At 64.7% G+C, this 113,603-nt stretch carries 107 protein-coding genes, 1 tRNA gene and 3 pseudogenes (2 of these 111 only partly in view); 62 read left to right on the top strand and 49 right to left on the bottom strand.

What is annotated here, in order from left to right:
- Nucleotides 1-365: the end of an acyl-CoA carboxylase subunit beta gene (locus ACGFK1_RS01505; protein WP_393424536.1), read on the top strand. Its footprint begins 1,144 nt before the window's first position; only the last 365 of its 1,509 coding nucleotides appear in the window; its start codon lies beyond the left edge, outside the window; its stop codon occupies nucleotides 363-365.
- Between the two features lie 4 nt (nucleotides 366-369).
- Here the strand turns inward: ACGFK1_RS01505 and ACGFK1_RS01500 are convergent, their stop codons facing one another.
- On the bottom strand, nucleotides 370-1,407 hold the full coding sequence (locus tag ACGFK1_RS01500; RefSeq protein ID WP_393424533.1) for a TIGR03857 family LLM class F420-dependent oxidoreductase: 1,038 nt from the start codon (nucleotides 1,405-1,407) through the stop codon (nucleotides 370-372).
- Between the two features lie 278 nt (nucleotides 1,408-1,685).
- Between ACGFK1_RS01500 and ACGFK1_RS01495 the strand changes: the two genes are divergently transcribed.
- Genes ACGFK1_RS01495 through ACGFK1_RS01480 form a run of 4 tightly spaced genes read left to right on the top strand, consistent with a single transcriptional unit; the run spans nucleotide 1,686 to nucleotide 6,059 of the window.
- Nucleotides 1,686-3,107 carry a GntP family permease gene (locus tag ACGFK1_RS01495; protein WP_393424530.1) on the top strand — a complete coding sequence of 474 codons (1,422 nt, stop codon included), beginning with the start codon at nucleotides 1,686-1,688 and terminating at the stop codon, nucleotides 3,105-3,107.
- A gap of 16 nt (nucleotides 3,108-3,123) precedes the next feature.
- A complete protein-coding gene (locus tag ACGFK1_RS01490; RefSeq protein ID WP_393424527.1) occupies nucleotides 3,124-4,332 on the top strand; it encodes a CaiB/BaiF CoA transferase family protein in 1,209 nt (402 codons plus the stop codon).
- Nucleotides 4,329-5,267, top strand: coding sequence for a hydroxymethylglutaryl-CoA lyase (locus ACGFK1_RS01485; protein WP_393424524.1), 939 nt, complete (start codon nucleotides 4,329-4,331; stop codon nucleotides 5,265-5,267). Before ACGFK1_RS01490 ends, ACGFK1_RS01485 begins: the two co-directional genes overlap by 4 nt.
- Before the next feature lie 9 nt (nucleotides 5,268-5,276).
- A complete protein-coding gene (locus tag ACGFK1_RS01480) occupies nucleotides 5,277-6,059 on the top strand; it encodes an IclR family transcriptional regulator (RefSeq protein ID WP_393424521.1) in 783 nt (260 codons plus the stop codon).
- 140 nt (nucleotides 6,060-6,199) lie between these two features.
- On the opposite strand, the gene ACGFK1_RS01475 is transcribed toward ACGFK1_RS01480, so the two are convergent.
- Nucleotides 6,200-7,120 (bottom strand): acyl-ACP desaturase, encoded by a 921-nt coding sequence (locus tag ACGFK1_RS01475; protein WP_393424518.1) that lies wholly within the window; start codon nucleotides 7,118-7,120, stop codon nucleotides 6,200-6,202.
- Between the two features lie 103 nt (nucleotides 7,121-7,223).
- Between ACGFK1_RS01475 and ACGFK1_RS01470 the strand changes: the two genes are divergently transcribed.
- The 6 genes from ACGFK1_RS01470 (at nucleotide 7,224) to ACGFK1_RS01445 (ending at nucleotide 13,398) form a co-directional block, all read left to right on the top strand.
- Nucleotides 7,224-7,400, top strand: coding sequence for a hypothetical protein (locus tag ACGFK1_RS01470; RefSeq protein ID WP_393424515.1), 177 nt, complete (start codon nucleotides 7,224-7,226; stop codon nucleotides 7,398-7,400).
- 8 nt (nucleotides 7,401-7,408) lie between these two features.
- Nucleotides 7,409-9,067 carry an acyl-CoA synthetase gene (locus tag ACGFK1_RS01465; protein ID WP_393424512.1) on the top strand — a complete coding sequence of 553 codons (1,659 nt, stop codon included), beginning with the start codon at nucleotides 7,409-7,411 and terminating at the stop codon, nucleotides 9,065-9,067.
- Between the two features lie 104 nt (nucleotides 9,068-9,171).
- Nucleotides 9,172-10,413, top strand: a complete 1,242-nt coding sequence (locus ACGFK1_RS01460; protein ID WP_393424509.1) for a cytochrome P450 — start codon at nucleotides 9,172-9,174, stop codon at nucleotides 10,411-10,413.
- A 96-nt stretch (nucleotides 10,414-10,509) separates the two neighbouring features.
- Nucleotides 10,510-11,724: a CaiB/BaiF CoA transferase family protein gene (locus ACGFK1_RS01455; protein ID WP_393426257.1), complete on the top strand. Its 1,215-nt coding sequence runs from the start codon at nucleotides 10,510-10,512 to the stop codon at nucleotides 11,722-11,724.
- Nucleotides 11,725-11,814: 90 nt separating this feature from the next.
- A complete protein-coding gene (locus ACGFK1_RS01450) occupies nucleotides 11,815-12,189 on the top strand; it encodes an NYN domain-containing protein (protein ID WP_393424506.1) in 375 nt (124 codons plus the stop codon).
- 63 nt (nucleotides 12,190-12,252) lie between these two features.
- Nucleotides 12,253-13,398: a thiolase family protein gene (locus ACGFK1_RS01445; RefSeq protein ID WP_393424503.1), complete on the top strand. Its 1,146-nt coding sequence runs from the start codon at nucleotides 12,253-12,255 to the stop codon at nucleotides 13,396-13,398.
- Here the strand turns inward: ACGFK1_RS01445 and ACGFK1_RS01440 are convergent.
- From ACGFK1_RS01440 to ACGFK1_RS01400, 9 genes are all read right to left on the bottom strand, one after another.
- Nucleotides 13,393-14,040 (bottom strand): class I SAM-dependent methyltransferase, encoded by a 648-nt coding sequence (locus ACGFK1_RS01440; protein WP_393424500.1) that lies wholly within the window; start codon nucleotides 14,038-14,040, stop codon nucleotides 13,393-13,395. The genes ACGFK1_RS01445 and ACGFK1_RS01440 overlap by 6 nt on opposite strands.
- Nucleotides 14,041-14,095: 55 nt before the next feature.
- On the bottom strand, nucleotides 14,096-15,292 hold the full coding sequence (locus ACGFK1_RS01435; RefSeq protein WP_393424497.1) for an acyl-CoA dehydrogenase family protein: 1,197 nt from the start codon (nucleotides 15,290-15,292) through the stop codon (nucleotides 14,096-14,098).
- On the bottom strand, nucleotides 15,293-16,354 hold the full coding sequence (locus ACGFK1_RS01430; RefSeq protein ID WP_393424495.1) for an acyl-CoA dehydrogenase family protein: 1,062 nt from the start codon (nucleotides 16,352-16,354) through the stop codon (nucleotides 15,293-15,295).
- Nucleotides 16,354-17,190, bottom strand: coding sequence for an amidohydrolase family protein (locus ACGFK1_RS01425; RefSeq protein WP_393424492.1), 837 nt, complete (start codon nucleotides 17,188-17,190; stop codon nucleotides 16,354-16,356). The genes ACGFK1_RS01430 and ACGFK1_RS01425 overlap by 1 nt, the downstream gene beginning before the upstream one ends.
- The gene (locus ACGFK1_RS01420) at nucleotides 17,187-18,794 is read right to left on the bottom strand and encodes an acyl-CoA synthetase (RefSeq protein ID WP_393424489.1); all 1,608 of its coding nucleotides are present in this window, start codon (nucleotides 18,792-18,794) and stop codon (nucleotides 17,187-17,189) included. Before ACGFK1_RS01420 ends, ACGFK1_RS01425 begins: the two co-directional genes overlap by 4 nt.
- Entirely contained in the window at nucleotides 18,791-20,029 is a 1,239-nt protein-coding gene (locus tag ACGFK1_RS01415; RefSeq protein ID WP_393424486.1) for an amidohydrolase family protein, read from the bottom strand. Before ACGFK1_RS01415 ends, ACGFK1_RS01420 begins: the two co-directional genes overlap by 4 nt.
- A 10-nt stretch (nucleotides 20,030-20,039) precedes the next feature.
- Complete coding sequence (locus ACGFK1_RS01410; RefSeq protein WP_393424483.1) at nucleotides 20,040-20,843, bottom strand: enoyl-CoA hydratase; 804 nt, start codon at nucleotides 20,841-20,843, stop codon at nucleotides 20,040-20,042.
- Between the two features lie 80 nt (nucleotides 20,844-20,923).
- Nucleotides 20,924-21,928: a dihydrodipicolinate synthase family protein gene (locus tag ACGFK1_RS01405; protein WP_393424481.1), complete on the bottom strand. Its 1,005-nt coding sequence runs from the start codon at nucleotides 21,926-21,928 to the stop codon at nucleotides 20,924-20,926.
- Between the two features lie 10 nt (nucleotides 21,929-21,938).
- Complete coding sequence (locus ACGFK1_RS01400; RefSeq protein ID WP_393424478.1) at nucleotides 21,939-22,736, bottom strand: SDR family NAD(P)-dependent oxidoreductase; 798 nt, start codon at nucleotides 22,734-22,736, stop codon at nucleotides 21,939-21,941.
- Nucleotides 22,737-22,947: 211 nt separating this feature from the next.
- Between ACGFK1_RS01400 and ACGFK1_RS01395 the strand changes: the two genes are divergently transcribed.
- The gene (locus ACGFK1_RS01395) at nucleotides 22,948-23,721 is read left to right on the top strand and encodes a TetR/AcrR family transcriptional regulator C-terminal domain-containing protein (protein WP_393424475.1); all 774 of its coding nucleotides are present in this window, start codon (nucleotides 22,948-22,950) and stop codon (nucleotides 23,719-23,721) included.
- A gap of 3 nt (nucleotides 23,722-23,724) precedes the next feature.
- Here ACGFK1_RS01395 and ACGFK1_RS01390 read toward each other — a convergent pair whose 3' ends face one another.
- The 5 genes from ACGFK1_RS01390 to ACGFK1_RS01370 form a co-directional block, all read right to left on the bottom strand.
- Nucleotides 23,725-24,930 (bottom strand): branched-chain amino acid ABC transporter substrate-binding protein, encoded by a 1,206-nt coding sequence (locus tag ACGFK1_RS01390; RefSeq protein ID WP_393424472.1) that lies wholly within the window; start codon nucleotides 24,928-24,930, stop codon nucleotides 23,725-23,727.
- A gap of 93 nt (nucleotides 24,931-25,023) precedes the next feature.
- The gene (locus ACGFK1_RS01385) at nucleotides 25,024-26,199 is read right to left on the bottom strand and encodes a thiolase family protein (RefSeq protein WP_393426254.1); all 1,176 of its coding nucleotides are present in this window, start codon (nucleotides 26,197-26,199) and stop codon (nucleotides 25,024-25,026) included.
- An 81-nt stretch (nucleotides 26,200-26,280) separates the two neighbouring features.
- Nucleotides 26,281-27,144 carry an enoyl-CoA hydratase/isomerase family protein gene (locus ACGFK1_RS01380; RefSeq protein ID WP_393424469.1) on the bottom strand — a complete coding sequence of 288 codons (864 nt, stop codon included), beginning with the start codon at nucleotides 27,142-27,144 and terminating at the stop codon, nucleotides 26,281-26,283.
- A complete protein-coding gene (locus ACGFK1_RS01375) occupies nucleotides 27,141-27,929 on the bottom strand; it encodes a FadR/GntR family transcriptional regulator (RefSeq protein WP_393424466.1) in 789 nt (262 codons plus the stop codon). Before ACGFK1_RS01375 ends, ACGFK1_RS01380 begins: the two co-directional genes overlap by 4 nt.
- Complete coding sequence (locus ACGFK1_RS01370; protein WP_393424463.1) at nucleotides 27,929-28,579, bottom strand: hypothetical protein; 651 nt, start codon at nucleotides 28,577-28,579, stop codon at nucleotides 27,929-27,931. Before ACGFK1_RS01370 ends, ACGFK1_RS01375 begins: the two co-directional genes overlap by 1 nt.
- 53 nt (nucleotides 28,580-28,632) lie before the next feature.
- On the opposite strand from ACGFK1_RS01370, the gene ACGFK1_RS01365 reads away from it, so the two are divergent.
- Genes ACGFK1_RS01365 through ACGFK1_RS01340 form a run of 6 tightly spaced genes read left to right on the top strand, consistent with a single transcriptional unit; the run spans nucleotide 28,633 to nucleotide 35,402 of the window.
- Nucleotides 28,633-29,451, top strand: coding sequence for an enoyl-CoA hydratase/isomerase family protein (locus tag ACGFK1_RS01365; RefSeq protein ID WP_393424460.1), 819 nt, complete (start codon nucleotides 28,633-28,635; stop codon nucleotides 29,449-29,451).
- Nucleotides 29,452-29,453: 2 nt separating this feature from the next.
- Nucleotides 29,454-30,251 carry an enoyl-CoA hydratase/isomerase family protein gene (locus tag ACGFK1_RS01360; protein WP_393424457.1) on the top strand — a complete coding sequence of 266 codons (798 nt, stop codon included), beginning with the start codon at nucleotides 29,454-29,456 and terminating at the stop codon, nucleotides 30,249-30,251.
- Nucleotides 30,248-31,033, top strand: a complete 786-nt coding sequence (locus ACGFK1_RS01355) for an enoyl-CoA hydratase/isomerase family protein (protein WP_393424454.1) — start codon at nucleotides 30,248-30,250, stop codon at nucleotides 31,031-31,033. The genes ACGFK1_RS01360 and ACGFK1_RS01355 overlap by 4 nt, the downstream gene beginning before the upstream one ends.
- On the top strand, nucleotides 31,033-32,451 hold the full coding sequence (locus ACGFK1_RS01350; RefSeq protein ID WP_393424451.1) for a class I adenylate-forming enzyme family protein: 1,419 nt from the start codon (nucleotides 31,033-31,035) through the stop codon (nucleotides 32,449-32,451). Before ACGFK1_RS01355 ends, ACGFK1_RS01350 begins: the two co-directional genes overlap by 1 nt.
- Entirely contained in the window at nucleotides 32,441-33,919 is a 1,479-nt protein-coding gene (locus tag ACGFK1_RS01345) for a class I adenylate-forming enzyme family protein (protein ID WP_393424448.1), read from the top strand. Before ACGFK1_RS01350 ends, ACGFK1_RS01345 begins: the two co-directional genes overlap by 11 nt.
- The gene (locus ACGFK1_RS01340; RefSeq protein WP_393424445.1) at nucleotides 33,912-35,402 is read left to right on the top strand and encodes a class I adenylate-forming enzyme family protein; all 1,491 of its coding nucleotides are present in this window, start codon (nucleotides 33,912-33,914) and stop codon (nucleotides 35,400-35,402) included. Before ACGFK1_RS01345 ends, ACGFK1_RS01340 begins: the two co-directional genes overlap by 8 nt.
- Here the strand turns inward: ACGFK1_RS01340 and ACGFK1_RS01335 are convergent.
- The 4 genes from ACGFK1_RS01335 to fabG form a co-directional block, all read right to left on the bottom strand.
- Entirely contained in the window at nucleotides 35,399-36,067 is a 669-nt protein-coding gene (locus tag ACGFK1_RS01335) for a GntR family transcriptional regulator (RefSeq protein WP_393424442.1), read from the bottom strand. The genes ACGFK1_RS01340 and ACGFK1_RS01335 overlap by 4 nt on opposite strands.
- A gap of 2 nt (nucleotides 36,068-36,069) precedes the next feature.
- Nucleotides 36,070-37,263 carry an acyl-CoA dehydrogenase family protein gene (locus ACGFK1_RS01330; protein ID WP_393424439.1) on the bottom strand — a complete coding sequence of 398 codons (1,194 nt, stop codon included), beginning with the start codon at nucleotides 37,261-37,263 and terminating at the stop codon, nucleotides 36,070-36,072.
- Nucleotides 37,260-38,474, bottom strand: a complete 1,215-nt coding sequence (locus tag ACGFK1_RS01325) for an acetyl-CoA C-acetyltransferase (protein ID WP_393424436.1) — start codon at nucleotides 38,472-38,474, stop codon at nucleotides 37,260-37,262. The genes ACGFK1_RS01330 and ACGFK1_RS01325 overlap by 4 nt, the downstream gene beginning before the upstream one ends.
- A 90-nt stretch (nucleotides 38,475-38,564) precedes the next feature.
- Nucleotides 38,565-39,305, bottom strand: a complete 741-nt coding sequence (gene fabG / locus ACGFK1_RS01320) for a 3-oxoacyl-ACP reductase FabG (RefSeq protein ID WP_393424434.1) — start codon at nucleotides 39,303-39,305, stop codon at nucleotides 38,565-38,567.
- A gap of 177 nt (nucleotides 39,306-39,482) precedes the next feature.
- Between fabG and ACGFK1_RS01315 the strand changes: the two genes are divergently transcribed.
- Both ACGFK1_RS01315 and ACGFK1_RS01310 read left to right on the top strand, forming a co-directional pair.
- Complete coding sequence (locus ACGFK1_RS01315) at nucleotides 39,483-40,649, top strand: acyl-CoA dehydrogenase family protein (protein ID WP_393424431.1); 1,167 nt, start codon at nucleotides 39,483-39,485, stop codon at nucleotides 40,647-40,649.
- Nucleotides 40,646-41,467 carry a mycofactocin-coupled SDR family oxidoreductase gene (locus tag ACGFK1_RS01310; protein WP_393424428.1) on the top strand — a complete coding sequence of 274 codons (822 nt, stop codon included), beginning with the start codon at nucleotides 40,646-40,648 and terminating at the stop codon, nucleotides 41,465-41,467. The genes ACGFK1_RS01315 and ACGFK1_RS01310 overlap by 4 nt, the downstream gene beginning before the upstream one ends.
- A gap of 27 nt (nucleotides 41,468-41,494) precedes the next feature.
- Here ACGFK1_RS01310 and ACGFK1_RS01305 read toward each other — a convergent pair whose 3' ends face one another.
- The gene (locus ACGFK1_RS01305) at nucleotides 41,495-41,947 is read right to left on the bottom strand and encodes a MaoC family dehydratase (RefSeq protein WP_393424425.1); all 453 of its coding nucleotides are present in this window, start codon (nucleotides 41,945-41,947) and stop codon (nucleotides 41,495-41,497) included.
- Between the two features lie 19 nt (nucleotides 41,948-41,966).
- Nucleotides 41,967-42,872 (bottom strand): formyltetrahydrofolate deformylase, encoded by a 906-nt coding sequence (purU, locus tag ACGFK1_RS01300; RefSeq protein WP_393426251.1) that lies wholly within the window; start codon nucleotides 42,870-42,872, stop codon nucleotides 41,967-41,969.
- Between the two features lie 510 nt (nucleotides 42,873-43,382).
- On the opposite strand from purU, the gene ACGFK1_RS01295 reads away from it, so the two are divergent.
- The 3 genes from ACGFK1_RS01295 to ACGFK1_RS01285 all read left to right on the top strand — a co-directional run bounded on the left by ACGFK1_RS01295 (nucleotide 43,383) and on the right by ACGFK1_RS01285 (nucleotide 48,128).
- A complete protein-coding gene (locus tag ACGFK1_RS01295) occupies nucleotides 43,383-44,123 on the top strand; it encodes a hypothetical protein (protein ID WP_393424422.1) in 741 nt (246 codons plus the stop codon).
- Nucleotides 44,120-46,261: an Rv1355c family protein gene (locus ACGFK1_RS01290; protein ID WP_393424419.1), complete on the top strand. Its 2,142-nt coding sequence runs from the start codon at nucleotides 44,120-44,122 to the stop codon at nucleotides 46,259-46,261. The genes ACGFK1_RS01295 and ACGFK1_RS01290 overlap by 4 nt, the downstream gene beginning before the upstream one ends.
- 67 nt (nucleotides 46,262-46,328) lie before the next feature.
- Nucleotides 46,329-48,128, top strand: coding sequence for a putative bifunctional diguanylate cyclase/phosphodiesterase (locus ACGFK1_RS01285; RefSeq protein WP_393426248.1), 1,800 nt, complete (start codon nucleotides 46,329-46,331; stop codon nucleotides 48,126-48,128).
- On the opposite strand, the gene ACGFK1_RS01280 is transcribed toward ACGFK1_RS01285, so the two are convergent.
- Nucleotides 48,075-49,007 (bottom strand): FAD-binding protein, encoded by a 933-nt coding sequence (locus tag ACGFK1_RS01280; RefSeq protein ID WP_393424416.1) that lies wholly within the window; start codon nucleotides 49,005-49,007, stop codon nucleotides 48,075-48,077. The two genes, ACGFK1_RS01285 and ACGFK1_RS01280, sit on opposite strands and share 54 nt — an antisense overlap.
- A gap of 567 nt (nucleotides 49,008-49,574) precedes the next feature.
- Between ACGFK1_RS01280 and ACGFK1_RS01275 the strand changes: the two genes are divergently transcribed.
- Both ACGFK1_RS01275 and ACGFK1_RS01270 read left to right on the top strand, forming a co-directional pair.
- Complete coding sequence (locus tag ACGFK1_RS01275; protein WP_393424413.1) at nucleotides 49,575-50,255, top strand: TetR family transcriptional regulator; 681 nt, start codon at nucleotides 49,575-49,577, stop codon at nucleotides 50,253-50,255.
- Between the two features lie 80 nt (nucleotides 50,256-50,335).
- On the top strand, nucleotides 50,336-50,974 hold the full coding sequence (locus ACGFK1_RS01270) for a TetR family transcriptional regulator (RefSeq protein WP_393424410.1): 639 nt from the start codon (nucleotides 50,336-50,338) through the stop codon (nucleotides 50,972-50,974).
- Here ACGFK1_RS01270 and ACGFK1_RS01265 read toward each other — a convergent pair whose 3' ends face one another.
- Complete coding sequence (locus tag ACGFK1_RS01265; protein ID WP_393426245.1) at nucleotides 50,975-51,337, bottom strand: PAS domain-containing protein; 363 nt, start codon at nucleotides 51,335-51,337, stop codon at nucleotides 50,975-50,977.
- Nucleotides 51,338-51,480: 143 nt separating this feature from the next.
- On the opposite strand from ACGFK1_RS01265, the gene ACGFK1_RS01260 reads away from it, so the two are divergent.
- The 3 genes from ACGFK1_RS01260 (at nucleotide 51,481) to ACGFK1_RS01250 (ending at nucleotide 54,476) form a co-directional block, all read left to right on the top strand.
- Nucleotides 51,481-52,038 (top strand): hemerythrin domain-containing protein, encoded by a 558-nt coding sequence (locus ACGFK1_RS01260; protein ID WP_393424407.1) that lies wholly within the window; start codon nucleotides 51,481-51,483, stop codon nucleotides 52,036-52,038.
- 89 nt (nucleotides 52,039-52,127) lie between these two features.
- A complete protein-coding gene (locus tag ACGFK1_RS01255; protein WP_393424404.1) occupies nucleotides 52,128-53,366 on the top strand; it encodes an acyl-CoA dehydrogenase family protein in 1,239 nt (412 codons plus the stop codon).
- Entirely contained in the window at nucleotides 53,367-54,476 is a 1,110-nt protein-coding gene (locus tag ACGFK1_RS01250; RefSeq protein WP_393424402.1) for an acyl-CoA dehydrogenase family protein, read from the top strand.
- Between the two features lie 16 nt (nucleotides 54,477-54,492).
- Here ACGFK1_RS01250 and ACGFK1_RS01245 read toward each other — a convergent pair whose 3' ends face one another.
- Nucleotides 54,493-54,957 (bottom strand): YbaK/EbsC family protein, encoded by a 465-nt coding sequence (locus ACGFK1_RS01245; protein WP_393424399.1) that lies wholly within the window; start codon nucleotides 54,955-54,957, stop codon nucleotides 54,493-54,495.
- A gap of 18 nt (nucleotides 54,958-54,975) precedes the next feature.
- Between ACGFK1_RS01245 and ACGFK1_RS01240 the strand changes: the two genes are divergently transcribed.
- From ACGFK1_RS01240 to ACGFK1_RS01225, 4 genes are all read left to right on the top strand, one after another.
- Nucleotides 54,976-55,869 (top strand): DMT family transporter, encoded by an 894-nt coding sequence (locus tag ACGFK1_RS01240; protein WP_393424396.1) that lies wholly within the window; start codon nucleotides 54,976-54,978, stop codon nucleotides 55,867-55,869.
- Between the two features lie 91 nt (nucleotides 55,870-55,960).
- Entirely contained in the window at nucleotides 55,961-56,827 is an 867-nt protein-coding gene (locus ACGFK1_RS01235; RefSeq protein ID WP_393424393.1) for an FAD binding domain-containing protein, read from the top strand.
- Nucleotides 56,820-57,299, top strand: a complete 480-nt coding sequence (locus tag ACGFK1_RS01230; protein WP_393424390.1) for a (2Fe-2S)-binding protein — start codon at nucleotides 56,820-56,822, stop codon at nucleotides 57,297-57,299. The genes ACGFK1_RS01235 and ACGFK1_RS01230 overlap by 8 nt, the downstream gene beginning before the upstream one ends.
- A complete protein-coding gene (locus ACGFK1_RS01225) occupies nucleotides 57,296-59,608 on the top strand; it encodes a xanthine dehydrogenase family protein molybdopterin-binding subunit (protein ID WP_393424387.1) in 2,313 nt (770 codons plus the stop codon). Before ACGFK1_RS01230 ends, ACGFK1_RS01225 begins: the two co-directional genes overlap by 4 nt.
- A gap of 6 nt (nucleotides 59,609-59,614) precedes the next feature.
- On the opposite strand, the gene ACGFK1_RS01220 is transcribed toward ACGFK1_RS01225, so the two are convergent.
- On the bottom strand, nucleotides 59,615-60,778 hold the full coding sequence (locus tag ACGFK1_RS01220; RefSeq protein WP_393424384.1) for an LLM class flavin-dependent oxidoreductase: 1,164 nt from the start codon (nucleotides 60,776-60,778) through the stop codon (nucleotides 59,615-59,617).
- A 79-nt stretch (nucleotides 60,779-60,857) separates the two neighbouring features.
- On the opposite strand from ACGFK1_RS01220, the gene ACGFK1_RS01215 reads away from it, so the two are divergent.
- Entirely contained in the window at nucleotides 60,858-62,363 is a 1,506-nt protein-coding gene (locus ACGFK1_RS01215; RefSeq protein WP_393424381.1) for a flavin-containing monooxygenase, read from the top strand.
- Between the two features lie 104 nt (nucleotides 62,364-62,467).
- The gene (locus ACGFK1_RS01210; RefSeq protein WP_393424379.1) at nucleotides 62,468-64,000 is read left to right on the top strand and encodes a PE-PPE domain-containing protein; all 1,533 of its coding nucleotides are present in this window, start codon (nucleotides 62,468-62,470) and stop codon (nucleotides 63,998-64,000) included.
- A 115-nt stretch (nucleotides 64,001-64,115) separates the two neighbouring features.
- Here the strand turns inward: ACGFK1_RS01210 and ACGFK1_RS01205 are convergent, their stop codons facing one another.
- The 3 genes from ACGFK1_RS01205 to ACGFK1_RS01195 all read right to left on the bottom strand — a co-directional run bounded on the left by ACGFK1_RS01205 (nucleotide 64,116) and on the right by ACGFK1_RS01195 (nucleotide 68,921).
- Nucleotides 64,116-65,861 (bottom strand): cellulase family glycosylhydrolase, encoded by a 1,746-nt coding sequence (locus ACGFK1_RS01205; RefSeq protein WP_393424376.1) that lies wholly within the window; start codon nucleotides 65,859-65,861, stop codon nucleotides 64,116-64,118.
- 237 nt (nucleotides 65,862-66,098) lie between these two features.
- Nucleotides 66,099-67,436 carry a hypothetical protein gene (locus tag ACGFK1_RS01200; protein ID WP_393424373.1) on the bottom strand — a complete coding sequence of 446 codons (1,338 nt, stop codon included), beginning with the start codon at nucleotides 67,434-67,436 and terminating at the stop codon, nucleotides 66,099-66,101.
- Nucleotides 67,437-67,466: 30 nt separating this feature from the next.
- Complete coding sequence (locus tag ACGFK1_RS01195; RefSeq protein WP_393424370.1) at nucleotides 67,467-68,921, bottom strand: condensation domain-containing protein; 1,455 nt, start codon at nucleotides 68,919-68,921, stop codon at nucleotides 67,467-67,469.
- Between the two features lie 292 nt (nucleotides 68,922-69,213).
- Between ACGFK1_RS01195 and ACGFK1_RS01190 the strand changes: the two genes are divergently transcribed.
- Entirely contained in the window at nucleotides 69,214-72,147 is a 2,934-nt protein-coding gene (locus tag ACGFK1_RS01190) for an RND family transporter (RefSeq protein ID WP_393424367.1), read from the top strand.
- Between the two features lie 59 nt (nucleotides 72,148-72,206).
- Here the strand turns inward: ACGFK1_RS01190 and ACGFK1_RS01185 are convergent, their stop codons facing one another.
- From ACGFK1_RS01185 to ACGFK1_RS01175, 3 genes and pseudogenes are all read right to left on the bottom strand, one after another.
- Nucleotides 72,207-72,458: a hypothetical protein gene (locus tag ACGFK1_RS01185; protein ID WP_393424364.1), complete on the bottom strand. Its 252-nt coding sequence runs from the start codon at nucleotides 72,456-72,458 to the stop codon at nucleotides 72,207-72,209.
- 77 nt (nucleotides 72,459-72,535) lie between these two features.
- Nucleotides 72,536-73,355, bottom strand: a pseudogene (locus tag ACGFK1_RS01180) (alpha/beta fold hydrolase).
- Between the two features lie 275 nt (nucleotides 73,356-73,630).
- On the bottom strand, nucleotides 73,631-74,644 hold the full coding sequence (locus ACGFK1_RS01175) for an alpha/beta fold hydrolase (RefSeq protein WP_393424361.1): 1,014 nt from the start codon (nucleotides 74,642-74,644) through the stop codon (nucleotides 73,631-73,633).
- Nucleotides 74,645-75,084: 440 nt separating this feature from the next.
- On the opposite strand from ACGFK1_RS01175, the gene ACGFK1_RS01170 reads away from it, so the two are divergent.
- The 4 genes and pseudogenes from ACGFK1_RS01170 to ACGFK1_RS01155 form a co-directional block, all read left to right on the top strand.
- On the top strand, nucleotides 75,085-76,770 hold the full coding sequence (locus ACGFK1_RS01170) for an ATP-binding protein (RefSeq protein ID WP_393424358.1): 1,686 nt from the start codon (nucleotides 75,085-75,087) through the stop codon (nucleotides 76,768-76,770).
- On the top strand, nucleotides 76,752-77,432 hold the full coding sequence (locus ACGFK1_RS01165; RefSeq protein WP_393424355.1) for a response regulator: 681 nt from the start codon (nucleotides 76,752-76,754) through the stop codon (nucleotides 77,430-77,432). The genes ACGFK1_RS01170 and ACGFK1_RS01165 overlap by 19 nt, the downstream gene beginning before the upstream one ends.
- Before the next feature lie 53 nt (nucleotides 77,433-77,485).
- Nucleotides 77,486-79,408, top strand: a complete 1,923-nt coding sequence (locus ACGFK1_RS01160; protein WP_393424352.1) for a serine/threonine-protein kinase — start codon at nucleotides 77,486-77,488, stop codon at nucleotides 79,406-79,408.
- Between the two features lie 123 nt (nucleotides 79,409-79,531).
- Nucleotides 79,532-80,410 (top strand): annotated as a pseudogene (locus tag ACGFK1_RS01155) (serine/threonine-protein kinase); the annotation flags it as partial.
- 1,095 nt (nucleotides 80,411-81,505) lie between these two features.
- Here the strand turns inward: ACGFK1_RS01155 and ACGFK1_RS01150 are convergent.
- The gene (locus tag ACGFK1_RS01150; protein WP_393424349.1) at nucleotides 81,506-83,047 is read right to left on the bottom strand and encodes a serine/threonine-protein kinase; all 1,542 of its coding nucleotides are present in this window, start codon (nucleotides 83,045-83,047) and stop codon (nucleotides 81,506-81,508) included.
- Between the two features lie 275 nt (nucleotides 83,048-83,322).
- Here ACGFK1_RS01150 and ACGFK1_RS01145 point away from each other — a divergent pair, with 275 nt between their 5' ends.
- The 3 genes from ACGFK1_RS01145 to ACGFK1_RS01135 are packed head-to-tail and all read left to right on the top strand — an operon-like array spanning nucleotide 83,323 to nucleotide 87,058.
- The gene (locus ACGFK1_RS01145) at nucleotides 83,323-83,766 is read left to right on the top strand and encodes an MmpS family transport accessory protein (protein WP_393424346.1); all 444 of its coding nucleotides are present in this window, start codon (nucleotides 83,323-83,325) and stop codon (nucleotides 83,764-83,766) included.
- Nucleotides 83,763-86,591, top strand: coding sequence for an RND family transporter (locus tag ACGFK1_RS01140; protein ID WP_393424343.1), 2,829 nt, complete (start codon nucleotides 83,763-83,765; stop codon nucleotides 86,589-86,591). Before ACGFK1_RS01145 ends, ACGFK1_RS01140 begins: the two co-directional genes overlap by 4 nt.
- A complete protein-coding gene (locus ACGFK1_RS01135) occupies nucleotides 86,588-87,058 on the top strand; it encodes a hypothetical protein (RefSeq protein WP_393424340.1) in 471 nt (156 codons plus the stop codon). The genes ACGFK1_RS01140 and ACGFK1_RS01135 overlap by 4 nt, the downstream gene beginning before the upstream one ends.
- 70 nt (nucleotides 87,059-87,128) lie before the next feature.
- Here ACGFK1_RS01135 and ACGFK1_RS01130 read toward each other — a convergent pair whose 3' ends face one another.
- Nucleotides 87,129-87,932 (bottom strand): crotonase/enoyl-CoA hydratase family protein, encoded by an 804-nt coding sequence (locus ACGFK1_RS01130; protein WP_393424337.1) that lies wholly within the window; start codon nucleotides 87,930-87,932, stop codon nucleotides 87,129-87,131.
- Nucleotides 87,933-88,013: 81 nt separating this feature from the next.
- Here ACGFK1_RS01130 and rnhA point away from each other — a divergent pair, with 81 nt between their 5' ends.
- Complete coding sequence (gene rnhA, locus ACGFK1_RS01125) at nucleotides 88,014-88,481, top strand: ribonuclease HI (RefSeq protein WP_393424334.1); 468 nt, start codon at nucleotides 88,014-88,016, stop codon at nucleotides 88,479-88,481.
- On the opposite strand, the gene ACGFK1_RS01120 is transcribed toward rnhA, so the two are convergent.
- On the bottom strand, nucleotides 88,482-89,285 hold the full coding sequence (locus ACGFK1_RS01120) for a mycofactocin-coupled SDR family oxidoreductase (RefSeq protein ID WP_393424331.1): 804 nt from the start codon (nucleotides 89,283-89,285) through the stop codon (nucleotides 88,482-88,484).
- Between the two features lie 145 nt (nucleotides 89,286-89,430).
- Here ACGFK1_RS01120 and ACGFK1_RS01115 point away from each other — a divergent pair, with 145 nt between their 5' ends.
- From ACGFK1_RS01115 to ACGFK1_RS01100, 4 genes and pseudogenes are all read left to right on the top strand, one after another.
- A complete protein-coding gene (locus tag ACGFK1_RS01115; RefSeq protein WP_393424328.1) occupies nucleotides 89,431-89,826 on the top strand; it encodes a hypothetical protein in 396 nt (131 codons plus the stop codon).
- 90 nt (nucleotides 89,827-89,916) lie between these two features.
- Nucleotides 89,917-90,114 (top strand): annotated as a pseudogene (locus ACGFK1_RS01110) (FAD-dependent oxidoreductase); the annotation flags it as partial.
- 126 nt (nucleotides 90,115-90,240) lie between these two features.
- Entirely contained in the window at nucleotides 90,241-91,500 is a 1,260-nt protein-coding gene (locus ACGFK1_RS01105) for an MFS transporter (protein WP_393424325.1), read from the top strand.
- Nucleotides 91,473-92,003, top strand: a complete 531-nt coding sequence (locus ACGFK1_RS01100; RefSeq protein ID WP_393424322.1) for a TetR family transcriptional regulator — start codon at nucleotides 91,473-91,475, stop codon at nucleotides 92,001-92,003. Before ACGFK1_RS01105 ends, ACGFK1_RS01100 begins: the two co-directional genes overlap by 28 nt.
- 54 nt (nucleotides 92,004-92,057) lie before the next feature.
- Here the strand turns inward: ACGFK1_RS01100 and ACGFK1_RS01095 are convergent, their stop codons facing one another.
- Nucleotides 92,058-93,398, bottom strand: coding sequence for a hypothetical protein (locus ACGFK1_RS01095; protein ID WP_393424319.1), 1,341 nt, complete (start codon nucleotides 93,396-93,398; stop codon nucleotides 92,058-92,060).
- Nucleotides 93,395-93,964, bottom strand: coding sequence for a hypothetical protein (locus ACGFK1_RS01090; RefSeq protein WP_393424316.1), 570 nt, complete (start codon nucleotides 93,962-93,964; stop codon nucleotides 93,395-93,397). Before ACGFK1_RS01090 ends, ACGFK1_RS01095 begins: the two co-directional genes overlap by 4 nt.
- Before the next feature lie 259 nt (nucleotides 93,965-94,223).
- On the opposite strand from ACGFK1_RS01090, the gene ACGFK1_RS01085 reads away from it, so the two are divergent.
- The 6 genes from ACGFK1_RS01085 (at nucleotide 94,224) to ACGFK1_RS01060 (ending at nucleotide 98,483) form a co-directional block, all read left to right on the top strand.
- On the top strand, nucleotides 94,224-94,616 hold the full coding sequence (locus ACGFK1_RS01085; RefSeq protein WP_393424313.1) for a hypothetical protein: 393 nt from the start codon (nucleotides 94,224-94,226) through the stop codon (nucleotides 94,614-94,616).
- Nucleotides 94,617-94,707: 91 nt separating this feature from the next.
- Complete coding sequence (locus ACGFK1_RS01080; protein ID WP_393424310.1) at nucleotides 94,708-94,971, top strand: hypothetical protein; 264 nt, start codon at nucleotides 94,708-94,710, stop codon at nucleotides 94,969-94,971.
- A gap of 256 nt (nucleotides 94,972-95,227) precedes the next feature.
- Nucleotides 95,228-95,362 carry a hypothetical protein gene (locus tag ACGFK1_RS01075; RefSeq protein ID WP_393424307.1) on the top strand — a complete coding sequence of 45 codons (135 nt, stop codon included), beginning with the start codon at nucleotides 95,228-95,230 and terminating at the stop codon, nucleotides 95,360-95,362.
- Nucleotides 95,363-96,106: 744 nt separating this feature from the next.
- On the top strand, nucleotides 96,107-96,697 hold the full coding sequence (locus tag ACGFK1_RS01070) for a TetR/AcrR family transcriptional regulator (protein WP_393424304.1): 591 nt from the start codon (nucleotides 96,107-96,109) through the stop codon (nucleotides 96,695-96,697).
- 170 nt (nucleotides 96,698-96,867) lie between these two features.
- A complete protein-coding gene (locus ACGFK1_RS01065) occupies nucleotides 96,868-97,530 on the top strand; it encodes a cysteine hydrolase (RefSeq protein ID WP_393424301.1) in 663 nt (220 codons plus the stop codon).
- 5 nt (nucleotides 97,531-97,535) lie between these two features.
- Nucleotides 97,536-98,483, top strand: a complete 948-nt coding sequence (locus tag ACGFK1_RS01060; protein ID WP_393424298.1) for an aldo/keto reductase — start codon at nucleotides 97,536-97,538, stop codon at nucleotides 98,481-98,483.
- 29 nt (nucleotides 98,484-98,512) lie between these two features.
- Here ACGFK1_RS01060 and ACGFK1_RS01055 read toward each other — a convergent pair whose 3' ends face one another.
- The 6 genes from ACGFK1_RS01055 to ACGFK1_RS01030 all read right to left on the bottom strand — a co-directional run bounded on the left by ACGFK1_RS01055 (nucleotide 98,513) and on the right by ACGFK1_RS01030 (nucleotide 102,106).
- Nucleotides 98,513-98,704, bottom strand: coding sequence for a hypothetical protein (locus ACGFK1_RS01055; RefSeq protein ID WP_393424295.1), 192 nt, complete (start codon nucleotides 98,702-98,704; stop codon nucleotides 98,513-98,515).
- 125 nt (nucleotides 98,705-98,829) lie between these two features.
- A complete protein-coding gene (locus ACGFK1_RS01050; protein ID WP_393424292.1) occupies nucleotides 98,830-99,696 on the bottom strand; it encodes an ABC transporter substrate-binding protein in 867 nt (288 codons plus the stop codon).
- Nucleotides 99,697-99,711: 15 nt separating this feature from the next.
- A complete protein-coding gene (locus tag ACGFK1_RS01045; protein ID WP_393424289.1) occupies nucleotides 99,712-100,158 on the bottom strand; it encodes a hypothetical protein in 447 nt (148 codons plus the stop codon).
- Nucleotides 100,159-100,305: 147 nt separating this feature from the next.
- Nucleotides 100,306-100,575 carry a hypothetical protein gene (locus ACGFK1_RS01040; RefSeq protein ID WP_393424286.1) on the bottom strand — a complete coding sequence of 90 codons (270 nt, stop codon included), beginning with the start codon at nucleotides 100,573-100,575 and terminating at the stop codon, nucleotides 100,306-100,308.
- Nucleotides 100,576-100,580: 5 nt separating this feature from the next.
- Nucleotides 100,581-101,351 (bottom strand): SDR family oxidoreductase, encoded by a 771-nt coding sequence (locus ACGFK1_RS01035; RefSeq protein ID WP_393424283.1) that lies wholly within the window; start codon nucleotides 101,349-101,351, stop codon nucleotides 100,581-100,583.
- 11 nt (nucleotides 101,352-101,362) lie between these two features.
- On the bottom strand, nucleotides 101,363-102,106 hold the full coding sequence (locus tag ACGFK1_RS01030; RefSeq protein WP_393424280.1) for an SDR family NAD(P)-dependent oxidoreductase: 744 nt from the start codon (nucleotides 102,104-102,106) through the stop codon (nucleotides 101,363-101,365).
- 184 nt (nucleotides 102,107-102,290) lie between these two features.
- Here ACGFK1_RS01030 and ACGFK1_RS01025 point away from each other — a divergent pair, with 184 nt between their 5' ends.
- The 3 genes from ACGFK1_RS01025 (at nucleotide 102,291) to ACGFK1_RS01015 (ending at nucleotide 104,075) form a co-directional block, all read left to right on the top strand.
- Nucleotides 102,291-103,181, top strand: coding sequence for a LysR family transcriptional regulator (locus ACGFK1_RS01025; protein WP_393424277.1), 891 nt, complete (start codon nucleotides 102,291-102,293; stop codon nucleotides 103,179-103,181).
- Between the two features lie 251 nt (nucleotides 103,182-103,432).
- The gene (locus tag ACGFK1_RS01020) at nucleotides 103,433-103,687 is read left to right on the top strand and encodes a helix-turn-helix domain-containing protein (protein ID WP_393424274.1); all 255 of its coding nucleotides are present in this window, start codon (nucleotides 103,433-103,435) and stop codon (nucleotides 103,685-103,687) included.
- 19 nt (nucleotides 103,688-103,706) lie between these two features.
- Nucleotides 103,707-104,075: a hypothetical protein gene (locus ACGFK1_RS01015; RefSeq protein ID WP_393424271.1), complete on the top strand. Its 369-nt coding sequence runs from the start codon at nucleotides 103,707-103,709 to the stop codon at nucleotides 104,073-104,075.
- Between the two features lie 438 nt (nucleotides 104,076-104,513).
- On the opposite strand, the gene ACGFK1_RS01010 is transcribed toward ACGFK1_RS01015, so the two are convergent.
- Nucleotides 104,514-104,804 carry a hypothetical protein gene (locus tag ACGFK1_RS01010; protein ID WP_393424268.1) on the bottom strand — a complete coding sequence of 97 codons (291 nt, stop codon included), beginning with the start codon at nucleotides 104,802-104,804 and terminating at the stop codon, nucleotides 104,514-104,516.
- Entirely contained in the window at nucleotides 104,801-106,072 is a 1,272-nt protein-coding gene (locus tag ACGFK1_RS01005) for a cytochrome P450 (protein ID WP_393426242.1), read from the bottom strand. Before ACGFK1_RS01005 ends, ACGFK1_RS01010 begins: the two co-directional genes overlap by 4 nt.
- Nucleotides 106,073-106,335: 263 nt before the next feature.
- Between ACGFK1_RS01005 and ACGFK1_RS01000 the strand changes: the two genes are divergently transcribed.
- Nucleotides 106,336-106,890, top strand: a complete 555-nt coding sequence (locus tag ACGFK1_RS01000; protein WP_393424265.1) for a TetR/AcrR family transcriptional regulator — start codon at nucleotides 106,336-106,338, stop codon at nucleotides 106,888-106,890.
- Nucleotides 106,891-107,085: 195 nt separating this feature from the next.
- Nucleotides 107,086-107,223 (top strand): hypothetical protein, encoded by a 138-nt coding sequence (locus ACGFK1_RS00995; RefSeq protein WP_393424262.1) that lies wholly within the window; start codon nucleotides 107,086-107,088, stop codon nucleotides 107,221-107,223.
- Between the two features lie 91 nt (nucleotides 107,224-107,314).
- Here the strand turns inward: ACGFK1_RS00995 and ACGFK1_RS00990 are convergent.
- The 3 genes from ACGFK1_RS00990 to pgm all read right to left on the bottom strand — a co-directional run bounded on the left by ACGFK1_RS00990 (nucleotide 107,315) and on the right by pgm (nucleotide 110,338).
- A tRNA-Ala gene (locus tag ACGFK1_RS00990) sits at nucleotides 107,315-107,390 on the bottom strand.
- A 57-nt stretch (nucleotides 107,391-107,447) separates the two neighbouring features.
- On the bottom strand, nucleotides 107,448-108,707 hold the full coding sequence (locus ACGFK1_RS00985; RefSeq protein ID WP_393424259.1) for an MFS transporter: 1,260 nt from the start codon (nucleotides 108,705-108,707) through the stop codon (nucleotides 107,448-107,450).
- On the bottom strand, nucleotides 108,704-110,338 hold the full coding sequence (gene pgm, locus ACGFK1_RS00980; RefSeq protein ID WP_393424256.1) for a phosphoglucomutase (alpha-D-glucose-1,6-bisphosphate-dependent): 1,635 nt from the start codon (nucleotides 110,336-110,338) through the stop codon (nucleotides 108,704-108,706). The genes ACGFK1_RS00985 and pgm overlap by 4 nt, the downstream gene beginning before the upstream one ends.
- A 72-nt stretch (nucleotides 110,339-110,410) precedes the next feature.
- Between pgm and crcB (ACGFK1_RS00975) the strand changes: the two genes are divergently transcribed.
- Genes crcB (ACGFK1_RS00975) through ACGFK1_RS00965 form a run of 3 tightly spaced genes read left to right on the top strand, consistent with a single transcriptional unit; the run spans nucleotide 110,411 to nucleotide 112,223 of the window.
- Nucleotides 110,411-110,809, top strand: a complete 399-nt coding sequence (gene crcB, locus ACGFK1_RS00975) for a fluoride efflux transporter CrcB (RefSeq protein ID WP_393424253.1) — start codon at nucleotides 110,411-110,413, stop codon at nucleotides 110,807-110,809.
- Complete coding sequence (crcB, locus tag ACGFK1_RS00970) at nucleotides 110,806-111,171, top strand: fluoride efflux transporter CrcB (RefSeq protein WP_393424250.1); 366 nt, start codon at nucleotides 110,806-110,808, stop codon at nucleotides 111,169-111,171. The genes crcB (ACGFK1_RS00975) and crcB (ACGFK1_RS00970) overlap by 4 nt, the downstream gene beginning before the upstream one ends.
- Nucleotides 111,168-112,223, top strand: a complete 1,056-nt coding sequence (locus tag ACGFK1_RS00965; protein ID WP_393424247.1) for a DUF190 domain-containing protein — start codon at nucleotides 111,168-111,170, stop codon at nucleotides 112,221-112,223. The genes crcB (ACGFK1_RS00970) and ACGFK1_RS00965 overlap by 4 nt, the downstream gene beginning before the upstream one ends.
- Nucleotides 112,224-112,227: 4 nt before the next feature.
- On the opposite strand, the gene ACGFK1_RS00960 is transcribed toward ACGFK1_RS00965, so the two are convergent.
- The gene (locus ACGFK1_RS00960; protein WP_393424244.1) at nucleotides 112,228-112,839 is read right to left on the bottom strand and encodes a GNAT family N-acetyltransferase; all 612 of its coding nucleotides are present in this window, start codon (nucleotides 112,837-112,839) and stop codon (nucleotides 112,228-112,230) included.
- Nucleotides 112,840-112,940: 101 nt separating this feature from the next.
- Here ACGFK1_RS00960 and ACGFK1_RS00955 point away from each other — a divergent pair, with 101 nt between their 5' ends.
- Nucleotides 112,941-113,603: the 5' end (the start) of a CHAD domain-containing protein gene (locus ACGFK1_RS00955; protein WP_393424241.1), read on the top strand. Its footprint extends 756 nt past the window's final position; the window shows 663 of its 1,419 coding nt (coding positions 1-663); its start codon is at nucleotides 112,941-112,943; its stop codon lies beyond the right edge, outside the window.

Below are 113,603 nucleotides of genomic sequence, written 5' to 3'. Positions count from 1 at the left end.
CGCAGACGGCGGCAACAACGCTGAAACTGCATGTGACGCTGCGCAAAGCCTACGGTTTCGGCTCAATGGTGATGTCGCTGTTGGGGTTCGACAACCAAAGCGCAACATTTGCGTACCCCGGCGCAACCATGGGAGCGATGAGCGCTGCCGCGTTGAGCAAGGCGTCTCATGCCGCGGAGGATGTCGAAGCGAAACTGCGCAAGGCCGAAGTGGAAGCGTCGTTCCGGTCGGCCAGCCACCTCGGCTTCGATGACCTCATTCACCCCGAAGAGACGCGCAACGCACTGCTCTCGGCGCTGCAGCGCGGGATCTTCACTCGTCAGGCAGCCGCCGAACCGGTGTCCCGCACACTCATCTTTCCGTGATTCGTCACAGGCAGTCGCGGTAGGCCGCGACGATCGGCGCCAATTCGTCGGGGGTGGCGCCGTGCATGATCACCGCGTCGGCACCATAGTCGAACTCCTTGCGGATCCTGTCGACGCATTGTTGCGCCGATCCCGTTGCGGACGGCTCCAGCCATTCGTCAGGAATGAGCGTGGCAATGTGCTCGATCTGCTCGGACGTCGCCTTGTGATCAATACCGCCAGAAATCGATGTGACGACGGAGTCTGCTCGAAACCGTTGCAGTACAGCGGGGTCCCAGCCGTTGGTGGCGACCATGAGATCGCCGTAGCCCTGCAGATAGGTCGCCAGTCTGGCGACGGTCTTCTTCAGCCGCAGCTCCTCGGGCAGGTGATCGCCGACCGTGGCGAAGCAGGACCACACCCGCACGCTGTCGGGATCGCGACCCGCCTTCTCCGCAGCCTCCTTCACCGTCTTCACGCACCGTTGCAGCGTTTGTGGCGTGAAGTAGGTGTGCAGGATGACATCATCGAAAACCCGCCCGCCCAACGCCAACGTCTGCGGACCGAACGCCACGAGGGCCAACCGGATGTCCTCGCGGAAGTCGGGATCCAGGAACAACACCTGGTACTTGCCGATCGGTCCGTCGTGGTTGAAGATCACCTCCCCACGCCACAGCCGCCGCATCACAAGCGCAAAGTCCTCCATCTGCGCAGTGGTGACGGCCGGGATGCCGAATGCGGCGTACATGGCCGCAATGCCGCGGCCCAACCCGAGAGTGAAGCGCCCGCCGGACAGACGATGCATGGTGGTCGCCCACGAGCCGGTGATCAGCGGGTGCCGGGTGTTGTGATTGGTCGCCGCGGTAGCGATCTGCATGCGGCGGGTGACTGCGCAGGCCGCGCCGACAAGTGACGACGCTTCCTTGACGTTCCACCGCTCAGAGATGAACGCGGTGCCGAAGCCCAACTCCTCCCCCCGCCGCGCCTCGTCCATCAACGTCGCAGGGCCCTCTCCACCGGCACCGGCCAACAGGTAATAGCCCAACTCGTCGCGCACTCGCATCACTGCCGAACCTTTTACTCGTAGCCGCAGCTCCAGACTTCGGATTCTGCCGTCTATCCCCCGCAAAACCGCCCGCTTGCCTGATCGGGCACGTGGCGCCCCCGAGTCAAACGGATCGATAGTTTCATTTTCAGCGTATAAGACCTGGTCACGCGGTCGGTGACACCCAGTGTTGCTTATATTGTGGGCGTGTGCTCATAATGTGGCTGCGTCGTAGGTCACACACCGAGTGGCCCGTGGTGACTCAAACCAAGCAGAGCGTGCGAAGGGGCCACTTCATGTCACATACCGCAGTCGTCGTCAACACCGCGGTCGCGATCATCGCGGTGGTCGTGATGATCGTGCGTTTCAAGTTCAACCCGGTCGTGTCGTTGGTGGTCGGCTCCGCCTACCTCGGCTTGACGGCCGGCATTGGCGTCGAGAAGACCATCGACGCGATCATGAAAGGCTTCGGCGACATCATGGCCGAGGTGGGCCTGCTGATCGCGTTCGGTGTATTGATGGGCGCGATATTGCAAGAGACCGGCGCCATCCAGCGTCTGGTGCAGACGCTGATAAGGCTCGTGGGACCGAAGCGCATGCCCCATGCCATGTCGTTGACAATTGCGACACTGCTTCAGTCCATCTACGTCGATGTGCTGGTCGTCATCTCGGCACCGCTTGCTCGCAGCCTTGCCAGAACGATCGGGAAAAACGGAACCGCGCGCATGGCCACTGCCATGGCCATCGGCCTGGACTGTGGCGTCGCTCTGACCGTTCCAAGCGTCGGCGCGCTTGGTCTGGCAGGTCTGCTCGGCGTACCGCTCGGCAAGATGCTGTTGTTCGGTGTGCTGCTGGTAATACCCACCGTTACGATCGCCGTGTCGATTATGTCGTTCCTCTTCAATCGCGGCTGGTGGAATCCGGACCGCGATGAGCAGGAGTTCCTCGGTGAAGATACCGAAGCCGGCGCGGATGCCGGCGCGGATACCTCGGGCACCGCCAATCCAACTGAGGCCCAGGAGCCTTCGGGCGGCGGCCTTGCCACCAGGACAGCCGCTGTGACCCGTACCCAGCCAGCGCTGGTCGTCCTGTTCGCGCCGATGCTGACGTCTTTAGTGCTCATCGCTTTGGGCGCAATTCTCGATGCGGCCGATATTCACAACCCGATCGTTAAGTTTTTGTCCTCCCCCGTCATCGCGCTACTGATCGGCCTGATCGGCACCAGCTTCGTCGGCCGCCGAGCGCTTGGTGGCGAGCGGATTCAGCACGCGATCGCCTCCGGGTTCAAGGAGAGCGGACAGATTCTGATCCTGACCGGGGTCGGCGGCTCACTGGCTGCCACGATCAAAGCCGTTGGGCTCGGCGACATCCTCGGCCATTACTTCACCGCGACCACTGCAGCGCCCCTGCTGATGGTGTGGCTCATCGCCGCGGGTTTGCACGTAGCGGTCGGCTCCATAACGATCTCTGCGATCACATCGGCAGGCATCCTCGCGCCGGTGGCACCGGTCATCGGGCTGGACCCCGTGCTGATCGCGCTGGCCGCAGGCGCCGGCTCGCTCTTCGCCGTGCACGTCACCAGCAATACGTTCTGGCTACTGCAGTCACTGTTGGGTCAGTCGACACGCGGTGCATTGAAGACGAACACAGTTGGCGCGTCGGTCGCATCGGTCGTGGCGATTCTGCTCATCCTGTCGATGAACGCGCTGCTTCACTAAGACTCAAGGAAACACATTGAACACCACAGACATTCGTCCACTCGCCGGCGTGCGGGTGCTGGAACTCGGCAACTACATCGCCGCCCCGACGGCGGGCAGGATGCTGGCCGACTTCGGCGCCGAGGTCATCAAGGTCGAGCGTCCGATGACCGGCGACGAGTTGCGCAACTGGCGACTGTATTCCGGGGACACGTCGATGCTGTACCGCACGATCAATCGCAACAAGAAGTCCGTCGTGCTCGACCTCAAGTCCGAGCGCGGCAGGCAGATCGTGCTCGACCTCGTCCGGCACTGCGACGTGCTGCTTGAGAACTTCCGTCCGGGCACGCTCGAGAAATGGGGGTTGGGCCCCGAGGAGCTCGACCGTGTCAACCCCGATCTGGTGATCACCCGAATCTCCGCCTTCGGGCAGACAGGACCCCTGGCACAGCGACCCGGGTTCGCCGCGGTGGCCGAGGCCGTCGGCGGGCTGCGAGAGCTGGTCGGTGATCCTGATCGGCCGCCAGTTCGCACCGGCGTGTCGATCGGTGACTCCATCGCCGGTATCTACGCAGCCTTCGGCACCGTGATGGCGCTGTTTCAGCGCGAACGGATCAGAACCCCGCTGTCACAACGCGTCATCGACGTCGCTTTGAACGAGTCGGTGCTGTCGGTGATGGAATCGCTTGTGCCGGATTACCTCGCCTACGGCGTCACGCGGCAACGTGTCGGCGGGAGGATGGAGGGCATCGCGCCGAGCAACGCGTACCCCTGCGCCGACGGCACAAACATCATCGTCGCCGGCAACGGCGACGCGATCTTCCAGCGCTACATGCACACCATCGGCAGGCCAGATCTTGCCGACGACCCCGAGCTACAGACCAACGCAGGCCGGTGGCACCGTCGCGAGGAACTCGACGAGGCGATCGGTCAGTGGACCAGTCGACACCGCCGCGAAGAAGCCCTCAAGCTGCTCGACGAGGCGGGGGTACCGTCCGGCCCCATCTACACCGCCGCCGACATCTGCGCCGACGAACAGTACGAGGCGCGAAACATGATCCAGCACTTCGATGTTGACACCGGGGAGCCTCACCCGAAAACAGTCGGCTTCCCCGGCATCGTGCCGGTGATCGGCGGCGCGTCGCTGCCGATCCGCCATGTCGGACCCGACCTCGGTGAGCACACGCGTGACGTGTTGTCCACGCTGCTCGGCCTCAGTGACGACGAGATTGGAGCACTTACATGACGCCACGTCCGTACACCCCGCTCGCCGAACTCCGCGACGTGACGTTGCGCGACGGGCTGCAGCTGACCGCGAAGGCGTTGCCCACCGAGCGCAAGGTCGAGATCGTCCGCCAGTTGCTTGCGCTCGGTGTGCCTGCGCTCGAAATCGGGTCCATGGCAAGGCCGGACCTCGTCCCGCCGCTTGCCGATACGCTCGATGTCATCGAGGCATTGGACGCCGACGAGTTGGCGCGGTGTTGGATCTGGGTGGCGACGCCACGCCATGTGGAGAAAGCGGCGGCCGCAGGTGCGCGGAACTTCCAATACTGCTTCTCGGCTTCGAATTCCCACAACAAGGCCAACATCGGACGCAGTACCGAGGACAGCGTGGCGGCCATGCCAGATGCCGTGCGCATCGCCAGGGAGATCGGCGGCACGATTCAGCTGTGCATCGCGACGGCGTTCACGTGTCCATTCGAAGGCGTGACCGATCCCGACCGGGTGATCGGCATCGCCGCTGATCCGCGCACCGACGGCGCGATCGACGTCGTCGTCTGCGACACCATCGGACAGGCGATCCCCACTCAGGTAACCGACCTGATCGAAGGCCTCCGGACGCGAAGCCCCAAGCGACGCATCGTTTTTCACGGCCACGATACGTGGGGGTTGGGCGTCGCCAACACGCTCGCCGCCATCGATGCGGGCGCCACCATGGTCGACGGATCCCTCGGCGGCCTGGGCGGGTGCCCGTTCGCGCCTGGCGCCAGTGGCAACACCTCCACCGAGGATCTGCTGTTCGCGACCCGGCCCGACTGGTTCACGCCCGCCACGCTGGCGTCGATCGTGGATATCTCCGAGAAACTGCTTGCCGAACTCGGTGAACCAAACCGGTCCCGGACCGCGCAGGGGGCGCGCTCCAAGGCCAAGGCCTTCGAATGGGTCATCGACCAGGGGTAGATTCTCGTCATGGCATCAGACGACGCCGCCTCGTCCAAGCAGCAACCGCTGCTGGTGCTCGGCAAAATCACCGAAATCCTCGATGCCTTCTCGCTGACCCAACCCGATATGTCGCTGGGCGATATCCAACAGGCGACCGGGCTACCCACCTCGACCGTTCAGCGACTGGTCAGCAACATGGTTGCGCAGGGCCTGCTCGACAGAACGGGTGACCGAATCAGGATCGGTGTACGGATGTCGTACTGGGCCGCCACCGCGCTGAAGGACCTGGACGTGCTATCGGTCGTCAACCCGGTGCTCAAAGAGATTCGCGACAAGACAGGCGAGACGGCGTGCTTCTTCAAGGTCGAACAGAACTTCAGGGTATGCGTCGCGGTCGCTGAGACACATCACGCGCTACGCCGAGACATGTACGTGGGCAAGGTCATTCCGCTGCACGTCGGATCCGCTTCACGAATTCTGCTGGCCTGGAACCCTGACTTGGCCGATAAGATCCTTGCCACCCCGCTTGAACCGATGACCGACGGTACGGTCACCAGTCCCGACGAGTTGCGCAAGTTGATCGCACAGGCCAGGGCGGACGGCTATGCGATCACCACCGGCGAACGTGAAGACTCGGCATCCGGCCTTTCCGCACCTGTCTTCGATGCCGCGGCCGACATCCTCGGCGCCATCACGATCAGCGGCCCGACCGTGCGGATGCCCCAACCACAGTGCGAAGCGTGGATCGACCTGCTGGTCGGCTATGCCGAGCAAGTCACCCGGACGATCGGCGGTCGCCTTCCGCGCTGAGCCCGCGATCAAACCGCACACTCTCCCGGGATCCGCGCGTCGACATCATCGCAACGAGTAAGAGATTGAACGGCCAAGTGCCCCCGTCGTTTTCGGTGCTCGCCCACTACCGTGTCGGGGCGAGCCGAGCCGAACCGACCCTATCGCGCTGAGCTCACCAACCGTTCCTCGCGACGCCGGTCGTAGTAGGAGGCCTTCTCCTCAACGAGATCAAGGAACGCCGCCAGTTCATCTCGCGCGCGGGCCGCTTCGCCGTCGAAGTCGTCACGCTCGAACACCCGCCAGAACCGCAACACCGGGCGCACGACATCGTCCAGATGCGAACGCAGGTCGTAGATACCCGCTTTCGCGATGACCAGCGCGTTCTCCGCAAACCCCGGCATGGTGCTGCCCGGCATCTGGAAATTGATCACCTCGCGCGCGATCGCCTTCATCGTTTCGATCGGTGCGATATCGAGCGCGGCGTTCACCAGGTTGCGGTAGAAGACCATGTGCAGGTTCTCGTCGGTTGCTATTCGGGTGAGGAGTTGTTCGGCGATCGGACATCCCGATGCCCGGCCAGTGTTGCGGTGGCTGATCCGTGTCGCCAGTTCCTGGAAGGACACATAAGCCAGCGCCTCTATCGGCGTTTTGTCACCGGAGTCGTAGCCGGCCGCCATGTGCACCATGCGCCCACGCTCGAGGGCTACCGGGTCGACGCCGCGCGTGACGATGAGATAGTCGCGGATCGCGACGCTGTGGCGGCCCTCTTCGGCTGTCCACTGTCCGACCCACTGCCCCCAGGCACCGTCACGCCCAAAGCGCACCGCGATTTCGCGGTGGTAGGACGGCAGGTTGTCCTCGGTCAACAGGTTCACGACCATGGCGGCTTTGGAAACCTCGTCGAGTTGGGAATCGGCGGGTGTCCAGTCCTCGCCGCCCAGCAGGGCGAAGTCACGCCCGCGGCTCCAGGGAATGTAGTCGTGCGGATTCCAGGGCTTCGCCTTCTCGAGATGTCGGTTCAGGTTGGCCTCTACCACTGGTTCCAGCTCAGTGAGCACTGCCTCTTGGGTTGTCGTCATCGAGACTCTCCGTCGCTTACCTACGGGTGCGTAACCTACGCTACCGTAGGTCTAGCAGAAATCAAATGGAGCGGGCTGCGATGACCCAATTGGACTGACCGCCATGCTGTTTCACGTCGGCCACTGTCGAACGCTGTCGGCGCACCGACTGCGCCACCGCCGGCCCGTATCGCCCGGCGCGAATTCCATACTGCTCACCGCGGCGATGACCGGCTCAGCGGGCAACGTACTATCCGAGGCCAACGGCCTGATGATCAAGCTGCTCCCGTACCAGCCCTGAGAGGCACGATGCCTGAGTCCACGACACAATTCACCGTCCCGCATGCGGCCGACGCGGTCGCCTCGTCGATCGGCGATCGAGAGTTCATCATCCAGGGCAACCGCCGCTACACCTATGCGCAGATCGTCGAACGGTCCAACCGCCTCGCGGCTTACTTGCACGCCCGCGGGCTGGGCTGTCACGCAGAGCGCTCGGAGCTGGCCGGCCACGAAGTAGGCCAGGATCTGCTGGGCATTTACGCGTACAACGGGCCGGAGTACGTCGAGGCGATGCTCGGTTCATGGCGAGCCAGAGTGGCCCCGTTCAACGTCAACTATCGCTACGTCAAGAGCGAACTGCAGTACCTGCTCGCCGACTCGGGCGCCACCGCGCTGGTGTATCACGCGGCCTTCGCGCCGCGTGTCGCAGAGGTACTTCCGGACCTTCCCCGGCTCCGGGTGCTCATTCAGATCGCCGACGCCTCTGGTAACGACTTGGTGCACGGCGCGGTCGATTACGAGTCGATCGTGGCGTCCGGACCGGTACAGCTTCCCCCCGCCGAGCCCTCCCCCGACGACCTGTACGTGCTCTATACCGGTGGCACAACGGGGATGCCGAAGGGTGTGTTGTGGCGCCAGCACGACATCTTCATGACGTCGTTCGGCGGCAGGAACATGTACACCGGTGACATAGCTGGGTCCTACGACGACATCGCCAACCGCGTCGCGGCAAATCCGGGCACCAAGATCTTCACCCTTCCACCGCTCATGCACGGGGCCGCGCAGTGGGCCGTGATGACCGCGCTCACCACCGGCCAGACGGTCGTCTTTTCCTCTGCACCAGAGCGTTTCGACACCGACGAGGTGGTACGAACCGTCGAGCGCGAGAAGGTCATGACAGTGCAGGTGGTCGGCGACGCGATGGCCCGACCACTCGCCGACGCGATCGAACGGGGTACGGCTGACGTGTCGTCGCTGGCGGTGGTCGCCAACGGCGGCGCGTTCTTGACGCCCGCCGCCAAACAACGACTGATCGACGTGAAACCGGGTCTGATCGTGATGGACGGCGTCGGCTCCTCGGAGACCGGGATCCAGATGAGCCACATGTCCACACCGGGCGCGGTGTCGACGGGAAAGTTCACCGCAGGGCCCGATACCCAGGTCGCGGCAGAGCGCCTCGACGCCATACTCGAGCCGGGCCATGACGGCATCGGCTGGCTCGCCCAACGCGGCTTCGTCCCCCTCGGATACAAGGGCGATGCGGCCAAGACCGCCAAAACCTTCCCTGTCATCGACGGAGTGCGGTACTCGATACCCGGCGACCGTGCGCGTCATCTGGCCGAAGGCGGCATCGAACTCTTGGGGCGGGAATCCCAGACCATCAACTCGGGCGGCGAGAAAATCTTCGTCGAAGAGGTCGAGTCCGCCCTGTTGTCGCATCCCGCCGTGGCCGACGTCGTGGTCTCCGGTAGGCCCAGCGAGCGGTGGGGCCAGGAGGTCGTCGCCATCGTCGCAGTGGTCGCCGGCGCCGTCGTCACGGCCCAGGAACTGATCGACCATGCGTCGGCGTCCATCGCTCGGTACAAGTTGCCGAAGGCGGTCGTGTTCCGGCCAGTCATCGAGCGCAGCCCGGCGGGAAAGGCCGACTATCGCTGGGCACGCGAGCAGGCGATCAGCGGCGACGCCTGAAATCGGCGCCGACTCGCGCCGCCGCACGCCTTGATCGCAATACTGTAAGCTTTACAGTATTGTCAGCTGGACGCCTGTTCGTTCGATGACGCGGGAGATCAGCGGTGGAAAGCCCGGTGCACGACCTCACGGCCGACGAGACATTCAGCCTGCTTGACGACCCGTACCCATTCTTCGCCGAGAGGCGGCGCGGACCCGGCGTGTTCAAGGGCAGCGTGATGGACTGGTCCAAGACGCCGGAGTCGATGATGCCCGAGCAGTTGTACGCGGCAGTGTCCTTCGAGGCTGTCAACAGAGTCTTCCGCGACAGCAAGGTGTTCAACTCCCACGTCTACGACAGCACCATCGGCCTGTTCATCGGGCCGACAATCCTCGCGATGGAGGGCAAAAAGCATTGGCAACACCGCAATTTGGTGTCGGCAGCCTTCAAGTCGAGATCACTGCACCGGTGGGAGCCCGAGATCGTCCGTCCCATCGTCCATGGACTGATCGACGAGTTCATCGAGACCGGCGAGGCGGACCTGGTCCGCGATTTCACCGTGGAGTTTCCCACCCGGGTGATCTCGAAGCTGCTCGGCCTGCCCGAGGAAGATCTGCCATGGTTTCGGCAGCGCGCGGTCGAGTTGATCAGCTACACCGTGAAGTACAAGCGAGCATTCGAGGCATCTGCGGGGCTCAAAGACTATTTCCTGCAACGGATTGAGCAGCGCCGTCGCAGGCCGACCGAAGACGTCATCGGCGACCTGGTCTGTGCAGAGATCGACGGTGAGAAACTCAGCGATGAAGCCATCTATTCGTTCTTGCGGCTGTTGCTTCCCGCCGGCCTCGAGACCACCTACCGGTCGTCGGGCAACCTCTTGTTCCTGCTACTCACGCATCCCGAACAGTTCCGCGCCGTGCAAGCCGACCACGATTTGATCGCGCCAGCGATTGAGGAGGGTCTGCGCTACGAGACTCCGCTGACGACGGTGCAGCGCTACGCGGCCGATGAAACCGAAATCGAAGGGGTGACCCTTCCCAGGGGTGCGGTGATCGACGTGGCCATCGGCTCGGCGAATCGGGACGAACGTCGGTGGGAGCGTTCCGAACAGTTCGACATCTTCCGAAAGCGATTGCCGCACATTTCGTTTGCCGCAGGCGAGCACACCTGCATGGGCCTTCATCTGGCGCGCATGGAGACCAGGGTGGCGGTGGAGGGGTTACTCGCACGGCTGTCGAACATCCAGCTGGTGACCGGCGACGACCCGCGGATATGTGGCCACCCATTCCGGTCGCCGACCGCGATTCCGGTCAGGTTCGACGTTGCCGCTCGAAAAGCCGGTCCGCCCCCTGTCGGGTCCGGCTGACCCTGCTTCCTCGTACACTCGGAGTTTGCGGGACGCGCAACAGTAATCGCTACCGTTGATTGCTCAGTCACAGGGAGGCCTCGCTTGATCAAGGTGATGGAGGGCGTCCGTGTCCTCGAAGTCGCTCAGTTCACGTTCGTTCCCGCCGCTGGGGCCATCCTCGCCGACTGGGGTGCAGACGTCATCAAGGTCGAGCATCCGGTCCGCGGTGACACCCAGCGCGGCTTCATCAACATGGGCGGCTTCCAGCTCGACCCAAATCGTCATCCGTTGATCGAGCACCCAAATCGCGGTAAGCGCAGTGTCGGCATCGACGTATCGACGCCCGGCGGCCAGGAGGTCCTTCACGAGATCGCGAGGACAGCCGACGTGTTCCTCACCAACTACATGCCTGCCCAGCGCCAGAAGAACAGATTCGATGTCGAGCACATCCGCGCGGTGAACCCGAACATCATCTACGCCCGCGGCAGCGCCTACGGCGACAAGGGACCCGAGCGCGATACCGGAGGATTCGACGGCACCGCCTTCTGGACGCGTAGCGGTGTCGGGTATGCGCTGACACCTGAAGGACTGGGCGGCGCGCTGTCACAAGGCATTCCGGCGTTCGGTGACTCTATCGGCGGCATGTTCATCGCAGGGGGAATCTCGGCAGCACTGTTTCATCGGGACCGCACCGGCGAGGCGGTGGAGCTTGACGTCTCACTGCTGAGCACGGCGTGGTGGGCGGGCGGCGCCAGCATGACGCAAGGCATGGAGACCGGCGAGACGATGCGTTCGATGATGCCGGGGGCTGCCGGCCCGACGGTGAACCCGTTCATGGGCAACTATCTGACGTCGGATGGAGGCACCATCAACCTGTGCATCGTCAGCCCCACCGGCTACATCCGCGATGCATTCGAACACCTCGGGCTTCCCGAACTCGCCGATGATCCCCGGTTCAGCGACGTGCTTCCGCTGATCGAGAATGCGGCCGCCGCAGTCGAACTCATCGCAGAGCAGATCCGCAGCAAGCCATTCGAGTACTGGCGTCAGCACCTGAAGACGATGAAGGGGCAGTGGGCACCGTTTCAGAGCTTCACCGACCTCAGCACCGATGAGCAGGCGATCGCCAATGACATGGTCGTCGAGGTCGAGGCGAGCGACGGCGGTAAGCCGTTCAAGGTCGTTCGCGGTCCGGTGCAGTTCAACCACGAACCGCTCGAGACCACGCGCGCCCCGCAGGCGTCCGAGCACACCGAGCTGGTGTTGATGGAACTTGGCATGGACTGGGACCGCATCGAGGAACTCAAGAACTCCGGCGCCATCGCCTAGTCTCGCCGAAACTGTATTCCAGCAGGCCGTCACTCGAACTTTCCCTGCTGGAATACAGTTTCGCGGTCAGACACGGCATAGCCTGGGCCAGTGCGGTGGATCGTCGACGGCATGAACGTGATCGGGTCTCGGCCCGACGGGTGGTGGCGCGACCGCAGGCGCGCGATGGCGACTCTGGTGGAACGGCTCGAGCGATGGGCGGTCACCGACGGTGCCGACGTCACCGTGGTGTTCGAGCGGCCGCCGTCACCGCCGATCGAGTCGTCGGTGATCACGGTGACGCACGCCCCGCATCCCGCCCCGAACTCGGCCGACGACGAAATTGTCCGACTGGTGCGCGCTGACGCCCATGCCGACCAGGTGTGCGTCGCCACCTCCGATCGCGCACTGTCCGAACGCGTGCGACAAGCCGGTGCGTCGGTCTTCCCGGCCGAGCGTCTGCGCGGCATCATCGACCCGCGGTGACACCCACCGTCGCTACTGTAACGTTTACAGTTTGTTCGTTTCCTGAGTCGCGGGAGGACTCGCATGAATGACGTGGCCATCATCGGCGTCGGCCTGCACCCGTTCGGACGCTTCGCGGGCAAGTCCGCCATGGAGATGGGTGTTGATGCGATCTTCGCCGCGGTCACCGACGCGGGTGTGCAGTGGAGCGACATTCAATTCGCCACCGGCGGCAGTTGGACGGTGGCCAACCCCGACGCGATCGTCGGAATGGTCGGGCTGACCGGAATCCCATTCACCAACGTGTTCAACGCGTGCGCGACGGCGGCCAACGCCGTCAAGGCATGTGTCGATGGAATCCGGCTGGGAGACTACGACATCGGCATCGCGATCGGCCTCGACAAGCACCCGCGCGGTGCCTTCACCGAGGATCCGGCGCTGGTGGGCATGCCGCGCTGGTATGCCGAAAACGGCCAATACCTCACCACGCAATTCTTCGGGATGAAGGCCAACCGCTACTTGCACGACTACGGCATCTCGCAGGAGACCCTGGCCAGGGTCGCGGCCAAGAACTTCCGCAATGGGGCGCTGAACCCGAACGCCTTCCGGCGCAAGCCCATCGGTGAGGACGAGATCCTCAACTCGACGATGCTGAACTACCCGCTCACCCAGTACATGTTCTGCGCACCCGACGAAGGTGCCGCCGCGGTCATCATGTGCAACGCCGACATCGCCCACCGCTACACCTCGAAGCCGGTGTTCCTTCGTGCCGTCGAGGTCCGCACCCGCAGATACGGCGCCCACGAGGTGAACACGACGTTCGCTCCCGTCACCGAAGACGTGGCGCCGACGGTGTATGCCGCAGAGGCGGCATTCGAAAAAGCCGGTGTCGCACCGGGAGACGTTGATGTGATCCAGCTGCAGGACACCGACGCGGGCGCGGAGATCATCCATATGGCGGAGTGCGGCTTTTGCGCCGACGGTGAGCAGGAGAAGCTGCTGGCCGATGGCGCCACCGAGATTCACGGCGCGATGCCTGTCAACACCGACGGCGGGCTGATCGCCAACGGTGAGCCGATCGGCGCGTCCGGCCTACGGCAGATCCACGAGGTGGTCCGTCAACTCCGCGGTGAGGCGGGTGACCGACAGGTGCCCGGCGAGCCCAAGGTCGGGTTCACCCAGTTGTACGGCGCACCGGGCACCGCGGCCGCGACGGTCGTGACGCTATGACACCGCAGGTGCTCGGGCGAAGACAACCGCTCCTGGAACTTCCTCGTCGGGCCTGAGCACCAGTTCGGCCTCGATCGTGAACCCCGCATCACGAAGCCAGTCCGCGACCCTGCTCGGCGGCCGGTGGTAACTGTTCACATTGATCGGGCGACCCGTGTATCCCTTTGAGGTGTGTTGTGTTTCGTCGCCCACATGAAACCCGACCAGTAACGGACCACCTGGACGCAACACCCGGCAGAACTGCTCGAACACGCCGGGCACGGCGTCGTCGGGCACGTGGATCACGGACCAGAACGCGAGCACGCCGGCAACCGAGTTGTCCGCCAGGTCGAGGTCGGTCATCGTCCCGACCTCGAAGCGCAAGCCGGGGTGATCCCGCCGCGCGATCGCGATCATCTCGGGCGAGAGGTCAATGCCGAATGCTTCCACTCCAGCGTCATTGAGGTAGCGCGTGACGTACCCCGGCCCGCAGCCGACATCGGCGACTGGTCCACCTCCGCCGTCGCGCACCAACTCGGCGAACAACTCGAGGCTTACCCGCAGGTACGGATTATCGCCGAGCAGCCCACGTACCTTCTCGGCGTATCCAGAGGCGTCGGTGTCGTACGATGAGCGGGTTTCGGACAGCCAGGTATCACGCATGGGCGCCATGCTAATCAGTCCGTCAACGGCTGACGTACGCCGAAACTGCGATGAATCACGAGGCCTTCTCCTGCGCGGGCGGTGCGTAGGCAGGCTTGCCCAATCCGAGCACGTACTGCGCGATCATGTTGCGGAACACCTCGAGTGTGCCGCCGTAAATCCCGACCAGCGGCGCGAATCGGTAGACGTATTCCGATGCTCCGTCGTCGGCGGCACCGTCCGTGCCGATCGGCAGCGACGCGGCAGTGCCGAGAAGGTCCATCAAATCCGGCGAGATGTCCCGCATCGTCTGCGCCAGCGCCACTCGCCCGAAGATGCTCGACGCCGACAACGACGCTTCCATCCGGGCGACGCTGCGCCCCAGCCGATATGTGACCGACGCATCGTCGATCAGGCGGCGACCGCTCGAATCGGGTTCGGCGATCTTCGCCGCGGCCTTGTCGACGGCGGTGGCCATGAAGCCGGCCTGATGCATCATGATCGACACATCCTGCAGCCCGTCGGGCGCAGCATCGACCGCACCGTGTTCGACGTTGAGCGGTTCCCGCACCACGGTCCAGCCGTCGTTCACCTCACCCAGTCGGTACTTGTCATCGACGCGAACATCGCTGTAGTACACGATGTTTGTGCGGTCGCCGTCGACGGTGCGAATGCCCTGGATCTCGATGCCAGGTGAGTGCAGCGGGACCAGGAACATGGTCAGGCTCTTGTGCTTCGGCGCATCGGGGTCGGTGTTGGTGATCAGGAAAACGTACTGGCAGTTGTGCGCGCCGGTGGTGAACATCTTGGCACCGTTGATGATCCAGCTCGATCCATCCCGCACCGCGCGGGTTTTGCATGTTGCGACGTCCGAGCCGCCTTCAGGTTCGGTGTAGCCAAGGCACAGCCGGATGTGTCCGCTGAACACGCCAGGCATCACCTCGGCCTTCAGTTCCGGCGAGCCGAACTTCTCCACCGATCGTGCGATCATCGCGGTGGTGCCCGACGTCACCCACGGCACATGGGCGCGGCGCTTTTCCAGTTCCCAGATACGCCGACGCACCCGGTCGAAGCCGCCATCGGATTCCGGCTTCCACTCCTTCGCCAGATATCCGGCGGCACCAAGTGCGAGATGCACCCCTTCGTCGAAGTTGTCGCCCGTCTCGCGGTCACGACGGATGACCTCCTCGGTGACGTGCGTACGCAGGAAATCGCGCGCTTCCTGGAGGAACGCCTGATCATCGTCGGACAACTCAACCCGTGAGAAATCCACCTAAGCGCCCTTTCCTGAACCACTTTCGCGGGCCGCGACGATCTCCGCGATGTACTTCGCGCTGGCGCCGGGGTCACCGCCCGCCAGCGACCACCCACGGGCACGCACCAGATACGCCGTGGCCGCCGCCTCCGCTGAAACGCCGAGTCCGCCTTGGACGTGCACACACATCGTCGCGGCCTTGGAGGCCTCCTCTGCCATGAAGACGAACGCGGACGGCGCGAGTTCAGGCCGCTCATCGGGTTCGTTGTCCAAGAACCACGCTGCCCGACGAGCCAGATTCCGGCCGCCCTGGACGGTGATCGCGATGTTCGCCAGCGGATGCGAGATGCCCTGCAGCGTCGAAATGGGGACACCGAGCGTGTAGCGGGACTTGGCGAACTCGGCGGCGATCCTCAGCGTTTCATCGACGAGGCCCACCAGCGCCGCCGCCGTCAACACCCGCCACTCGTCCAACGCTCGTTGATATTCCGCCAGCGCGGCGGCGCCGCTCGCCAGCACAGTGCGGGTATCGGCTGTCGCGGGATCGACCCACGCCATCGGCAACCGGCCGATGTTGTCGACCTTGGCGGGTCGGGTGCCGAACGTCAGCCGCACGATGTCTTGGCTTTCTGGACCGTCGCGTACGACGACGTGGTCGGCGATCGAACCCGTCGGGATCAACCTCACTCCGGAAACGTTGTCGTGTTGCGGGTCGAACGCTGCCAGCTGCTTGCCGTTGACGACATCGGCCTGCACCGCATCGAGGCGGGCCAGCAGCCGCGCCGTGCACACGTGGTCGACCCACGGCACCGGTGCCAACGAGCGGCCGATCTCCTCGGCCACCAAGGTCAGGTCGACCAGTGTCGCCCCGTCCCCGCCAACGGCATCCGGCAGCGCCATCGTGGTCGCGCCCATGGCGCACAATCGTTCCCACAAGCTCTTGTCGAACCCGGACTCCTCTGCGGCGCGCACGGTTTCGATCGAGCAGTGCGTCTTGAAGAAGTCCTTGTAGGCAGCCCGCAGTGCCTCATGGTCGGGCGTGAGGCTGTAGTCGATTCTGCGGAGTTCGTAGCGATCCATCACTGCCCCCTTGTGCGCCCGAAGAAGAAATCTTCTGCGTTGTTGTACAGATAGTTGTCCAGCACGTCGGCAGACAGATCCAACGCGAGCGCCTCGGGTACGACGCGGCGCATCTTCAGCACCGGCCAGTCCGAGGCATACATCACCTTGTTGGCTCCGCGAGTCCGCATGTAGTGCAGGAGGGTTTCGGGTAGCCGCTTCGGCGACCACGCCGACGTCATCAGGCGCAGATTCTGGTATTTGATGAGTAGCCGAATCGCGATGTCCCACCACGGATCCGCACCGTGGATCATGCAGAGCTTCAGCTCGGGGAACCGCACGCATACTCGGTCGAGGTGGATCGGATTCTGCACTTCACCGGGGACCGGCGGTCCCGGGATCCCAGTGTTGATGCACAGTGGTAGCTCGATCTCGGCGCACTTGGTGTACAGCGGGTAATACACCGCATCGCTGGGTGGGTACTGACCGTCGCCCCAGAAGCTGGGCCCGACCGCGGTGTACGCCACCGGCAGAGCCTTGGCAACCGCGGTGAGTTCCCGTAGCGCCGGCATCGGCCGCAACAGGTTGATCCCGCCGATCGCCAACGCGAACCGCTCCGGCTTCGCCTCGACGAACTTGCGCGCGGTCATCGAGGGCTTGGCGAGGCTGTCCATCAGGATGGCTTTCGCGACGCCCTGCTCATCCATCTCGTCGAGCAGTTCGGAGAGGTCGACCGGGGCGAACATCGAGTCGGGGCCCTTGAAGTAGTCGTCACGCACCTTGAGCATCCAGGTGGGCTGCTTCTCGGTCTCGCCGAAATGGACGTTGACGAGGCAATCGATCGCTTTGTGGGTCATGCCATAGCTTTCTGTGCCGCAGCGTTTTTCGCCCACCGGTAGTCGGCCTTGCCGTTGCCGAGCCGACGAACGCGGTCGACGACGATGAACTCCTTGGGCGCCTTGAAACGTGCCAGACGCGACGCGCAATGGCCGTGCAACACCGCGTGGTCCACCTCGTCGCGCAACGCCACCAGCGCAACCACCTCCTGGCCCCAGCGCTGGCTGGGCCGTCCGACCACCAGCGCGTCCGCCACCGCGGGATGTGCGCGCAGCACCTCTTCGACTTCCTCGACGAACACCTTCTCCCCGCCGGTGTTGACGATCAGGGCGTCACGGCCGAGCAGTCGCATCGTGCCGTCGGCCGTCAGCGATCCGCGGTCCCCCGAGATCACGACGCGCCGTCCTTCGACGACCGGGAATGTCTTCTCCGTGGCGGCTTGATCGTCGAAATAGCCGAGTGGGATCCGGCCCGCGCGCGCGACGTAGCCGATCTCGTCGTCGCCTGGCCGCAGGAACCGGCGGTAGTCCTCGGATACCACCAGGGCGCCGTCGCGAAGTTCGAATGTGTCCTTCTGCGAGCCGCGTTGGCTGCGCCCGAAGCCCACGTTTCCGGTCTCCGACGAGCCGTAGCCGTTGATCAGGGTGATGTGCGGCAGCAGTTCCAGCAGCGCCCGTTGGTATTTCGGGTTGGTCGCCGCTCCGCCGGTGCCGATCGCAAACATCGACGTCAGGTCGTAGCGGCCGCGCCTCAACTCCTCGACCAGAGGCCCGGCGTATGCGTCACCCACCATCGTCATCATGCCCACCTTCTCGCGTTCCGCGGTCGCAAGGACTGCGGGCGGGTCGAAGCTCGTCCGGTCATACAGCACCACCGGCAAGCCGTTGAGCAGCGCCGCGAAGGCCGTCCACATGCCGGCCGCGTGCATCAGCGGCGAGACCGCAAACCACGGCTGTCCCCCGTTGTGCACCTTGTCGTGTATCTCACCGGCGGACTCGTGATCGGCACCGTTCATCGACACCACATAGCTGTCCGTTTGCCGCCACATGACGCCTTTGGGTCGTCCGGTGGTGCCGCCGGTGCACACCATCAGCAGGTCGTCGGGCGACGGCGTGATGTGCCGATTCGTATCGCCCTCAGCCAAGGCCATTTCGAGTTCGATCGCGCCAGGCAGAGCGGCAACGTCGCCGCCGTCGTCGACCGCTATCAGCAGATCAGCCGACGGCGGCGGAAGCACGTCGGCGAACTTGGGACCCAGCGAGCGGTGATAGATGACCGCGCGCGGTCGCAGATAGTCCAACAGGTCGGCGACTTCGCGTGGCGTGTAGTTGTAGTTGACGTTGGCGGGCACCGTGCGTGCTTTGAGGCAACCGATCACCATGTCGGGATAGAGATCGTTGTGCATGATCAAGGCAACCCGGTCCTGGCCGCATTCCCAGCTCTCGAGTTCGTCACGCTCCCGATGGGCGCCGAATCGCTGGGCGGCAAGGAAGTTCGCCAGCCTGCGGGTCCGTTCGGCCGATTCGCCGTAGGTGCTGCGACGCTCGCCGCAGATCGTCATCAGCCGGTCAGGAACCACCTCTGCGATGGCGTCCAGTACCGCGCCAATGGTCCACTCGGTCATGCCGAGACGCTGACACCGAGGAGCTCTAAGGCATTGTCGCGCATGACTTTTCGGGTGTCTACCGCGCTGAACTCCGGGAATTGCGGGATGTCCGCGGTGAAGGACATCGGATCGGCGAGGCCCTCACCGTGCGGCCAGTCGGACCCGAACAGGATCTTGTCGACGCCGACGGTCTCGGCGAGCAGTTTCACGTCGTCCTCGTAATACGGTGCGATCCAGACATTGTTGCTCAGCTGCTCGACCGGATCCTCCTTGAAGTGGTAAGGCGCGGTGTTGGCGGCCTTTTTCAGCCGTTTGATCAAGCGGTAGACGAAATAGGAGCCGTTCTCGATGCTTGCGACCTTGAGCTCGGGGTGTCGAGTGAACACCTGATGCACGATCATCGAGGCCATCGCGTCGTGGATGGCGCGGTCGTCGAGCAGCACCTGATCGAGCGGATCCTTCTTTCCGAACCCCTCGAAGGTCGACTTGCCACCCCACAGCGCGGCGATCGCAAGGTATCCGCTGTCCGACAAGTGGAATCCGACCGGCACGCCGGCCTCGGCCAGCCGTGCCCACACCTGGTCGTGCAGCGGATCTCCCAGCGAACGCGGCTTGACCACACCGGGTACCGGCGCCGGCCGCACCAGCACCATCTTGGCGCCCTTACCGAGCACGAACTCGACCTCTTCGACGGCTTTGTCCGGGTCGGCGAGCGAAATGATCGGCGCGGAGATGATCCGGTGATCCGGACGGTCGAAACCCCAGTCCTCGTCGAGCCAGAGGTTGAACGCGTGCACGGTGGCCATCGTCGCCTCGATGTCGTGTTTGAGCGCCTCCTCGACGCCGCACGCGAACGTCGGCAACATGAACACGGTTTCGAGATTCTGCTTGTCGAGGATCTTCACCCGGGCATCGCGGTTCTGGTACTCGGGATGCTCGCCCAACCGGTCGACCTTCATCAGCGACGCCGGGTTGACGCCTTCGGGGATCTCGCCGCGGAACAACAGGTCGAGGCACCCGGGTTCGATGATCGGGTCGAAGGTGGGATTCGGGATGAAGTGGTTGACCCGCTCGCCCATCACCGCCAAAGTGCGCTTGCCGTCCTTGACCATCTGTACACCGCGGCGCTTGAACTCTTTGGGCAGGTGCCGGGTGCAGGCGTCCAGCGTCTCGTAGTAGTGGTTGTCAACGTCGATCGCCTTGTAGTCGAGCGTTGGACGCGCGATCCGCTGCGGTACTCGCTCTGTCGTCATGACGTCTCCTTCAGAGGCGGAAGTCGGGCGGGCGCTTCTCGAAGAAGCTCGTGATGCCCTCGATGAAGTCCGGGCGAAGCATGGACTCGTGCATCAGCTTTTCGGCGCGGTCGCTGGCCTCGAACACGTCGCGCATGGTGTCCGCGTACACCTGTTGCTTGATCACCGCTAGGGAACTGGGCGCACAGTTTGCGGCGATGTCCTCGCCGTACGCGATCGCCCGCGCCAGAAGCTCATCGGCCGGCACGACTTCCTTGACCAGACCCAGTTGCGCCGCCTCGTCGGCAAGAAACACCCTCCCGCTCAGCAGCAGGTCAAGCGCTGCGCCGCGGCCGATGAGCCGAGGCAGTAGCCACGAGATCCCGTACTCGGCGATCAGCCCGCGGCGCACGAACGACGTCGTGAACTTCGCTCCCCGGGCTGCGAACCGGACGTCGCACGCCAACGCTATCGTCAAGCCCATACCCGCGCAGGCACCGTTGATCGCGGCGATGACGGGCTTGCGCATGGTCATCACGTGGTGCGGATGCCGCGAACCGACCAGCTTGCTCACGTCTGTTTCGGCCGCTGCGTTCACTGTCGCATTGCTGATCGAGTCGAGATTGCCCATGTCCGCACCCGCACAGAACACGCGACCGCTGCCTGTTAGCACAACAGCCCGCACGTTCGGATCGGCTTCAGCGTCGTCGAGTCGGTCATAGAACATGGCAGCGAGACTCCCGCCCCAACCGTTCATGCGCTCGGGCCGATTCAGCGTCAACACCGCGACGCCGGTATCGCGAACCTCATACAAGACCGGCTCGGGCACGCTCACTCGGCGAACCTCCTCGGATGCAGCTTGAACGCGGTGTATCTCCGTACTGTATACATATCGGTAACACTTTCTGCAGTGGGTCAGGCGACCAGCCCGAACGGCTGATACGCCAGTCGAATCTGCGCCTGCCCCTCCTTGGGCAACTCCGCTTGCGGAGGCCTGGAGTGCGGATGGTCACCGATCGGCAGCCCGAGAAGCGACGCCGCGTACTTGAAAGCGCCGCCCCAGTGCGTGAAGTAATCCGGCCGCCCGGGGTAGCAGGTGAACCAGGACCGCATGTCGGCACCGAACTGGTCGAGTCCGGTCTTCTCCGCGTAATCCATCGCCTCGGTCAGCTTGTCGTTCCAGACCAACGCCCAGTACTCGGAAAGTATTGGCTGTTGCGGGGTTTCGTACAGATAGCCTGCGGTGCCGAGTTGGGCCGGCCCGACGATTCCGGCGCGCAGCCAGCCTGCCCGGTAGACCGTGGTATCGCACTCCCAGATCACGAGGTTGGGCGCGAGCTCGTGCAACAGCCGGGAACTGGCTGGCCGAAATGCACCTTCTTTGGTAGCGCAGATGGCCGGGATTTCGTCGTAGATACGCCCACTTTCGGCCGGTGTCAGCACGTATCCGGACGACGGCGAGTTGAACATGCCAAGGGCGATGTCGGTGCGATCGGCGATGTAGTGAAAAAACCGTAGGATCCCGACGCCGCCGTGGGCCTCCATCATCGGAGTCTGGATGTAGACGATGTCAGCGCCCGCCTCTTGGGCATGAAGGGTCAGCTCCAAACAATCCTTGGCCGACATCGCCGCCGTGCAGGCCTGCACCACGACGTCGGGATTGGCGGCACGGCCTTCCTCGATTGCTACTTCCAGCAAGCGCTTTCGCTCGTCGAGTGTGAGCGACCAGAACTCGCCGACGCCGCTGGTGCACCACAGCATCGGGTGGCGAAGGTCGCGGACGCAGTAACGCACCAATGTCCGGTACGCGCTCCAGTCGATGTCGTCACCGTCGACACCACTGAACGGCGTGTAGAGGCTGTTGCCGATTCCGCGCAGCGCTGCGTGCGCCCAATCGCGAGCCTCGTTGGCAGTTGCCATCTCTCACTCCCTAAGTGAAGTCACTACCACCGTCGACGTTGATATTGGCTCCGGTCATGTACGAGTTGCGCTTTGATGCGAGAAACGCGACGACGGGCCCGATCTCCTCGGGCTGTCCGGCGCGGGGCAGGTGTGCGGGATGCCCGAAGTGCTGGTCGATCGCGGCCATCAACGCGTACGGATCGTCGCCGTCGACGCCGACCGAGTCGGCCCATCCGCGCAGCGTTTCGGACGCGATGCTGCCCGGGGAGACGACGTTGACCATGATCTCGTCCTTGGCCAGCGACAGCGAAAGGTTCTTCGAAATGCTTGTCACTGCGGCCTTGGCGGCGGTGTAGGCGGGCAGGATGACGGCCTGCCGTTGTGTCGAGTGCGCGGAGAAGTTCACGATGCGAGCCCATTTCGCCCTGCGCAGCAGCGGCAGAGCCGAACGCACGCAATGCACCATGCCCATCACACCGTCGTCGAATGCCTGTCGCCACTGCTCGTCGGTCAGGTCTTCGAACGCGCCGATGCCTCCCGGACCCACCGCGTTGATGAGCGCGTTGAGTTCGCCGCCCCAGCGCTCGCTCACGTCGTTGAAGGTCCTCCGGACCTGGTCGGCGTCGCCGGTGTCAGCCACCAACGCGACCGCGTCGGGGCTGCCAGAGTCGGTCAATTCAGAAACGGCGCGTTCGAGGACCTCCTTCGTCCGGCCGACAACCGCAACCCGCGCGCCGTCCTCGGCAAGGCAGCGCGCGGCCGCGAAGCCCATCCCGCGGCCACCCCCGACGACGACCGCGGTGGCGTCCCTCAGGCCCAGGTCCATCCCCGATTCGTCCCTGCCTTCGAACCGATTTGCTAGAAATGCTTACTATATGTCTTACAGTAGAAGGATGAGAAAGTGAAGGCGCCTGTGACCGGATGGGCGCCGGTAAGGTTGTCGATAACGCCGAGCGGCGACACGACGGCAAAGACGCAGTTCAGATGCGGCCGCCGGTAGATTCGGTTTCACCAAGTTCTTGATGGAGGTACGCCTCGTGGCCAAGCAAGCAACCGCTGAGAAGCGTCAGCGACGCGAGCGCGGGTCCATCAATCCCGACGACATCATCAAGGGCGCCTTCGAACTCGCCGAACAGGTCGGCATCGACAACTTGAGCATGCCGCTGCTGGGCAAGCACCTGGGCGTCGGCGTCACCAGCATCTACTGGTACTTCCGCAAAAAAGACGATCTGCTCAACGCGATGACCGATCGCGCGTTGCGGCATTATGTCTTCGCGACGCCGTACGTGGAGGCAACGGACTGGCGGGAAACGCTGCGCAATCATGCGCGCACCATGCGAAAGACGTTCCTGGGCAACCCGATTCTCTGCGATCTGATCCTCATCCGGTCGGCACTTTCACCACGCGCCGCCAAGATCGGGGTGCAAGAGGTCGAAAAGGCGATCGCCAGCCTGGTGGAGGCCGGACTGTCGGCGGAGGAAGCGTTCGACACGTACTCCGCGGTGTCGGTGCACGTTCGCGGTTCAGTAGTGCTGCAGCGGCTTCGGGACAAGAACCGCGCCGCCGACAGCGAGGGGCCCAGCGATATCGAGGAAACGATGACCATCGATCCCGACACCACGCCGCTGTTGGCCCAGGTGACGGCGAAGGGGCACCACATCGGCGCGGCCGACGACAAGAACTTCGAGTTCGGTCTCGAATGCATCCTCGACCACGCGGGTCACCTCATCGCGTCGGGGAGTAAGCGGGCGACGGGCACGCGCAAGGCGTCAGATCCGCGCACGCGGGCGAAGGCGCCCGCCGCCCGTTAGCGGCTACTGCACCTTGTAGACCCAGATCAGGGTCGTCGTCAGCTCACCGGTAGGGGTCCACTGGTATCTACGTGCCAGGCCCTGGCCGGCGTAGTTGCGGACGAAATCGAGCAGGGCGGGGCGTGTAATAGCGCCCGAGTCAATGCCTTTCACGAGGATCGTGCCCAGATCGTAGGCCTCGGTGCTGTAGGTACCGGGCTCCTGATTGAACTTGTGGGTGTAGTCGTCGACGAAGGAGCCGCTAGCCGGCGCACAAGGGCATGACAGCAGTGCATCCTTGGCCGTTGCTCCTGCCAGCTTGACGAACTGCTGGTCCTTGCTGCCGTCACCGCCGGCGAAGGTTGCCGTGACACCCGCGTCGCGCGCTTGCTGGACCAGCTGCGCCGCTTCGGTGTAGTAACCACCGTAGAAGATCGCGTCGGGCGAGGCGGACTTGATCTGTGTCACTGCCGCCGAAAAATCTTTGTCGCCCTTCTTCACCTCGAACTTGCACTGCGAGTCCGCAGCAGGCCCCAGTGTTTGGGTGACCGCCTGTGCAATGCCGAGCCCGTAGTCGGTGCTGTCATCGATGACGCAGACCTTCTTCGCGCCTACGGTGTTCTTCAAGTAGTTCGCGATAGACGGACCCTGGACGCCGTCGTTTGCCAGACCTCTGAAGAAGGTTTTCCAACCGTTCTGTGACAACGCGACATTGGTCGCGGCCGGCGTGGCCGCCACCAGGCCCGCTTGGTTGAAGATGTTCCCCGTCGCTTTCGTCTCGCCGGAGAACTGCGGACCCACCAACCCGATGATCGACGAGTCGTCGATGATCTGCGGTGCGACCTCGGTGGCCTTCTGCGGATCGTCCTCCGTGTCGAAGACCTTCAGCTGCACCTGGCAACCGGGATTGGCGGCGTTGTGCCTGTCGACCGCTAATTGCACCCCGTCTTTCATGTTGGCGCCCAATGCCGCATCCGCACCGGTGAAGGCGCCGGCAGTCGCAATCGACACCGGAGGGCACGACGCCTTGCCGTCCCCCGCGGGGTCTACGGGAGTATCGCCACCGCTTGCCTTGACTTCCGCCCCATTCGCATCGATCTGTGCGAGGCCCTCGATCTTCAAGTTTGTCTGTGCCTGTTCCGGCGCGGTTTGACTGCACGCCGACAGTGTCAGCGCGATCAGTGCGGTACTGCCAAGAGCGATCGCATCGCGTGCGGTGCGACGACGCATTCGTTCACCTCCGTGTTGAGTGGTCAAACGGAAAGAACGTCGCGCCGTCGCGCTTCGATACAGTTTCTCGCCAGCGAGTCTGGCGAATTCGCCCTAGACCTCGATGACCACGGCGCCGCCCTGGCCACCGCCTGCGCACATCGCGGCGACGCCGATGCCACCGCCACGCCGCTGCAACTCGTAGACGAGCGTCGTCACCATCCGCGCGCCAGACGCGGCGATGGGATGGCCGAGGCTGCAACCACTTCCGGAGAAGTTGACCAGTTCCTCGTCGATGCCGTACTCCTTGCACGCGGCGATCGGCACGGATGCGAACGCCTCGTTGATCTCCCACAGCGCCACGTCCGACGGCTTCAACCTGGCGCGGTCGAGCACCTTGCCGATCACCTTCACCGCACCGAGCCCGCAATCGCGAGGTGCGACACCGGCGGCCGCCCACGCCTTTACAGTCGCCATCTTGGTCAGGTGGTTGGCGTCGGCGTAATCATTGTCGACGAGCGCGACGGCGGCCGCCGCGTCGTTGGTCCCGCTACTGTTGCCTGCCGTGATCGAGAATCCCTCGATCTCCGGGTGCAGCGGCTTGAGCCCGGCCAACTTCTCCACCGTGGTGTCGCGGCGCGGGTGCTCGTCGACGCTGAAGTCCACCACCGACCCGTCCAACTGCTGCACCTTGAGCGGAAGGATCTCGTCGACGAACTTGCCCGCATCGATCGCCGCAATGGCACGCTGATGCGAGCGGGCCGCCCATTCGTCCATCTCCTCCCGGGTGATGCCGACGGCTTGCGCGGTGTTCCACCCGACGGTGATCGACATGTCCTTGCAGGGTGCATCCGGCGTCTCTACGTGGATCGGCGGCATCCAGCGCTCCTCGAACTTCAGTTCGGGGCCAGGGATGCGCCAATTCACCAACGGCGTCATGGACAGCGACTGCACCCCACCGGCGATCAGCGCGCGCTCCATGCCGGAGCCGATCTGCGCAGCGGCATTGCCGATCGCCGTCAGGCTGCCCGCGCAATGCCGATTCACGGACTGACCGGGTACGTCCTGCATGCCGGTTGCGTCGGCCGCATACCGGGCGAGATCGCCACCACCGTAATGCGATTCGGCGAAGATGATGTCGTCGAAGTCCTTCGGGTCGACGCCCGAGCGGCGGACCACCTCGGGAAGCACCGCGGTGATCAGCGTTTCGGGCGGGGTGTTGACCAGCGTCCCCTTGAACGAACGGCCGATCGCCGTCCTGGCGGCACCGACGATGACTGGCTCGGACATCATTTCCACCTCGGGTTCGGCGTTATCGACGTTACAAAAATAGCAGAGACTGTATTGTCGCCAGTAGGTGACCGGCGTCACTCAGGGTTCGGGCACGTCGAAGTGCTCGTCGCGCAGCCGGAACGCCTCCTTGGTTCCGCGCTCGGCCCGCGTCTTGACGAAGTTGAACTCCCCCGGCGCGAACTGCAGGTTCGTCCCGAATGCGTGGAACAGGTAGCTGGCGACCTCCTCGCCCTGGTAGGCCTGGCTCTGCTCGACGAGGCGGAATGCTTCCTTAGCGATGACGACACCGTCGGCGGGCATCTTCGCCGCCTTCTGCGCCCAGTACCGCGCCCGTGCCGAAACCGACTCGGGTTCGCGCGTCTCGGTGAAGACGCCGAGGTGCGCGACGGTGCCTGCTTCGATGATGTCGCCGGTCAGCAGCAGTCGACGCGCCAGCACCGGCCCCAGTCGGTGGAAGAACATGTGCAGGCTGCCGAGCGCGGGCCCGAGGAACCGTGTCGCGGGCATGCCGATCTTGGTATCGCGCGCGATCACCGAGATGTCGGTCATCAACGCCATCTCAAACCCGCCGCCGAGCGCATAGCCACTGATCTCGCCGACAGTGACCTTCGGGAAGCCCATCAGGTTGTGATAGAAGCTGAAGGACTTGCGGTCCACCGAGAGTCGTCGACGTTGGCTCGGCCGCCGCTTGGCCTCGGGCGCGTCTTTGTCGCCATACCAGCCGTACGCGTTGTTCATATCCGCCCCCGTGCTGAACACGCCGTCCGCCCCGCGCAGGACCACCACCGTGATGTCGTCGTCTTCGGCGACGCGGTCGAGGCGGCGTGCAAGCACGTCGCGCATCGCCGCATCGTACGAGTTGCGCTGGCGCGGGTTGTTGAGCGTGATCGTCGCGATCCGGTGGTCGGGATCGACGTCGAACAGCACGCGTTCGTCAGTCATCTGCCAGGCTCCTGATGGTTGCCGTTCGAAATCATTCTGGCCTCAATGATTTTGTCCCTACCAACGACGAGCGTGTTCCGCCGGGCAACGGTCAAATGGCCGTGGGCGATCCGGACCGCACGGGCGGAGTCACCGTCTCGGATGGCATCGAACAGACGTTGGTGATCCCGCAATGCCGCGCGCATGGTTCTGCGCGACATCGGGTCAGCCGGGTTGTCGTCGCTCCACACCGATGACTCATGCGCGGACCAGATCAACTCCAGTGATCCGATCAACAGGATCATGGGTTCATTTCCGCACCGCGAGACGATCGCCTCGTGGAACCGCCTGGCATTGGGCACATACCGCGACAGGTCATCGAATTGCTCTGCTTGACGGCAGATTTCGGCTTCCAGGTGAGGCAGCACCTCAGTCGCCCGGTCCTCGCGCGCCGCGCACATGCCCGCGCAGATGGGCTCGAGGTGCAGTAGGGCACCGCTCACGTCGGCAGGTGTCGACGATCTCGACTGCAACGCCATGCTGATCATGTGTGCGGTGCGCTCAGCGGAGGGCTGATGCACGACGGCGCCCCCGACGTTGCCTCGCCGCACCGAGATCAGTCCATCGGTCTCGAGGATGTGGATGGCCTCGCGAAGCGCCGGTGGGCTCACGCCGAACTCGGAGAGCAGAATCTCTTGAGACGGCAGCACGTCGCCTTCCTTCAGTCGCCCGGACAGAATGTCCTCCCGCAGTCGGGCGGCCACGATCTCGGCGACACGCGGTTGGCGGATGCGCTGGACCACCATCAGGTCTTGACCCGGCGCTTGCCGAACTGGAAACCGGTCAGCATCTCCGGAGAAGTGGCCAGCGTCTTCACCTCGCCGATGCACAACACCTCATCGCCCAACAGCAGGCGTGCCGTCGACGTCACCCGGCGCTGCTCTTCGGACCGCTCGATCTCGAACCGCAGTTCGGTGAGGATCGGGGTCGGCCGGCGGTACGTCACGGCAACCGAGCGCGTCTTGCCCGTCCGCTGGGCCGCGCAACTCTGATGCTGGGTGATGCAGTCGAAGAACACCGCAAGGAAGCCGCCGTTCACCAAACCGGGCGGCCCCTCGTAGACGAGCGGGAAAGTGACTGCGCCGGAGGCGGTCTCGTCGTCGAGGTGATCGAACCGGTACTCGGGGAAGCACGGGTTGTAGGCGCCGACGTCGAACGCGTGGTCAAGATAGACCCGCCTTTCCTGCCCGCCCTCGCCTATCCGGGGCGCCGGATCGGGCGGAACGGCGGTCGCCAACTGTTGCTCCCATTCGGCGAACTGCGCAAGCATGGCATCCACGGTGGGATGTTCGTGTTCGAGCGACAGCAGCACTCCGGCCAGACGCCGCAGTGCGCCCGCGGCCGCGACCGTCTGCGGCAGCGGCCGCTCACCGTACCGAGCGTTGTCCTCCGGCATTCGCCCTTTCCTTGCTAACTTGTACAAGATAGCAATACTGTAGACCTAACCGTATGACTTTGGATTGGCGGATTTCCACGGTGACCGACGAAGGCGCAGTGACTGCGGCCAGAGACGGCGGGGTGCTCCTGCTGACGCTGGACCGCCCCTCCCGGCACAATGCGCTCGACCATTCGATGATCGACTCGCTGGTCGGCGTGCTCACCGACGCCGCGACCGACGACTCGCTGCGGGCCATCCACATCCGCGGCGCCGGCGCCAATTTCTGCGCAGGCTCTGACTGGGTCGCCACCAACAGCGTCGGGCGACGGCCCCGAACGGGTGATCTTGTTCGGCGCATTCCACACGCCGCCAACCGTGTGATCGAACTCGTGCACACCGTTCAGTTGCCGGTGGTGTGCACTGTGCGGGGCTGGGCCGCAGGCTTCGGTTGCAATCTGGCGTTGGCGGCCGACTTCACGGTGGCGGCCGATGACGCTGTCTTCTGGGAGCCGTTCGTCGGCCGCGGCTTCTCCCCCGACTCGGGCGCGACATGGCTGCTGCCCCGCTTGGTCGGGATCGCACGGGCCAAGGAGATGCTGCTCCTCGGCGAGAAGGTGAGTGCACCCGACGCGGCGGCCTGGGGGCTCATCCACCGCTGCGCCTCCGACGTCGATGCCGCCGCAGAAGAACTGCTCACTCGATTGGCGGCAGGCCCGACCGTCGCGATCGGCCTGGCCAAGCAGGCCATCAACTACGGGCAGCACGCCACCATGACGCAGTCCATGACACAGGAGCTGTTCAACCTGGAATTATCCTGTCGCACCGCCGATTTCAAGGAGGGCTTGGCGGCATTCCGTGACAAGCGCACACCTGAGTTCGGTGGAAGGTGACCATGAGATACATCAACTATGAAGTCGACAGGCACAACGCCACCATCACGCTGAACCGACCGGATGCGCTCAACGCCCTGAGCCCCGCCATGATCGCCGAACTGCGCGCGGTTTACGACGAGGCCGAGAACGACGACAACGTCTGGACTCTGATCGTCACCGGCACCGGCCGCGCCTTCTGCACAGGCGCCGACGTCGGCGAGATTCCCGAAGACGGCCGGGTGATCTACGAGCGCCCCTACCTGTCCACCTACGACCAGTGGGAGTCGCCGCAGGAGGGCACGCCGCCGTTCCGCCGGATGGCCAAACCCGTGCTGACCGCCGTCAACGGATTATGTTGCGGCGCAGGGTTGGACTGGATCACCACGGGTGACATCGCCATCGCCTCGCACATGGCGACGTTCTTCGACCCGCACGTCAGCATCGGCCTGGTGGCCGGCCGTGAGATGGTGCGGTTGGCCCGCGTACTGCCCCGCAACATCGCGCTGCGAATGGCGTTGATGGGCAAGCACGAACGGATGAGTGCGCAGCGAGCCTACGAACTCGGCATGATCAGCGAAGTCGTCGAACACGACAAGCTGCTCGAACGCGCACACGAGATCGCCGACATCGTTAACTCCAACGCGCCGCTCGCCGTGCGCGGAACGCGGTTGGCCATCCACAAGACGCTCGACCTTCCGCTGCACGAGGCCGAGATCCTCGCTGAAACCTTCCGCGAACGCGTGGTCCGCACCGACGACGCGCTCGAGGGGCCGAAGGCGTTCATGGAGAAGCGGCCGCCGAATTGGCAGTGCCGATGACAGCTTTCGAGACGATCCTGCTCGACGTGGACACGGCCGACCATGTCGCGACGATCACGCTGAACAGGCCGGAATCACTGAACGCATTCAACAGAACCATGTGCGAGGAGATGGCCGAGGCGTGGCGGGTGGTCAAACTCGACGACCGCGTGCACGTTGTCGTGCTTCGCGCAGCAGGTGATCGGGCGTTCAGCGCCGGCCTGGATGTCAAGACGTCCTACGGGCAACCGGACAATGTGTGGAATCACGAGGATCCGGGCGAGGCGCTGAGCCCGAAGTGGCAGAAGATGTGGAAGCCGGTCGTGTGCGCCGTTCACGGCATGTGCACCTCGGGGGCGTTCTACTTCGTCAACGAGTCCGATGTGGTGATCTGCGCTGACGATGCGACGTTCTTCGACTCACACGTCAGCACCGGGCTGGTGTGCGCCCTCGAGCCGATCGGCTTGATGCGTCGCGTCGGATTGGGCGAATCGCTACGAATCGCGTTGATGGGCAACGATGAACGCATAGGCGCCGACACCGCGCTGCGGATCGGATTGGTGTCCGAAGTCGTCTCACGAGACGGCCTGTGGGCGCGGGCACACGAGATCGCGGCGGCGATCGCGGCCAAACCGCCGTCGGCAACGCAGGGCACCGTGAAGGCAATCTGGGAGTCGCTGGACAAGCCGTACCGGGTGGCGCTCGAGCAGAATCTCATCTACACGCGGCTCGGAAACCCGCTCGGACAGGCCGAATTGGCCGCCCACGACGCTGGCACGACCGCCGCGCCGAAGGTCCGCTGATGCATGCACTGCGCCGGCGGATCGCCGACGTGTTGGCGTTGCAGCCAGATGCGGCGGCCATCGAATACCACGGTCGATGGTCCACCTGGCATCAGGTCGGCCAGCTTGCGGGTCGCATCGCCGCGATCGGCGCCGCCGATGTCGGCATGGTGCTGCGCAACGATCCCGCTCAAGTGGCCGCGTTTCTCGGTGTTCTCCTCGGTGGCGGCACCGTCGTGACGATCAACCCGTCCAGGGGCGACGACCGCATCCGTGCCGACATCGCCGCGATGGACCTCTCCGTGATGATCGGGGCACCCGATGATCTGCTGTTGCTGGCTCCTGACGGTCCCACCCTGGTGCCGCTGTCGAGCCTCGACGATGCACCACGCATCAACAGCGCCGCCCCCGGTGGCACCGGCATCGCGGTCCGGATGCTGACCAGCGGGACGACGGGTCCGCCCAAGCGGATCGACCTCACCTACGACATGCTGGCCCGCAGCGTGATCACGTCGCCGATGCCCACTGAGCTGCGGCACGGCGTCGCGATCGTCAACGCCCCGATGGTGCACGTCGGCGGGGTCTACCGTGTGCTGCAGTGCGTCTGCGAGGCAAGGCCGTTCGCTCTGCTGGATCGGTTCGAGCTCACCGAATGGGTGGAGGCGGTTCGCAGGCATCGGCCGCGCGCGGTGTCACTGGTGCCCGCCGCCCTGCGCATGGTGTTGCACTCCGATCTGACGCGCGACGATCTGGCTGGCATCCTGGCGGTGACGTCGGGAACCGCTCCGCTGTCGGCCGACGACGCCGACGCGTTCACCGCAAAGTTCGGTATTCCCGTCCTCACGTCTTACGCGGCAACAGAATTCGGCGGCGGGGTCGCGGGCTGGACACTGGCGGACTACCAGAAGTACTGGCGGGACAAGCGCGGCAGCGTCGGTAAGGCCACTCTCGGCGCGCAGCTGCGGGTGGTCGACGACGACGGCATCCCGCTGCCCCCTGGCCAGGCCGGGCTTCTCGAGGTCAAACCGGGACAGCTCGGGCCCTCTACCGGCTGGATGCGAACCACCGATATGGCCTGCGTCGACGACGACGGCTTCCTCTGGATCCTCGGCCGCGCCGATCAGGCGATCATCCGCGGCGGTTTCAAGGTGATGCCCGATGACGTGCGCGCGGCGCTGGAGAGCCATTCAGCGGTACGAGGCGCCGCCGTGGTGGGCAGGCGGGACGACCGCCTCGGTGAAACCCCTGTCGCCATGGTGGAGCTGCGTACACCCGTCGACGCCACAGCGCTGACCGAGTTCTTGCGCACGCGGTTGGCACGCTACGAGATTCCCACCGACATCGCGATCGTCGACCAGATTCCCCGAACGCCCTCCGGCAAGCCCGAGCTCAGCGCAGTCCGCGCATACTTCAACCGGTCGGTCCACCATGCCGAATGACTCGTTGACCGTTGGGGCCGTTCTTCGCCGGCAGGCGGCCACTCGCGGGCAACATCTAATGCTGGTGTGCGACACAGAACGCCTCAGCTACGCCGACGCCGAGCACCGTTCGGCCTGGTTGGCCCGCGGCCTCATCGGCCTCGGCGCCGGAAAGGGCACCCACATCGGCGTCCTGTACCCGAACGGGGCCCACTGGATCGTCGCGATGCTTGCGGCCGCTCGAATCGGCGCCGTCGTCATCCCGTTCTCCACGTTCGCCACCGCACCCGAGATCGCCGCGCAGGTGACCCACAGCGACACCGAGATCCTCCTCGCCGCGGCATCGTTCCGTGGGCATGATTACCGCGACCGGCTTGCAGACATCGACGCTCCGCTGTTACGGCACCTGCTGATCGACGCCGACCCACCCGACGGTGCCGACGCCTGGCGGTTCGACGCGATGGAACACGACGTCGACGAATCGGATCTGCTGGCGATCGTCTACACCTCCGGCTCGACAGGCATGCCAAAGGGTGTGGTGCACACGCATTTCTCGTTGCTTGGCCACCAGCAGGTACTCAACGAGACCCGCGGGTTGACCGCGAACGACAAGCTCTTCTGCAACTCACCGTTCTTCTGGATCGGCGGAATCGCCTTCGCGGTGTTGGCCACCTTGCTGGCAGGCTCGACGCTGGTGTGCTCCAACGCCACCGACCCGGCGGTCACGCTTGACCTGCTGGAATCCGAAAAACCCACGATGACAAACGGTTTCGTGGCGGGCATCGCTCAGCTAGCCCATCATCCCAGCCTGCCCGGGCGTGACCTGTCGTCCATCCGGCGCGGCAACCTGTATCCGATCATGGCGCCCGAGGTGCGGCCCGCCGACCCCGAACTGCGGCACACCATGTTGGGCATGACAGAAGCCGGCAGCGTCATCACGATCAGCGAAGACGAATCCGACCAGCCCGAACACCGGCGCGGTTCATTCGGCAAACCCGCTCCGGGTTTCGACACCAAGATCGTCGACGGCGAACTGTACATCCGCGGCCCGTACCTGATGCAGCGGTACTACAAGCGCAGCCGCGAGGAGTCCTTCGACGTGGACGGCTGGTTCCACACCGGCGATCTCGTGCGCACCGACGCCGACGGTTTCGTGTATTTCCTCGGCAGGCAGGGGGCGATGATCAAGACCGCAGGGGCCAACGTCGCACCGGCCGAGGTGGAGCGTGCGATCGCCAAGGTGACCGACGGAACCGTCGCCCACGTGGTGGGCCTTCCCGATCCTGAGCGCGGGCAGGTGGTGGCGGCGGTGATTGCGCTCGAGGACGACGACGAGTTCGACGAAGCGGCGGTGCGCGACCGTCTCAAAGCCGAGCTGTCCACCTACAAGATCCCGAAACGCTTTGTCGCGCTGCCGCGCTCGCTGATCCCAATGCTGTCCAGCGGCAAGGTGGACACCGCTGCGCTGCAGAAGGTGTTCGATGCCTGACACTGTCGATGGGCTGCTCAGAGCACAAGCCGACCGATTCGGCGACAAGGCGGTGATCATCGACACCCAGTCGCGAATCGGCTTCGCCGAACTCGACGAATCCACGCGCGCCATGGCCGCCGGCCTGTTCGACGCGGGGGTCGGTAAGGGCACTCGGGTCGGGCTGATCATGCCCAACGGCGTGCGATGGGTGCAGATCGCGATGGCTGCCACGCGCATCGGCGCCGTCCTGGTTCCGTTGAGCACGCTGCTGGAGCCGCCGGAACTGGTGGCGCAGCTGCGCGCCGCGTCGGTGCAACTGTTGATCACTGTCGAGCAGTTCCGTGGCCACCGCTATCTCGACGACCTGGCCGCCCTCGTCGAGACGCCCGAACTTCCTGCACTGCGGGCGATTTGGACACCAGACGAAATGACGTCAAGCGATCAGCACATCGACGGCGTTGCCACTGCCGTGACGCCGAGCGATGCGCTGGCCGTCATGTTCACCTCCGGGAGTAGCGGCCCGCCCAAGGGTGTGATCCATTCGCACGGCAACGCGTTGGCCGCGGTGCGATCCGGTCTGGCCGCGCGCTGCATCGATGCGGACACCCGGCTCTACCTGCCGATGCCGTTGTTCTGGGTGGGCGGATTCGGCAGCGGCGTGCTGTCCGCGCTGCTCGCCGGTGCCACGCTTGTCACGGAGGAGATCGCCCGGCCGGAAACCACGCTCAAGCTGCTCGAGCGTGAGCAAGTCACGCTGTTTCGCGGCTGGCCATCTCAGGCCGAGGCGTTGGCGCGCACGTCCGCCGCCGTCGGTGCGGATCTGTCGGCGCTGCGGCCGGGCAGCCTGGAACCGCTGTTGCCACCGGAGAAGCGCGCAGCACCCGGTGCGCGCGCGAAGCTGTTCGGGATGACCGAGTCCTTCGGACCGTACTGCGGCTATCCCGCCGACACCGACATGCCGCGATCGGCATGGGGAAGTTGCGGCAAGCCGTTCGACGGCATGCAGGTGAGCATCGTCGACCCGGAAACTGGAGATGCTGTTCCCGCAGGCACCATCGGCATGATCCAGCTTCGCGGACCACACACGTTGCGGGGAATCTGCGGTCGCAGTCGCGAGGAGTTGTTCACGTCCGACGGCTATTACAGCACCGGCGACCTCGGCCATCTCGATGACGACGGGTTCATGTTCTACCACGGCCGCTCCGACGACATGTTCAAGGTCAGCGGCGCCACCGTCTACCCGAGCGAAGTCGAGCAGGCGCTGCGCACCATCGACGGCGTGGACGACGCTCATGTCACCGATGTCGACGGCGCCGTCGGCGCGGTCGTGGTGACCGCAACCCCCGTCGATCATTTGCACGCGCAGGCGCGAAAACGACTCAGCGCATTCAAGGTTCCGACGGTGTGGGTGGTGGTGTCGTCGGACGACGAGGTGCCGCGTGCCGCCACGGGCAAGGTCGACGTGCGTAGGTTGCGCGCGTTGTTGCGCGCGCGCGGTTAGTCGACCACGCCGCGCTGGGTGAGGTGCTCGATCAGCGGTGTCGCGCCCGCCGCGAGGTGTTCGGACATCGCCGTGCGCGCGAGATCTTCGTCGTGTTTCTCTAAGGCCGCCAACAGTTTTCGGTGATGCTGGGTCGACTGCTCTGGCCAGCCCGCGATGGTGGGAAACACCGACTCGGGCGCGTAGCGGGTGATCTGCGACATCAACTGGGCGAGCTTGGGCGAATCGGCCGCCACATTGATCGCCTTGTGAAACTCGTGATTGAGTCTCACGGCACGCTCGTCGTCATCGGCCGCGTAGGCGTCCTCGAGTTCGGTCTGGATCTTTTCCAGCTCACGCATTTGACTGTCGGTGACGCTGGCGGCGGCCCGCGCGGCGAGTTCGCCGCCGATATGGGCCTGTACGTTCGCGACATCGGTGAGATCACGCGCAGTCACCGGGATCACCGCGAATCCGCGCCGAGGCTGCTGGGCCAGCAGACCTTCCGCGGTCAGCACGAACAGAGCTTCCCGCACCGGTGTGACGCTGACACCCAGTTCCGCGGCCAGCTGATCCAGCCGGATGTACTGTCCAGCAGCATATGTGCCGTCGAAGATGCGCCTGCGCACATAACGCGCGATATCCTCGGCGAGCTGCGCCCGGTACGCGAAATCGGGTGCGGACATGGTCAGATTCGGTAGTCGGCGAGAAGGCGCTTGCTGATGATGTTCTTCTGGATCTCGCTGGTGCCCTCGCCGATCAACAGGAACGGCGCGTCGCGCATCAACCGCTCGATCTCGTATTCCTTCGAATACCCGTATCCGCCGTGAATGCGGAAGCTCTGCTGAGTGACCTCGGCACAGAACTCGCTTGACAGGTACTTCGCCATTCCGGCGGCGACGTCGTTGCGTTCACCGGAGTCTTTGAGCCTGGCCGCGTTGACCATCATCAGGTGGGCAGCCTCGATTTTCGTTGCCATCTCCGCCAATTGGAACGCGATGGCCTGGTGGTCGGCGATCGGTTTACCGAATGTCTGGCGTTGCTGCGCATATCGCACCGCGAGTTCGAACGCGCGGATGCCGACGCCGCACGCCCTTGCGGACACATTGACGCGGCCGATCTCGATACCGTCCATCATCTGGAAGAAGCCTTGGCCCGGCACCTCCCCGAGGATGTCGTCGGCGCTGGCCGTGTAGCCGTCGAAGATCAGCTCGGTGGTGTCGATGCCCTTGTAACCGAGTTTGTCGATCTTGCCGGGAATGGTCAGACCCGGCGCGACTTCACCGAAGCCGGTCGGCTTTTCGATCAGGAACGCGGTCAGGTTGCGGTGCGGCTTGTCGGCCCCCTCGTCTGTGCGCACCAGCGTGGCGACCAAAGTCGAGCTGCCGCCGTTGGTCAACCACATCTTCTGGCCGTCGATGGTGTACGTGCCGTCGGCGTTGAGGTTTGCCCGGGTGCGGATCGCGGCGACGTCGGAGCCGAGTTCGGGTTCTGACATCGAGAACGCGCCGCGGGTCTCACCGGTCGCCATCCGCGGCAAGTAGTGCTGCTTCTGCCGATCGGTGCCGTGCTGGCGGATCATGTACGCCACGATGAAGTGGGTGTTGATCACACCCGAGATGCTCATCCAACCGCGGGCAAGCTCCTCGACACACAACGCGTACGTGAGCAGTGATTCCCCCAGCCCGCCGTACTCCTCGGGGATCATCAAGCCGAACAGGCCCATCTCCTTCATCGCATCGACGATGGCCTGCGGGTAGGTGTCGGAGTGCTCGAGTTCCTGTGCGGTCGGGATGACCACTTTGTCGACGAATTGCCGCACGGTGGCGATGATCTCGGTCTGGAACTCGGTGAGGCCGAGAGTTTGGGCCAGTTTGGTCATGCGCCGACCCTCTCGAAGACGGCGGCCAGCCCCTGCCCACCCCCGATGCACATGGTCTCCAGGCCGTAGCGCGTGCCGCGACGGTTCAGCTCACGGGCCAACGTCGCCAGCATCCGGCCACCGGTCGCACCGACCGGATGTCCCAGCGAGATACCGGAACCGTGCACATTCGTCCGTTCGAGGTCCGCCGCACCGAACTGCCACTCCCGCATCACTGCGAGCGCCTGGGCTGCGAATGCCTCGTTGAGTTCGATCACGTCGATCTCGGACAATTCGAGTCCGGCTTTGCGCAGCGCGATTTCGGTGGCGGGCACCGGGCCGATGCCCATGATGTTCGGCGCGACGCCCGCGGAGCCCCACGACAGCAACCGGACCAGCGGAGCCAACCCCAGTTCGTCGGCCTTCTGCGGTGTCGTGACAATGCACATCGACGCGGCGTCGTTCTGACCGCTGGAATTGCCGGCAGTCACGGTCGCCGCCGAATCTTGGTCCAGCAGAACCGGTTTGAGCTTGCTCAGCGACTCGACCGAGGTGTCGTCCCTCGGGTGCTCGTCGGTGTCGATCAGCTCCTCGCCCTGGCGGGTGGGCACCGCGACCGCAATGATCTCCTCGGCCAGGATGCCGTCCTTCTGCGCGGCCACCGCCCGCTGGTGGGACATCACCGCCAGCTGGTCTTGTTCCTCGCGCGCGATGCCGTACTGCTTGCGTAGGTTCTCCGCGGTCTCAAGCATGCCGCCCGGCACCGGATAGTGCTTACCCCCTGCGGTGGTCCGACCGCGCGCGAGACTGTCGTGCACTTTGACGCCGCCGCGAGCGCCTCCCCAGCGCATGTCGGTCGAGTAGAACGAAACGTTGCTCATGCTTTCGGCACCACCGGCGACCACAACGGCGTTGTCGCCGTTGGCGACCTGCAACGCCGCCTGGATGACGGCCTGCAACCCCGAGCCACACCGACGGTCGACCTGCATACCCGGAACGGTGACGGGCAGCCCGGCGTCAAGTGCTACCACACGTCCGATGGCGGGGGCCTCGCTGCTGGGGTAACAGTGGCCTAGGATCACGTCCTCCACCGCGGCAGGCTCGATTCCGGTGCGCTGCAACAGACCCTTCAGCGCGGCGACGCCGAGGTCGACGGCGGTCAACGATTTGAACATGCCGCCATAGCGGCCGATCGGCGTCCGAACGGGTTCGCAGACAACGACTTCACCCACGGTTCACTCCCTCCGCCGAAACGGACAAGTGGGCGCGAAGGTGCGAGTAGTTCTCGCGATTTCGTCGATCTCGCCGGGCAGCCAGCTCGCTCACACGTGCCTCCCACCGGTGACCTCGAGGACGGTGCCGGTCATGTACGACGACAGATCGCTGGCGAGGAACAGCGCAACCTTGGCGACTTCAGCGGGCTCACCCGCTCGGCCCATCGGCACCTCGGCCAGCTTTTGGTCCCAAATGTGTTGGGGCATAGCCTCGGTCATCGCAGAGCGGATCAGGCCGGGCTGGATCGCGTTGACTCGGACACCCAAATGGGCAAGCTCCTTGGCGGCGGCTTTGGTCATGCCGACGATGCCTGCCTTGGCCGCCGAATAGTTGGTCTGCCCGATCAGGCCGACCTTGCCGGAGATCGACGACATGTTCACGATCGCGCCGCGCTTGTTCTCGCGCATGATCGCCGCGGCCGCCTTGGTGCCGTTCCAGGTGCCCTTCAGATGCACGGCGATGACCTGATCGAACTGCTCCTCGGTCATCTTGCGCAGCGTGGCGTCGCGGGTGATGCCTGCGTTGTTGACCATGATGTGCAGGCCGCCGAACCGCTCGACGGCGGCGGCCACCAGTGCGTCGACCTCGTCAGCCCTCGTGACGTCGCAACGCACGGCGAGGGCCACCTGATCGCCGCCCAGCTGCTTGGCCGCGGCTTCGGTGGCTCCCTGGTCCAGGTCACCAAGCACCACCCGCGCGCCCTCGGCGATGAACCGCTCCGCTATGGCATAGCCGAGACCCTGCGCACCGCCGGTGATGACCGCGGTCTGATCGGTCAGCAACGACACCTGATCACCCCTTCTTGCTGGTCACGCCCCGATTAGGGGCCTGTCAGTCGCACATCATATTTCATATATGATCCTGGCAGCCGCGGACCCCATTCACCCGCCGAGCAGACGCAAAAGTGCCCTTTTCCGCGGCGTTTTGGACACTTTTACGTCTGCTCGCGCGGAAAGAGGAGCGCGATGACCGCCGAAGTCAGCGACGACGATTTCCGGGAGATACTGACGCAGACCCGCCATTTCGTCCGCACCGCGGTCGTTCCCAGGGAGCAGGAGATCCTGGCCGACGACCGCGTCCCCGACGACTTGCGCGAGCAGGCCAAGAAGATGGGCCTGTTCGGTTACGCCATCCCGCAGCGGTGGGGCGGCCTCGGACTCAACCTGGCCCAGGACGTCGAGATGGCGATGGAGCTGGGTTACACATCGCCGGCGCTGCGCTCCATGTTCGGCACCAACAACGGCATCGCCGGGCAGGTTCTCGTCGGCTTCGGCACCGACGAACAGAAAGCGCGCTGGCTCGAACCGATGACTTCCGGTCTGATTGCCTCGTTCGCGCTGACGGAGCCGGGGGCGGGCTCGGATCCGTCAGGCCTGCGGACGAAAGCCGTCCGGGACGGGTCGGATTGGATCATCGGCGGCCAAAAGCGGTTCATCACCAATGCGCCGATGGCCGAACTGTTCATCGTCTTCGCCCGCACCAGACCCGCCGACGAGGACGGCCCGGGCATCGCGGTGTTCTTGGTGCCCGCGGACGCGGCCGGAGTGATCGTCGGTGTGAAGGACGCGAAGATGGGCCAGGAAGGCGCATGGACTGCGGACGTCACGTTCGACGATGTCCGCGTGCCGGACACGGCGCTCATCGGCGGAAGCGAAGACATCGGCTACCGGGCCGCGATGACATCGCTGGCGCGCGGCCGGGTGCACATCGCCGCACTCGCGGTCGGCATCGCGCAGCGCGCCCTCGACGAATCGGTCGCCTACGCCGCCACGGCGACGCAGGGCGGCACGCCGATCGGGAATTTCCAACTGGTGCAAGCGATGATCGCCGATATGCAGACCGGGGTTCTCGCGGGCCGGGCGCTCGTCCGCGACACCGCTCGGCGCTGGCTCAGCGACGAAGATCGCAGGGTCGCACCGTCGGCGGCGAAACTGTACTGCACCGAAATGGCAGGCAAGGTGGCGGATCTCGCCGTTCAGGTGCACGGCGGCAGCGGCTACATGCGGGAGGTGCCCGTCGAGCGCATCTACCGCGACGTGCGGTTGCTGCGCCTGTATGAAGGCACCAGCGAAATTCAGCGACTGATCATCGGTTCGAATCTGGTCAGGGCCGCACAGCGGGAGGCCAAGTGACGGGACGGCTAGCGGGCAAGGTGGCGTTCGTCACCGGTGCGGCGCGCGGCCAGGGCCGTGCACATGCAGTGCGGATGGCCGAAGAGGGCGCAGACATCATCGCCATCGACATTGCCGGGAAGCTCCCCCCTTGTGTTCCTTATGATTCCGCAACACCGGATGACCTCGCGGAGACGGTCGGCAAGGTCGAGGCCACCGGCCGGAAGATCCTGGCCACGATCGTCGATGTCCGCGATGCCGACGGACTCCGACGCGCCGTCGACGACGGCGTTTCCACGCTGGGCCGACTCGACATCATCGTGGCCAATGCTGGAATTTCGGCTCCGCAGACATGGGACACCATCACCGCCGAGGACTTCCGCGACGTGATGGACATCAACGTGACCGGCACCTGGAACACCGTGATGGCAGGCGCACAGAAGATCATCGACGGTGGCCGCGGCGGTTCGATCATCCTGATCAGCTCCGCCGCAGGCATCAAGATGCAGCCGTTCATGCTGCACTACACCGCGAGCAAGCACGCGGTCACCGGGATGGCGCGCGCATTCGCGGCCGAATTGGGCAGACACTCGATCCGCGTCAACAGTGTCCATCCTGGAGCAGTGAACACCTTGATGGGTAGCGGCGACATGATCGGCTCGCTTGGCCGCGCCATCGAGACCTACCCGCAGCTGGCCCAGATGATCACACCTTTTCTGCCGACATGGGCCGCCGAACCCGAGGACATCGCCGACGCGGTCTGCTGGCTTGCCAGCGAGGAGTCGAAAAACGTTACCGCGGCCGCGATCTCGATCGACCAAGGGATGACCCAGTACTGACCAGCCGGCCTACGCCGCAATGGACTCTCAGCCGATGAAACGGACGATCGACTCGGCGACGGCCGCCGGCTTCTCCGAACCCTCGATCTCCACGGTCGTGGTCAGCGTCGCCTGCACCGCACCGTCCAGCTGGTCGACCTTGGCGATCTCGGCGCGAGCCCGGATCTTCGCCCCGACCTTCACCGGCGTGATGAAGCGCACCTTGTTGTAGCCGTAGTTGATCGCCATCGCGATGTTGCTGACGCTGTACATCTGCGCCGTGAAGTGCGGCAGCAGCGACAAAGTGAGCAGGCCGTGCGCGATCGTCCCGCCGAACGGGCCGTTCACCGCACGCTCCGGGTCGACGTGGATCCACTGGTGGTCGTCGGTGGCGTCGGCGAACAGATTGACGCGCTCCTGCGTCACCTCCAGCCAATCGGTGGGACCGAGTTGGCTGCCCTGGGCAGCGGCGAACTCCTCCAGCCCACTGAACTTCTTCACCACTTCTCTCCTTCACCGCCTAGAAGACGACCGTCTGGTTGCCGTATCGGATGATGCGGTCCTCACAGTGCCACAGCACCGCCCGCGACAGAACAAGGCGTTCGACATCCGCGCCGAGCCGCGCAAGATCGTCGACGCCGTGTCGGTGGTCTACCCGCACCACGTCCTGCTCGATGATCGGCCCCTCGTCCAGGTCCTCGGTGACGTAATGCGCTGTCGCGCCGACGAGTTTCACGCCTCGTTCCTTCGCCCGCCGATACGGCGCGGCCCCGATGAAGGCGGGCAGAAATGAGTGATGAATGTTGATCAGCGGACACCCGACTTCGGCTAGGAATTGCAGCGTCAGGATCTGCATGTACCTGGCCAGCACCACTAGATCGACGTTTCCGCGCAGCAAGTCGAGTTGCCGCTGCTCGGCGTCCGCCCGATTATCTTTAGTCGCCGGCACATGCAGGAATGGCACCGAGAATGGGCGCACCTGATCGGCGAGATCGGGATGGTTGGAAATCACCATCACAACCGCCATGTCCAGATCGCCACGACGATTGCGCCACAACAGATCGAGCAGGCAGTGGTCTTCCTTGGACGCCATGATCGCGACCCGTTTTGGCTTCGCGGCTTCGGTCAATCGGAAATCGATATCGAACGGCGCGGCGACCTGTTCGCGGAAATCCCGCTCGAGAGCATCGCGCGCTGCCGTCAGCCCGGGCAAGGCAAATATCGTCCGCTGCATGAATGTGCCGCCGGACTGCTCGGTGGAATGTTGGTCCAGCGACACGATGTTGGCGCCCGCACCCGTCAGAAATGCGCTCACCGCCGCCACGAGGCCCGGCCGGTCCGCACAGCGCAGAAGGAGCCGGCCCAGATCCTTGGCCGGCAAACCTCCGGTACCTGTGGTCGGGTACTCTTCCTTCACCTTTGTCAGGGTGTCACCCCCGCGTGCATCCGGCCCGGAAATCTGCACATATCGCCACCGCAGAAGCCGGCCGGAGTCCGTCGCCTGCGAATGAGGACGGCGGCACGAGAGCCCGCACACACGCTTTCGTGGAGCGCGGGTACCTCAACCAAGAAATAGATCGCGGCGGGGCCTGGTCGGCCGCTGACAGCTGTCGCCGCGCTATTTCGCTGGCTCAATCAACACATAGCGAAAGGATCGCGAAATGCTCGACCCTCCTGTCGACCCAATTCGTGGCATAGACTGCCAACTTCGCCAACCACTCGAGGAAAACGTCATTACCAGTAACAATTCCTCAGTGCGTGATTGCCATCAGGCGCTGACTCGAGTAGTACGAGGCCGGAAATTTGCGTCGTGTCCCCAACGTGCAGGAAAAGTTTTTATTGCTAGCTGGAATCCGAGTTACTCGTGGCGAGATACTGATCTGCGTCAGCCCAACACAACACCTTTGTTGACTGGCTGCCCTAGGAAGGGACAAAAATGACCGTTCCCCAGTCCGTGACCGCGCGCCGCAAATTCATGGCCCTGACACGAAGTCCCAGTTGCTGGGATCCCGACAGCGAGTGCACGATCGTATTCGCCCAACCCTCGGTCGAGCGAGAACTGTGGCTGGATTATGTGCGCGGTGCGTGTGAGAGCTACCGCAAACACGGAGTGGAAAGGGCGCTCGACATGGAAGCGCTGCAAAGTGGCGCCGATACGGTCATCTTCGCGGCCTGCGTCAACGACGCGGGCCGCGTGGTGGCGGGCCTACGCGGGAGGGGTCCTTATCAATTCGCAGATGAATGCCATGCGCTACTCGAGTGGAGCGGGCAGCCTGGTCAGGATGCCGTGCGCAAAATGGTGACCGACCGACTGCCCTTCGGCGTCGTCGAGATGAAAACCGCCTGGGTAGCCGACGATCCGGACCGCGGTAGAAAATTGACCAGTGCGATCTCCCGCACTCCCCTGCATGCGCTGAACCTGCTCGACATTCAGTTCATCGTCGCGACCGCTGCGGAGTATGTCCTCAAGCGATGGCTCTCGTCGGGTGGACAGTTGGCGACGAAGATCCCCGCGACGCCGTATCCCGATGGCCGCTATCAGACCAAGCTGGCTTGGTGGGACCGCGCGACATTCGCCAACCATGCTGACCCGAAACAGCTTTCGATGTTCTTCACCGAACAGAAAGAGCTGGCCACCCACGTCGACGACGACCTCACCGCGGGAACGATGCGATGACGTCTGGCATCGATGATGCGGAGTCGTGCAACGGGATAATCCTCACCACCGGGGATCCCAAGGCTGAGGCGATGCTGGACGCGCTTCGAGCTGACCCGGGCATCGAATTCGTCGACAATGCGCCGCTACAGTTGGCCGCGCTGCAGCGGCTCAGGCCGTCGCCCCCGCCCGACGTGGTCGCCGAAGAAACCAGGTGGGTCTACTATCCGTGGCGCCGAACCGTTGTCAGCGTTCTTGGGCCGAGAGGATTTCGGCTGGTTCGCCTCGACCGCAACAGAAATCTGATCACAACGGATGAGCTCGACCGACTCAATTGGCTTCACATCGGCGTGGTCGGCCTGAGTGTGGGCCACGCAGTCGCCTACAACCTTGCTGCGCAGGGGCTTTGCGGCCAATTGCGACTCACCGACTTCGACGACGTCGAATTGTCGAACCTGAACCGGGTGCCGGCGACCGTGTTCGACCTAGGGGTGAACAAGGCGGTGGTCTGTGCAAGAAGGATCGCCGAACTCGACCCCTACTTGCCAGTGACGGTCATGCCGGCGGGCATCACCGCCACGACAGTCGGTGACTTCCTCGACGACCTCGACATCCTCATCGAAGAATGTGACTCGCTCGACGCGAAAGTCCTTGTCCGCGAACACGCAAGAGCGCGGCACCTACCGGTCCTGATGGCCACCAGCGACCGCGGACTCCTTGACGTCGAGCGGTTCGACCTCGATCCAAAACGCCCCATCATGCACGGCCTCATCGGCGATCTGGACGCCACGAGGCTTGCCGGCCTGAGCAACAGGGACAAGCTTCCGTACGCGCTTCGAATGACCGACGCGACTCAAGTCTCGCCGCGGATGGCGGCCTCGCTGGTCGAAGTCGGCAAGACCTTGTCGACGTGGCCGCAGCTGTCGTCAGAAGTCGCGCTCAACGTGGCGGTCGTTGCTGAGGCGGTCCGGCGGATCGGGCTGCACGAGCGGTTACCCTCAGGTCGAGTTCGTATCGACACCGCTGCCGCACTCGACTCGCTGGCAGAGCCTGCCGTTACAACGGGCGCATTGCCGCCAGACGAGGAACCTGCTGTCACCATCGACCCGGCAGGGGCCGCCGAGAGCGTCGCCGCTGCTGCCGCCCGCGCACCCTCGGGTGGCAATGCCCAGCCGTGGCAGATCGAGACGCGCGACGACGCGGTGGTCATCCGGTTGGCGCCCGAGCGCACGACGGCGATGGACGTGCGGTATCGGGCGAGCGCCGTAGCACTGGGGGCGGCCACGTTCAACGCCCGTGTCGCCGCGACCGCCCACGGGTTGGTCGGCAAGGTCGACTTTCGACCTGGCGACGAAGCGTCGCCTCTCAGCGCCCTCGTCCGCCTAAGTGCGGGCGAGGACCCGCAGCTGCGCGAGATGTATGACGCAATGATGCGCCGGGAAACCAACCGGCGCCGCGGTGATCGCGTTCCGATCGCGGACCGTACCGTCGACGCGCTTGGGGTGGCCGCCAGAAACGAAGGAGCGGGCCTCGAAATCCTCAGTGAGCCAACGGACCTCGAGCGAGCCGCGACGATACTCGCCGCGGCCGACCGTATCCGGTATCTGACGCCCCTGCTACACGCGGAGATGTTCGCCGAACTCCGTGCGCCAGGCGACGCGTCGCCCGAGTCGGGCATCGACGTACGCAGCCTCGAACTGGACCCCGCGGATCTGGTGATGCTCGACATCCTTCGGCGGTCAGATGTGATGGCGAACCTTGCGGCGTGGAACGGGGGATCCGCACTCGGCGACGAGACTTTGAATCGGGTACGCGAAAGCGCCGCGCTAGCTGTGGTCTCCGTGGCCGGAGACCGCCTGACCGATTACGCCCGGGGCGGAGCGGCCGTCGAATCGGTTTGGATCACAGCGCAACAGCACCAGCTCGCCGTTCAACCCGTCTCGCCGCCCTTTCTGTATGCGCGCACCGACGAGGACCTCCGCGCGCTATCGCCTGGTTTCGCCGGAGAGCTACACGATCTGCAATACAATTTCGGCAAGCTGGCCAACACCGCGGCGGGCGAGTCACAGGTGTTGGTACTCAGGTTCAGTCGCGCACCGCAACCGTCGGTGACAAGCCGGCGGCGCGGGCTTCGTCCAATCTCGCCGCCGCTGGGCTGACACCGATACGGAGGATCAGTTGCCGAGCAGCCTTGACACGGTCGTCACGTCAGTGGCCACCGAATTGATGGGAGTGACCGCGGCCACGTCGGTCGAGGTGAGCCAGAAGGTGCTGGCCGATCTGGTCGCGTACTTCGACGTGGATGTCAGCTTCTTGCGCCGTAATGATCACCGCATCCGCGCCTCGGTGCTCGTCGCCGAGTGGCCCGTCCGCCCCGGAATCCCCGACCCGGATCCACTTTCGGTCGTCTACTTCGCCGACGCCGACCCGGTCTTCGCGCTCTGTGAACATCAGAAAGAACCGATCGTCTTCCGCCCGGAGCCGGCCACCGACGACTACCAACGCACGATCAACGAGGGCAGGCAGGTAGCGGCCACCTCGATGGCGTGCGTGCCACTGCTGTCGGGCGACCTCACCACCGGCGTGCTCGGCTTCGTCAAGTTCGGCGACCGTGACTGGTTACCCCAAGAGCTCAATGCGCTCAAGGCGATCGCCTCGCTGTTCGCACAGGTACAGGCACGTGTGCTCGCCGAGGAACAGCTGCGCTACCTTGCCGAACACGACGATCTGACCGGGCTTCACAATCGTCGCGCACTGTTGGCCCACCTCGATGCACGGCTCGCCGCCGGCCAGCCGGGCCCGGTGTCGGCATTGTTCTTCGATCTGGATCGGCTCAAAGCCATCAACGACTATCTCGGCCACACCGCGGGTGACTGGTTCATTCGGGTTCTCGCCGAACGGCTGCGCGAAGGCGTCGACGGACCCAGCTTGATCGCCCGACTCGGTGGCGACGAGTTCGTCGTGGTGCCCGCCGCGCCAATGGACGCCGAGACCGCCGAGGCACTGGCGTACCGACTGCAGGCGACGCTGCGTGAACGGGTGGCCATCGACGGTGAGATGCTCACCCGGACGGTCAGCATCGGTGTGGCACTTGGGGTTCCGGGCCGTGACACCACCTCGGACCTGTTGCGCCGCGCCGACCAGGCGGTGCTGACGGCCAAGAACTCCGGTGGCAACAAGGTGGCGGTGTTCTCCGACGAAATGTCGCTGGAAAGCGAGTTCCGCAACGACATCGAGCTTCACCTGCAAAGCGTGATCGAAAACGGTTTGCTGATGCTGCACTACCTGCCCGAGGTCGACATGCGCACCGGTGAGATCCTGGCGGCCGAGGCACTGGTGCGTTGGGAGCATCCCACCCGCGGGCTGCTGTCTCCTGCTGCGTTCATCGGCGTTGCCGAATCAATAAACCTCGCAGGGGAATTGGGGCGTTGGGTGATGCGCGCCGCGTGCGAGGAATTCGCCCGATGGCGGGCACGCGGGGTGGGCCACGAAACGGTGCTGCGGATCAACGTCTCACCCGTTCAGCTGGTGACCGACGGCTTCGTCGACAGCGTCGCTGACATCATCGCCGAATTCGGGCTCGACGCCGGCTCAGTGTGCCTCGAGATAACTGAAAGCGTCGTGGTGCAGGACATCGAGACCACGCGCATCACACTGGCCGGGCTCAAGCGTGCGGGCGTCCAGGTTGCCATCGACGATTTCGGCACGGGGTACAGCGTGCTGTCACACCTGAAGTCGCTCCCGGTCGACACGCTCAAGATCGACAGAGGGTTCGTTCGTGAGCTGGGCTCCGATCCAGGGGATCTCGCGATCGTGCGGGCCATCATCGCGTTGGCGGAAGCGTTCGGACTGCAATTGGTCGCTGAGGGGGTGGAGACCGAGACGGCCGCCCTTACGCTGCTTCGCCACGGTTGCCATCGGGCTCAGGGATTTCTGCTGTCCCGCCCGGTGCCCGGCGACGCGATGGAAGCGCTACTGACCAGGGGTGTAATACCCGTCGATTTTTCCGCAGCGCCACGTCTGTAGGCGACTGTGTGTCTGTCGCATGTTCGCGGGTAACCGCCTGCTCATCGCTCGGCACGTGGAGACGGCACTTTTGGTGAGCGGCTCCGAGGTCAGCAGCTCGAGACGGCCGAAGCGACTGGCGGGCTGGCTGACCAGACACAGACGCAGACCGGCACCCGAAGGTAGCGGCCGACCCGCGGTGATCGCAGCCTGCGGACCTCCTGCGGCGACGGTTACGCCGTGCCTGGCCCGGACGGCCAGAGGACCATCAGGCGTCATGAACTCGGCACCGAGCACCTCGCCCTCCTCGAACACGATGCGCTCCAGTGACGTCGCCTGACACACTTCGATCCCGCGGTCGCGTGCTTGCGCGGTGAGCCAATCCATCACGGAACCCCCGACGTTGCCGGGATCTGGTGTGATCGACCCGATTTCGGCGACCTCGATGGATTCGCCATCGGCGGTGCGCAACGTGGTCGATTGCCAATCAACCACACGCGTGGAGAGATACCCGTAGGGCGACACCAGACACCGCGCGGCCCAGTCCCTGAGGCGTGCGCCGACGAACGGCGGCACGGCACCGCGCGCGTCCACCGGCTTGGCCTGATCCACCACCCTGATCGGCAGGTCGACGTCGCGCGCGAACCTGGTCAACGGACCGAGGTCGGATGACAGGGCGGCGAAGTATTCGTTGGTTTCCGGATCTGTGACGTCGAGGTCGAGCCAGTGCAGTCGGTCGACGCGCGACCGGACCGCCACCGATGTCCCGCCTGGCCGCGCGTCGTCGCGCGCACTGGCGACGAACACCTCGCCGTCCATGTCGACAACCGCCACCGAGTGCGCCAGTCCAGCGACCCCCGCACCAGTACACACCACGTCGACTTCAATATCCCACTTCACCGTTAATTACCTCGATATTGCTGAACTGATCGAAATCGGCGCCGGCGATGCGGATTCCCCTGCGGTTTGGAACCGGTTGAGCGCCGAGTTTGCATGGATACGCTCCATATATCCCGCGACTACTACAAACGGACGACACGAAGTTGCCACAGTCCGCGCGGGGGTTTGAGGGGGTTTGCCAACGCAGACTATGGCAACGGGACGAAAATACCATTGGGATTTGCTCGGCGATAGCGTAATCGGCGCTGAAACGCCCGTGGTGACCTCGGGATCAGCCCTTCGGAACCGTTCCCCGCTGACCGGACCACCAGTCATCACAATGAGCAGCTTACATACCTTTTGCATGATATGCAGCCGAAAAAATGACTTAAAGTATTGGCAGTCCGCTTTGCCCCTGCCCACCAAGCGCGGGACGGCGAAGGGGATCGTGAAGGGGTTTGCCCCGCGAGAGTGGTACGCCCACGGCTGCCGGTGAGGCGCGTTGGGTGAAACAATCGGGTAATCGGCTAATTTACGGAAACCACGATTACCCGACCGGCACCACCGTCAGGATTCCGAGGCTGGGATGTGACCGAACAGCTCGACAGGCGAGCGGACGCCACGCGGCAACACATTCTCCGCGCGGCGTCCCGACAGTTCGCCCGCAAGTCGTACAGCCAGGTCAGCCTCGACGACATTCTGGCCGACGCGGAAGTCACCAAGGGAGCGATGTACTTCCACTTCCGGTCCAAGCACGCGTTGGCGGCGGCGATCGTCGAGCACCGTTTCGAGTTGGCGTCCGCGTCGGTCGATGAGCTGCTGGCTCGCAGACTGTCGGGGCTCGAGACGCTGATCGACATCCTGTACCTCGTCGCGGTCGAAGACATCGGGGACGAGATTGCCCGGGCCGGATTGAATCTGCTCGAGTCCATCGGCCGCAGTGATGGCCTGCAAGGCCAAGTCCTCGGACGGTGGGTGGACGCGTTCGCTTCGATCGCCGAGAAGGCCATCAGAGACGGTGACATCGTCGAAGGACGCGACCCGCGGAGCATCGCGACGCTTCTGGTATCGATGTACCTGGGGCTACGTCAGACCGGCAACCTGGCGCAACCGGGGCAGTTCCTGCGTGATCTCGAGAACCTCTGGGTGCTCGCGCTATCCGGATTCGCCATGCCAGACCGGATTCACTATCTGATTCAGTTCCTGAAGCGGCGCACCGCCGTAGCGCAGAGAAACGCCACGCCACTCGAGGAAGTTGCGCTGGGTTAGGATTCGCTAGGCCACACCGACCCGGGACGGCCGACGGAGCTTCCGGAGGTACTCGGACGATGGTTCGCCAAGCGCGGTCCATGGCCACCCGCATGAAGATCATCGGGTCTGCCGTCGAGGTGTTCAACGAAATTGGTTACTCCGCCTCCGGATTGGGAGACATAATCGAGCGCGCCGAAATGACGAAAGGTGCGCTGTATTACCACTTCGAATCCAAGGAGTCGCTCGCTACCGCGATCATCGAGGAGGGCAACATCCGTCTCGCCGAGGCGTACCGCAGCATCTCCACCTCGTCCGCGCCCGCCATGGAGAACATAATCCACGGCGTCTTCGTCCTCGCGGACCTCATGGTCACCGACCAGATCGTCCGGAGCGGAACAAAACTTCTGCGGGCTTTCGGCGAGTTCAACGAGGTCGCCGCTCGCACTTACAGCGGTTGGACCTCGGAGATGACATTGCACACGCGGCGCGCGATCGATGAAGGCGACGTACGCGAGGACGTCGATTCGCAGGCGGTCGGCGAGACGATAGTGGGGTCGATGCTCGGGGCGGAACTGCTAGCCAGCGCGACCACAGCGGGCGCCGACGTCTTGGTGCGCGTGACGCGGGCATGGAAGGTCCTACTGCCTGCAATCGTGACCGAAGAGTCGCTGCCCTACTTCACCGAGTTTCTGGCCCGCGAGTCGATGCGCCGCTCCCCCGCAGCGTTGGCCGACTGACTACAGTTCCTCGGCCCACAGTCGTTCCGTCAGATCCTGGAAGGTAGCCAGCGCCACCGGATCGTCGCCGCGCAACAGAGCCGACTTGCTCATCCTGGCCCGAACGATGGACCGGTCGTGGTGGACCAGTTCGACGACCAGATTCGCGTGTGCGCGCACCACAGAGACGGGCGAATCGTCGGCGGGCAGGGTGTGGAAGATCTGCTGAAACTTCAACGCCTCGACCGCGTCGGGCGGGTATCCGAGCATGTCCGCGAACGCCGCATTTGCGAACAGGATGGTTCCGTCCTCCGCGATGGCCAGCACTGGCACCGGAAACCGCTCCAACACCACCAACGCCGGCAGCTCCCTGAGAAGCGTCATCGGGTCCTGGCCGCCCAGGCCATCTCGTCGCCGCTCCACGATCCCGATTATGGCCGCTGCGCGCTGCCCCGTCACCGTGATCCGGTACTGGGTTTAACCGGCGTCGTCCCGGGTAGCTCGCAGCCACCGATCGAGGAGGAGACATGACCACAGCGAGCCCACACGACATCATCGATGACATCATCACCGACCACCGGGAGGTCGAGGCGGTGTTCACCGACATCGAGAAGGGCGGCGGCGGCAACAAACACGACCTCGTCGAGCACGTCATCGTGGAGCTGGTCCGCCATTCTGTTGCCGAGGAGCAGTACCTGTACCCGCTCGCGCGACGAGTGCTGCCCGACGGCGACGAACTCGCCGACCACGAGTTGAAAGAGCATGCAGAAGCCGAAAAGCTGATGAAGTCACTGGAGCAGACGGATGCGGAAGACCCGCAGTTCGACGAGCTGACGCGCCAACTGATCGACGCGATCCGGCACCACGTCCAGGACGAGGAAAAAGACCTCCTGCCGAAACTTCGCGATGCGTGCGATGCCGCCCAGTTGCGCGAGCTCGGCGAGAAGTTCGAGCACGCCAAGAAGATGGCGCCGACACGTCCGCATCCCTCGGCGCCCGACCGCCCGCCTGCCAACAAGGTGTTGGGCCCCGGCGTTGGGCTCATCGATCGTATGCGCGACGCGCTGACCGGACGCAACACTTGAACGGCGATTAACTTACTCGGCCCCGCCTTCGCCCACTTAACTAACTAGGTTTACTCTGTCTGCACGCCTCCGGCAGACGGGAGAAACGCATGGACCTCGCATGGTCGGCGACCGATTCGGCGTTCCGCGATGAGGTGCGCGCATTCCTGGCGGACAAGCTGACACCCGAATTGCGGCGGGCCGGCCGCCTGATGACCAGTGTGTACGCCGATCACGAGGCGAGCATGCAGTGGCAGCGGATTCTGCACGAGCGGGGGTGGGCCGCACCCGCCTGGCCGGTCGAGTACGGCGGCTGCGACTGGAGCCTGACTCAGCACTACATCTTCAGCCGTGAATCCCAACTGGCGGGAGCACCCTCGTTGTCGCCGATGGGGATCCGAATGGTCGCGCACGCAATCGTGAAGTTCGGCACGGACGCGCAGAAGGACTTCTTCCTGCCCCGCATCCTCACCGGTGAGGTGTTCTTCTGTCAGGGCTACTCAGAACCCGAAGCGGGCTCGGATCTGGCCGCGCTGTCGATGTCGGCGGTCATCGACGAATCGGCCGGCGACCTCATCTGCACCGGAAGCAAGATCTGGACGACGCATGCGCGCGAAGCGAATTGGATGTTCGCGCTTGTGCGCACGTCGAAAACGCAGAAGAAACAGCAAGGCATCACGTTCGTGCTGATCGACATGACCACGCCGGGCATCGAGATTCGCCCGCTCGTGATGACCTCGGGTGAGGAGATTCAAAACCAGGTCTTCTTCGACGAGGTACGGGTGCCCAAGGCGAACGTGCTCGGCCGGATCGACGACGGCTGGACGGTCGCGAAGTATCTGCTGGAGTTCGAAAGAGGCGGTGGCGCGGCATCGCCTGCGCTGCAAGTGATGGCCGAGGAGATCGCGACCGTGGCCGCCGACCAACCGGCGCCGGGCGGCGGCCGACTTCTCGACGATCCGGCATTCGCACGCAAACTGGCCGAGGCGCGAATCCGCACCGAGGTCCTCGAGATACTGGAGTACCGGGTGCTGGCAACGCTTGCCGGTGGCGGCCATCCCGGCCCTGGCGCGTCGATGCTCAAGGTGCTGGCCACTGAGTTGAGCCAGTCACTCACCGAACTGGCGATGGAAGCCGCCGGTCCGCGCGGGCGGGTCTATCAGCCCCACGCGACATGTCCGGGTGGCCCCATCTCGGAGTACGAGCCGCCGCCCGACGGCTACGTCAGCGGTGCGCCCTGGCAGGCGGTTGCACCACTGCGCTACTTCAATGACAGGGCCGGCTCGATCTACGCGGGTAGCAACGAAATTCAGCGGAACATTCTCGCCAAAGCGGCTCTGGGGCTTTAAATGGACTTCAATCTGAGCAAAGAACAGGAACTGCTGCGCGACGGCCTCGGCAAGTTCCTGGCGACACGCTACGACCTCGAAAAGAGTCGTGCCGCCGCCAAGACCGGCGCGGGATGGCAGCCCGACATCTGGCGCGGGTTCGCCGACGAACTGGGCATCCTCGGCGCTGCGCTCCCTGAAGAGGTAGGCGGAATCGGCGGCGGGCCAGTCGAGATCATGGTGATCGCCGAGGCGCTGGGGCATGCGCTGGTGGTCGAACCGTACGTCGACACGGTCGTCGTGGCCGCTGGTTTGTTACACCGTGCAGGCGGCACGCTGGCCACCGCGCTGTTGGAGAAGATCGCCGCGGGGACCGCGATCGTTGCGCTGGCGGCTGCGGAGCCTGACACCGGTGAGCATTGGCACACGGTGTCGACCGTCGCCGAACAATCAGGGCATGCATGGGTTTTGCGCGGGCAGAAGATCGTCGTGATGAGCGCGCCACTCGCGACGCACCTTCTGGTCACTGGGCGCACGCCGGGCGGGCTGTCACTGTTCTTGGTCGACGCTGACTGGTCGGCCATCGAGGCCCACCACTACCGGACCGTCGACGATCGGCGTGGCGCCGACCTCCGGTTCGACGGCGTGCCCGCAACTCTGCTCGGCGAGGAGGGACAGGCGGGGCCATCGCTTGCACAGGCGCGCGACGAAGGGGCCGCGGCGATCTGCGCTGAGGCGGTCGGTTTGATGCGGAAAGTGTTGGCCGACACCGTTGAGTACTGCAAACAGCGTCAGCAGTTCGGGCAACCGATCGGCAGCTTCCAGGTGCTGCAGCATCGCATGGTCGACATGTACATGGAGGTCGAGCAGGCTGTCGCCGCGGTATACCTGGCGGTGCTGAACCTGCAGGAGGATCCCGATACCCGCGCGAAGGCGGTCTCGGCGGCCAAGGCGACGATCGGTAGGGCCGCGCGCTTTGTCGGTCAGCAGGCCGTGCAGCTACACGGCGGCATGGGCATGACCGAGGAACTCGCGATCGGCCACTACTTCAAGCGGCTCACCGCACTGCAATATGAATTCGGCTCGACGGACTATCACGTCGCGCGCTACGCGGAACTGACGAGGACGTGATCGCGCGAACGCACGGTCAGCGCACCGGCATCGCCTTGCCCGCCGTCAGCACCAGCAGTTGTTCATACGTCAACGACATCACCGAATCGGCGGTGCCCGCCGCGGTCCAGATCACCGGATAGCGCACCAACGTCTCGTCGACGATCGTCCGTAGCCGACTCGGGTGGCCGGTCGGGGCGACCCCGCCGATGACCTGGCCGGTCGCGTCGCGCACCAACCGCGGAGCGGCCTTGCGGATCGCGGTGGCACCAAGCGCGCGGGCCAGCAGGTCGGTGTCGACGCGGTGCGCGCCGCTCGCCATCACCAGCAGCGGCTCGCCGTCGCAGTCGAACACCAGGCTGTTCGCGATGGCCCCGACCTCGCACCCCAGCTGCGCGGCGGCCGCGACCGCGGTCTTGGCGTCGGCGTCGAGAATCTTGACGTTGGGCTCGATGCCTGCGGCGGCCACTGCTTCGGCCACCCGGGAATTTCGGTTGTCCACGTTTCGTAGGGTAAAGACGTGAGCTCGCGCGGATGGGTCCTGTTCCTCGCGATGAGCATCATCTGGGGCATCCCCTATCTGATGATCAAGATCGCGGTCGACGGTGTCTCGGTGCCCGTGCTGGTGCTGGCCCGCACTGCCGTCGGCGCGCTGGTACTGCTGCCGATGGCGCTGAATCGGCAGACCGTGACGATCGTGCGCGACCACTGGAAGGCGCTGTTCGGGTTCGCGTTCTTCGAGATCATCGCCGCGTGGTGGCTGCTTTCGGACGCCGAACGCCACCTGACCAGCTCGATGACCGGTCTGCTGATCGCGGCCTCCCCCATCATCGCCGCGGTCCTCGACCGGTTCACCGGCGGTGAGCGACTGGGCTACAAGCGCATCATCGGCCTCGGCGTCGGCATCTCGGGTGTCGCGGTGCTTGCGGGCCCGCACATCGGCGGAAGCACGTGGCCGATCATCGAGGTACTGCTCGTCGCGACGTGCTATGCGATCGCGCCGTTGATTGCCGCGCGCTATCTCGCCGACGTGCCCGCGCTGCCGATGACCGCGGTGTGCCTCGGCTTCGCCGCGCTTGTCTACGCCGGCCCTGCGGCGGCCACCTGGCCGGCCGGGATGCCGTCGACGCGAGTGCTTTTGGCGCTGGCCGGCCTGGCGATCGTCTGCACCGCTCTGGCGTTCATCGTCTTCTTCGCGCTTATCCGCGAGGTCGGGGCGGCCCGTGCGCTGGTGTTCACCTACATCAACCCGGCCGTCGCGCTGGCCGCCGGGGTCATCGTGCTGCACGAGCCGTTGACCGCGTGGAACATCGCCGCGCTGGCGCTCATCATGGCGGGGTGTGTGCTGGCCACCCGCCGACACCAGGACCGAGAACCCGACGTGGTGACCGAGGCGACGGCCGCTCCGCGGTGAGCTGACGAGCTTCGCGATCTGTCCACCCGGCCGCCCCGGGTATGCGATGCTTCGCTCAGGCGTGGATTGAACCGTTGGTCGGGGGGATATTGTGAAGCCGGCAGCATTCGACTACCACTGCCCCGCCGATATTCCCGAGGCGATCGCACTGCTGCAGCAGCACGGCGACGACGCGAAGGTACTCGCGGGCGGTCAGAGCTTGATTCCTCTTCTCTCGTTGCGGCTTTCACGTTTCGAGCACCTCGTCGACATCCGGGCGATCGCGGAACTGCGCGGCGTCACGGCGGTCAACGGGTCGATACGCGTTGCGGCCATGACCACTCAGTCCGCCGTCGCGCGCAGCCAAGACGCCGCCGCAGTACCCCTACTCGCCAAGGCGACATCCCATATCGGCCACTACCAGATCCGCAACCGCGGCACGGTCGGCGGCTCACTCGCCCATGCCGACCCCGCCGCGGAGTACCCGGCTGTGGCGCTGGCGCTCGACGCTTCACTCGAGGTCACCGGCCCGGCCGGCAGCAGGCGCATCGACGCTTCGGACTTCTTCAAGTCGACCTGGGTCACCGCCATGCAGCCCGATGAGGTGTTGGTGGCGGCGCACTTCCCGATTTGGCTGGGAAGCTGTGGCTGGGCCGTCGCCGAGGTGGCCCGCCGCTCGGGCGACTTCGCCATGTGCGGCGCAGTGTGTGGCATCCAACTCGATGGCCAACGCGTGAGCAGGACGGCGTTGGCGATCTTCGGCGTCGACAGCGTGCCGACCCGGGCAACGATCATCGAAACGGCGATCACCGGGTCGACAGTGGACAATCTCGACCTCGCCGGCCTCGGCGCTGAGCTGGCCGAGTCACTGGACCCACCCGACGATTTGCACGCGACGGGGGAACAACGCAAACGAATGACCAAAGCGCTTGTCCCGCAGGTGCTTGCGACCGCGATCGACGAGGCGAGACATGCGTGAGGTTGCGCTGACCGTGACAGTGAACGGTGAAAAATGTTCCCGCACAGTGGAAGCGCGGCGCACGCTGGCCGACTTCCTGCGCGACGAACTGTGTCTCACGGGCACCCATCTGGGCTGTGAACACGGTGTCTGCGGGGCCTGCACTGTGTTGCTCGACGGGGAGGCGGTGCGCTCCTGCCTGATGTTCGCCGTCCAGGCCGACGGTGCCGAAGTGACGACGATCGAGGGGCTCTCCGGGCGCAACGGAGAACTCACCCCCATCCAGGCGGCCTTCCAATCCGAGCACGGGTTGCAATGTGGGTTCTGCACACCGGGTTTCGTCGTCTCGGCTCACGCGTTCCTCAAAGACCACCCTGATCCGTCGGAGGAGCAGATCCGGGAGGCACTGTCCGGGAACCTGTGTCGGTGCACCGGGTATCAGGGCATCGTCGCGGCGGTGAAAAGCGCAGCGAACAACGGAAGCGCGTCATGACCGCCGGCCGATTCCTTGGCCAGGCGATCGCACGCTCAGAAGACCCGCGACTGCTGTCCGGGCGCGGCCGGTTCATCGCCGACGTGGTGGTTCCCGGCGCCTCGGACGCGGCGTTCCTGCGTAGCGAGGTGGCCCGTGGCCGCATCGTCGGCCTCGATGTCCAAGCGGCCCGGTCGGCGCCGGGCGTGCGGGCCGTGTACACCGCCGCGGACCTGAACCCACTGGTGCACAGCGCATCGCTGCCCGCCATGCCGGACGCGCCGATTGCGCCGAAGTACTGCCTGGCCGAGAATGACGTCCGCTACGTCGGCGACCCGATCGCGATCGTCATCGCCGAGAACCGTTACCTCGCAGAGGACGCCGTCGAGTTGATCGACGTGGACATCGACCTCCAGGACCCGGTCATCGACCTCGACGCCGCCCGCGGCGGCGACAGCGACCTGGTGCATCCAGAACTCGGCACCAATATCCCCGCCTCCATTCCGGTCCTCGGCGACCCCGAACTCGAGCAGGCCTTCGCCGAGGCCGCACACGTGGTGCGCGACACCATTGTGATGCACCGCTATGTCCAGGTGCCCATGGAATGTCGCGGCATCATCGCCGACTGGGAACCCTACGGAGAAGCGCTGACCGTGTGGAGTGCCACCCAGAGTGTGCACGAGGTGAAGGCGTTCCTCGCAGGACTGCTCGGCCTCAACAGCAACCAGATACGGGTGCTGCAACCGGATGTCGGCGGCGGATTCGGTCAGAAGATGATGCCTGGGCGCGACGAGTGGGCAGTTGTGCTGGCCGCCACGCTGCTTGGCAGGCCAGTGCGCTGGATCGAGGACCGGCGCGAAAACCTCACGGCCGCATCTCATGCCCGCGACGAGAAGATGGACTTGTCGATGGCGCTAGCCGCAGACGGGACTGTCACCGCCATCCGAGGCGAATACGTCGAGAACATCGGGGCTTACCAGACCATGGGATCGCTGGGCATGGGTGGCTTCGTCGCGCCGTTCCTTTCGAACGCCTACAAGATTTCCAAGACCGGTTTCGCCAGCCAAGCGGTGTACACGAACACCTGCGGCAAGGCGCCTTACCGCGGCCCGTTCCTGATGTACGCGGTGGGCATCGAGCAGTTGATGGACACCGCCGCACGTCAAATCGGCGTCGATCCGCTGGAACTGCGCCGCCGCAACGTCATTCGCAGCGAGGACCTTCCGTACACGTTGCCAAGCGCGCTGTGCTTCGAGTCGATCACCCCAGCCGAGACACTCGAGCAGGCCGCGTCGATGATCGATTACGACGGCTTCCGTGCCGCACAGTCGACGGCCCGCGAGCAGGGGCGCTACCTCGGCATCGGCATCAGCCTGTGCGTGGAACCGTCGGCGATCGCGGTCGGCGGTCTCGGCACCGAGGCTGCGGTGGTGCGGATGGATCACAGCGGCAAGGTCACAGTGCTGCTGGGCAGCTCGAGCACCGGGATGAGCATCGTGTCGACGATGAAACAGGTGGTCGCCGAGCACCTCGGATGTACTCCCGACGACGTCACCGTCGTCCAGGGTGACACCGCCGCCACTCCGTACAGTGCAGGCACAGGCGGCAGCCGCAGCGCGGTGCTCTGCGGCAACGCGGTCGCGCAGGCAACCATCGAACTGCGGGCGAAGCTGCTCGAGATCGCGGCCGACGCACTGGAAGCCGCTGTCGAGGATCTCGATATCGACGACAGCCGAGTGTTCGTGCGCGGCACCGGCACCAAGGGAATCGGCTTCGCCGAACTCGGCCAGATGGCCTATCTCGGCCACGACATGCTCCCGCCGGGCACGACGGCCGGTCTGGAGGCAGCCCACCGCTTCAAGGCCCCACCGTTCACGTTCTCCAACGCGTGCCACATCTGCACGTGCGAGGTCGACATCGACACGGGTCGTGTGACGATCCTGCGCTACGTCGTCAGCGAGGACTGTGGCCGGATGATCAATCCGAAAGTGGTGGAGGGCCAGGTGTGTGGCGGGGTGGTGCAGGGGGTCGGGGGTGTGCTCTACGAGCACATGGTCTACGACGACGACGGCAATCCGCTCAGCAGTACCTTCGTCGACTACCTGCTGCCCACCGCGGCCGAGGCGCCGACCGTCGAGTTCGGCCACATCGAGACGCCGGGCCCAAACCCGTTGGGCGTCAAGGGAATGGGAGAGGGTGGAGCGATTGCATCGCCCGCGGCGGTGGTCAACGCGGTGGCCGACGCGCTGGCGCCCCTCGGCGTCAGGATCTCCGGTTCGCCGTTGGGGCCCAAGCAGGTGCTGGGTCTGCTCGCCGCGGCAGGCCACTGAGCGAGATCACTTCGAGTCGACTTCGTCCTGGTACTTCTTGGTCATGTGGTCGATCGCCTGAAGCTGGGTCTGGGCAAGGTCGTCGCGCACCTCGCTGGCGCGCGCCGCGGCGTCCACCGTCGGTTGCGCCTGCCCCTGAAAGTGCGGCATCACTTCGGCGGCGAACAGTTCGGCGGACCGCCTCGTCGCGGCCGGGTTCGCCCATTCGTGGCCCATCTGCAGGAAGCAGCCGAAGCCGCCCGATTGATCCCACAGTCGCTGGACCTGTGCGCGCGCTTGGTCGGGTGTGCCGATGACGCCTGCGCCCGCGTCGTTGATGATGTTGATCATCTCGTCGACCTGATCGCCTGGGATCGTCATCTGCGGGAAGGCCGCGACCTTCTGGAAATACCGGAACCACGGCTCGATCCCGAACCGCACGTCGGCCCGGGCCTGCTCCTCGGTCTCGGCGATGTGCATGGGCCCGACCAAAGTCCAGTTGTTCCGGTCGACCTGAGTGCCGAACGTCGCGGCCCGCTCTTCGACGATCCCCCAGTGAAACGCGAGCGCGTCGAAACCCTCGACGACGAGCGTGGCACCGATCGACAGCAGGCCGATACCGTGCTTGCCCGCCAGCCGAGCGCCCGTCGGCGACGCGACCGCGGCCACTGCCAACGGAATGCCGCCGTCCGAATACGGCGCCAGTTGCAAGCGCGCGTCGATCAATTCGTGGGTGGGAGTCTTCGCCGACACGGCCTCGCCGGCCAGCAGGCGCACGACGATGTCGAGGTTGGTCTCGAGCAGTTCGCGGGTGTCGGTCGGCGTGAGGCCGATCATCGCGCTGTCGCTGGGTAACGAGCCCGGGCCCATGCCCCCGATCACGCGGCCGTGGGTCAGGTGATCGAGCAGCATCAACCGATCGGCGACCCAGAGCGGGTTGTGGTACGCAAGCGAGATCACGCCGGTGCCGAAGCGGATTCGCTTCGCCCGTTGAGCCGCGGCGGCAATGAATATCTCGGGTGAGCTGATGATTTCACTGCCCGCCGAGTGATGTTCGCCGTACCAGACCTCGTCGAAGCCCAGTGCGTCGAGATGCTCGGCGAAATCGAGATCACGCTGAAGCGCCAGCGTCGGATTGGTGCCCGCACGATGAAACGGTGCGATGAAGTATCCGAACCTCAGCCTGGGCATTGCGCGCCTCCTTGGGCGAATCTTCTCGATCAGACCCACTTTCGCACGGTGTCGGCACTTCATGTGGGACAGTTCGCGGATGGCGGGAAGCGTTGCCGTCATCGGGGCCGGCCCGGGCGGACTGGTGACCGCGCGCTGGTTGCTGTCGCAGGGATTCGAGCCGACGGTCTTCGAACAGGCTCCGAGTTTGGGCGGACAATGGAGCGGGCTGCCGGGCCACAGCGGCGTGTGGCCGACGATGCACACCAACACCAGTCGCGTACTGACAGCCTTCAGCGACCTCGAGCCCTCGACCGACGTCGTCTTTCCCTCATGCCGTGACGTATTGGCTTACCTGCATCGGTACGCGGAGATGTTCGGCCTCATGCCGCGCATTCGGTGCGGCGCCCGCGTCGAGTTGCTCAGCAGAACCGATGCAGGCTGGCTGGTACGGGCGGCAGGCGTGACCGAGCGCTACGACCGGGTGGTGGTGGCGACGGGCAGGTTCCAAACCCCTTCAATCCCACCGGTTTCCGGTGTTGACACGTTCACCGGCTCGGCAGGCGTCACGTCCACATACCAGTACCGCGGTAGCGAAATGTTCGCCGGTAAGCGCGTGCTCATCGCCGGAGGCGCGATCAGCGCGCTGGAGATCGCGGCCGAACTGGCCCACGTCGGCGCCGCCCGCGTCGTCCTCACCCAGCGACGGCAGCGGTACGTGCTGCCGAAGTTCGCCTCAGGTGTCCCGTCGGATCACCGGATCTTCACCCGGTTTGGCACCTTGGCGGCCGAACATCTGCCGCCGGCGGAGGTCGACCGGCAACTGAAGGAGATAGTCGTCGAGGCCGGCGGCAGCCCGGAGCAGTACGGAGCGCCCGCGCCGGACCCGTCGCTGTTCACCGCGGGCGTCACCCTCAGCCAGCATTACCTGCCGCTGGTGGCCGAGGGCAGGATCAGTGTCCGGCCGTGGTTGACGAGCGTCTCGAACACCACCGTGACGTTCGCCGACGGCGCGGTCGAGGAGTTCGACGGAATCGTGTTCGGCACCGGGTTCCGTCTGCACCTGCCCTTCTTGAGCGACGAGATCCGCGCGGTCGTCGACCTCGACACCGTTCACCTGGACGCGGACCGTCACACCTTTCATCCCGACCTGCCCGGCCTCGCCTTCCTCGGCATGTGGGACCAATCGGGTGGCTACTTCGTCCCGCTTGAATTGCAGGCGAGGTGGATCGCATACGTGTGGGGCGGCGTCGTGCCCGCGCCCGGCGACACCGCACAGCGCGCCGCGGTCGCGTCGTATCGCGCGCGGCGCGGGCAGTCGCAGAAAACTCGGATGAACCTGGCCGCGGCCACCTTTGCGCGGGCGGCCGGTGTCGAGCCGAGCCTTCAGAACTGGCCGCAACTGCGCCGCGCCCTGCTGTTCGGCCCGCTGGCACCGAGCAGCTTCCGGCTCGAGGGCCCAGATGCGCTTGCCGACGCGCCTGCCCGGTTCGCGCGGGACGCCGCTGCGTTCGGTGCGGTCACGTCAACGCAGCTGACAGAGCGGGAACGACGATACTGGTCACTTCTCGCAGCTGAGCTAAGCGTCGGGAACACCGCCAGCTAAACGGGACGGCGAGCCGTGTCCGGAAGTTTTGTTCGCCGAGATCAAGGTCATGCGATAGCGTTCGACGCGCGCGGCTCATTTGCGGCGACGGGGAGGAGTAGGTCGTGGCAAAGCACCGGAACGCCGATTGGCGTCGACGTTCGACCGATCGGCATCGGCAGTCGCCATCGCTGATTCTTGTCGGCTCGACTGCCGTCGCACTGTCGGCAGCGCTGACGTTCGGCCATGCGACGAACACCACCCCGGACAGTCCCCAGGTCGAACTCGCGGCGGCCACCATCGGTGTCGGCGGTCGCGGCGACCCGGCCGCGGTCAACATCCCCAACAAGTTGCAGGGGAACGTCGTCCCGTTCGGCACTGAGTTTCCGCGCTATGTGGGTGTGCAGTACCCGGCCGGATACGACATCGACAACAGCGTGAATGCCGGTGTGCCGGCGCTGGCGCAGGCGATCGCGGACAATCGCCTCGACGAAAACAACGTTCCACAGTTCCTGCTGGTCGTCGGCTACTCGGAGGGCTCGCTCGTCGCCGAGAGGGTACGCCGAACCGTTGACCCCTCTGACCCGGGCGCACCGTCAACAGACAATTTGCAATTCGTCATGATCGCGTCGCCGAATCTGCCCAACGGCGGTCTCGCCGCACGGTTCCCAGCCGGATGGGGGATCCCGTTCCTGATCACGTCCAACGGCCCGGCAGCGGCGTCGCCGTACGACACCCAGTATGTGACGAACGAGTACGACCCATACGCCGACTTCCCCGCCTACTTCAACCCGCTGTCATTGGCGAACAGTCTTGTCGCTGTCTTCTACGTGCACCCGGACGCGTACTACGACCCGGTCGACTACGACCCCATCAACCGCGATTCCAACGATCCGAATGTCTTGATAAAGACGGTCAGGCACTCCGTGAACGGCGAAGAGGGCGAAGAGGTTGAGGACACCTATGTGTTCGTCCGGGCCGAGCATCTCCCACTGTTCGCGCCGCTGCGGCAGGTCGCGGCCATGGCGCAGTTGACGCCGCTCACCGAACCGGTGCTCGGTGCCATCGAGCCGCTGGTCCGGCTGATCGTCGACATGGGTTACACCGACCGCCAGAACCTGAATCCCGAAAAGCACGTTCAGTTCTCGTTGATCACACCGCCGGGCAAGGTGCTCGAGGCCGTCGTCGGAGTGCCGGGTGCACTCGGCCAAGGCGCGACCAACCTGGTCGGCGGGGTCGCATCGCTGCCAACCGCGATCCCAACACCGGTGGCTCCCACCAGTTCGCCGTCGATCAACGCGAAGTCGATGCCCCAAGAGGAGCAGCCGTCGTTGGTGGGCAACGACCCCAAAGAGGAACAGAAGGAGGAACAGAAGGCACCCGACTCGGAGACGTCGACGACCGAACCGCCGGCGTCCACGGTGTCGGACCCAGAGCCGACGCTCGCAGAACTCCCCAAGGATGGCAACAAGAGCACATCGGGTACTCCCGGCAAGGCCACGCCGCCGAAGAAGAAGAATCCGCTGACGCAACTGACCGAGTCGGTCAAAGGGTTCAGTCCCAAGAAGCACACACCGAAGACGCCGACGTCGTCGGATCCGGCTGGCGCCACACCGAACGAGCCCAGCTCACAGGAATCGACACCCAACGCCGCCTGACGGCCACACGTCGTGTTGCGCGAGCTCGGTGCGAATTGCCGCTCGCGCTAAATACTATGCAGGTCAAGGGCTTTCACGACTTCCGCCGCTTTGTGTCTACAGGTCCAACAGGTCGTCATCGTCCGCCGAGCGACCCCAGCAGGCCGCTCAGCAAGGTCAACACCGCGACGATCGGGTTGCCCACCGGTTTCGGTGTCGTGGTGATGGGAGGCGCTGTGGTCGTGACCGGAGGCGCCGTGGTGGTCGGAACAGTGGTAGCCGTCGTCGGGGGGGTGGTAGTCGTGGTCGCCGTGGTGGATGTCGGTGTTGTGCCAGGGCCGTGGCCGTCCGCCCAGATGATCTTCGTGCCGGTCAGCGGGTTCCAGGTGATCTTGCCGTATTGGAAGGTCGTGTATGTGCCCGTTGGGCCGCCGGTTTCGTCACTGGTGGCCAACCCCAGCTCGGGTACCCACACCTTCGCGGTGTGACCGGCAGCGGAATGCGCACCTGTCGCTTCCGAGTACCAGACGCGCAATCCGGTGGACTTGTTGAAGTCCTGGTAACCGTTGGCGAATTGCGTGGTCGGCGACAGCAAGTAGCTGCCTGCCTTATCGGCAACGGGATTCGGTGAGCTGACGAACCCGCTGCTGGCCTGGAAGACGGTGCTTACCGTCCGCACCTGTGCCCAGTTGCCGTCGGTCGTCTTGTACACCGGCGACAGCACCGTGCCGAGCGCCGGATCGCTGACCGTCGAGAACTGCTGGAATTCCGCCGATTTCGCGATGGCACCCGACGCGGCCGCTCGCACGGTCTGCACCGCGGTCTTCGGCGTCCAATCGGTCCGATAGATGCCGAAAGTCGACTGGTTGCCCAGGCTCGCGCGGTCCCTGGTGGTGTAGATGAACATCGGACCGGTATAGGGCAGCTCCTGCCACTTCAACAGGATGTCGGCGATGTACTCGTTCTCTCTGGCCTCGCCGCCGCTGGCCGATGGCTGGCCATACTCCGTCGCCCAGATCTTCTTGTTCTCATTGCCGTTGGCGATCATGACTTTCCGCAAATCCATCAGCTGCTGCACCGGTGAGTTCGCCTTGCCGACCCCGCCGGAGAACTTCAGCGTGTAGAGGTAGGGATGGAAAGACAGCGCGTCGAAGTAGGGTCCGGCGCCCGCCGCGTACATCTGTGTCAGGTACGCGACCGGGTTGATCGTGAGCGACCCGAAGCTCTGAATGGCTCCGAGCCCGGCGCTGATCACGACGATCGACGGATCGACCGCCTTGACCTTCGGGTAGGCGGCCTTCAGCAGTTCGGTGTACGCCGCCGGATCCGGCGTCGGTGTCCAAAACGTCACCGAGTTCGGCTCATTCCAGATCTCGACGGCCGCGATCTTGCCGGCGTAGCGCGCCACGAACTTCGCCACGAAATCGGCATATGCGGCCGCCGACGACGGCCGCGAGCTGAGGTATTGGCCGCCGCTCACCACCGCCCACCGCGGCGTCGCATTGACCATGCCGACGACCGCGATGTTGCGCGAGGCGGCCGAGTTCACCGTTTTGTCGATGCTGCTCCAATTCAGCGTGCCTGTGCTGGTTTCGACAGCTGCCCAGGGAATCATCAGCCGCACCGCGGAGACGTTGGTCGCCTTGATCATGTCCATCGTCTTGTCGACGCCCGCTTGGTCCAGTCCCCACACGTCGGAATCGGCGATCGCGGTTGTCGTCGCTGCCGGGTTGATGGTCGCTGTAGCGGTGACGAACACGTCGCGTGGCCGGTTGTGCACCAAGTCCTTGCTGATCGTGGTGGTGCACACCACTCCGACGATCACCGCCATCGTCGTGGTCAGAAAAGCTCGGCGGTAGCCGCGACGTCTGCTCAGGCCCACGGTCCACCCTTGAGGTCGGTCCGCGCGAAGCGGAGTCAAGAATCACCCAGTCTTTGCTCTGACATGATCTTGACGGACAAGACCGCGCTTGTGACGGATGCGGGCGGTGTGTCGTATGTGCTGAGCTTGACTACGCAAACAACGTCGCGGGGACACAGGCCCGGTCGCGAAACTGTATTCCGGCAGGCCGCTACTCGCGCTTTCCGTGCCGGAATACAGTTTCGGCACCCGACGTGCTCACCGGTGTGCCACCAGTGCAGGAGTTTCCCACTGCATCGACGCATTGAGCGAGAAGGCGGCGAAGGTGCGCGAAAGTGTCTGCCGCAGTTCGACATCCGTATTCACGCCGCCCGGCTGGTAAGACAGTACCGAGATGCCCACCTTGCCGTTGACCTGGCCCAGGATGAATCCAAGGACGCCAGCCGTGCGTTGCATGGTCGCCCTGGTCATCCCCCGGTAGACGGACCGCGCCGAGCAGTAGTCCGCGTCGGTGCCGTCAGGTCGGGTCACCTCCGAAGGAACCGCGCCGAGGTGCGACGACACCACACCGGCGGCATTGCCGGTGGCGACGCTGACCATCCTTCTCATCAGGCGTTTGGGCACTAGTGGCACCATCGGCAACAGCGCCATTCGCTCGTCGGGGGCGGAGTTGTGGCTGATCAGCGCTTGTTTGATGGCGGCGCGGATCCCGCGCAGATCTGCGGTCGCGTTGGTCGGTTCGACCGAGACATCGACATTGGTCACCGCGTTGGCGCGGGCGTCGCCTTCGGTTCGCTCGTTGACCGGAATCGACAACAGCACGGCGCCGTCGGCGACTCGACCCATCTGCTGGGCGGCGTGCGCGGCCACGCCGGCGAGCAGGGCATTGCTGGTACCGCCGAGCGCCTTGGCGCAGGCATGCCATTCACCGGCATCGATGAAGGCCGTCACGCTGGGCAGTGTGATTCGTTCATCGGCACCCGCGAAACGTTTCGGGGTGCCGCCACCACCGCGTTGACGCCGTGCCATGCGGAGCGCCGCGCGGGTGGCTCGACCGACGGCGGGAAGGTCGCGCGCGGCCTGGCGGGCATCCTCACGCACGGCGCGCCAGCGCCGACGTGACTTCGCAGAAGGCCACCTCATCGCGTTATCCAGACCGGAGGTCGCCTCGGCCAACGCCATCGCCAGTCCCATCCCGTCGATGAGCGAATGGGCGACAACCAGGCTCACCCCTGTTCCGCCATCTGTGAACGGCAGAACCGCGAGGTGCCACCCGGGGCCCTGCTCGGCGTCGACCGGTGAGTGAGCCTGCTCCGCGAGCCAGGCATCGAATTCTTCTCGCGGCCGGGGTGTTTGGCTGAACTCGATGGTGGTCGAGCCGGTACCCATCACCCAGCGATGGCGGCCGAAAGGCAGCGGCGAACGTTCGATGCGACGTGCCAGCCTTCCCCGCTGCAGATGATCGTGGAAGCGGCGCAGGCCATCGACGTCGATCGGCCGGTCGTAAACCCAGATGCACTGGATCACGCTGGTGGTTCCCGTGGCCCGCTCGCAGTGAAACAGCGCCTGGTCGGACAGGTCGAGGATGTTGGTCATTTTCGTTCCCTTCGGATTCGTCGTTTTCCGTCACCGGCTGCCGGCGCACACGGCGCACGACTTGCTGGAATTGGCGTGGTGGGCCAGTTCTTCGATCCAGTCGGCTGTGATCTTGGCGACGTCGGCGAAGGCCTTGCTCAGCGCCGCGATGTAGCGGTGCACCGATTTGCGCGCAACGGGGTTGTCCGGGAACGAGATCGTCACCGTGGTACGTGCGGCATGCCGGTTGATCCACATGTTGATCCCGCCATGGGAGAGGTTGTCACCGTAGATTCCGTAACCGGTCTGCTCCCACAGTTCGGCGACGGGAATCTTCCGAAAATCGAGAAACGACACCATCATTGCTGGCTTGGTGGGCAGCTTGATTCCCAGTTGGTCCACCGGCGCCAGCTCCAGAACACGTTCGAACGGCACCTTCGCCAGGTACTTTCCCGCGTTGAACGAATTCTGTGCTGCGCGAGCAATTCCGGCGAACGCGCCGTCACCGATGGGCACGGTGACCGGGAAGAGGCTGGCGAACCACCCGACGCTCATGGTGTCGACATCGGCGGTGCGGGTATCCGACGGAGTGAATCCGTGATAGGTGGTGTTGCCGGTCAGTTGATTCTCGGCCAACGCCGCACAGGCCAACACGCCACCAGAGAACCTGGCGCCGGCCTCGCGGCATGCGGTGTCAAACGCCTCCGTGTCGTCCTCGTTCAACAACTCAACGGTGACGAAGTCGCCCTTGTTGCTTGCCCATGTGTCGCCCAACTCGAGCGGAAAGCTCGGCCAGTCACCATCGGTGTCCTCGGCGAACTCGATCCAGTCCTTGATCTCCGGCGACGACATGGTCATGCCGCTGACGTGTTCGCGCTGACGGGCGGTGTAGTCGGCGTATCCGCCGACCTGGGGCAGCGTGACCGTCTGGCCCTGCGACAGGTTCTGGTACATCAAGTGGATGTCGACGAAGATCAGGCCCGCGGACATGCCGTCGATGTGCAGATGGTCGACGCTGGCGTAGAACGTGAAGTGGTCGGCGCTCTGGACGACGCCGAAGCTGAAGCAGTCCCATTGCAGGGTCTCAGGGGTGGTCGAGAGGGCATGGCTGCGAATCCGTTCGGGATCCATCTCGCCGAACGACACTGGCAGGAATTCGATTTGACTGGGGTCGTCGATCGTTCGCCGAACGATGTTGCCGTTCTCGAACTCGAACGTGCTGTGGTAGGTGTTGTGACGCCGCAGGTGGGTATTGATCGCTTCGGTCATCAACGCGATGTCGCACACGCCGGGGATATCCCACGCCACCACCATCAACCGGGGTAACTGCCGCCCGAGCGCCTTGCCGTAGAACGCACCGCGCAGGTGCTGAGCCTGCTGGAAGCTCGGAGGCAGATCACTCCTGCTTGCCATGGCGGCGCTGTCCCGCGCGGCCTGCGATGCGGTCCACGTGGTAACCACGCCGGGTGCCGGCTGCCACGAATAAATGGGTCCGAGTGCGACCATTTCACAGCTCCTTTTAGTCGGTGACGGAAACTCGATGCGACCGAAGTTATGGCGCTGTCGGCGGAATGGCTCGGTTGTGCGCACTAGTCGTCGAAGTGAGCGATTCAACCGGTTTTACGCAATGTTCTCACCGCCTGACCTGGCGATTCGCCCCCGCCTCTGCCTGAGCACAACGCGCAAAAGCCGTCGAATCGCCGCTTAGGCGGGTAGTGCGCACAAGCGCGCCACGGCAAAAACGCGGCCGTAACTTCAGCGGTGCCCGCAATACGAAACTCAAAAAAGGGACCCGCCCGTGTTACAGAAAGCCACCCCCGAAACCGCGAAGAATTTCGACATCTTCTCGCTGCTGGGCCGCGCCGTGGTGCGCGCGCCGTGGTTGGTCATCACTGCATGGATTGCCTTGGTCGTCGTGTTGTTCATGACCTTCCCCGCGCTGACCAAGGTCGTCGAAAACCAGACGATTCAGCCGCTGCCGCCGCAGGCGATGGCGGCCACCGATCAGATGGCCAAGGATTTTCATGAGTCGGCGCAGAACATCCTCGTGGTGGTGATGACCAACGAGCACGGCCTGACGCCCTCGGACAACAGCACCTACCGTGCAGTGGCGGACAAACTGCGCAGTGACACCACCGATGTGTCCGCTGTGCAGGATTTCATCAGCACTCCCCCATTGCGGCAGTTGATGGTCAGCAAGGACAACCAAGCGTTCTACATGGCGGTGACACTGAAGGCGCCGCCAGGATCGCCCGAGTCCTCGGCCGCATATCAACGGCTCACGCAGATGGTCAGACAAGCCACCGCCGGCTCCGACCTGACCACCCACGTGACAGGGTCGGCAGCAGTCATCGGTGACCTGTCGATCGTCACCGCCCACGATATGCACGTCATCGAGATCGCCACGGCCGCACTGGTGTTGCTGATCCTGCTGGTGATCTACCGGCGTCCCGTCACCGTGCTGCTTCCGCTGATCACCATCGGGATTTCCGTCGCATCGGCCCAAGGGTTGGTCTCCGCGCTGACCCGAGTCGGAATGAGTGTGTCGGCCCTGACGATCGTGTTGATGACAGCGATGATCGTCGGAGCCGGAACGGATTACGCGGTCTTTCTGATCAGCCGTTACCACGAGTACATCAGGTCCGGCATGGCCTCCGACCAGGCCGTGCAGAAAGCGCTCACCTCGATCGGCAAGGTGATCGGCGCGTCCGCGGCCACGGTGGCCGTCACGTTCCTCGGCATGATCTTCACCCAACTTCCCGCGTTCACGAGTGTGGGTCCGGCGCTGGCGGTTTCGATTGCGGTGGCCTTCCTTGCCGCCGTCACGTTGCTACCCGCCGTGCTGGTGCTGGCGGGCAGGCGCGGATGGATCGCACCGCGGCGACCGCTCACCGACCGGCTGTGGCAGCGCTCGGCGATTCAGATCGTCCGCAAGCCGAAGGCGCATCTGATCGTGAGCCTGACCATCTTGATCGCACTGGGGGCATGCGCACTGTTCATGAACCCGACGTACAACGACCGCATGCAGCTACCCGGGTCTGCCGAGAGCAATCAGGGTTACGCGGCGATGGCAGACCACTTTTCGACGAGCGCGTTGCTGCCGGAGTACATCTACATCCATTCGCCGCACGACCTGAGGAATCCGCGGGCGCTGGCCGATATGGAGCAGATGGCGCAGCGGGTGGCCCAGCTGCCCAACGTCGCGGCGGTGCGCGGTGTCACCCGCCCCACCGGCCAACCCATCGAGCAGACCAAGGTCAGTTATCAAGCCGGCGAGGTCGGCTCGAAACTCAAGGATGCGTCATCGCAGATCTCCGACAAGACAGGCGATCTCGACAAGCTCAGCGGCGGCGCTCAGCAATTGGCCAGCAGCCTCGCCCAGGTTCGCGATCAGGTCAACGGCGCCAGCAGGTCTATGGCGTCGATGACCGCGACTCTCGGCCAGGTGCAGGATCAGCTGGACGGACCTCAAACGGCCCAGATGCTGAACACCATTCGCGCCTATGCGAACAGCGGCGATCAGCAGACGATGGCCGGGGTGGCCGACTCCGCGTCTGCCATGCTGGCCGCGCTGAACAACAACCCTCAATGCGACGCCGATCCGGTCTGCAGCGAGGGCCGCGCGAAGCTGGCGCAACTGGCTTCAACGGGTTACGACGGCGCATCGGCACAGAGCATGCTGTCTTCGGTGCAGCGGCTGAGCTCGACGATGCAGTCGGCGGGCAGCAGCCTGCGGTCCGCCGGGATCAGCAGTCCTGCGGGCGCCCAGGCCAAGATCGCTCAGATGCAACAGGGCGCCGACGCATTGGCCAATGGCAGTGCGCAGTTGGCCCAGGGCGTTCAGGTGCTCGTCGACCAGACCAAGAAGATGGGTGGCGGCCTGAATCAGGCGGCCGGTCTGCTGCTGTCGATCAAGCACGACGCCTCGTCGCCGTCCATGTCGGGCATGTACGTTCCGCCGCAGGTGCTGACGACGAACGACTTCAAGAACGCCGCGAAGGTGTTCATCTCGCCGGACGGTCATTCCGCCCGCTACATGGTCGAGACGAAGTTCGATCCGTTCAGCACCGACGCCATGGACCAGACGCAGACGATTCTCGATACGGCACGGGGAGCCCAGCCGAACACGGCGCTGTCCGATGCGACGATCTCGATGGTCGGCACCACGCCGATGTACAGTGCGATCCGCAGCTACTACGACCATGACCTTCGGCTGATCATCGTTTTGACTCTGGTGGTCGTCTTCCTGATCCTGGTCGCTCTGCTGCGCGCGATCGTCGCACCGCTGTATCTCATTGCCTCAGTGGTGGTCTCGTATCTGTCGGCGTTGGGTCTAGGCGTGGCGTTCTTCCAATTCATCTGCCATCAGCACATCTACTGGAATGTGCCCGCCACCGCCTTCATCGTGTTGGTCGCGGTCGGCGCGGACTACAACCTGCTGCTGATCAGCCGCATCCGTGAGGAGTCCCGCAACGGCATCCGCTCCGGGATCATCCGGGCCGTGCATTCGACCGGGGGCGTGATCACCTCGGCGGGCATCATCTTCGCGGCCTCGATGTTCGGGCTGATGTTCGGCAGCGTCTCCACGATGTTGCAGATCGGCTTCATCATCGGCGCCGGTCTGCTGATCGACACCTTCGTGGTGCGCACCATCACGGTGCCCGCACTGGCCGCGATGATCGGTCGGGCGAACTGGTGGCCGACGAGGTCACGCAAGGCTACGGCCGGATAGCCACACCGCGACGAGTTGCGTGCGATCAGAAGTCTTGATTCGCACGCAATTCGCTGCTGTCAGAGGGCTCGGAGTTGGTCGCTGTCGACGAAGACGAGGTCGCCGGAGTTGAGGCGCACCGCCCATCGCCGAGCCGCGCCGACGATCCGGTTCGAGCCCACTTCGACAGCCATACCCGCTGATGGTCCGAAATCTTCGAGGATGACGCCGCCCTGCTGCTGTTCGGTTTCGGGATAGACCAGCACCGGGGAATTCACGGCCAGGCCGGCGTCGTCGCCGTCGTTCTTGCCGTTCTTGCCGCGCTTTGCCACCTTCAGCCCCCTCTACTCCCGAAGTCAGTAGAGCACAAGCGCTGATCTGCGAGGGCCAAAATGCAACGAGATGGCCGCTAGGCAGCGCGGGGAGCGTCCCCCACGGTGGCGGCTACGAAATGGTCGATCAGGCACGCAACGGCCTCGGGCCGTTCCGTCGGTGGATGGTGAGGGACACCCGGCAGGATGTGCAGTCGGCTGTTCGGCAAAATCCGGTGGGCAGCACGCGCATGCTCGACAGGAATCACCTGATCTTGATCGCCGCTGATGACCAGTGCGGGCACCACGTCCTTGACCGACAGCTTGTTGACGGCGGTGACCGCCTGGCCGCGGAAATCGACAACCGACCGCAGCGTGCGCAGGAACGCCTGCCTGTGGTCACGGTTCGTCAGTGAAGGACGGCTCTTGAAGCGGTCAGTGGATCCCATCAGGGCTCGCACCGCGTTGGCGGTGATGACGGCTGGGCGCGACGCGATCACCGGCAGCACGAACTCAGGAACCCGGAAGCGACAGCAGATGCAGCACTCGGCCGACGTCGCCGCCGAACCCGCCGCTGCTGATCAGCACGATTCGCTCGCAGTATTGGCGGTGCTGATGGGCGAATTGCATGGCGATCCCGCCGCCCAGCGAGTGCCCGACGACCGTGACGCGCGAGATACCGAGTGCGTCCACCAAGTCGCGAAGCATGACGGCGAAGGCACCCACCGAATAGTCGCCGCGTGGCTTGTCGGATTCGCCGTGGCCGAGCAGGTCCGGCGCGATCACGCGGTACTTCCCGGCCAGCAGCGGTATCACGCCACTCCAGGTTTCGGAGCTGCCACCCATGCCGTGCACCAGCAGCAGCACCTCGCCGGCACCCTCGTCGCGGTATGCGACGCGGTCGCCGTGCACCGTCATGGCCTTGCGACCCGCCGCGGCGTCACTGATGCAATCCTGGCTGGCATCGCGGCCCGGCAGTGACACGACGGCGGGGGCCGCGGCGACGGCTGCCAAGGCGGCCGCGCCGACCAACAGGCTCTTCATGGCGTTCATGTCGGTTGCTCCGGGTGGTATGTCGGTGACGTTCACTACCGGATAAGTTATGGCCTGTCCGCCAACGCTTCTCGGTTGTGCGCACTACTTGCTACAAGCGGCGATCTCCGCGTTTTGCGCATATCTGGTCGGCACTGAAATCAGGACACGACAACGGCGAGTTGCGCTGCAGAAGACCCGGTTCCGGCCTTGCGGGTGGTCGTCGCACGACGGGACCCGCGGCGCATCCCCATGGCGCGGCCGATCGCGTTGGTGACGCAATCGGCGGCTTCCTGGAGCAGCATGTGGCCCGCGGTCGGGTGGTGATAGTGCACAGCACCCGGGATGGCGGCAGCGAGGTCTCGGGAGTGGGATGCCGGAGTGAGGACGTCCGCCCCGCCGCTCACGATGTAGGTCTTGGCGGCGATCGACGCGAGCGCTTGGTACACGTCGTAGCGCTTCAGGCTGGGCAGAAACCCGGCCGCCGTGGTCAACGACGTGGTGCGGACGGCCGTTGCCGCCACCGCCGCGGCGGCTGTGCCATCATCGGCGAATCTGCTCAACGCGTCGCCAAGTGGCCTGATGAGCGCCTTGACGGCCTTGTCAGCCGCGCGTTGCGGCATGCGGCGAACCAATCCGAACAGTGCTTCCGTCGCAGGCGTCGCGATCAGCCTTCCGATGCCCCGCCCGGCAAGACCACCTGCGGCGGTGCCGACCAGAACGAGGCCCTGTGGTTCCACCGGGCGCTCGGATGAGTGCCGCGCGAAGTACGCCAGCGCCGTCATGCCGCCCATGGAGTGGCCGGCCAACGTGAGTGGTCCGGTGATCTGCATGGCGGTCAGAACGTCGGCGAGATCGTCTGCCAATTGCGCGACTTCGTATGTCGGCATGGGCGCTCCCGTCGACTTACCGTGGCCGCGATGGTCGTAGGTGATGACCCTGATCCTGCGGCCGTAACGACGCCGCAGTTGGTTCACCTGAGTGCTCCAGCTCTCTTGCGAGAGTAAGAGACCGTGCAGCAGAACGATTGTGGGCGCGTCGGCGCGGTCAGAACGGTGATCGGTCACCGCGAGGCGCACACCGTCTGTGGTCGTCACCGTGCGCTCGACATGACCGCTCCCGGCCGATGTTGCAGGGAAGGCGGGCGCCAGGGGCGAATCGAGCGCGACCGACATGGTGGACTCCTCGCTGAACGTCGAGTGCCGGGACCTTCCCGGCGTGCTGATGCCAAGAAGCTACGGTCGACATCCGGGCGTGGCGCGCTTGTGCTCACAAGCCGCGCAAGCACCGATCTCGGCATTCTGCGCTTTTTGCGCAGGCGGCACTGCCTGGCGAAAGTCGTTTCCGGACAGCATGTTTCAACGGGTGGCCCGCGTCATGAGCACAATGCGCAAAAGCAGTTAAACGTTCATAGCGCGGCTTGTGCGCACAACGGGGCCGCTGCGCGACCCGCTCCATATCGTCGTGAGCGATGACAATTCAAACCAGCCCCGCGACTGCTCGGGTCGATGCGGTATGCGACGTCGGACCCCGCACGCCCGAACCGCGTCGACGAAATCAACCCGACATGACCGGTTTTGCTCATTATGCTCAGATGGGCGCGTACGCTTCGCCCATGGCGAGAAGGCGCGTGGACGTGCGACTCGCTACCCAGGTGCTGCTGCTGCAAGTCGCCGTGGTCACGCTCACCCTGGGCATTGCGGGCGGGTTGCTCGCGTTCATGAGTCACGAGCGTCTCGCCGCGCAATACGAGGACAGGTCTCTGGACATGGCACGCGCGATCGCCTATGCCCCCGCGGTCCGCGCCGACGTCGCGCGCTACGACGCCGTCCCGCTGACACCCGGTCCTGCGCTCACCGCCCAATTGGCCAATGGACAGCTTCAGAAGTTGGCCACCGAGATTCAGCAGCGCACCGGGGTGCTGTTCGTGGTGATCACCAACAACCAAGGTCTGCGATTGTCCCATCCGAACCGGGACGAGCTTGGTAAGCACGTCAGTACCGATCCGTCCGAAGCGTTGGCCGGACATGAGGTGGTGACCAGGCAATCCGGCACGCTCGGATCGTCGGTCCGCGCGAAAGTGCCTATCTTTGCCCCGGATTCGACTCAGGTGGTCGGTGAGGTCAGCATCGGCATCTCCACTGCCGCCGTTCACCATCAGTTGTGGACCGACGTGCGGACGGCGGCTGTCCTCGTCGGTGTGGCGCTGTCCATCGGCGTCGTCGGCTCAGTGTTCCTGGCCCGACGGTGGCGGGGCTTGACGATGGGGCTGCAGCCGTCCGAAATGGCCGAGTTGATCCGGGGCCAGGCTGCGGTCCTGCACGGGATCGACGAAGGTGTGCTCGCCGTCGACACCGACTGGAAGACAACGTTTGTCAACGACAAGGCCTGCCGGCTTCTCGAGGTCACCAATGAACCGGGCACAGCGCTGGAGGAAATGGGTCTGACGCCGCGTGTGCTCGAGGTGTTCAAGTCGGCCGATCCGACGCCGACACTGGCGACCGTGGGGGACCGGATCGTGGTGGTGTCGGCCCGCCAGGTGTCGCACGAGGGTCGCGATCTGGGCACCGTCTTGGTGATCCGCGACCGCACCGACGTCGAATCCCTGACCCGCCAACTCGACGCCGTCCAGCTGATGAGCACGGTGCTGCGCGCCCAACGCCACGAGTTCGCCAACCGGCTGCACCTGCTCAACGGCCTGCTACACAGCGGCCACGTCGACGAGGCCGCGCAGTACGTCGAAGAGTTGTTGGGCTCGGGCCCGCTCGGTTCGGCACTGCCGGGCATCGACACCATCCGCGATGCCTTTCTGCAGGCGTTCCTGGCCGCGAAGGCCGCGGCGGCCCGTGAAGCCGGAGTGACACTGACCATCGGCGAGAACACTTGGGTGCCGGGCCGTCTCGCGCTACCGGTCGACGTGACGACTGTGCTGGGCAATCTGCTGGACAACGCCATCTACGCGGCCCGCACCGGTGCGAACGCCACCAAGATCGTGGAAGTCGAGCTGCTGCAGGATGGTTCGACGCTGCACATCACGGTGGCCGATACCGGAGACGGGGTCCCGTCTGGCTTCGTCGAGCATGTGTTCACCGAAGGAAAGTCGACGAAGCCGGATTCAGGGATACCGGGCGGCCGGGGCATCGGAATGGCGTTGTCCCGACAGATCACCCGCGCGCTCAGTGGCGACATCCGGTTGTCGAGTGCCGGCAATCCAGGCGCCGCGCTGTGCGGCGCAGAGTTCATCGCCCGGTTACCGGGTGTCATGGTGGAGGAGGAAGCCCAATGGGTGGCCCAGAATTGACCGTTCTCGTGGTCGATGACGATTTTCGCGTCGCCAACATGCACGCAGGCATCGTCAACGCGCTCCCGGGCTTCACCGTGACGAACACCGCGACAACACTCGCGGCGGCTCATAAGGCCGACCCCGTCGACCTTGCCCTGGTGGATGTGTATCTGCCCGACGGCTCCGGAATCGACTTCGTTCGCGAGTTACGCTGCGACAGTATGGTTTTGAGCGCAGCGACGGATGCACCGACCATCCGTGCGGCGATCGCGGCCGGCGCGTTGAGTTACCTGGTCAAACCGTTCGCGCCTGCAGATCTGGTTGCCCGTCTGTCGGGCTACGCCCGCTACCGCAAGACACTCGCAGGCACCAACCTCGGCGGGAAAGAGGTGGACTCGGCTTTGGATGCGCTGCGCCCTCGCGTCGCTCCCGCCCAGTCGCCGACCGCCGTGGCTTCGCCCACGAAGCAACTGGTGCTGCAGGCCCTTCGCACATCCGGTAAGCCGATGTCGTCGGCGGAGCTGTCGGCGGAGATCGGCGTGTCCCGCGCCACCGCCCAACGGTATTTGTCCACGCTGGCCAATTCCGGCGAGGTCAAGATCCAGCTTCGCTACGGGACGACCGGCCGTCCGGAACAGGAATTCGTGGCCGTGGACAAGCCGCCGAGCCGCGCTCGTTGACTTCTACTCACGGTTCTGCTCCACGTCTGGCCTGCTGGTCTTATCGTGAGCCGGTGGAGGGCACGCCTTTTGGCCGCTACCGGCTGATCGAGTTGCTTGGCCGCGGCGGGATGGGCGAGGTGTGGCGCGCCCACGACACCACGATCGATCGGGTGGTGGCCATCAAAATGCTGCTCCCCCACTACGCCGAGGATTCCGACTTCGACAAGCGATTCCGTCGCGAGGCCCGCGCCGCAGCCCGCCTCGATGACCCGCACGTGGTGCCGATCTACGACGTCGGAGAAGTCGACGGCCGCCTGTTCGTGGCCATGCGACTGATCAACGGCACCGACTTGCACACACTGCTCGGCGCGGGACCGCTGGAACCCGCACGGGCGGTTCACATCGTCGAACAGATCGCCTCGGCCCTCCACAGCGCACACCGATCCGGACTCGTTCACCGCGACGTCAAACCCTCCAACATCCTGTTGGCCACAGATGACTTCGCCTACCTCATCGACTTCGGCATTGCCCGCAGCACCGGCGACACCGCACTCACGTCGGCCAACACCACCATCGGCACCTGGGCCTACATGGCCCCCGAACGCTTCCGCAGCGGCGAAATACAACCCAGCTCCGACATCTACGCGCTTGCGTGCGTCCTCTACGAGTGCCTGACCGGTCACCCGCCCTACCAAGGCGACACCCTCGAACAAGTCGCTGTCGGACACATGGTCATGCCGCCGCCGCGGGCTTCGGAAGAACGCGCGACCGTCCCGATCGCTTTGGACCAGGTGATCACGGTCGGCCTGGCCAAACAACCCGCCGACCGCTACCCGACCGCCATCGATCTGGCGGCCGCCGCGCGACAGGCCATCGCCGGTACCGCTCCCCCCGTGTGGCCGGACGCCGCGCAGACGCAACAGTGGAAGTCCGATCACGTTGCGCCGCAATTTGATCCGGCCTACGCCGGCGAGCCCGTACCGTGGCCGCTCACGTCGCCAACGCATGCACCGTCACCGCCGGGTGTCGGAGCGACACGCCGCCGCGTTGTCTTGATCGTGTCGCTGGCAGTGGTGGGATTGCTGGTCCTCGGCGGCGTCATCGCGGCGGTGAACCTCTCTGACGACGACTCGCCTTCGGCCGCCACGCCGTCCAGCACCTCGACTTCCGTACCCGCCGCCCCCAACACCGGACCCTTCACCGGGACGTACCGCGCCGACTTCGGACCCATCAGCACCCTCGGTGGTGTCGCAGATCCAAGCGGCAAGTCGTCGAAGGCGACATACGGGTTGCGGTCGGTGTGCCGGCCAACGGGTTGCGTGGCCACGGGTTCTCGGCTCAGTGGCGATCCGTCGTTCGCGCCGACAGTGGTGTTCGACGAGGTGAACGGGATCTGGCTGTCGGTGTCGCTGGCTTCCCAGCAGTGCCGAGAGAATGCGGGCGCGGAAAGCTGGCAGGTGTTCAAGCTGCGGCCTGCGCGCGACGGCACTCTCACCGGCGAATTCACCGCGACCGCAGGCAATTCCTGTTCGGCGAAGCACACCGTCACGTTCACCCGCACAGCGGACGTCGACGTCGGGAGTCTCCCGGATCCGGCCAACCTCACGCCCAGAGTGGTCTCCCCTGCCGAGGCGCTCTTTGGCCGCTATCACCAGGCGAGGACCTTCACCAACGGTCAAAAGCAGGAGTCCGACTTCGTCGTTGCCACCGACTGCCTGCGTTCCGGTGACAGGTGCATGAGCTTCTTCCATGAGGCCTCGGGGCTTGTGGAGCCGTTGGTGTTCGCCGACGGTAAGTGGTCGTTGGGCACCGACATCGAGTCGACCTGTCCGGGCATGGGCGCGATACGCGTGAAAAAGACCGGGCAGTATCCGTTGCCCCAACCGCTGCAGAACCCGGTCACGCTTTTGACCGGGCACGGTAACCAGGAGCAATCACCGCCCTGTCCGGTCACCATCGTGTTCGACGAAACATTCACGCGCACCGGCGATTAGGGGCGGCGGCTACGCGAAACCCGTAATCGCGCCCATAAGGCGGGTATTTGACCTTATCGTGAACCGGTGGAGGGCACGCCTTTTGGCCGCTACCAGCTGCTCGAGTTGCTGGGCCGCGGCGGGATGGGCGAAGTGTGGCGCGCCAACGACACGGAGATCGGCCGCGTTGTCGCGATAAAGATGCTGCTTCCGCAGTACGCGAAGGACCCCGACTTCGAGAAGCGATTCCTGCGTGAGGCCCGCGCAGCGGGACGCCTTGACGACCCCCACATCGTGCCCATCTACGACGTGGGTGAGATCGACGGCCGCCTTTACGTCACGATGCGCCTGATCAACGGCACCAATCTGCAGACACTGCTCGACGCGGGACCGTTGGCACCCGCACGGGCGGTGAACATCGTCGAACAGATCGCCTCGGCCCTACATTGCGCACACGAGGCCGGACTTGTCCACCGCGACGTCAAACCATCGAATATTCTGTGACGGACAACGATTTCGCCTACCTCATCGACTTCGGCATTGCCCGCGGCGCCGGCGACACCGCACTGACATCGGCCAACACGACGATCGGCACCTGGGCCTACATGGCTCCCGAACGCTTCCGCAGCGGCGAAAGCGCAGCCGCCTCCGACGTCTACGCGCTGGCTTGCGTGCTCTATCAATGCCTCACCGGGGACCCGCCTTACCCGGGTGACACCCTCGAACAAGTCGCCGTTGGACACTTGGTCACGCCGCCTCCGCGGCCGTCCGACGACCAGAGCACCGTGCCCGCCGCGCTTGACCACGTCGTGGCCGTCGGCCTGGCCAAAGAGCCCGCGGACCGCTACCCCACCACCATCGCGTTGGCGGCCGCGGCCCAGCAAGCCATCGCCGGGGATCCGTTCGGCGCGACCGGGCCGACGCAACCGGCGGCGCTACCGACCCAGGAGTGGCCGACCGACAGTGGCGTCCCACCGGCACCGGCGCCTGCCGTTACCCGGCGGGGGCGTCGCCGCGGCATCCTGATCGGCGCGCTGGCGGCGACGGCTTTGCTTGTCGCCGGTGGCGTCATCGCGGCCGTCAACATGTCCGACGACGGCAGGTCCACGACCGCAATTCCACCGTCCACCGCTGCACCGAGCCCGCCCACCCGCACACCGAATACCGGGCCCTTCACCGGCCTCTACCGCGTCGACTTCGGCCGTGGCACCCGATTGGACGGAGTGGGGGATCCGAATGCGGCGCCGTCGACAGGCACCTACGGGCTGCGCTCGGTGTGCAGGCCCGCGGGCTGCGTCGCGACGGCCTCGAAGTTCAACGGTGACATCGCATTCGCGCCCTCGATGGTTTTCGATCAGGTCGGCCCAAGCTGGCTTGCGGTCGCCCTGGCCCCGAGCCCGTGTAAGAACATCACCGTCGACACTTGGCAGGTGTTCACCTTGCAGCCACAGCCCGACGGTTCGCTCGCCGGCGAGTTCATCCGGCTCACGCCCACCCAGTGTCAAGAGAAGCGTCCGGTAACCTTTACTCGCACAGGCGATGTCGACGTCGACGCCGACTTCAGGGGTCTGCCGGACCCCGATGGGCTACCACCTCGCGTGGTGTCGCCTGCCGAAGCGTTGCGCGGAAGTTATCGTGTCGCGCGGACATATACGGGCATGGGGACCCAGCAGCTGGGCGAATCCGCGGTCACCACTTACTGCCTGCGGGCCGGCGATCGGTGCATGAGCTACTTCTCGGTGGCCGCAGGTGATTTGCCGCTGATCTTCGAAGGCGGGAGTTGGTCCTGGAAGGACGAGACCGACGGCCCATGCCCGAACGGTGACATGTCGCATCTGAGCGCCAATGCGCAATTTCCGCTGCCGCAGCCACCGCAGAACCCGATCCCCGAGCTGAGCGGGCGGGGCACGTGGGTGCAGACCGGCTCTTGTGCCGTCAACCTCGACATCACCGAAACCTTCACGCGCACCGGCGAATGAGGGTTACGGCGGGAACACCTTCTTGATTGTTCCGTCGGCATTGACCTGCATGTACCCAGTGCCGGGGGCAGCCGAATGGATCGCCAGTTCAAGCGCCCCACCTTCTGCGCCAGAAACGATCAGATAGGTCTGGCTTCCGTCAGGCGCACCGAGTCTGTGGCGCGCCTGCCATTAGGCCAGCAACCGCGTCAGCGTTGAATGCGCTGAGGTCGGCGAGCACATCGAAAGACGACGTTGTGGTGTCGCCACCCCAGCTGTTCCACTGGCCGCCGCGGTAGATGAAGTCCTGTTCGACATGGCTGTTGGTCGGCGAGACACGCTCTAGCACCGCGTATTCCGGGTAGATCACCAACTGGAATCCCATGGTGTCGCCGAAGTGGCTGCGCGTGCTGTCGAGCAGCCCCTTCAGCCCATCCGGCGTCTGCAGCTGCGACGGTCCTGCCGGTGCCGACTGCGTCGGGGCAGACGTACTGGGGCTCGGCGCAGAGGAATCCGTTCCTGACGCAGACGGCTTCGTGCTGGGCGGGATCGGCAAACGCTGCTGAGTGGGCTGCGCCCTGGTGGTAGGACCGTCGGTGGAACTTCCGTCCGGCCACACGATGACGGCGACGACCGCGATGACGATGACGCCCGGGACGGCCAGGCCCGCCAGAATCCAGACCGCGGGATTCTGCCACCACGCGGACGCGGCCTGAGGTTGCTGCGGGATGCCGGGAGGAGACCATACCGGCGGTTGGGGAGGCGTGCGGTATTGGGTGGCGGCCGCGCTCGCCGCCTGCGCGCGCGGGCCGGTGTCGGGATAGGGCACCGCCGGCGACCAACTCGGGGCGGGCGACGGCGCGACCGGCGTTGGCGCGCCATGCAGGATCGGCGCGACCAGCGCGGCGCGGGCCGCAATGGCCAGGTCTTTGGCGGTGGCATAGCGCTGATCCGGGATCTTGGCCATTCCGGCCGCGACGACCTGATCCATCTGGGCCGAGATGCCGGGCTGCATCGTCGACGGCCGCGGCGGCGGCATCGTCAAGTGGTTGGTGATCTGACGTTCCAGACTGTCGCCGGGAAACGGTTGGGAGCCGGTCAGGCATTCGTGCAACACACATGTCAACGCATAGATGTCGGCGCGAGCGTCGTCACGGTCGGTGGTGAACCGCTCCGGTGCCATATACGCCAAGGTTCCGATCGTGGCGCCCGTGCTGGTCAGCTTGGTCGCATCGGCCGCACGGGCGATCCCGAAGTCGATGAGGTAGGCGAAATCGTCCTCGGTCACCAAGATGTTCGACGGTTTGACATCGCGGTGCACCAAGCCGATTCGGTGGGCGGCGCCGAGGGCGGCGGCGATCTGTTCGATGATCGAGACGGCACGCGGGGGCGGCAACGGGTCGTCGGCGACCAACTCATCGATGGTCTTACCGTCGATCAACCGCATGGTGACGTAGAGACGTCCGTCGATCTCGCCGAAATCGTGGATCGGGACAATATGCGGTTCGTCCAGGCTCGCCGCGGCCTGCGCCTCGCGGCGGAACCGGGCTTGATACTGCGCATCATCGGCGAGATTGGATGGCAGCACCTTCAACGCGACGACCCGGTTCATGGCGGTGTCGTATGCCTTCCACACCTCGCCCATGCCGCCGCGGCCCAGCATCTCCACCAACCGGTACCGGCCGAACGGGGTGCCCTCCACCGGCTAACCATAAAAGGCACCCGTGTTAGCTGCCAGCAGATCCGCGGTCCGCCGCGAATCCCAGCCAATTGACAGCGTTCCGTGTCGCCGCTGCTGGCGGCTTCGGCGGACGGTCAAACCCGCGACCGCCGAGTTCGGAATCCGGGCCAGTGCTGGTAGCGTTTCTACGGCTGTATATCAATCTGGTTGATATACAGCCGTACTCGCGTGCCACGCCAACGCCGGCGGCCAAGCGAGCATCACGAGGTGTGAAAGCGGATTTCGAAAGGTGTCTAGTGAGCCCTCGTTCCGTCGGGAGAACCGTCCTGGCAAGAGTCTGGCTGCCGTTGGTTGCCGTCGTTGCCGTGGCATTGGGTGCGCTGTGCATGTGGAAAGTGCATCAGGCGTCCGCGCCGGGCCCGGTCCTTGCCGTCAATGGCCCGCAGGCTCCTGAGGAGTTCGTGCCCAAGGAACTCACCTACGAGTTGGACGGGGACCTCGGAGACGGAGGGATGCTGTCCTACATCGACATCGACGGCCACCCGCACACCGTCGACCTCACGTCGCTGCCCTGGTCCCACACCGAGACCACCACACTCACCGTCGTGTCCGGCAGCATCTCGGCACAGGTACATGGGGGTGCAGTGCACTGCCGGATGCTCGTGAACGGTGTTGTCCGAGACGAGCAGTCGGCGGCACGGCAGGACGCCGATGTCACCTGCAGAGTGAAGTCGGCGTGAGCGAGCATCGCGCCGGTCGGCCGGTCTTCGCACGCACAGTCCGGCTTTTGGCCATCCCGATCATCGTCTTCTGGGGGCTGGTGGCTGTTTCGACGAACACGTTCATCCCGAAGGTGGAAGACGTCGCTGCCGAACTCGCCGGTCCGATGATTCCGACCTACGCACCGTCGCAGGTGGCGATGCTGCGCATCGGCGAGAAGTTTCACGAGTCCACGTCCACCAGCCTGACCATGGTGGTGCTCGAGGCCGACAGACCGTTGGACGACAGGGACCATCAGTACTACGACGACTTGATGCGGCGGCTGAAGAACGATACGCAGCATGTGCAGTACGTAATGGACTTGTGGGGCAAGCCGATTACGGCAGCCGGTGCGCAAAGCGTCGACGGCAAGGCCGCGTATGTGCTGCTGCGTCTGGCCGGTGACATCGGGCAGATCGAGGCCAACCGCTCGGTGGATGCGGTTCGCGACATCGTTGCGAAAGACACGCCTCCGCCGGGGCTGAAGGTCTATGTCAGCGGCGCCGCACCTCTGGCGTCGGACACGTTGTCCATAGCCAACGCGAGCCTGAACAACATCACGATCGTGACCATCTTCCTGATCACGTTCATGCTGCTGCTGGTCTACCGCTCGGTGAGCACGCTGCTGGTGCCGCTGGCCAGCGTGCTGTTCGAGATGCTGATCGCCAAGGGCGTCGTCGCTACGTTGGGGCATTTCGGCGTCATCCCGTTGTCGTCGTTCGCGATCAACATGGTGGTCTCGCTGACGTTGGGAGCGGGCACCGACTACGGCATCTTCCTGCTTGGCCGATATCACGAAGCCCGGCAGACGGGAGAGACGCGAGAAGACGCGTACTACACCGCTTTCCGGGGCGTCGCACCGATCATCATCGGATCGGGCCTGACGATCGCGGGCGCCGGATTCTGCCTGAGCTTCGCCAGACTCGACTACTTCCACACAATGGGACCGGCCGTCGCGATCGGCATGCTATTGACCATTTCCGCGGCGCTGACATTGGGACCCGCCATCTTGACGGTGGGCAGCCTGTTCGGGCTGTTCGACCCGCGACGAGCCATGAAGAGACACCTCTACCGACGCATCGCGGCGAGCGTGGTGCGCTGGCCGGTGCCGATCCTCGCGGCCAGTTGTGCCGTCGTCCTGCTCGGCGCGATCTTCGTGCCGTCGTATCGAGTGAATTACGACGATCGGCAATACCAGCCGACCAACGGCTCTGCCAATCAAGGCTTCGAGGCTTCGGATCGGCACTTTCCGTCGAGCAAGCTGTTCAGCGAGATGCTGATGGTCGAGTCCGATCACGACATGCGGAATTCGGCCGACTTCATCTCGCTGGACCGCGTGGCCAAAGCCCTCATTCGGGTACCCGGTGTCGCCATGGTGCAGAGCATCACCAGGCCCTTGGGCCGACCGCTCGACCGCGCCACCATCCCGTACCTGTTCACCACGCAGGGCAGTGGCAGCGGCCAGCAGTTGCCGTTCAACCAGCAGCAGAACGCCGACACCGACAAACAGGCGCAGATCCAGGCGGACACCGTGGCCGTGCTGGGCAAGACGATCGACCTGACCGAGAAACTGTCCGACGACCTTCACGCGACGGTGTTGACCGCAGAGAACCTGCAGCAAGTCACCGACATGATCAACGACAACATCGCGAATCTCGACGACTTTATCCGCCCTCTGAAGAACTATTTCTATTGGGAGCCACACTGTTTCGACATCCCGATATGCTGGGCGTTCCGGTCGCTCTTCGACGGGCTCGACGGCATCGACGCCCTCGATGTCGAGATCGCGCATACGGTCACTGATCTACAGGCCGTCGATGCGCTTCTCCCCCAACTGACTGCGCAGCTGAAGATCATGATGGACGACACGCAGGCACTGCAAGCCGTCATCGTCAACTCGTACGGCCCTGCGCATCTGCAGTCCACACAGACCGACCAGACCTATGACGACTTGATCAACGTCGGCAACGATTTCGACAAGTCCCGCAGCGACGATTTCTTCTACATGCCGCGGGAGGCGTTCGACAACGACGACGTCAAAACCGGTATGCAACTGATGATGTCACCGGACGGCAAGGCAGCCCGTTTCATCGTCACCCACGAAGGAAACGCCATGGGTCCCGAGGGCATCGAACACGTCGACGCATTCCCGCAAGCCATCCAGATCGCGCTGAAAGAAACGTCGTTGGCAGGCGCCAAGATCTACATCGGCGGCGCCGGTTCGAACAACAAGGACATCAAGCAGTACGCCGCGTCGGATTTGCTCATCGTGGCGATCGCCGCGTTCATCCTGATCTTCCTGATCATGCTTTTCATCACGCGAAGTCTGATGGCCGCGCTCGTCATTCCCGGTACGGTGGCGTTCTCGTTCGCGGGTGCGTTCGGTCTGTCGATCCTGGTGTGGCAGCACCTGATCGGCCTCCACCTGCACTGGCTGGTGCTGCCGATCACGTTCATCATCCTGGTGGCGGTCGGTTCGGACTACAACCTCCTGCTGATCGCCCGCGTCAAGGAAGAACTGGGCGCAGGCATACACACCGGTCTCATTCGCGCGTTGGGAAGCACGGGTGGCGTGGTGACATCGGCCGGTCTGGTGTTCGCATTCACCATGCTGGCGATGCTCACCAGCGACCTGCGGACCATCGGGCAGGTGGGCACGACCGTGTGCATCGGCCTGCTCCTCGACACGCTGATCGTGCGTTCCTTCATTGTGCCGTGCATTTTGCGGATCCTTGGCCCGTGGTTCTGGTGGCCCACGCTGGTGCGTGCCCGGCCGCTGCGGCCGAATTTGGGAGTCAGACAATGACTCTGGGCTTGTGGGCGATTCTGACGATTGTCGCGTTGGCGGCCGTGGTGGTGTTCGCGACGATCGCTTCTGTGTATGTGATGCGGCTCGTGCGCCGACCGGCGCTGCCGATCAGCGAGCAACTGGGAGGCATCCCCGCGGTCCTGCGTAAGGTGCGAAAGCGTGAGCCCCTTTCGGAGGACGAACTGGCTGTCGCTAGGCAAGCTGTTTCGGACCGGGGATCCTGGATGGCCCTCTGCATCCCCGCGACGATATTCAGCATCGGCTGCTTCTACGTCTTCGGCAGCCTCGAATACCTGCACGGAGCCACCCCGTCCGAACGCACGTTTCTCGGCGTCATCCCGATGTTCACATCGACCAACCTGGCGATCCGGATGATCAGAAGCGCGAGTTTGGGAAGACGCCTCCGCAGCGCAGTACTGCAGGGGCCGCCGGAAGCACCGACAGCTCCGCTCGGGGTCCAGTGAGAACGCTCGCTGATTCCTGCATGGCGGCTGCGATTCGTCCCGGTCCGCAGCCCTAGCGCAGAAAACGGCGCTACGCCGGATCGGCGAATACCGGTGCCTCCCCTGACATTCCGGCCACGACGGCCGCGATCTGGTTGGGCTTGCCGATCAGGCCGGTCTGCAACTCGCTTTCCAGTGCCAGCGCCGCCGCGGCGTCATCGCTGACCCACGTCTGGTCGTACAGACGCTTCGCCGCGCGAACCGCGTCAGGGGACTTCTGTGCGATCTCCTGCGCGAGTGCCAGCGCCGCAGACAGCGGATCGTCCGCGGTCCTGGTGACGAGCCCGAGGTCCGAGCCCTCGCTGCCGGACACGATGCGGCCGGTGAACGTCAACTCTTTCGCGACGTCGATCGGGACCAGCCGCGGCAGGGTTTGGGTGATAGCCATGTCCGGCACCAAACCCCACTTGACTTCCATGACGGACAACTTCGCGTCGGGCGCGGCGATCCGGATGTCGGCACCCAGCGCGATCTGCAGACCACCGCCGAAACAGTTGCCGTGGATCGCCGCGATCACCGGCGCCGGAACCAGCGACCAGTCGTAGGTCACGCGTTGCGCAACGTTGGCGACCCGGCCCTCGTCGCGTTTCAGTAGCACCCCGGTACCGCCTTCGCCGGACATGAAGCTAGCGACGTCCAGGCCGGAGCAGAAGCTCTTACCCTCACCGTGCAGCACGACTGCGCGCACGGACGCATCGCCGGCCAACTGCTGGGCGGCAGCCACCAAACCCTCGAACATCGCTTGGTCGAGCGCGTTGTGTTTGTCCGAGCGCACCATCGTCACCGTTGCGACGCCGCTGGACTCTGTCTGCACGCGCACTCTGTCTTGGCTCACGCGTGGCAATCTACCGCGACCTCAGACGTGTGCTCCGCGCGTCGGAGCGCTGATCGCTCGACGCATGCCTATCCTCGGCGCATGATCCAGCCCGAGGACGTCGTGGTCATTCACACCGACGGCGGGTGCAGACCAAACCCGGGGCCCGGCGGCTGGGGGGCCGTGCTGCGCCTACGGCACCACGTGCGCGAGATGTGTGGCGGCGAGTCGGGCGTGACCAGCAACAACCGCATGGAACTGACGGCGCCGATCATGGCGCTGGAGGCATTGACCCGGCCGGTGTCGGTACACCTGTACACGGACAGCACCTATGTCCGCAACGGCATCACCAAGTGGGTTGCCGGCTGGGAACGCAACGGCTGGCAGACCGCCGCCAAGCAGCCGGTGAAGAACGTCGACCTGTGGCAGCGGCTCCAGGCGGCGTGCGCGCGGCATCAGGTCGAGTGGTTCTGGGTGCGGGGACACGCGGGTGTCGCGGACAACGAACTGGCCGACCAACTCGCCACTCGGGGTATGCAGGAAGCGATCGCCCTAATGGCGACCAAGTGATCAGTGAATTCTGGCGCTTCCGCCGAGGCCGATCTCGAGAACGCTGCCGGTGATCACCCCAGGATCGGTGACCAGAAAAAGCAAGCCGCGGCTGACATCTTCAGGCGCCAGCCAGGGCTGAGGAATCGGGTTGGCTTTCATCATCCTGCGCACCAGATCGTCGGGAACGTCGTCGTCGCCCTCCGGCTGCACCATCGGCGTCTGCACCGTCGTCGGGCAGATGACGTTGACCGTGATGCCTTCCTTGGCGACCTCCAAGGCCAGCGACTTGGCGAGCCCGATGACGCCCCATTTCGTGGCGTTGTATGCGGCCAACTCCGGGATGCCCATCCGTCCGCCCATCGATGAGGTGACGACTATCCGGCCGAATCGCTGACGTCGCATCACGGGGATGGCGGCACGCAGCGTATGAAAGGCGCCCGTCAGATTGGTGTCCACCAACTGCTGCCAGACCTCGTCGGTGACGCCTTCCAGCGGTCCGGTGCTGACGATTCCGGCGTTGGCCACCACGATGTCGAGACTTCCGAACCTGTCCACCGTCTCCTCGACGGCCGCGCCCACCGCGGCCGAGTCCCGCACATCCATCGTGAGCGGAAGGCACGGTGCGCCAAGTGCTTCCACCTGCTTGGTGGTGTGCCGTAGGTCGTCCTCGGTACCCAGCGGATAGGTCAATCCAGCCATGGGACGCGGCGCGTCGGCAACGACGACGCTCGCGCCTTCGCGTGCCAGTGCCACGGCGTGTGCGCGGCCCTGCCCCCTCGCCCCTCCAGTCACGAACGCGACCCGGCCATCCAACGCACCCATAGCCGGCAACGTTAACGCACAGTCCGATTCCCGAGCGGCGGGCGATGTGCTGCAAACGAAATTGTTGGGATCGGTAGCAAACGCGAAAACGTGTACTCGATGCGTTTCGACGTCACATAATGACTCTCAAGGAAAGGATGCAGCGATGAAGAGAACGGCTCGGCTCGCATCGACTGTCGTCGCGGCTGGCGGCGTAGCCGCGGCCGGTCTGACGCTCGGTGGTGGCGTTGCACAGGCCGACACCTGGTGTCCGGGACAGGCTCTGCCGTTCCCGATGATTCGGTGGGACATGAACTTGTGCCACACCTGGTATGCGGTTCCTTCTGGTCAGGGCAACGTGAAAATGGTTGCGCTGAGCGGTGACCCGATAGACAGCTGGATCCTGGCGGACGCACCGGCACCGGTTTTCGCGCCGCCGCCTCCGCCTACCGGGCCGCCGCCGGGTACGCCGTTCTGCAGCCCGCGCGGTGCGCTGATCATCATCCCGCCGATCTGCGACGAGATCGGCGTCGACTGGCCACCTGGGTCGCTGAACGGCTAGACGGAGTCAGCGTAATTCGGCCACGACGGATCCGATGCTGTCGCGCCGAGGCTTTCTGAGCGCGGCGCTGACTGGCGCTGGCTTGCTCTCGCTGGGAATGCCTGGGCTCGGGGCTCCTACTCGATTGTGTTGCCCGGCCGTGCCGACGCGCATGCACTGCTGGCTGTCCCGCTCGATGACAAAGTCTTCTTCGCTGGCGAGGCGGTCTCGGAACTCAGCTACGGCACGCTGCACGGCGCGTATCTCAGCGGTCAAGCCGCGGCGAACCGCGTCCGCGACCTGCTCTGACCAGGGCCATCCGGTTCGGCTGGTTACTGTACCGTCCGGACGGTACAGTACCGTGGTCGAGTTCGATCAAGGAGGCTTTTCGTGGGCAGTTATATGCAGCTGCTCCGAACGCCTGGCTTGTTCCGGGTGACCGCATCACAACTGTTCGCGCGACTGCCGCTCGGAATGCTGTCGCTGGCCATCCTGATGCATCTTTCGGAAAAAACGGGATCATTCGGACAGGCCGGCTTGGTCGTCGCGTGTGTCAGCCTTGCGGAGGCAATCGCGATGCCTGTCAGCGCCCGGCTCACCGGCAGATTCGGCGTGACACCCGTGGTGCTGTCGGCAGCGACGATGAACAGCATCGGCTTCCTGGCATTGGCGTTTGCTCCCGCGCATCTGCTATTGCTGGCTGCATTGGGAACCCTTGTGGGAGCTACGATCCCACCCTTGATGCCCGCGGTGCGCGCGCTTTACCCGAGGATGGTTCCTGCCGACACAGTGCGTGCTTTGTTCGCCTTCGATACCACCGCACAGGAACTGATCTGGGTCGCAGGCCCGGTAGTGGTGACCGTGTTGACCTCGCTGATCTCCACGGCCGTGCCACTGGTCGCGGCAGCGGCTATCACGCTGACCGGATCGGTCGCCTTTGTGTTGAGCCTGACCGTGCGTCAGCCCCGAATCGCCCGTAACACTTCGTCATTCGGCCGGGTGCTGGCCCGCCAAGAGGTGCTGTTGGCCTTCGCCGCCAACCTCGCTCTTGTCGCTTCGTTCATGGCGATGGAGGTCGGGGTCGTCGCTCAACTGGGTCACTCGATGGCGGGTGTGGCGATCTCCGTGTCGAGCCTTGGATCACTGATCGGCGGCCTGCTACTCGGGCACCGCCGACTCGGCCTCGGCGCGTTGGTGACGACGTTGGCCGTCGTCGTGGCAGGGACAGTGCTGACGGGCCTCGTCACCGGCCCTCTGCAGTTCGTGGCGCTGTTCGCCGCTGGCTTCGGATTCGCACCTGCAATGGCCGTTTTGTATCACGCCGTCTCACGCGGCGTCGCTGAAAGCGTTGCGGCCGAAGCCTTCGGGTGGCTCAACACCGGCGCACTGGCCGGCGGCGCGGCCGGCACCGCGCTGTCGGGCGCTCTCAACGACGCCTGGGGACCAGGCGGGTCGTATGCCGTGGCGAGTGCCCTGGCCGTCGGCGCGGCGGCCAGCCCGCTGATCGCCCGCGTGTTCGGTCCCGTCCGCGGCTTTTCGGCAGAGAAGGCTGCTCTTGAGACACCGGCGCGGGTTACCGTTGACCGCGACACATCATCAGTTATTCACGCCTCTGCGGAGGCAGACGACGAGAGTGCTCAGTGCCACGAGGGGACCGACGAGACGAGTTGCTGGACGCCGCCGAGCAGGTGTTGACCCGAGGCGGTCCACAGGCTTTGACCCTGCAGGCCGTCGCCGATGCGGCTGGCGTTTCCAAAGGTGGCCTGTTATATCACTTTTCGAACAAGAGTGAGCTCGTTCGAGGGTTGGTGGAGCGGCTCGTCGACGATACGAACAGTAATTACGCGCAATGGGACGACGGCCGGCCCGGTGCGTACACCCGCGCTTACATCGCATCCACTTGCCACAGTCTGACGACCGCGGATGCCGACCGGGTGCTTCGCCGGTGGGCGGTCATCCTGGCCGCGAGTACCGAACCGGATATGCAGGGGCCGATCGCGAAAGCGTTCGAGGCGTGGATGTGGCCGGAGCCGGGAGTGGACAGTTTCCCGCTACGCGCCCAAATCGCCCGGCTTGCAGCCGACGGTCTCTGGTGGAATGCCATGTTCGTCAAGGCTTTTCGCGATCCTGAGCTCAACAAACGGATCGCTGCCGCGCTGGTCGACTACGCCGAGGGCCGAGATCAGCCCGAAGAGTGACTACTGCGATCACTCAAGGGCGTTGTCAGAAAACTTTTTTCAATCACCCTCGGGCTAGTAGAGACCGTGCGTCCTGAGGTCGTCGAGCATTGCAGTGACGGCCGCAATGATCTCGGCATCTGGGCTGTGGAATCGCCTGCCCATCACCTGGATGGCGGCGTCTATGCGCTGAAGGAGCGCGCGATAGGCGTCGCCCGCGGCCTCGGCGTAGCCATCCGCGGACAGATTGGCCAATTGACGACTCAGATCCTTGGCCTGCTCCTGCACCTTCCATGCGAGGTTGCGCGTGAACTCGAGATCAGGCACAAACTGCGACTCAACATCCGCGGCCAGCCCGACTTCCAGTACGTAATCGATTTGGTACAGCGCATCGATCGTCGTTTCGACAGGGCCGATGTGGTTACGCAGTTCCATCGGCGGGACGGGAATCGTCAATAGCTGTGTCGAGACCTGGGCCCTCGCCCACCGCTCCATATCCGCGGCATGGGCCTGCCAGCGAGCGATCTCGGCCTCGGCAGCTTCCCGTGCGGCAGCCATCTCGACTTCAGCAGCCTCCCGTGCAGCAGAGATGTCTGCGCTCGCCTGCCCCTGCGCCGCTGCCACCTCTGCGGCGGCGTCCGAGCGCACCTTTTCCAGTTCGCTGCGCACCCGCTGCACGGCTTCCTCGCCCGACGCGCGTTCGGTTGTCCGTTCGGTGGTGCGCTCGACGGCACGGGCCTCTGCAGCCCGCATCTTCTCCTCGGCCGCCGCCACTTCGGCCGCCGCCTGCGCGCGGACCCGCTCGATCTCGGCCTGCAGGTGTTGGGCGGTTTTCTCCGCGGCCGCCCGTTCGGTCGTCCGCTCGGTGGCCCGCTCGACGGCACGCGCCTCTACAGCCCGCACCTTCTCCTCGGCCGCCGCCACTTCGGCCGCCGCCTGCGCGCGGACCCGCTCGATCTCGGCCCGCAGCTGTTGCATCGCTTCGTGTTCCGCCGCCCGCTCCGCTGCCCGGTCAGCATCCCTGCGCGCGGCCTCGGCCTCCACCGCGCGGACCCGCTCACGCGCCGCCGCGGCCACGCGTGCGGATTCCCGGGCTTCATCGCGAGCTAGCGAGGCCGCCGCCTCGGCGTCCAGCCTGCCCTGATGCGCCTCGCGGGCCTGTTCCTCGGCCACCCGCCGCCGGTGCTCGGCTTCGACGAGCTGCATCGCCAGCGACCGGCGTGGCACGGGTGGCCCGTTGCGTTCGCGATGCTGGGCGAGTTCGCGTTCACTCATCCCGGCCAATGCGACCGATTCCGCCCGTGCCGATAGCCCCAGCCGTTCAGCGGCCGCAACCGAGTCCGCGGCCGCGCGTCGTGTCAACGCCGCCCACCTGTCGACGTCGAGGTCTTCGATGTGTTGCCTAGTGGTCGTCATCGGCGCCGCCGCCCTCCCCCGCTCTCCGTCACCGTTGCGGAAGATGTTGCCGCCGAGGGCTTTTCAGTACGTTCTGGCTTTCGGTTGTTGTCGCCGTTGCCATCAGGGGTACTAGCCTTCGCGATGCCAGAGACGGGACCGGCCTGCTGTGCCAGTACCAGCAAGAGCTGCTCCTGGTGCACCGCGACGGCCTTGGCGAGCGTCTCGTCGCCGAGCCGCTCGGCTTCGCGGAGCAGCCCACCCAAGAGCTCCAGAGTCACCGCGGGCCCAAGTCCCAGGGTGGCGCCCTCGCTGGCGGCAGGTTCTATCCCAGCGGTGTCAACCACCCACTGCCATCGCTGCCACGCCAGAGCGCTTGCCGTGTCGTCACGAGCCTGGTCTTGACGCCGTTCCTCCTGCTCACGCCGCTGCTCGAAGCGCTGACGGGCCCGTCGAGATGCGTAGAGCACAGCACACGCTGCGACGACCGCAGCCAGCAGCGCCACTACGCCGGCGAAGCCGGGCGAGGCCACGAAGTCCCGCGCCGGTAGATCTCCCAGAACACCCGCTCGCAGAACACGATTCACCGTGCCAGTCTCGCACTGCGACGGCGTCCACGCTGACGGCAATCTCATGCGCAACCCCGCGAGTACCAGCGTTGTGAGCAGTCGGTGAGTTCGGCGCTTGGTGGCAGCCGGCCTGCGGACCCCGCGAGTTATCCCATCAGTAGCCGGGAGTAACTCCAGACACATCAGCTAACTTTTGAAACAGGCAATTTGCGAAAGCAACTTCGCCGTGTCGGAGTAGCTTGTTATCTTGCGATAGCGATGCGAAAAGGGAGAACCAATGATTGCTAAGTTTGCTATTGCGTTGCTGATGCTGAGTGCCGCCACCGTCGGAATGTCGCCGTCGGCAAACGCCGACGTGAACCCGGGTTGCCAAAATGACCTCTGGGGATTTCTCGGTAGCCAAACGCGCACCATCTGCGACGGCCCGAGGGCGGCCGACGGGAGCTGGGTCCGATACCGCATGGTCTGGGTGCCGGCCCACAACGTGCCGCTTCGCACCAGCTGCAGCAGCTACAGCTGTACCACCACCGGCGGCTACTTCCAGCAGGAGCAGGTCTTCGAAAAGGTCAAGTATCCGGTAACCGACGACACGGTGGTGCCCGGCGAACCCGGCTGGCTGCCGCCGACCTACACCGACGCCGGTGGCTTCTCGCCGATCAACTTCAACTAGCGCCACCAACGGCGACCGCAGTCCTGCAGATCGCCGTGCGTAGGTCCGGTTCATAGTGCTGCCGGGGTCGCGCGTTTGTGGCCGGTCGGCCGTGGGCATCCGGATGCGCATGGATGGCCTGACCCGACTTCGTCGCGCGCAGCAGCGGATTGTCAAGATCGAGCGGCGCATGTGGCTGGCGCAGATATTGATGTGGCCGGCCGTGATTGCAGTCGGGGTCTTTTCGGTCGGCGGAGTGGTCTTCGTTCTGCGGCGCCGGTCTGCCGGTGGTCGGCACGAAATGCCGGACACACCGGGAGCGCACGAGACGGGCACCGTGAGCGTGGCACCCAACGGCGGCCTCACCCCGGTGTGACGGTCGACCCACGCGCAGGTGCGTCGTCGAGACCGTCAGAAGCGAGGACGCGAGCGCGAGCGGAAGGGCCACGTCGCCGAGACATTCACCTTGGTACCGGTCACTGTGGCTAGCAGGAGGCCGATGAGTGGGGCTAGCGGCAATGTGATCATGAACAGCCCACGTCACCCTCGATAAGGAATCGGATTCTCGCTGAGCCGAGAGATGACCCGCTTACACGCGGGGCACGGATTCCTTCAGCAGAGAGCGAGGGAAGATGGTCACTATCCTGCTACGCGCCGTCGAGCGTGCCGTCTCGACACCGTTCCGCGCCCTGGCCGCCATACGCGCTGTGAAGTCATATGGGCACGACCCGTACGACGACTGGCCCGAATACGACGAGGACCGCTGACCGACGGACGGCCGAGCATCTGGTCGTCCACGCGGGAGGCGACGGCGAGCACTGCTGCTACGCGAACCCACGATCTCGCGCTACCCATCGCGGTGGGATCACTCATCCCGACGGCAACGGGGCGGGCATCGACGCGATTGCTGTCATGGTGATGCGTTCAAGTAGGCGACTCTCCGAATTAGCGCGCGCAACAACCACCGAATCGCCTCGTTTTCGGCACTAGTCGTTGCTCGCGTTGTGCTGGCCTTTGCCAACGACGCCGAGCTGCGGCCGCCGATCAAGACCTACATGGCCAGCGATCCGCGACCTACTGACGTGTCAGCCGCGGCAGGCAGACAAGCCCCGGCCGATGGCCGAGGCAATCTGTAACCGATGACGCGAATCAGGTGTAATCCATGATCGACTCGTCACATAAGTGCAGCTAAGGGGGACGCGAACCCACCATATGGGTCCACGAACCGTCTCTAACAGTGATTCCGAACTTGCTCGTTCAATTTCGGCCTTGTTGGCCACCAGCAGGTCTACTTCGTCGTGTTGACGCCTTCAACACCCAAGAAGACCGCGACAGCGAGCGCGGCCATCCGTCGATGACATCGCCACAGTGCACAAACAGCTTTAGCAGCTGACTGCGGTGAGGGCCTATCGACGGAGACTGCCTTTCGCCAGCGACCCACGGATTTTGAGAAGCAGCCGGCCGAGTCGACGGCAACCCGAGATAAGCGACCGGTCGGCTAATATTGGTGCGTGCCCCGCCCTCCCAACCCCGCCGTGCGTCGTCGCCTGCTTGCGGCAGGCCTCGACCTGGTGCACTCACGTGGTTTCGCCGCCAGCGGCGTCAAGGACATCACCGATGCAGCCGGGGTGCCGAAAGGGTCGTTCTACGCGTACTTCCCCAGTAAAGAGGCCCTTGCCGCGGCGATTCTCGACCACTATTGGGCCGATATCGAGATGCGGCTCCTGCCGCTTCTCGACACGGATGGCTCAACGCAGGAACGCATTACGCGCTTCTTCCACGCGCTTGCTGACGAACATGAGGCCGGTGATTTTCTGCTTGGCTGCCTGGTCGGCAACCTGTCGCTCGAGCTTGGCGGGTCAAGCGAGCCGACGCGCGCCGAACTCGTGCGCATTCTTCACTGCTGGGACGAGGCTCTTACCGCATGCGTCCGGTCCGGACAGGCCGCCGCCGATGATGTCCGTAGGGATCTCGATGCGGCAGAGCTCGCCGCCCTACTGATCGAAGCCTGGGAGGGCGCGGCCCTTCGCGGCAAGGTGACACGCAGCCGCGCCCCCTATGACAGGTTCGAATCGATCACCGTCCCCGCACTCCTCCACTGAATCTGCCCCCTCGAGACGTCCCCTCTGCAAAACTTGATTTATAGACGACTGGTCATCTATCATGATGAAGCCCGATCGACTAATTTCCCGCCCACCAAGGGATGGCCCTCATGACAGACCTGACCACCGCCGCCGAACCAGAGCACCCTGCGCTGCCGCCGTCGGGATTTGTGCTCGATCTCGAGCACGCCGCACTCGTCATCACCGATCCGCAGATCGACTTCCTCAGTCCGGACGGCGTCTCGTGGCCGGTGTTCGGCGACAGTATCCGCGAGAACGACACCGTCGCTCACATCGGCGAACTGTTGCACGCCGCCAAACAGGCGGGGATCACCGTCGCCATTTCGCCGCACTATTTCTATCCCACCGACAAGCAGTGGCGGTTCGGTGATCCGCTCGAACAGTTCATGAGCGGAGTCGGCATGTTCGGGCGCCAGGGCGCGTACACGACGGATGGCTTCGCGGGTTCAGGCGCCGACTTTCTTCCTGACTTTCAACACGACATCCACGATGGGAAGACAGTGATCGCGTCTCCTCACAAGATTGTCGGCCCCGAGTCGAACGACCTTGTGCTGCAACTGCGCAAGCGGCGCGTGACCCAGGTCATTTTGGCGGGAATGGCCGCCAATCTGTGCGTAGAAGGCCACCTGCGCGAGTTAGTCGAGCAGGGCTTCGAAGTCGCCGTCGTCAAAGACGCCACGGCCGGACCTCGACTGCCCGAAGGCGACGGGTACCTGGCGGCGCTCGTGAATTTTCGCTTCCTCGCTAGTGCGGTGTGGACCACCGCTGAGGCCGGCGCCCAATTAACCAAGTCAAAAAGACAAGGAGTCTGAAAGACATGACATCAATTGACGATCTAAGTCAGCATCGGTTCCTTCTGAACGACAGCAAGGGTGCGATACCTGCCCTCGGGTTCGGCACGCTCGTGTCGGACAGCGCGGAAACCCGCAGCGCCACCACGGCTGCTGTCAAGGCAGGCTTCCGTCACCTCGACTGCGCCGAACGCTACCGAAACGAAGACGAAGTTGGTCTGGCGATCAAAGAACTGATCGCCGACGGGACCGTCCGGCGCGAAGAGCTGTTCGTGACCACGAAGCTCTGGAACAACAACCACCGACCTGAGCGGGTGAGACCCGCGCTGCAGGCCAGTCTGAACAGACTCGGGCTCGACAGCGTCGACCTGTATCTGATGCATACCCCTTTCGCATTCAAGCCCGGCGACGACCAGGACCCTCGCGACGCGCACGGCGCCGTCGTCTATGACAATGGAGTCACGCTGGAGGAAACATGGACTGCGATGGAATCCCTTGTCGATGAAGGGCTTTGCCGCGCGATAGGCCTCTCCGATATCGATGTCCCGCGAACCCGGCGGATCATCGACTCCGCGCGAATCAAACCCGCTGTCGTCGAGGTCGAGTCGCACCCTTACCACCCGCAGTGGGAACTGCACGAACTCTGTGACAGGGAGGGCATCATTGTGCTGGCTTTCGCGCCGCTCGGGCACGCGCTGGAACCACGACTGCTGGACGACCCGCTCATCGTCACGACGGCCCGGCACTTCGGGAGAACCCCCGCGCAAGTGCTGCTGGCGTGGGGGATTCAACGAGGCACAGCAGTTCTGACGTCGTCCGTCAGGCCGGGGCGCATCATCGAGAACTTCGACGTCACTGCCCTTCCCGAGAGCGCGATAGAAGAGATCAACATGCGACTCGAAACTCGTATCCGATTCAATTCTGTTGTGGACGCGGGAGAACCGGGTTTCAGTGAAGTGCCAACGGGTAGTTGAGGAAGCGGTCTGAGGTGGTGACAGTGCCGTCATCCGTTGGCGCCGAGCGTCGCCGCGTCCTTGTTCTTCCACGGCTGTTCATCCGCGCATCGGGATTCGATGTCACGGCGGTCGTCGGCTACTGGCGCCGACCGGTTCCCCTTGCGCCGGCGGACCCCGCTGAGACGCAGCGGGTGATCTCGATCTCGGTGCATGAGCTTGCCGAGCCAAAGCGCTGGCACGACTACACTGTCGGGGTCTGGCACGTCCCGGCACGCGCCTCTATCACGACGCCCTGTTGTGGGGGTATACCGCCGAGTTGTAGGCGTTCATGAGTAAGAACATCGGAAAACCCTAGGGGCCAGAACTATTGAGCGGGCGGAAAGGCATCCTCGACGCGAATCGGCGCGACGCCGAGTTCGGCAGCCACCGCGTCGATCGCCTGCCGCGCGATGTCGAGATCGACCTGACCGTCGGGCGTGAAGTACGGGGCGACATAGCGCTCGTAGTGTTGTTGCGCTTCGTCAGGAGTCAGTCGCGGGAGGAACGAGGCGAGGTAGGCCGCAGCGAGGTCAGGCCGCTCGGCGATTGTTCGCAGCGCCCGCTGGTTGGCGCGCACGAGAGCGCGCAGTGCAGGGCCGTTCAGCGGAATGTGAGCGGGATCGACCGCGACCCCAACAGTCGGGATCTGGAAGTGATCGCCGACCCATGCCAGTAGGTGGAACCCTTCTTCTTCGGCGACCTGTTCAGGCGAGAGCGTGCTGCCGACGTACGCCGCGTCGATCGAACCGTCCCGAAGGCGTCGCAGATCCATCTGGTAATCCCCGGGTGCCCGCACCACGCATTGCAGATCGCGATCGGGGTCAAGACCGTGCTTGCGCAAGACAATTCGGGCGAAACAACCGGGGGCGGTGTGGCTTCCGTGGACGGCCAGGCGGCGCCCGCGAAGGTCCGCCATGGATGCCACCTCGTCGTTGCCGAGAAACCAGAACAATGGACGGTGGGTGTTGATGCTCAGCATCGTCCAGTCGATGCCGTCGGTCAGCCGGGACAGTAGTGCCCGGCCAAGGCCTATCGTCGCGCCCCGGCGCACGCGCTCCGTATCCCAACCGACTCCATCGCGAATCGCGACATGGACGCCTTCATCCTCGTAGTAGCCTTCCTGGTCGGCAACGTAGGCGATCAGCTCCTCGTGGTATCCGTGGCCGACATAGGTCAGGTCGATGGTCTGCATGGTCGAACTCCTTGCTCATGTTGACGGCGCACAGATCAGGTCCGCCGCTACCGGCGGCACGCCGATTTCGGCGGCTACCGCGTTGATCCCGCGCTGTGCGACGGCGATATCCACTCGACCATGGGGCGTGAAGGACGGGCGGATGTGTCGCTCGTAGTACCGCTGAGCTTCCTCACGCGTCAGTCGGGTGAGGAACGAGGCGATGTAAATCACGGCTCGATCGGGCTGTTCGGCGATCACCCACAGGGCCCGATTGTTGGCCCGCACCAACGCTTGCAGCGCGGGGCTGTCCAGCGGGACGTGAGCGGGATCGACCGCAATCCCAACGGTCGGGATCTGGACGTGGTCGCCGACCCAAGCCAGCACGTGAAACCCCTCCTCCCCAGCGACCTGTTTGGGGGAGAACGTGGTGCCGACGAACGCGGCGTCGATCGAACCGTCTCGAAGCCGTCGCAGGTCCATTTGATAGTCACCCGGAAGCCGCGCCACAGTCCAGGTCGTGGTCGGGATCAAGGCCGTACTGGCGCAACGTGATCCGAGTGAACCAACCGGGAGCGGTCTGCCCGGGATGAACCGCCACGCGGCGCCCACGAAGGTCTTCCATGGACGTCACGTCGGCGTTGCCGAGAAACCAGAACAACGGACATGGTTGTTGACGCTCAATACCTTCCAGTCGATGCCGCCGGTCAGTCGGTGTAATAGCGCCCGGCCCAGTCCAATCGACGGGCCGCGGCGCAGACGCTCCGGATCCCAGCCAACCCCATTGTGGATGGCGACGTGAACGCCCTCGTCCTCGAAATAACCCTCCTGGTCGGCAACATAGGCGACCAGTTCTTCGTGGACACCGTGCTCGACATAGGCCAGATCGATCGTGTCCATGGCCGCTAGAAGAGCCCTCGGCGGGCGCCGGCGTCCATGGCGAGGGTGGCGCCGTGTAGTGCATCGGCCTCGGGCGCCAACAATTGAGCTACTGCCCAGCTGACCTGGTCGACGGTGGTCATCTGGCCCAGAGGTGAGTGCGATCGGTATTCGTCGAGGACCGTCTCGACGCTGACGCCGCGGGCCTCGGCGTCCGCGGCCGCAAAGCGGCGGAGGCGATCGGTCTCCAAGGCGCCGGGAGCGATCATGTGCACAGTCACTCCCCGCGGCCCGTATGCGTCGGCGAGCTGACGAATGAGGTTGGCCAGAGCCGCGTTGGTGACGCCGGCTCCGCAGGTTTGCGGTGTGGGCTCGGAGCCGAAATGACCTCCGATGGCGACGATCCGGGCCCCCTTGACCAACCGGTCGTCAACGGCACGGATCAACCGCAGCAGTCCCCCGAGCTTCAGCGACACCGCCCGCCCGAGGGCGTCCGGTTCGATCGTGGCCAAAGGTCCGGCCGGCGGCACCGCCGCTGACTGGACGACCATCCGGACGGGCCCGGACACTGCTCCGGCGATCGCTTCACTTGACGAGTCATCGCCGATGTCTGTGGCGCACAGCGTGATCCCGTCATCGCTCGCGCACAACTGCTCGAGGCGGTCTCGATCGCGGGCCACGGCGACTACAGGCATCCCAGCCTTGCGTAACCGCGCAACGATGGCGGCGCCGACCTCGCCGGTCGCGCCGACGACGACGGCTTGCCCACTCGGGGCGGCCTGGTCGATGGTGTTCATGGTTTTTCCGTTCAATCCATCGCCAGGCCGCCGTTGACCGGCAGATAATGCCCGGTGGTGAAACCGGACTCCTCACTCGCCAAGAAGGCCACCGTGCGGGCCACCTCCTCGGGGCGTACCAGGCGCCCCATGGGATTGGTTGCGCCGAGGCGGCTCACCTTGTCGGGTGTCAGCTGACCGGTGACCTTCGTTTCGTCGACGGTGGCCGGTGCGACGAGGTTCGCCGTGATGCCGTGCGGCGCCAGCTCGAGTGCGATGTAGCGGACAAACTGGTCCAGAGCCGCCTTGGCGGTGCCCAGCGTGATCATCCCCTCGCGCGGACGCCGGGACAATCCCGTGCTGAGGTACACCAGCCGCCCGTAATTCCGGGAAATCATTCCCGGCACAACGGCTTTGGTGACCAGAAACGCGGCGCGCAGTTCGCGGTCGAGCTTGCCGCCAAGCTGCTCCCAGCTGAGGTCGGCGAAGGACGTGACATCGAACGGGATCAAGGCGTTGTGGACGAGCACATCGACCCCGCCCCACCGCTGTTCGGCTTGACTCACCATCGCGGCCACATCGTCGGACTCAGTGACATCGGCCCGGATCGCCACCGCCTCACCGCCTGCGGCGGTCACGGACCGGACCACGTCGTCCGCCTCCTCGGCACTGGAGCGGTAATTGACAACCACCTGAAAACCCTGCTCCGCGAGGACCAATGCGGTTGCGGCACCAATGCCCCGACTGGCTCCGGTGATCAGCGCGACACGACTCATCGGTAACACCTTCGTCCCTCAGCGGGGGGCACCGGGATCCCTTTTCGGGAATTCACAGCCATCTCCATGACTCCCCTTCGCTCGGTCCACTCCCACTGTTCGCGGCTCGGTAACCTCAGTCAAATAGAAGATTCGATGGAATTTCCTCAGTTGAACTCAGCTTCATGCGAATGATCTGCGCCAGATGGAGTACTTCGTTGCGGTCGCCGAGAGAGGCTCGATCGCCGCGGCAGCTTCCGACTTACCCATCTCGCAATCAGCGGTGTCGGTGGCGATCTCCGAGCTCGAGAACATCGTGGGGGTGCGGTTACTGCACCGAGTGAGGGCACGTGGCGTCACGCTCACGGCCGCGGGTACCGCGCTGCTGCCGGAAGTCCGGTCGCTGGTCACGCGGGCACGAGAGCTCGAACGCAACGCCGCAGACATTGGCGGTTCCCTGGCGGGTGAGTTGAGAGTCGCGTTGGACCCCGTGCTCACTCCCGTTCTCCTCCCCGGGGTCATGTCGGGATTCTTGAGTCGCTACCCCGGAGTGGATTTCAGCTTCGAGGAGGGCACAAGCGATGAGGCACAGGACTGGCTCATTCAGGGGCGATGCGACGTCGTTCTGATGTATGACCTCGGGGTTCGCGACAGCCTCAGCGCTCACCCACTCTTCGCGGCCCAACCAAAGGTCCTGGTGGCCCAAGAACTCGTCGGGCCAGACAGCCACAGCATCGCACTGCGCAGTCTCGAAGACGAGCCCATGATCCTCATCGATATTTCACCGGGAGAAGCCTTCTACCGCGCAATCCTGTCCCGCGCCGGGGTGACGCCCCGGGTGGTGCATCGGACGTCGAGCGTCGAAGGCGTACGCGCGCTCGTCGCACGTGGATTCGGATGGTCGATGCTTCTGCAGCAGTCCCGCACCAAGCTCAGCTACGAGGGACGGGCGTATCGCGAACTCGACATCGCCGATGATGTCCCACACGTCGCCGTCGTGGCGGTGACTCCTCGTGGACGGCTGACGCGCAGGACCGCCGCCTTTTGTGACTACTGCACCAAATTCTTCGGCTCCGGCCCAGGCTCCTGGCTGTGAGCAACCGACTATCACGCCAAGGCGGGGATCTTCCGGGGTGGTGCGCTGGTGTTGGCGTGGTGTTGCTAAAAGCGCCCAAAACCCGCGCACGGTAGCGGCATCACTAATGCCAAGTAAGGCTCTTACGAACCCCGTTACCTGGTGGAGCCTAGGGTGTGTAAAACCACGACATAGGTGACAGGTGAGTCGGGTCATGGGTTACACCTGCGATGAACGTGGATGAGTCGAGTCATAGGTGACAGTCGTGAGTCATGTCGAAAGCCCGCGTTGTGGTGTTGGAAGTGGTCTCCGGAAACCTCACGGTCAGCGCCGCAGCCCGCACCTATGGCCTGTCGCAGCAACACGTTTACCGGCTGCTCAAGCGCTACCGCGACGGCGGTCTGGATGCCGTTGACCCGCGGTCACGACGACCAGCCAGCAATCCCCTTGCAGTGCACGGGCTCTGGTCGACGGCACCGACGCCGAGGTGCTGTCTTGGCTCGACGACCACTCCCGCTACCTACTGACTGCACCGCCTACCGGTGCGTGGCCGTCGGCGATGTCGTGGCCAGCTTCACCGAGACCGCCGCCGCCTACGGGCTGCCGGCCTCCACACAAACTCTGGCTCAGCGGGCGCCCCCGTCCCTCGACATCACCGAACTACAAACCCTGCTCGACACCTTCGCCGCGATCTACAACACCGAGCGCCCCCACCGCGCCACACCACAAACCGCCTACCTGGCCCGGCCCGAAGCACACCCCGCCGCAGCCGTCGAACATTTCCGCATCCGCCACCGTCTGCAGCAAAACCCGCCACCAACTCATTGCCAGCCACCCCATCTACCCCGACCACAACTACTGGCGCAACCAACAGAAAAACCCCGGCCGATGGCCGAGGAAATCTGTAACCGATGAGGCGACTCACCTGTAACCGATGACTCGACTCATCGCATAAGTGGGTCTAAGGGGACTCGAACCCATGCCGTGTCGTGCAGAAGCCGCTTGAACTGGGGTAGTTATTGCCCGACGGCGTTACGTGGGGCGTTTGTGTCCAGGGAATGTGCCTCCGTGTGTTACGCGACGTAACGGTGCTGGCCGGCATGTGGGTGTCACCGATGATCCAACCGGTATCGGCTGAGACGAGGCACAGTCCTGACGGTAGCCGCCACCGATTCCGCGCCGGCGAACCCCGAACGCCTTCGCACAGTGCCCCTGAAAGGCAACAGTTTTCTTGTCTTAGGCCTTCACCACACAGCGGGCGATCCCAGCCGGGCATCCGCGCGTTTATGGCGATCTGTCGTTACGCCACTTAGTAGATCTACAGCTCTTTAATCCATCTTCAGCGTCGTGTGATTAGTTGGCCAAGATGCGCTGTGTGTACAGCAGGCTGGCGTTGAAATAGGTCAGGTAGGCAAGTGTGGCGGCCAGGGCGGCTTGACGAGTACGAGAGTTGAGCAGCGCTATGCCTAGTGCCGCTTCGATGCTGCCGTTGATCAAAACGTGGGCGCGGATGTTGTCCTTGAAAGCCAATCGATTAACCGGTTCGAACGCGGCTGGGCACAGAAGGTGCGCGATACCGGACACTGTGAGTGCAAGTCCGCCGAACAATGCCCATCGTTCAGAAGCCTTGGGCTTCGACTTCACGGCGCCGACCTCTCGTGGAGAACGACGGGGAGGTGGGTAGGGCCACGCAGTGAGCTATTGGTGGACCACGTTGTGGGTCCGGTCATTTCGATCCGTGACACGCGATCAACCAGTTCACGGAGAACGGCTTGTGCCTCCATGCGTGCCAGTGGCGCTCCGAGGCATAGATGTGGACCGTAGCCAAAGCCGACGTGAGAGCGGGGGTTTCGGTCCGCGCGGAAGGTGTTGGGGTCCTCGAAGGCAAGTGGATCGCGGTTGGCCGCCCCGAACGACATCAGCACCCGCGAGCCCGTTGGGATGGTGACCTCGCCTACTTGATAGTCGGCACGGGTGTAGCGGTAGAGGTTTTGAATGGGGCTGGTGTAGCGGACATGTTCCTCGATGGCCTGCGGGATGAGGTCCGGGTTGGCACGGATCATGTCGTACTGATCGGGGTAATGCGCGTAGGTGTGCAGCATCCCGCCCAGCAGGTTCGTGGTGGTCTCATTACCGGCGATCAGCAGCAGGATGGCGATATAGAACAACTGGTTGTCGGTGAGCGCTCCGTCGGTGTTGTGCTCCAACAGCCGTCCGAGGACGGTGTTCGATCCTTTGAGGTCTCCCTGTGCGAGGTGCTTCAAGAAGTAGCGGTGCAGCGCTACAGCGGCCCGCATGGATCGCGCGGTACTCACGACGCCACTCACCGTGGGGGTGAAGTTGATCAGTTGGGTGCTGTCGTCTGACCAACGGCGGAAGTCGGCGATGTCGCTCTCGGGGACGCCGAGGATGGCGGCGATCACCCGAAGCGGCATCGGCATTGTTAGCCGCTCTACGGCATCACAGTGGCCAGCAGCAATCATGTCGTCGACGAGTTCGGCGGCAAGCTTGTCGATGATGGTGCGCCAACTGTCCAGAGCACCTTTTGTGAACGCCGGCTGGACTTGTTTACGGAGGCGGCTGTGCTGCTCGCCATCGGTGACCACGACCAGATCGGCGACCATCCGTACTCGGGTCACTCCATGGCTGCTGGTTACCCGGTCTGTGTCGCGTAGGGCTGCGCGGACATCGTCGAGTCTGTGCAGAATCCAGGTCGCGCGCCGGGGGTTGTAGTGAACACGTCCGCTGCGGTGCAAAGCGTCGTAGGCAGCGTGGGGTTGTGCGGCGACGGCTGGGTCCAACGGGTCATAGTCGGTATTGACCGCGCCCGTCCAGCCGCTGTAGCCACGTCTGTGCGTGCGGATCGCCGCAGAGACGTTCAATCGCCCCGCCGCAACCAGCGGCGAGAACATCAAGGCCGCACCGTCAGCGACCCTTCCAAGCTTCAAGATCAGCACACCCTTTCGACAGCACTCCCCTCAGAGTCATTACCTGCCGACCGAGAGGTCAATGGGTGGCATCAAAGTTGAAAGGCTTACTACATTGCCGGTTACCACTTCTGTCCTCGGGAATTGCGCAGAGCTGCGCACATCGATGAGGCATATCACCGAATATGTCTCGTGGTGAGAGAACGGATTTGTTGTCTGTCTGCGCCTCAGCGGGAAGGCTGGTAGCCGTGGGACGGAAAGACTGGGTCCTCAGAGCGGACCGTAGCGCGGAAGCGCGTGACCGGATTATGTCGACGGCCTCAGAGTTCGTCTCGCGCAATGGTTTTGAAGCGTTCACCATCAATGCGCTGGCTGCGGAGTTGAATTGCTCGCCGGCAACGATCTATCGCCACGCCGGAGGGAAAGCGGAGATCCTCGAACGTCTTATCTTTGCGTTTTCGCAGCGGATAATCGGCTCGATACGGCAAGCCATCGCCGGGATGGAGGGAACTGAGCGCGTCGCGACTGCCATCATCGTCGCGCTCGACCTCATGCGAGGTGAGCCGCTCGGAAAGCTGATGATCGGCGGCCTTAGCCCCGACCGCGACGCTGGGACCGTGACCGCATCGCCGTTCGTGGCCAAGATGGCCGAAGAAATGATCGGGCGCAGCGACCCGCTGGCTGCACAGTGGCTTATCCGCATGACCTTTGCCTTGTGGTATTGGCCCGCCAAGGACAAACACACCGAGCATGAACTGGTGAAGCGGTTCGCCGCACCATCGGTGACCCTGGGACTTCGCTAAAAATACGCTTGAACTGCGAATATATGGTGGAGCTAAGCGGATTCGAACCCCTGGCGATCCTGGCATAAATGGCGATTGAGCTGCATATTATTGCGCTTTAAGCTGCAGCGGCGTCGACGAGATCGTGCGCGCCTCCGATACCGACTGGACCCTCGCCAGGGCAGCGCCCTCACCGGCAAGCCGGCCGTCGGTTCCGTGCGGGCCGCGGAGGCCGGCACCGAAAAGCCCGGCACGCGGATCAACCGCGCCGACCTCGCTGCTTTCCTCGTCGACACCGTCGAGGACGGCACGTGGATCCACAAGGCGCCGCTTGTCTGGAATACCCGAGGCTGATCCGCCATAGGGCCGGTGACAAACCACAGCATTTCAAGGCGCATCGCGATCGTCGCGGCGTGCGCAAAACATCCTCTAACCTGCGGTTTCCTGGTGGAGCTAAGGGGACTCGAACCCCTGACCCCCACACTGCCAGTGTGGTGCGCTACCAGCTGCGCCATAGCCCCGTGATGTTGTGCCCATCGAAGTTACACCACCTGCGGGTTCGCATTCAAAACGGCCGGTCACGGCAGCTCGCCGCCGACTTCCGGGCCCAGTGCGCGCGCCGGGGTGTGCTCGGTCGGCCGCGGCCGGGTCTCCGGGGCCAGCACCCACCCGACGGCGGCGACCAGCAGGATTCCGCCGCTGATCACGAATGCGGCGCCGAACGAGACGTGCTGGGCGATCTCCCCGACCGCGAGTGAGCCGCCGATCGCACCGACGTCGGCCATCATCTGGTACGTGGCGACGGCCGTCCCTCCCCTGGCCCTGCTGCCGATGATGTCCGCGACGGCAGCCTGCTGCGGGGACGTGAACATGCCCGCGGCCGCGCCCGCCACCAGCGCGCCTGCCAGGAACAGCGTCAACGACGAAGCCAGGCCCACCGCCATCGTCGCCACCCCGGACACCGAAAGCCCCACGATCAACAGCGTGCGCCGCCCGATGCGATCCGAAAGGTAGCCGCTGGGGATCACCGCGGCGACGTTGCCGACCGCGAACGTCGCCAACGCCAGCCCGGCAACGCGCGGCCCGCGGTGCAGCAACTCGGTGACGAACAACGGCACCAACGCAATACGCAAGCCGAAGACCGACCAGCCCGTCGCGAAGTTGGAGAACAGCGCCGACCAATACGCCTTGTGGTGCAACGCCATTCGCAACGTGACCGGATCGTGGTCGTCGTGAGCCGGTGCCGCCAACGTCGAATGCCTGAGGTAGAAGAACACCACGGCGGCGGCGATCAGCAGCGCCACACCGTAGATCGCGAACGGCGCCGACAGTCCCAGCCCTGCGGTCAGGCTGCCCAGCACCGGGCCGCCGACCGAGCCGACAAGGAACGCGCTCGAGAACATGCCTGCGACGCGGCCTCGTGCATCCGGCGGCGAAATCCTGATCATCAGTCCGAGCGACGAGACAGTGAACATCGCCGAGCCGAAGCCACCGAGCGAGCGGAACAGCAGCAATTGCCAGTACGTCTGCGCGAATGCGCATGCACCCGTCGACACCGCGACGATCAACAGCCCGCTGACGTAAACGCGCCGCTCCCCGATCTTCTGGACGAACAGCCCGCTGGCCGGCGCCGACACCAGACGCATCAACGAGAACGCGGTGATCACGAACGTGGCGGCGCTGATGCTGACCCCGAAGTCGCGGGCATACTGCGGCAGGACTGGCGAGACCACGCCATAGCCGAGGGCGACCACCACGTTCGCGGTGATCAGCACCCAGACTTCGCTCGGGAGCTTCGACCTGGCGTCAGCCGAACGCTCCCCCTCCGCGACACTCACCCTATGACTGTATTAACCACGTCCTTGGCGGCCTCCTGCACCTCCGCCAGGTGCTCGGGACCTTTGAAAGACTCCGCGTAGATCTTGTAGACGTCCTCGGTGCCCGATGGCCGCGCCGCAAACCAGGCGTTCTCGGTGGTCACCTTCAACCCGCCCAGCGCTGCGCCGTTACCCGGCGCGGTAGTCAGCTTGGCGGTGATCGCCTCACCCGCCAACTCCGTCGCGGTCACCTGCTCCGCCGACAACTTCGCCAGCCGCGCCTTCTGTTCCCGGTCTGCAGGCGCGTCGATGCGCGCATACGTTGGGGCGCCGTACTTTTCGGCCAGCTCCGCATACCGTTCAGACGGGGTCTGTCCGGTCACCGCAAGGATCTCCGACGCGAGCAGCGCCAGGATGATGCCGTCCTTGTCGGTGGTCCACGTCGACCCGTCACGGCGCAGGAATGACGCCCCGGCACTCTCCTCGCCACCGAAACCGATTGTGCCGCCGATCAATCCGTCGACGAACCACTTGAACCCGACCGGAACCTCGACCAGTTTGCGGCCCAGCCCGGCGACCACCCTGTCGATGATCGATGAGCTGACGGCGGTCTTACCCACCGCGGTCGACGCGGGCCAATCGGGCCGCTTGGTGTACAGGTAGTCGATGGCCACCGCGAGATAGTGGTTCGGGTTGAGCAGCCCGCCGTCGGGGGTGACGATTCCGTGCCGGTCGGAGTCGGCATCATTGCCGGTGGCGATCTGATAGCTGTCGCGGTTGGCGATGAGCGATGCCATCGCATTCGGTGAACTACAGTCCATGCGGATCTTGCCGTCGGTGTCGAGCGTCATGAACCGCCACGTCGCGTCGACAAGCGGATTGACCACCGTCAGGGCCAGGTTGTGCCGCTCTGCGATGGCACCCCAGTAGTCGACGCTGGCTCCGCCGAGCGGGTCGGCGCCGATGCGGATCCCTTCGGCGCTGATCGCGTGCAGATCGACCACGTTCGGCAGGTCCGCCACGTACGCGTCCAGGTAGTCGTGCCGCTGGGTGCTCTGCAACGCCCTGGCCAGCGGCACCCGTTTCACGTCTTTGAGCCCGTCGCGCAGAATTTCGTTGGCACGCTTGGCGATGACCGATGTGGCGTCGGTGTCGGCAGGTCCGCCGTTGGGCGGGTTGTACTTGAAGCCGCCGTCGCGCGGCGGATTATGCGATGGAGTGACCACGATGCCGTCGGCCAGATCGCCGTCTCGGTCGCGGTTGAAGGTCAGAATTGCATGGCTGACCGCAGGTGTCGGGGTATAGCGGTCCGCCGAATCGATCATCGCCACAACGTCATTGGCGGCCAGCACCTCGAGCGCCGAGGCCCACGCAGGTTCGGACAGCGCGTGCGTGTCGCGCCCGATGAACAACGGCCCGGTGGTGCCCTGTGCCGCGCGGTATTCGACGATGGCCTGGGTGGTGGCCACGATGTGCGCCTCGTTGAACGCGGCGTCCATACTCGATCCGCGGTGGCCCGAGGTGCCGAAGACCACCTGCTGATCGGCGTTGTCGGGGTCGGGTTCGACGGTGTAGTAGGCCGTCACGACCTGCGCGACATCGATGAGGTCTTCTGGTTGGGCCGGCTGGCCGGCACGTGGATTCGCAGCCATGCCTATAGATTCTGCTCCTGTCGACACCGGGTCGTACGCCCGAGCGGAAGCTCGATGGCGATACTTTGGCTCATGTTCAGTTTCGACGGCCGCGAGTTGGCCGCGGTTTTCGTCGGCGGGGCGGTCGGCACGCTCGCGCGCGCGGGGCTCGAAACGGTTGCCGGGGCCGAACCGGGGCACTGGCCCTGGGCCACGTTCATGGTGAACATCGTCGGTGCATTCCTGGTGGGCTACTTCACCACCCGGTTGCTCGAGCGGCTACCCGTGTCGAGCTATCGCCGACCGCTGCTGGGCACCGGAGTGTGCGGTGGCCTGACCACGTTCTCGACGATGCATGTCGAGATCGTCAGGATGCTCGAACAACAGCGCTACGGCCTCGCGGTCGGGTACACCGTCGCCAGCATCGTCACCGGATTGCTGGCGCTGTATCTCGCGACCGCGCTGGTCCGCCGGGCCAGGATCCGCGGATGACGGTCGTGATCTGGGCCGGCGTCGCGGTGATCGGTGGGCTTGGCGCGGTGTTGCGGTTTCTCGTCGACCGCACGGTGTCGAGCCGGATCCACGCGTCTTTTCCGTACGGCACCTTCGTCGTCAACATCAGCGGCGCGCTGCTGCTCGGCCTGCTGTCAGGGCTCGCGCTGCGCCCCGATCTCGCACTCGTGGTGGGCACCGGATTCGTCGGCGCCTACACCACGTTTTCGACATGGATGCTCGAGACACACCGGCTGGCCGAGGAACGCCAGCTGCGTCCCGCGGTCGCCAACATCGTCGTCAGCATCGCGGTCGGTCTTGTCGCCGCCGCGCTGGGCGTCTGGATCGGAGGTCGACTGTGAACGAGGATTACCTCAAGCTGACCGCCTATTTCGCCGAGCGGCTGCGCAGCGGCGACCGATTTCTCGCCGACGCGCTGCTCGACCTATTCGGTGAGAGCGCCGTGGACACCAGCATCGCCCTGCGCGGCATCGCCAGCTTCGGCCCGCACCACGAGTTGCGCAGCGACCAGTCGTTGAGCGCATCGGAGGATTCGCCGATCGCGATTGCCGCGGTCGACCGCGCCGAGCGGATCGCTCCGCTCGCCGACCGGGCCGTGGCGATGACCACCCGCGGGCTCGTCACGCTTGAGCGGGCCCGCCTGGTCGGCGACGATCCGCCTTCGGGCACCATCAAACTCACCATTTACGTCGGACGCCAGGACCGGGTTTCGGCGCGACCCGCTCACCAAGCCGTCGGCGATGTGCTGTACCGGCACGGCTTCGCCGGTGTCTCAGTCTTTCTCGGTGTCGATGGCACCAAGAACGGTCAGCGACGGCGGGCGCGTTTCTTCAGCCGCAACGTCGATGTACCCGTGATGATCATCGCGGTCGGATCCGGGCCGCAGGTGCTCGCCGCCATCCCTGAACTGCAGGCCATGCTGCGCCAACCGCTGCTGACGCTGGAACGCGTGCAGCTGTGTAAACGTGACGGCGAGCTTCTGACGCGCCCCGCCGCGCTTCCCCTCACCGACGACAACGGGCGACCCCTCTGGCAGAAGCTGATGGTGCACACGTCGGAGGCCACGTTGCACGACGGCCTGCCGATCCACCGGGCGATCGTGCAGCGGCTGTTCGAGGCGAACGCCGCCTCCGGCGCGACCGTGCTGCGCGGCATCTGGGGCTTTCACGGCGACCACAAACCGCACGGCGACAAGATGTTTCAACTCACCCGCCAGGTGCCGGTGACGACGATCGTCGTCGACAGCCCGGAGCGCATCGCCGCGAGCTTCGACATCATCGACGGCCTGACGGGGCGGCGCGGTTTGATCACCAGCGAACTGGTGCCCGCCCTCGTGTCGATAGACGACGGCAGGCGCAGAGGCGGCACCGGCTTGGCGCGTCACCAGTACTGAAGCGCTAACTCGACCGCGGTAACGCGTACAGCGCCATCCGGCGATTCGACATGGTGTGCTCACCCAAGAACTCACATCCTGATTGTTCGCACACCCGGCGGGCAGCAACGTTGCGATGGTCGGGATCGAACATGATCCGCTGACAACGAGGGTCGAGTTCGAAGATGTTGGCGACCAAGCGCGGCAACAGCGTCGGCGCGATACCGCGGTTGACGAATCGAAGGTCCGCGATCGCGGCGTGCAAGCCGACGTCGTGGGGGTCGGCGTCGTAACGCGTCGCGATGGAGTCTTTCGCCGCGCGGTACAACTCGATGTAGCCGAACGGCTCGCCGTGGAAGGCGGCGATGAACGGCCTGGAGTACTCGCTGTCGAGTTGCGCGCGCAGATACCGCTGCCACAGCGGCGGCGGCCAGTCGTACTCCCACGCTCGCACCAGATGCGGCCGGTTCATCCATTCGGAGAGCATCGCGGCATCGGCATCCGGGTCCACCGGGCGGATGGCGTAGGGCATGGCCAACGTCGGCGGCGGGGGTGCGGCCACGGCGCGGACGTCTGCGGAGATCTCGGTGAGTTCACGCGGCAGTACGGCAGCGGGCGCCTCGTCGATGTCAGCCATTTGAGCGCCGAGGCTACCCCAGACGGTCAGGCCAGGGTTACCTTCCTCGATCAGGGTCAAACGATGTTTTGTCAGGGCCGTGGCCTGGGAAGACCTTAGGCATGGACGAAGTCCAGGAACGTGAACGCAAGTGGGACGTCGACGAGCACTTCACTCTCCCGCGGATCGACGACATCGTCGACGGCGCCGACGTGGAACGCAGCACAATCACCCTGAGCAGCGCCTACTACGACACCGCCGACGGCGACCTACAAGCTCACGGCGTGACGCTGCGGCGGCGCGACGGCGACGACGACACCGGGTGGCAACTCAAGGTGCCCGACGCCGCGGGACGGCTCGAGATCCGCACCGCGCTGTCGGACACCCCGCCGACGGAACTGACCGACGCGCTGACGGGCATGCGGTTGGGCAAGCCGTTGGTGAACGTGGCGACGATCCGGACCACCCGCGACCGCTACCGGATCACGGATCGGCGTAGGCGTCGGCTCTGCGCCGAGGTGGCCGACGACAACGTTCTCGCCTCGGTCGGCCACCGGCTGCTGGCGTGGCGCGAGATCGAAGTCGAACTGGGTCCCGGCGCCCGCGCGTTTCCGCGTCGGCTGACCGAGCGGCTGACCGACGCGGGCGCTACACCGTCGCCGCACCCGTCGAAACTCGCGCGGGTCGTGCGGAGCGCGCGACCAGGTCCCGTCGTGGCGACCGCCGCGGGCCGAGCCGTGGTGAGGTATCTGAACGCGCAGATCGATGCGATCTTCGACGGCGAT

Origin of the sequence: Mycobacterium sp. NPDC048908, assembly GCF_043197955.1 — a bacterium.
Classification (GTDB): Bacteria; Actinomycetota; Actinomycetes; order Mycobacteriales; family Mycobacteriaceae; genus Mycobacterium.
This window is presented reverse-complemented; position numbering and strand designations above follow the sequence as displayed.

Excerpts from the sequence above, each read along its gene's own strand:
- ACGFK1_RS01500 (WP_393424533.1), bottom strand. The coding sequence starts at position 1,407 with ATGCGAGTGCGCGACGAGTTGGGCTATTACCTGTTGGCCGGTGCCGGT.
- ACGFK1_RS01495 (WP_393424530.1), top strand. The coding sequence starts at position 1,686 with ATGTCACATACCGCAGTCGTCGTCAACACCGCGGTCGCGATCATCGCG.
- ACGFK1_RS01485 (WP_393424524.1), top strand. The coding sequence starts at position 4,329 with ATGACGCCACGTCCGTACACCCCGCTCGCCGAACTCCGCGACGTGACG.
- ACGFK1_RS01480 (WP_393424521.1), top strand. The coding sequence starts at position 5,277 with ATGGCATCAGACGACGCCGCCTCGTCCAAGCAGCAACCGCTGCTGGTG.
- ACGFK1_RS01475 (WP_393424518.1), bottom strand. The coding sequence starts at position 7,120 with ATGACGACAACCCAAGAGGCAGTGCTCACTGAGCTGGAACCAGTGGTA.
- ACGFK1_RS01470 (WP_393424515.1), top strand. The coding sequence starts at position 7,224 with ATGCTGTTTCACGTCGGCCACTGTCGAACGCTGTCGGCGCACCGACTG.
- ACGFK1_RS01465 (WP_393424512.1), top strand. The coding sequence starts at position 7,409 with ATGCCTGAGTCCACGACACAATTCACCGTCCCGCATGCGGCCGACGCG.
- ACGFK1_RS01455 (WP_393426257.1), top strand. The coding sequence starts at position 10,510 with ATGGAGGGCGTCCGTGTCCTCGAAGTCGCTCAGTTCACGTTCGTTCCC.
- ACGFK1_RS01445 (WP_393424503.1), top strand. The coding sequence starts at position 12,253 with ATGAATGACGTGGCCATCATCGGCGTCGGCCTGCACCCGTTCGGACGC.
- ACGFK1_RS01440 (WP_393424500.1), bottom strand. The coding sequence starts at position 14,040 with ATGCGTGATACCTGGCTGTCCGAAACCCGCTCATCGTACGACACCGAC.
- ACGFK1_RS01430 (WP_393424495.1), bottom strand. The coding sequence starts at position 16,354 with ATGGATCGCTACGAACTCCGCAGAATCGACTACAGCCTCACGCCCGAC.
- ACGFK1_RS01425 (WP_393424492.1), bottom strand. The coding sequence starts at position 17,190 with ATGACCCACAAAGCGATCGATTGCCTCGTCAACGTCCATTTCGGCGAG.
- ACGFK1_RS01420 (WP_393424489.1), bottom strand. The coding sequence starts at position 18,794 with ATGACCGAGTGGACCATTGGCGCGGTACTGGACGCCATCGCAGAGGTG.
- ACGFK1_RS01415 (WP_393424486.1), bottom strand. The coding sequence starts at position 20,029 with ATGACGACAGAGCGAGTACCGCAGCGGATCGCGCGTCCAACGCTCGAC.
- ACGFK1_RS01405 (WP_393424481.1), bottom strand. The coding sequence starts at position 21,928 with ATGGCAACTGCCAACGAGGCTCGCGATTGGGCGCACGCAGCGCTGCGC.
- ACGFK1_RS01400 (WP_393424478.1), bottom strand. The coding sequence starts at position 22,736 with ATGGACCTGGGCCTGAGGGACGCCACCGCGGTCGTCGTCGGGGGTGGC.
- ACGFK1_RS01390 (WP_393424472.1), bottom strand. The coding sequence starts at position 24,930 with ATGCGTCGTCGCACCGCACGCGATGCGATCGCTCTTGGCAGTACCGCA.
- ACGFK1_RS01385 (WP_393426254.1), bottom strand. The coding sequence starts at position 26,199 with ATGTCCGAGCCAGTCATCGTCGGTGCCGCCAGGACGGCGATCGGCCGT.
- ACGFK1_RS01380 (WP_393424469.1), bottom strand. The coding sequence starts at position 27,144 with ATGACTGACGAACGCGTGCTGTTCGACGTCGATCCCGACCACCGGATC.
- ACGFK1_RS01375 (WP_393424466.1), bottom strand. The coding sequence starts at position 27,929 with ATGGTGGTCCAGCGCATCCGCCAACCGCGTGTCGCCGAGATCGTGGCC.
- ACGFK1_RS01370 (WP_393424463.1), bottom strand. The coding sequence starts at position 28,579 with ATGCCGGAGGACAACGCTCGGTACGGTGAGCGGCCGCTGCCGCAGACG.
- ACGFK1_RS01365 (WP_393424460.1), top strand. The coding sequence starts at position 28,633 with ATGACTTTGGATTGGCGGATTTCCACGGTGACCGACGAAGGCGCAGTG.
- ACGFK1_RS01360 (WP_393424457.1), top strand. The coding sequence starts at position 29,454 with ATGAGATACATCAACTATGAAGTCGACAGGCACAACGCCACCATCACG.
- ACGFK1_RS01355 (WP_393424454.1), top strand. The coding sequence starts at position 30,248 with ATGACAGCTTTCGAGACGATCCTGCTCGACGTGGACACGGCCGACCAT.
- ACGFK1_RS01350 (WP_393424451.1), top strand. The coding sequence starts at position 31,033 with ATGCATGCACTGCGCCGGCGGATCGCCGACGTGTTGGCGTTGCAGCCA.
- ACGFK1_RS01345 (WP_393424448.1), top strand. The coding sequence starts at position 32,441 with ATGCCGAATGACTCGTTGACCGTTGGGGCCGTTCTTCGCCGGCAGGCG.
- ACGFK1_RS01340 (WP_393424445.1), top strand. The coding sequence starts at position 33,912 with ATGCCTGACACTGTCGATGGGCTGCTCAGAGCACAAGCCGACCGATTC.
- ACGFK1_RS01335 (WP_393424442.1), bottom strand. The coding sequence starts at position 36,067 with ATGTCCGCACCCGATTTCGCGTACCGGGCGCAGCTCGCCGAGGATATC.
- ACGFK1_RS01330 (WP_393424439.1), bottom strand. The coding sequence starts at position 37,263 with ATGACCAAACTGGCCCAAACTCTCGGCCTCACCGAGTTCCAGACCGAG.
- ACGFK1_RS01315 (WP_393424431.1), top strand. The coding sequence starts at position 39,483 with ATGACCGCCGAAGTCAGCGACGACGATTTCCGGGAGATACTGACGCAG.
- ACGFK1_RS01295 (WP_393424422.1), top strand. The coding sequence starts at position 43,383 with ATGACCGTTCCCCAGTCCGTGACCGCGCGCCGCAAATTCATGGCCCTG.
- ACGFK1_RS01290 (WP_393424419.1), top strand. The coding sequence starts at position 44,120 with ATGACGTCTGGCATCGATGATGCGGAGTCGTGCAACGGGATAATCCTC.
- ACGFK1_RS01285 (WP_393426248.1), top strand. The coding sequence starts at position 46,329 with ATGGGAGTGACCGCGGCCACGTCGGTCGAGGTGAGCCAGAAGGTGCTG.
- ACGFK1_RS01270 (WP_393424410.1), top strand. The coding sequence starts at position 50,336 with ATGGCCACCCGCATGAAGATCATCGGGTCTGCCGTCGAGGTGTTCAAC.
- ACGFK1_RS01265 (WP_393426245.1), bottom strand. The coding sequence starts at position 51,337 with ATGACGCTTCTCAGGGAGCTGCCGGCGTTGGTGGTGTTGGAGCGGTTT.
- ACGFK1_RS01260 (WP_393424407.1), top strand. The coding sequence starts at position 51,481 with ATGACCACAGCGAGCCCACACGACATCATCGATGACATCATCACCGAC.
- ACGFK1_RS01255 (WP_393424404.1), top strand. The coding sequence starts at position 52,128 with ATGGACCTCGCATGGTCGGCGACCGATTCGGCGTTCCGCGATGAGGTG.
- ACGFK1_RS01250 (WP_393424402.1), top strand. The coding sequence starts at position 53,367 with ATGGACTTCAATCTGAGCAAAGAACAGGAACTGCTGCGCGACGGCCTC.
- ACGFK1_RS01230 (WP_393424390.1), top strand. The coding sequence starts at position 56,820 with ATGCGTGAGGTTGCGCTGACCGTGACAGTGAACGGTGAAAAATGTTCC.
- ACGFK1_RS01225 (WP_393424387.1), top strand. The coding sequence starts at position 57,296 with ATGACCGCCGGCCGATTCCTTGGCCAGGCGATCGCACGCTCAGAAGAC.
- ACGFK1_RS01220 (WP_393424384.1), bottom strand. The coding sequence starts at position 60,778 with ATGCCCAGGCTGAGGTTCGGATACTTCATCGCACCGTTTCATCGTGCG.
- ACGFK1_RS01215 (WP_393424381.1), top strand. The coding sequence starts at position 60,858 with ATGGCGGGAAGCGTTGCCGTCATCGGGGCCGGCCCGGGCGGACTGGTG.
- ACGFK1_RS01200 (WP_393424373.1), bottom strand. The coding sequence starts at position 67,436 with ATGACCAACATCCTCGACCTGTCCGACCAGGCGCTGTTTCACTGCGAG.
- ACGFK1_RS01195 (WP_393424370.1), bottom strand. The coding sequence starts at position 68,921 with ATGGTCGCACTCGGACCCATTTATTCGTGGCAGCCGGCACCCGGCGTG.
- ACGFK1_RS01175 (WP_393424361.1), bottom strand. The coding sequence starts at position 74,644 with ATGTCGGTCGCGCTCGATTCGCCCCTGGCGCCCGCCTTCCCTGCAACA.
- ACGFK1_RS01170 (WP_393424358.1), top strand. The coding sequence starts at position 75,085 with ATGGCGAGAAGGCGCGTGGACGTGCGACTCGCTACCCAGGTGCTGCTG.
- ACGFK1_RS01165 (WP_393424355.1), top strand. The coding sequence starts at position 76,752 with ATGGGTGGCCCAGAATTGACCGTTCTCGTGGTCGATGACGATTTTCGC.
- ACGFK1_RS01135 (WP_393424340.1), top strand. The coding sequence starts at position 86,588 with ATGACTCTGGGCTTGTGGGCGATTCTGACGATTGTCGCGTTGGCGGCC.
- rnhA (WP_393424334.1), top strand. The coding sequence starts at position 88,014 with ATGATCCAGCCCGAGGACGTCGTGGTCATTCACACCGACGGCGGGTGC.
- ACGFK1_RS01120 (WP_393424331.1), bottom strand. The coding sequence starts at position 89,285 with ATGGGTGCGTTGGATGGCCGGGTCGCGTTCGTGACTGGAGGGGCGAGG.
- ACGFK1_RS01115 (WP_393424328.1), top strand. The coding sequence starts at position 89,431 with ATGAAGAGAACGGCTCGGCTCGCATCGACTGTCGTCGCGGCTGGCGGC.
- ACGFK1_RS01095 (WP_393424319.1), bottom strand. The coding sequence starts at position 93,398 with ATGACGACCACTAGGCAACACATCGAAGACCTCGACGTCGACAGGTGG.
- ACGFK1_RS01085 (WP_393424313.1), top strand. The coding sequence starts at position 94,224 with ATGATTGCTAAGTTTGCTATTGCGTTGCTGATGCTGAGTGCCGCCACC.
- ACGFK1_RS01075 (WP_393424307.1), top strand. The coding sequence starts at position 95,228 with ATGGTCACTATCCTGCTACGCGCCGTCGAGCGTGCCGTCTCGACACCG.
- ACGFK1_RS01060 (WP_393424298.1), top strand. The coding sequence starts at position 97,536 with ATGACATCAATTGACGATCTAAGTCAGCATCGGTTCCTTCTGAACGAC.
- ACGFK1_RS01050 (WP_393424292.1), bottom strand. The coding sequence starts at position 99,696 with ATGCAGACCATCGACCTGACCTATGTCGGCCACGGATACCACGAGGAG.
- ACGFK1_RS01045 (WP_393424289.1), bottom strand. The coding sequence starts at position 100,158 with ATGGACCTGCGACGGCTTCGAGACGGTTCGATCGACGCCGCGTTCGTC.
- ACGFK1_RS01040 (WP_393424286.1), bottom strand. The coding sequence starts at position 100,575 with ATGGACACGATCGATCTGGCCTATGTCGAGCACGGTGTCCACGAAGAA.
- ACGFK1_RS01035 (WP_393424283.1), bottom strand. The coding sequence starts at position 101,351 with ATGAACACCATCGACCAGGCCGCCCCGAGTGGGCAAGCCGTCGTCGTC.
- ACGFK1_RS01030 (WP_393424280.1), bottom strand. The coding sequence starts at position 102,106 with ATGAGTCGTGTCGCGCTGATCACCGGAGCCAGTCGGGGCATTGGTGCC.
- ACGFK1_RS01025 (WP_393424277.1), top strand. The coding sequence starts at position 102,291 with ATGGAGTACTTCGTTGCGGTCGCCGAGAGAGGCTCGATCGCCGCGGCA.
- ACGFK1_RS01020 (WP_393424274.1), top strand. The coding sequence starts at position 103,433 with ATGTCGAAAGCCCGCGTTGTGGTGTTGGAAGTGGTCTCCGGAAACCTC.
- ACGFK1_RS01005 (WP_393426242.1), bottom strand. The coding sequence starts at position 106,072 with ATGTTCTCGCCGCTGGTTGCGGCGGGGCGATTGAACGTCTCTGCGGCG.
- pgm (WP_393424256.1), bottom strand. The coding sequence starts at position 110,338 with ATGGCTGCGAATCCACGTGCCGGCCAGCCGGCCCAACCAGAAGACCTC.
- crcB (WP_393424253.1), top strand. The coding sequence starts at position 110,411 with ATGTTCAGTTTCGACGGCCGCGAGTTGGCCGCGGTTTTCGTCGGCGGG.
- crcB (WP_393424250.1), top strand. The coding sequence starts at position 110,806 with ATGACGGTCGTGATCTGGGCCGGCGTCGCGGTGATCGGTGGGCTTGGC.
- ACGFK1_RS00960 (WP_393424244.1), bottom strand. The coding sequence starts at position 112,839 with ATGGCTGACATCGACGAGGCGCCCGCTGCCGTACTGCCGCGTGAACTC.